The sequence below is a fragment of the Verrucomicrobium sp. BvORR034 genome (assembly GCF_000739635.1).
Taxonomy (GTDB): Bacteria; Verrucomicrobiota; Verrucomicrobiia; order Verrucomicrobiales; family Verrucomicrobiaceae; genus Verrucomicrobium.
Genome location: NZ_BATQ01000147.1, coordinates 1 through 92,264 on the forward strand (window position 1 = coordinate 1; position 92,264 = coordinate 92,264).

Annotated in this window: 80 protein-coding genes; 37 read left to right on the plus strand and 43 right to left on the minus strand. The window is 61.1% G+C overall.

Annotated elements, in window-relative coordinates; translation table 11 throughout:
- Positions 1 to 2: 2 nt before the first annotated feature.
- Positions 3 to 143 carry a hypothetical protein gene (locus tag BV034_RS36450; protein ID WP_265593477.1) on the minus strand — a complete coding sequence of 47 codons (141 nt, stop codon included), beginning with the start codon at positions 141 to 143 and terminating at the stop codon, positions 3 to 5.
- Positions 144 to 629: 486 nt separating this feature from the next.
- Between BV034_RS36450 and BV034_RS25810 the strand changes: the two genes are divergently transcribed.
- Positions 630 to 1,676, plus strand: a complete 1,047-nt coding sequence (locus tag BV034_RS25810) for an alpha/beta hydrolase-fold protein (RefSeq protein WP_050029841.1) — start codon at positions 630 to 632, stop codon at positions 1,674 to 1,676.
- Positions 1,677 to 1,997: 321 nt separating this feature from the next.
- Here the strand turns inward: BV034_RS25810 and BV034_RS25815 are convergent, their stop codons facing one another.
- Positions 1,998 to 2,624: a DUF4412 domain-containing protein gene (locus BV034_RS25815; protein ID WP_265593478.1), complete on the minus strand. Its 627-nt coding sequence runs from the start codon at positions 2,622 to 2,624 to the stop codon at positions 1,998 to 2,000.
- Between the two features lie 134 nt (positions 2,625 to 2,758).
- Between BV034_RS25815 and modB the strand changes: the two genes are divergently transcribed.
- From modB to BV034_RS25845, 6 genes are all read left to right on the plus strand, one after another.
- Positions 2,759 to 3,430 carry a molybdate ABC transporter permease subunit gene (modB, locus tag BV034_RS25820; RefSeq protein ID WP_050029843.1) on the plus strand — a complete coding sequence of 224 codons (672 nt, stop codon included), beginning with the start codon at positions 2,759 to 2,761 and terminating at the stop codon, positions 3,428 to 3,430.
- On the plus strand, positions 3,427 to 4,065 hold the full coding sequence (locus BV034_RS25825; protein WP_050029844.1) for an ATP-binding cassette domain-containing protein: 639 nt from the start codon (positions 3,427 to 3,429) through the stop codon (positions 4,063 to 4,065). The genes modB and BV034_RS25825 overlap by 4 nt, the downstream gene beginning before the upstream one ends.
- A 39-nt stretch (positions 4,066 to 4,104) precedes the next feature.
- Entirely contained in the window at positions 4,105 to 4,971 is an 867-nt protein-coding gene (locus BV034_RS25830; protein ID WP_050029845.1) for an alpha/beta hydrolase-fold protein, read from the plus strand.
- Between the two features lie 47 nt (positions 4,972 to 5,018).
- The gene (locus BV034_RS25835; protein ID WP_050029846.1) at positions 5,019 to 5,927 is read left to right on the plus strand and encodes an SMP-30/gluconolactonase/LRE family protein; all 909 of its coding nucleotides are present in this window, start codon (positions 5,019 to 5,021) and stop codon (positions 5,925 to 5,927) included.
- 97 nt (positions 5,928 to 6,024) lie between these two features.
- The gene (locus BV034_RS25840) at positions 6,025 to 7,764 is read left to right on the plus strand and encodes a PAS domain-containing protein (protein WP_050029847.1); all 1,740 of its coding nucleotides are present in this window, start codon (positions 6,025 to 6,027) and stop codon (positions 7,762 to 7,764) included.
- A gap of 8 nt (positions 7,765 to 7,772) precedes the next feature.
- A complete protein-coding gene (locus BV034_RS25845; RefSeq protein ID WP_050029909.1) occupies positions 7,773 to 8,471 on the plus strand; it encodes a response regulator transcription factor in 699 nt (232 codons plus the stop codon).
- An 86-nt stretch (positions 8,472 to 8,557) separates the two neighbouring features.
- Here the strand turns inward: BV034_RS25845 and BV034_RS25850 are convergent, their stop codons facing one another.
- The 3 genes from BV034_RS25850 to mpl all read right to left on the minus strand — a co-directional run bounded on the left by BV034_RS25850 (position 8,558) and on the right by mpl (position 11,793).
- Positions 8,558 to 9,634 (minus strand): alpha/beta hydrolase, encoded by a 1,077-nt coding sequence (locus tag BV034_RS25850; RefSeq protein WP_081888115.1) that lies wholly within the window; start codon positions 9,632 to 9,634, stop codon positions 8,558 to 8,560.
- Positions 9,567 to 10,334 (minus strand): M14 family metallocarboxypeptidase, encoded by a 768-nt coding sequence (locus tag BV034_RS25855; RefSeq protein WP_050029849.1) that lies wholly within the window; start codon positions 10,332 to 10,334, stop codon positions 9,567 to 9,569. The genes BV034_RS25850 and BV034_RS25855 overlap by 68 nt, the downstream gene beginning before the upstream one ends.
- A 76-nt stretch (positions 10,335 to 10,410) precedes the next feature.
- Positions 10,411 to 11,793 carry a UDP-N-acetylmuramate:L-alanyl-gamma-D-glutamyl-meso-diaminopimelate ligase gene (gene mpl, locus BV034_RS25860; RefSeq protein ID WP_050029850.1) on the minus strand — a complete coding sequence of 461 codons (1,383 nt, stop codon included), beginning with the start codon at positions 11,791 to 11,793 and terminating at the stop codon, positions 10,411 to 10,413.
- A gap of 184 nt (positions 11,794 to 11,977) precedes the next feature.
- Here mpl and BV034_RS25865 point away from each other — a divergent pair, with 184 nt between their 5' ends.
- The gene (locus tag BV034_RS25865) at positions 11,978 to 12,409 is read left to right on the plus strand and encodes a nuclear transport factor 2 family protein (protein ID WP_050029851.1); all 432 of its coding nucleotides are present in this window, start codon (positions 11,978 to 11,980) and stop codon (positions 12,407 to 12,409) included.
- Between the two features lie 25 nt (positions 12,410 to 12,434).
- On the opposite strand, the gene BV034_RS25870 is transcribed toward BV034_RS25865, so the two are convergent.
- The 3 genes from BV034_RS25870 to BV034_RS25880 all read right to left on the minus strand — a co-directional run bounded on the left by BV034_RS25870 (position 12,435) and on the right by BV034_RS25880 (position 15,182).
- The gene (locus BV034_RS25870; protein ID WP_050029852.1) at positions 12,435 to 13,313 is read right to left on the minus strand and encodes a haloacid dehalogenase-like hydrolase; all 879 of its coding nucleotides are present in this window, start codon (positions 13,311 to 13,313) and stop codon (positions 12,435 to 12,437) included.
- Between the two features lie 46 nt (positions 13,314 to 13,359).
- Positions 13,360 to 14,253 carry a TIGR01777 family oxidoreductase gene (locus tag BV034_RS25875; RefSeq protein WP_050029853.1) on the minus strand — a complete coding sequence of 298 codons (894 nt, stop codon included), beginning with the start codon at positions 14,251 to 14,253 and terminating at the stop codon, positions 13,360 to 13,362.
- A gap of 86 nt (positions 14,254 to 14,339) precedes the next feature.
- The gene (locus BV034_RS25880; protein WP_050029854.1) at positions 14,340 to 15,182 is read right to left on the minus strand and encodes a hypothetical protein; all 843 of its coding nucleotides are present in this window, start codon (positions 15,180 to 15,182) and stop codon (positions 14,340 to 14,342) included.
- Between the two features lie 138 nt (positions 15,183 to 15,320).
- Here BV034_RS25880 and BV034_RS25885 point away from each other — a divergent pair, with 138 nt between their 5' ends.
- The 4 genes from BV034_RS25885 (at position 15,321) to BV034_RS25900 (ending at position 18,389) form a co-directional block, all read left to right on the plus strand.
- On the plus strand, positions 15,321 to 15,824 hold the full coding sequence (locus BV034_RS25885; RefSeq protein WP_063768906.1) for an N-acetyltransferase: 504 nt from the start codon (positions 15,321 to 15,323) through the stop codon (positions 15,822 to 15,824).
- Positions 15,825 to 15,912: 88 nt separating this feature from the next.
- Positions 15,913 to 17,010: a hypothetical protein gene (locus BV034_RS25890; RefSeq protein ID WP_050029856.1), complete on the plus strand. Its 1,098-nt coding sequence runs from the start codon at positions 15,913 to 15,915 to the stop codon at positions 17,008 to 17,010.
- Between the two features lie 8 nt (positions 17,011 to 17,018).
- Entirely contained in the window at positions 17,019 to 17,627 is a 609-nt protein-coding gene (locus BV034_RS25895) for an HAD family phosphatase (RefSeq protein ID WP_265593479.1), read from the plus strand.
- Between the two features lie 69 nt (positions 17,628 to 17,696).
- The gene (locus BV034_RS25900; protein ID WP_050029858.1) at positions 17,697 to 18,389 is read left to right on the plus strand and encodes a DedA family protein; all 693 of its coding nucleotides are present in this window, start codon (positions 17,697 to 17,699) and stop codon (positions 18,387 to 18,389) included.
- A 72-nt stretch (positions 18,390 to 18,461) separates the two neighbouring features.
- On the opposite strand, the gene BV034_RS25905 is transcribed toward BV034_RS25900, so the two are convergent.
- On the minus strand, positions 18,462 to 19,604 hold the full coding sequence (locus tag BV034_RS25905) for a prolyl oligopeptidase family serine peptidase (protein WP_265593480.1): 1,143 nt from the start codon (positions 19,602 to 19,604) through the stop codon (positions 18,462 to 18,464).
- 91 nt (positions 19,605 to 19,695) lie between these two features.
- Here BV034_RS25905 and BV034_RS25910 point away from each other — a divergent pair, with 91 nt between their 5' ends.
- Both BV034_RS25910 and BV034_RS25915 read left to right on the plus strand, forming a co-directional pair.
- Positions 19,696 to 20,874 carry an FG-GAP and VCBS repeat-containing protein gene (locus tag BV034_RS25910; RefSeq protein ID WP_050029859.1) on the plus strand — a complete coding sequence of 393 codons (1,179 nt, stop codon included), beginning with the start codon at positions 19,696 to 19,698 and terminating at the stop codon, positions 20,872 to 20,874.
- A gap of 445 nt (positions 20,875 to 21,319) precedes the next feature.
- The gene (locus tag BV034_RS25915; protein ID WP_050029860.1) at positions 21,320 to 21,703 is read left to right on the plus strand and encodes a prepilin-type N-terminal cleavage/methylation domain-containing protein; all 384 of its coding nucleotides are present in this window, start codon (positions 21,320 to 21,322) and stop codon (positions 21,701 to 21,703) included.
- Positions 21,704 to 21,726: 23 nt separating this feature from the next.
- Here the strand turns inward: BV034_RS25915 and BV034_RS25920 are convergent, their stop codons facing one another.
- The gene (locus tag BV034_RS25920; RefSeq protein WP_038171644.1) at positions 21,727 to 22,965 is read right to left on the minus strand and encodes a class I SAM-dependent rRNA methyltransferase; all 1,239 of its coding nucleotides are present in this window, start codon (positions 22,963 to 22,965) and stop codon (positions 21,727 to 21,729) included.
- Between the two features lie 163 nt (positions 22,966 to 23,128).
- Between BV034_RS25920 and BV034_RS36455 the strand changes: the two genes are divergently transcribed.
- Positions 23,129 to 23,371: a DUF4332 domain-containing protein gene (locus BV034_RS36455; protein ID WP_050029861.1), complete on the plus strand. Its 243-nt coding sequence runs from the start codon at positions 23,129 to 23,131 to the stop codon at positions 23,369 to 23,371.
- Positions 23,372 to 23,398: 27 nt separating this feature from the next.
- Here the strand turns inward: BV034_RS36455 and BV034_RS25930 are convergent, their stop codons facing one another.
- Together BV034_RS25930 and BV034_RS25935 are read right to left on the minus strand one after the other, a co-directional pair.
- A complete protein-coding gene (locus BV034_RS25930) occupies positions 23,399 to 24,583 on the minus strand; it encodes an SGNH/GDSL hydrolase family protein (protein ID WP_050029862.1) in 1,185 nt (394 codons plus the stop codon).
- Between the two features lie 240 nt (positions 24,584 to 24,823).
- Entirely contained in the window at positions 24,824 to 27,169 is a 2,346-nt protein-coding gene (locus BV034_RS25935) for an alpha/beta hydrolase family protein (RefSeq protein WP_050029863.1), read from the minus strand.
- A 103-nt stretch (positions 27,170 to 27,272) separates the two neighbouring features.
- On the opposite strand from BV034_RS25935, the gene BV034_RS25940 reads away from it, so the two are divergent.
- Both BV034_RS25940 and BV034_RS25945 read left to right on the plus strand, forming a co-directional pair.
- Positions 27,273 to 28,034, plus strand: coding sequence for a hypothetical protein (locus BV034_RS25940; RefSeq protein WP_050029864.1), 762 nt, complete (start codon positions 27,273 to 27,275; stop codon positions 28,032 to 28,034).
- 39 nt (positions 28,035 to 28,073) lie between these two features.
- Positions 28,074 to 29,198: a M23 family metallopeptidase gene (locus BV034_RS25945; protein ID WP_050029865.1), complete on the plus strand. Its 1,125-nt coding sequence runs from the start codon at positions 28,074 to 28,076 to the stop codon at positions 29,196 to 29,198.
- A gap of 228 nt (positions 29,199 to 29,426) precedes the next feature.
- On the opposite strand, the gene BV034_RS25950 is transcribed toward BV034_RS25945, so the two are convergent.
- The 3 genes from BV034_RS25950 to BV034_RS25960 form a co-directional block, all read right to left on the minus strand.
- Positions 29,427 to 30,506 carry a hypothetical protein gene (locus BV034_RS25950; RefSeq protein WP_050029866.1) on the minus strand — a complete coding sequence of 360 codons (1,080 nt, stop codon included), beginning with the start codon at positions 30,504 to 30,506 and terminating at the stop codon, positions 29,427 to 29,429.
- Positions 30,507 to 30,609: 103 nt separating this feature from the next.
- Entirely contained in the window at positions 30,610 to 31,902 is a 1,293-nt protein-coding gene (bioA, locus tag BV034_RS25955; RefSeq protein WP_081888118.1) for an adenosylmethionine--8-amino-7-oxononanoate transaminase, read from the minus strand.
- A gap of 62 nt (positions 31,903 to 31,964) precedes the next feature.
- On the minus strand, positions 31,965 to 32,915 hold the full coding sequence (locus tag BV034_RS25960; RefSeq protein WP_050029867.1) for a histone deacetylase: 951 nt from the start codon (positions 32,913 to 32,915) through the stop codon (positions 31,965 to 31,967).
- Positions 32,916 to 33,017: 102 nt separating this feature from the next.
- Here BV034_RS25960 and recG point away from each other — a divergent pair, with 102 nt between their 5' ends.
- The 3 genes from recG (at position 33,018) to BV034_RS25975 (ending at position 37,960) form a co-directional block, all read left to right on the plus strand.
- Positions 33,018 to 35,153 carry an ATP-dependent DNA helicase RecG gene (gene recG, locus BV034_RS25965; RefSeq protein ID WP_050029868.1) on the plus strand — a complete coding sequence of 712 codons (2,136 nt, stop codon included), beginning with the start codon at positions 33,018 to 33,020 and terminating at the stop codon, positions 35,151 to 35,153.
- 129 nt (positions 35,154 to 35,282) lie between these two features.
- Positions 35,283 to 36,446 carry a trypsin-like peptidase domain-containing protein gene (locus BV034_RS25970; protein WP_050029869.1) on the plus strand — a complete coding sequence of 388 codons (1,164 nt, stop codon included), beginning with the start codon at positions 35,283 to 35,285 and terminating at the stop codon, positions 36,444 to 36,446.
- Between the two features lie 71 nt (positions 36,447 to 36,517).
- A complete protein-coding gene (locus BV034_RS25975; RefSeq protein WP_050029870.1) occupies positions 36,518 to 37,960 on the plus strand; it encodes an OmpA family protein in 1,443 nt (480 codons plus the stop codon).
- A gap of 10 nt (positions 37,961 to 37,970) precedes the next feature.
- Here BV034_RS25975 and BV034_RS25980 read toward each other — a convergent pair whose 3' ends face one another.
- Together BV034_RS25980 and BV034_RS25985 are read right to left on the minus strand one after the other, a co-directional pair.
- Positions 37,971 to 38,582 carry a YdeI/OmpD-associated family protein gene (locus tag BV034_RS25980; protein WP_050029871.1) on the minus strand — a complete coding sequence of 204 codons (612 nt, stop codon included), beginning with the start codon at positions 38,580 to 38,582 and terminating at the stop codon, positions 37,971 to 37,973.
- A gap of 39 nt (positions 38,583 to 38,621) precedes the next feature.
- Positions 38,622 to 39,044 carry a hypothetical protein gene (locus BV034_RS25985; RefSeq protein ID WP_050029872.1) on the minus strand — a complete coding sequence of 141 codons (423 nt, stop codon included), beginning with the start codon at positions 39,042 to 39,044 and terminating at the stop codon, positions 38,622 to 38,624.
- Here BV034_RS25985 and BV034_RS25990 point away from each other — a divergent pair.
- Together BV034_RS25990 and BV034_RS25995 are read left to right on the plus strand one after the other, a co-directional pair.
- Positions 39,028 to 39,687 carry a L,D-transpeptidase family protein gene (locus BV034_RS25990; protein ID WP_050029873.1) on the plus strand — a complete coding sequence of 220 codons (660 nt, stop codon included), beginning with the start codon at positions 39,028 to 39,030 and terminating at the stop codon, positions 39,685 to 39,687. The two genes, BV034_RS25985 and BV034_RS25990, sit on opposite strands and share 17 nt — an antisense overlap.
- A gap of 31 nt (positions 39,688 to 39,718) precedes the next feature.
- Positions 39,719 to 40,540 (plus strand): hypothetical protein, encoded by an 822-nt coding sequence (locus tag BV034_RS25995; RefSeq protein ID WP_050029874.1) that lies wholly within the window; start codon positions 39,719 to 39,721, stop codon positions 40,538 to 40,540.
- On the opposite strand, the gene BV034_RS26000 is transcribed toward BV034_RS25995, so the two are convergent.
- Positions 40,530 to 41,777, minus strand: coding sequence for an MFS transporter (locus BV034_RS26000; protein WP_081888122.1), 1,248 nt, complete (start codon positions 41,775 to 41,777; stop codon positions 40,530 to 40,532). The genes BV034_RS25995 and BV034_RS26000 overlap by 11 nt on opposite strands.
- Before the next feature lie 124 nt (positions 41,778 to 41,901).
- On the opposite strand from BV034_RS26000, the gene BV034_RS26005 reads away from it, so the two are divergent.
- Positions 41,902 to 42,351, plus strand: a complete 450-nt coding sequence (locus tag BV034_RS26005) for a helix-turn-helix domain-containing protein (RefSeq protein ID WP_050029875.1) — start codon at positions 41,902 to 41,904, stop codon at positions 42,349 to 42,351.
- On the opposite strand, the gene BV034_RS26010 is transcribed toward BV034_RS26005, so the two are convergent.
- The gene (locus tag BV034_RS26010; RefSeq protein ID WP_050029876.1) at positions 42,332 to 44,089 is read right to left on the minus strand and encodes a cation:proton antiporter; all 1,758 of its coding nucleotides are present in this window, start codon (positions 44,087 to 44,089) and stop codon (positions 42,332 to 42,334) included. The genes BV034_RS26005 and BV034_RS26010 overlap by 20 nt on opposite strands.
- A gap of 208 nt (positions 44,090 to 44,297) precedes the next feature.
- Here BV034_RS26010 and BV034_RS26015 point away from each other — a divergent pair, with 208 nt between their 5' ends.
- Positions 44,298 to 44,645, plus strand: a complete 348-nt coding sequence (locus tag BV034_RS26015) for a hypothetical protein (protein WP_265593481.1) — start codon at positions 44,298 to 44,300, stop codon at positions 44,643 to 44,645.
- Between the two features lie 162 nt (positions 44,646 to 44,807).
- Positions 44,808 to 46,532, plus strand: a complete 1,725-nt coding sequence (locus tag BV034_RS26020; protein WP_050029878.1) for a glycosyltransferase family 39 protein — start codon at positions 44,808 to 44,810, stop codon at positions 46,530 to 46,532.
- A 157-nt stretch (positions 46,533 to 46,689) separates the two neighbouring features.
- Here the strand turns inward: BV034_RS26020 and BV034_RS26025 are convergent, their stop codons facing one another.
- The 7 genes from BV034_RS26025 to BV034_RS26055 all read right to left on the minus strand — a co-directional run bounded on the left by BV034_RS26025 (position 46,690) and on the right by BV034_RS26055 (position 54,496).
- Positions 46,690 to 47,511 (minus strand): phosphatase PAP2 family protein, encoded by an 822-nt coding sequence (locus BV034_RS26025; RefSeq protein ID WP_050029879.1) that lies wholly within the window; start codon positions 47,509 to 47,511, stop codon positions 46,690 to 46,692.
- A gap of 79 nt (positions 47,512 to 47,590) precedes the next feature.
- A complete protein-coding gene (locus tag BV034_RS26030) occupies positions 47,591 to 48,997 on the minus strand; it encodes a phosphatase PAP2 family protein (protein WP_050029880.1) in 1,407 nt (468 codons plus the stop codon).
- Positions 48,998 to 49,153: 156 nt separating this feature from the next.
- Positions 49,154 to 50,383: a porin gene (locus tag BV034_RS26035; RefSeq protein WP_050029881.1), complete on the minus strand. Its 1,230-nt coding sequence runs from the start codon at positions 50,381 to 50,383 to the stop codon at positions 49,154 to 49,156.
- A gap of 182 nt (positions 50,384 to 50,565) precedes the next feature.
- Positions 50,566 to 51,048 (minus strand): hypothetical protein, encoded by a 483-nt coding sequence (locus BV034_RS26040; RefSeq protein ID WP_050029882.1) that lies wholly within the window; start codon positions 51,046 to 51,048, stop codon positions 50,566 to 50,568.
- A 98-nt stretch (positions 51,049 to 51,146) separates the two neighbouring features.
- Entirely contained in the window at positions 51,147 to 51,572 is a 426-nt protein-coding gene (locus BV034_RS26045) for a hypothetical protein (protein WP_050029883.1), read from the minus strand.
- 52 nt (positions 51,573 to 51,624) lie between these two features.
- Positions 51,625 to 53,703, minus strand: coding sequence for a penicillin-binding protein 2 (mrdA, locus tag BV034_RS26050; RefSeq protein WP_050029884.1), 2,079 nt, complete (start codon positions 53,701 to 53,703; stop codon positions 51,625 to 51,627).
- A 97-nt stretch (positions 53,704 to 53,800) separates the two neighbouring features.
- Positions 53,801 to 54,496 carry a PEP-CTERM sorting domain-containing protein gene (locus BV034_RS26055; RefSeq protein WP_081888120.1) on the minus strand — a complete coding sequence of 232 codons (696 nt, stop codon included), beginning with the start codon at positions 54,494 to 54,496 and terminating at the stop codon, positions 53,801 to 53,803.
- 322 nt (positions 54,497 to 54,818) lie between these two features.
- On the opposite strand from BV034_RS26055, the gene BV034_RS26060 reads away from it, so the two are divergent.
- The 6 genes from BV034_RS26060 to BV034_RS26085 all read left to right on the plus strand — a co-directional run bounded on the left by BV034_RS26060 (position 54,819) and on the right by BV034_RS26085 (position 62,037).
- The gene (locus tag BV034_RS26060) at positions 54,819 to 55,625 is read left to right on the plus strand and encodes a phosphate ABC transporter substrate-binding protein (RefSeq protein WP_050029913.1); all 807 of its coding nucleotides are present in this window, start codon (positions 54,819 to 54,821) and stop codon (positions 55,623 to 55,625) included.
- A 138-nt stretch (positions 55,626 to 55,763) separates the two neighbouring features.
- Positions 55,764 to 57,695 carry a phosphate ABC transporter permease subunit PstC gene (gene pstC / locus BV034_RS36460; RefSeq protein ID WP_050029886.1) on the plus strand — a complete coding sequence of 644 codons (1,932 nt, stop codon included), beginning with the start codon at positions 55,764 to 55,766 and terminating at the stop codon, positions 57,693 to 57,695.
- 59 nt (positions 57,696 to 57,754) lie between these two features.
- Entirely contained in the window at positions 57,755 to 58,891 is a 1,137-nt protein-coding gene (locus BV034_RS26070; protein WP_050029887.1) for a PstA family ABC transporter permease, read from the plus strand.
- A gap of 92 nt (positions 58,892 to 58,983) precedes the next feature.
- Positions 58,984 to 59,733: a phosphate ABC transporter ATP-binding protein PstB gene (pstB, locus tag BV034_RS26075; RefSeq protein WP_265593482.1), complete on the plus strand. Its 750-nt coding sequence runs from the start codon at positions 58,984 to 58,986 to the stop codon at positions 59,731 to 59,733.
- A gap of 84 nt (positions 59,734 to 59,817) precedes the next feature.
- Positions 59,818 to 60,621 (plus strand): phosphate ABC transporter ATP-binding protein PstB, encoded by an 804-nt coding sequence (pstB, locus tag BV034_RS26080; RefSeq protein WP_009959896.1) that lies wholly within the window; start codon positions 59,818 to 59,820, stop codon positions 60,619 to 60,621.
- 189 nt (positions 60,622 to 60,810) lie between these two features.
- Positions 60,811 to 62,037 carry a DUF418 domain-containing protein gene (locus BV034_RS26085; protein ID WP_050029889.1) on the plus strand — a complete coding sequence of 409 codons (1,227 nt, stop codon included), beginning with the start codon at positions 60,811 to 60,813 and terminating at the stop codon, positions 62,035 to 62,037.
- Between the two features lie 435 nt (positions 62,038 to 62,472).
- Here the strand turns inward: BV034_RS26085 and BV034_RS26090 are convergent, their stop codons facing one another.
- The 10 genes from BV034_RS26090 to BV034_RS26135 all read right to left on the minus strand — a co-directional run bounded on the left by BV034_RS26090 (position 62,473) and on the right by BV034_RS26135 (position 75,599).
- A complete protein-coding gene (locus BV034_RS26090; protein WP_050029890.1) occupies positions 62,473 to 63,360 on the minus strand; it encodes an alpha/beta hydrolase in 888 nt (295 codons plus the stop codon).
- Positions 63,361 to 63,389: 29 nt separating this feature from the next.
- Entirely contained in the window at positions 63,390 to 64,508 is a 1,119-nt protein-coding gene (locus BV034_RS26095; RefSeq protein ID WP_050029891.1) for an iron-containing alcohol dehydrogenase, read from the minus strand.
- A 119-nt stretch (positions 64,509 to 64,627) separates the two neighbouring features.
- The gene (locus BV034_RS26100) at positions 64,628 to 66,058 is read right to left on the minus strand and encodes an aldehyde dehydrogenase family protein (protein ID WP_050029892.1); all 1,431 of its coding nucleotides are present in this window, start codon (positions 66,056 to 66,058) and stop codon (positions 64,628 to 64,630) included.
- Positions 66,059 to 66,066: 8 nt separating this feature from the next.
- Positions 66,067 to 67,116 carry a hypothetical protein gene (locus BV034_RS26105; protein WP_050029893.1) on the minus strand — a complete coding sequence of 350 codons (1,050 nt, stop codon included), beginning with the start codon at positions 67,114 to 67,116 and terminating at the stop codon, positions 66,067 to 66,069.
- Positions 67,117 to 67,219: 103 nt separating this feature from the next.
- Positions 67,220 to 68,848: a PQQ-binding-like beta-propeller repeat protein gene (locus tag BV034_RS26110; RefSeq protein WP_050029894.1), complete on the minus strand. Its 1,629-nt coding sequence runs from the start codon at positions 68,846 to 68,848 to the stop codon at positions 67,220 to 67,222.
- 47 nt (positions 68,849 to 68,895) lie between these two features.
- Positions 68,896 to 71,181, minus strand: a complete 2,286-nt coding sequence (locus BV034_RS26115) for a PQQ-binding-like beta-propeller repeat protein (protein WP_265593483.1) — start codon at positions 71,179 to 71,181, stop codon at positions 68,896 to 68,898.
- A 786-nt stretch (positions 71,182 to 71,967) separates the two neighbouring features.
- Positions 71,968 to 73,464, minus strand: a complete 1,497-nt coding sequence (locus tag BV034_RS26120; RefSeq protein ID WP_050029896.1) for a DUF3482 domain-containing protein — start codon at positions 73,462 to 73,464, stop codon at positions 71,968 to 71,970.
- The gene (locus BV034_RS26125) at positions 73,464 to 74,837 is read right to left on the minus strand and encodes a DUF2868 domain-containing protein (protein ID WP_265593484.1); all 1,374 of its coding nucleotides are present in this window, start codon (positions 74,835 to 74,837) and stop codon (positions 73,464 to 73,466) included. The genes BV034_RS26120 and BV034_RS26125 overlap by 1 nt, the downstream gene beginning before the upstream one ends.
- A 38-nt stretch (positions 74,838 to 74,875) precedes the next feature.
- The gene (locus BV034_RS26130) at positions 74,876 to 75,247 is read right to left on the minus strand and encodes a DUF721 domain-containing protein (protein ID WP_050029898.1); all 372 of its coding nucleotides are present in this window, start codon (positions 75,245 to 75,247) and stop codon (positions 74,876 to 74,878) included.
- 118 nt (positions 75,248 to 75,365) lie between these two features.
- The gene (locus BV034_RS26135; protein WP_050029899.1) at positions 75,366 to 75,599 is read right to left on the minus strand and encodes a ferredoxin; all 234 of its coding nucleotides are present in this window, start codon (positions 75,597 to 75,599) and stop codon (positions 75,366 to 75,368) included.
- A 138-nt stretch (positions 75,600 to 75,737) separates the two neighbouring features.
- Between BV034_RS26135 and hemQ the strand changes: the two genes are divergently transcribed.
- Both hemQ and BV034_RS26145 read left to right on the plus strand, forming a co-directional pair.
- Positions 75,738 to 76,634, plus strand: a complete 897-nt coding sequence (gene hemQ, locus BV034_RS26140) for a hydrogen peroxide-dependent heme synthase (RefSeq protein ID WP_050029900.1) — start codon at positions 75,738 to 75,740, stop codon at positions 76,632 to 76,634.
- 64 nt (positions 76,635 to 76,698) lie between these two features.
- The gene (locus BV034_RS26145) at positions 76,699 to 77,496 is read left to right on the plus strand and encodes a thiazole synthase (RefSeq protein WP_050029901.1); all 798 of its coding nucleotides are present in this window, start codon (positions 76,699 to 76,701) and stop codon (positions 77,494 to 77,496) included.
- A gap of 762 nt (positions 77,497 to 78,258) precedes the next feature.
- On the opposite strand, the gene BV034_RS26150 is transcribed toward BV034_RS26145, so the two are convergent.
- From BV034_RS26150 to BV034_RS26160, 4 genes are all read right to left on the minus strand, one after another.
- Positions 78,259 to 78,675 (minus strand): hypothetical protein, encoded by a 417-nt coding sequence (locus tag BV034_RS26150; protein ID WP_050029902.1) that lies wholly within the window; start codon positions 78,673 to 78,675, stop codon positions 78,259 to 78,261.
- Positions 78,676 to 78,901: 226 nt separating this feature from the next.
- Entirely contained in the window at positions 78,902 to 79,069 is a 168-nt protein-coding gene (locus BV034_RS36465; RefSeq protein ID WP_265593485.1) for a FeoB-associated Cys-rich membrane protein, read from the minus strand.
- A gap of 53 nt (positions 79,070 to 79,122) precedes the next feature.
- The gene (feoB, locus tag BV034_RS26155) at positions 79,123 to 81,231 is read right to left on the minus strand and encodes a ferrous iron transport protein B (RefSeq protein ID WP_050029903.1); all 2,109 of its coding nucleotides are present in this window, start codon (positions 81,229 to 81,231) and stop codon (positions 79,123 to 79,125) included.
- A gap of 17 nt (positions 81,232 to 81,248) precedes the next feature.
- Positions 81,249 to 81,491, minus strand: a complete 243-nt coding sequence (locus tag BV034_RS26160) for a FeoA family protein (protein WP_050029904.1) — start codon at positions 81,489 to 81,491, stop codon at positions 81,249 to 81,251.
- A 178-nt stretch (positions 81,492 to 81,669) separates the two neighbouring features.
- On the opposite strand from BV034_RS26160, the gene BV034_RS26165 reads away from it, so the two are divergent.
- The 4 genes from BV034_RS26165 (at position 81,670) to BV034_RS26180 (ending at position 86,809) form a co-directional block, all read left to right on the plus strand.
- On the plus strand, positions 81,670 to 82,704 hold the full coding sequence (locus tag BV034_RS26165) for an imelysin family protein (RefSeq protein ID WP_050029905.1): 1,035 nt from the start codon (positions 81,670 to 81,672) through the stop codon (positions 82,702 to 82,704).
- An 18-nt stretch (positions 82,705 to 82,722) separates the two neighbouring features.
- The gene (locus BV034_RS36470) at positions 82,723 to 83,148 is read left to right on the plus strand and encodes a hypothetical protein (RefSeq protein WP_265593486.1); all 426 of its coding nucleotides are present in this window, start codon (positions 82,723 to 82,725) and stop codon (positions 83,146 to 83,148) included.
- Positions 83,069 to 85,063 carry an FTR1 family protein gene (locus BV034_RS26175; RefSeq protein WP_050029907.1) on the plus strand — a complete coding sequence of 665 codons (1,995 nt, stop codon included), beginning with the start codon at positions 83,069 to 83,071 and terminating at the stop codon, positions 85,061 to 85,063. Before BV034_RS36470 ends, BV034_RS26175 begins: the two co-directional genes overlap by 80 nt.
- A gap of 93 nt (positions 85,064 to 85,156) precedes the next feature.
- A complete protein-coding gene (locus BV034_RS26180) occupies positions 85,157 to 86,809 on the plus strand; it encodes an altronate dehydratase family protein (protein ID WP_050029914.1) in 1,653 nt (550 codons plus the stop codon).
- A gap of 600 nt (positions 86,810 to 87,409) precedes the next feature.
- Here BV034_RS26180 and BV034_RS26185 read toward each other — a convergent pair.
- From BV034_RS26185 to BV034_RS26190, 3 genes are all read right to left on the minus strand, one after another.
- A complete protein-coding gene (locus BV034_RS26185; protein WP_050029908.1) occupies positions 87,410 to 89,974 on the minus strand; it encodes a phospholipase C, phosphocholine-specific in 2,565 nt (854 codons plus the stop codon).
- A 626-nt stretch (positions 89,975 to 90,600) separates the two neighbouring features.
- A complete protein-coding gene (locus tag BV034_RS36475; protein ID WP_265593488.1) occupies positions 90,601 to 90,876 on the minus strand; it encodes a hypothetical protein in 276 nt (91 codons plus the stop codon).
- A partial coding sequence (locus BV034_RS26190) for an RHS repeat-associated core domain-containing protein (protein WP_265593489.1) occupies positions 90,869 to 92,264 on the minus strand: 1,396 nt, incomplete at its 5' end. The genes BV034_RS36475 and BV034_RS26190, both read right to left, overlap by 8 nt.

The window sequence follows — 92,264 nt, forward strand, 5'->3', positions numbered from 1 at the left end:
TTCTAGTCGGACTTCGTGTACAAATCGAGATTCGCCATGGGAATCCTTTGGTCGTCAAGGCACAGGACCAGGGATTCAAGCCGCTCCTTGATGCGGACAGCATCAGCTTCCCGATAACACTCGATCACAAGACTGAAGTACATGGCCATAGTAGCGCACAGTGGTTGGATATCATGAGTATCGGCAATCCCTTCCCGAAGACAAGAGCCGCTATCACAGATGGAGGTCAAAGACATCTCCACCCAACGCCCTGTGTAAACCGATCCCCGCAAGGGATCTGTACCTTGGGTATCCACAGCCGGAATACTCAGGTGTGAAGGCCCAAGACGCCAGCTTCTGCCTCACCGCCACCAACACCTCCATGACATTCCAAACGAGGCACCCTGCATTCAAGATCCAAGTCCCACGAAGACACTTACAACTTCCTGAACCGAACAATACCTGGAGTTCCCATTCCACATGGATCCATATTGACATCGAAAAGAGAAGGCCGGCGTCACCTTTGATCCCACAGACTCCCCACATGAAACCTCCTTCACCCACACCCGCCCCTCTCCACTTCCGAAAGATCCCCGTCCTCCCCGCCGTTCGTCTCAGCCTGCCGCCCATTTTCACGGCGGCGTCCTGCCATGACCTTCCGCGCCTTCTCCCACTCTTTCTCCCGCACCCGTCTTCATGTTGCCCTGCCGCTGATCCTGGCGACAGCCGCGCTCCCCCTCTCACTTTCCGCCGCTCCGCAGGATGACCAATACGTCCTAGGGCCGGATTCCCTGGCCCAAGAAGGCGTGCCGCGGGGCAAGGTGATCCCGATGGCCCCCTGGCAATCCAAGATCTTTGAGGGCACGACTCGCGACTGGTGGATCTATGTGCCTGCCCAGTACGACGGCTCCAAGCCCGCCAGTGTGCTGGTGCTGCAGGACGGTGGCGCGTCCAAGGGTGATCCCAAGCAGACCGGCCCAAACAACGCCACCTATGTGCTGGACAACCTGATTCACAAAAAGCAGTTGCCGGTCACCATCGCCATCTTCATCAGCCCGGGCAACTTCCCCGCGGCCAGTCCGACCGAGAAACCCCGCAGCAACCGCAGCTTCGAGTACGACACACCTTCCGATCAATATGCGCGTTTCCTTCTGGAGGAGATCCTTCCTGAAGTCAGCAAGCAGTACAAACTGACCGATGATCCCGAGCAGCGCGCCATCGCCGGCGGCAGCAGCGGCGGCATCTGCGCCTTCACCGTGGCCTGGGAGCGGCCTGACGCCTTCCGCAAGGTGATCAGCCACATCGGCAGCTTCACGAACATCCGCGGCGGCTACATCTACCCGGCGCTCATCCGCAAGACGAAGCTCGAGGTGGCCAAGAACACTTACCACACACCCGAACTCCAGAAGCTCCTGGAATCCCGCCGGAAGATCCGCGTGTTCCTCCAGGACGGCAAGAACGACCTGGACAACCAGTTCGGCAACTGGCCCCTGGCCAATCAGGACATGGCCGCTGCGCTCAAATTTGCCGTCTGGAACTACCAGTTCGTCCTGGGCGAGGGCACCCACAACGGCAAGCACGGTGCTTCTTTATTTCCTGATACTCTGCGCTGGCTCTGGCAGACGGGTAGTGCAAACACCACCAAGCCAGCGGAGTCCGCGGCCACGACAACAGCAGCACCAGCTCCGGCCAAGTAAGCCAGCCGTTTTTCATCCTTGATTCAGTCATAATGACCGGGCTGTCCTTCATGGGCAGCCCGGTTTTCTTTGGCCCGCGCTGAGAGCTTAGAACCTGTTTGGATAAAAACTCTGGGTGTGTTGCGAGGCATTTTGAGTCTGGACAAGGCGCGAAGAGGGCGTGAATCGAGATTCACAACCGATGAGCAACGCAGTCCATGCTCAAAAGGACCGCAACCCGGAGGGGCAGTTCTCAGGCTTGGCGAAGCCGCTTTTATCTCATTCCCTTAATTGAACCTGCCACACCCGGATGTTTTTATCCAAACAGGTTCTTAGACTTACTTACTTCTTCCCTTCCTCCAGCACATAGCCTGCTGGCACAGCGAAGTCCGTGTCTGGCAGCGGATCGATCTTGGCCTCTTCCAGTGTTGTCGTGGCCGTGGCACCGCCCAGATCAATGTGGTTCTTCACCACCATGCCATTGATATCCGTCAGCACATTCGCGCCCCCCATGGCGCTCAGGGTGGCGAGGTCCGCCTTGATGGCCTCATAATTGGGGTAGTTCTTCGCCACCCAAAGCTTGCTCTTGATCCCGCCGCCAAAATCCCATTCGTGGATCTCGCAATCGTAGGCCCCCACCTTCTCCGTCTTGCCCGTGCTAAGAGGCCGGTGCATCTTGGCGGCCGCCAGATTTTTGGCGATCTCCACAGCGATGGGACCCGTCTTGTAGTTGGACTTGGTCATCTTCTTCGTCGGATGAATGAGCACGATCATCTCCCCGGTGGCCGTGTCCACCAAGTTGGTCTGGTCACTCCCGGAGTCGATCCGGATCTTGCTGCCCTTCACCTTCATCACCACGGGATTTTTCGCCCCGTGGGCATTGGATTTTTGCACCAGGGTCAGATCCGCCCGTCCCGTGGCGGGCACGATGGAAAGCAGGAGGGCGACGAAGAAGGAAAGCGGTTTCATGAGAGGGCACGCAAGCAAGTCCGCAATGCGCGACAGGTCAAGGACCATCCCGGAGCGCCCGGGCAGAATTGACAGGCCCCGCAACGGGCTATAGGGACAGGCCGCCCGGCTCCTTCCGCGAATCCAACTCATTCATGACCCCCGACGACTGGCAGACCCTCTGGCTCACCATCTGGACGGCGGCGGCAGCGGTGGCCCTCATCCTGCCCCCGGGGGCCGCGCTCGCCTGGCTGCTGGCGAGGAAGCAATGGCCCGGCAAGACGCTGGCGGAGACCCTGGTGGCCCTGCCCCTGGTCGTTCCCCCTGTGGCCACGGGACTGGTGCTACTCAAGCTCCTCGGCCGTCGCGGCCCCGTCGGGGGCTGGCTTTACCAAACCTTCGGCTGGGAGATCGTCTTTACCTGGAAAGCCGTCGTCGTGGCCCTCGCGGTCATGTCATTCCCCCTGCTGGTCCGCAGCCTGCGCACCGCGTTTGAAGGGGTCCCCGTGCGTCTGGAGGGCATCGCCCGCACTTTGGGTCGCGGCCCTTGGAACGTCTTCTGGACCGTCACCCTTCCGCTCGCCCGCCGCGGTCTGGCCGCCGGAGTCGTCCTCTCCTTCGCCCGGGCACTGGGTGAGTTCGGCGCCACCATCATGGTGGCCGGGTACATCTCCGGTAAAACGTCCACCCTTTCCCTCTCGATCTACCAGCTCGTGCAGACCGGGCAGGACGCCCATGCCATGAAGCTCCTCGGCATCTCCGTCGTACTGGCCTTCACCGCCCTCTGGATCAGCGAACTCCTCACCCGCCGGAAACAGCCCTCATGAGCCTGGTCCTGGAAAACCTGCGCCTACCCCTGGCTGACTTCGCCCTTGAGGTGAATGTGGAGCTGGCTGCCCCGGTCACAGGCCTCTTTGGACCTTCAGGCGCGGGCAAGACCTCCCTACTTGAGGTCGTCGCAGGTCTGCGCCGCCCCTCCGCAGGTCGCGTACAACTGCACGGTCGTGTCCTCGATGACGCCGCGGCCCACCGACACCTGGCCCCAGAGAAGCGTCACGTGGGCTACGTCCCCCAGGATCTCGCCCTCTTCCCGCACCTTAACGCGCGGGCCAATCTCGAGTTTGGCCACTCCCCAGGCAGTCCCATTTCCAGTGCCAAGGTGGTGGAGATCCTCGAACTCGCCCCGCTTCTGGACCGTCGGGTCCATCACCTCAGCGGCGGCGAGAAACAACGCGTTGCCCTGGGCCGAGCGCTCCTCGCCTCACCGGCCATCCTGCTCATGGATGAACCTCTCTCCAGCCTTGATCAAAGGCTGCGTCAACGCGTGCTTCCCTACCTCCAAGCCGTCCGCCGCGAGTTCTCCATCCCCATGATCTATGTCAGCCATGCCCGGGATGAGATCGAGATGCTCTGCGATGAAGTGCTCGAGATCGCCGGAGGCCAGTGCACGAGGCGATCGTAGGAAACATTTTCCGCCCGCCGGGCGTTGATAGCAGCCACCATGCGCATGCGCCTTCCCGTCCTCCTCTCCGCCCTTCTCCTCGCCTCGCAGGCCTCTGCCATCGATGACTACAAGATCGGCGAACTGGCGCTGGAGAAACCCGGCGTGCCCAAAGGCACTCTTACCCAGATGCCCACGTGGAACTCCAAGGTGTACGCTGGCACCACGCGGGACTGGTGGGTCTATGTGCCCGCCCAATACACCCCAGAAAAGCCCGCGGCGCTCATGGTGTTTCAGGACGGGCACGACTATGTGAACGCCAAAGGCAACTGGCGCGTGCCCACCGTCCTGGACAACCTCATCGCCTCTGGTGCAATGCCGCCCACCATCGGCATCTTCATCAACCCTGGCCATCTGGGCGATCAGAAGCCCCAGAGCGCGTGGAAGTCCAACAACCGCGGCAAGGAGTACAACACCCTGGGCAACACGTATTCGAAGTTCCTGCTCGAGGAAATCATCCCCGAAGTGCAGAAGCAGTACAAGCTGGGGGACGATCCCGAGCAGTGGGCGATCGGCGGAGCCAGCAGCGGGGCGATCTGCGCCTTCACCGTCGCCTGGGAGCGCCCCGACAAATTCCGCAAGGTCTTCTCCACGATTGGCAGCTATGTGGACCTCGCCGGTGGCCATGCCTACCCCTACCTGATCCGCGTCACCGAGCGCAAACCCCTGCGCATCTTCCTCCAGGATGGGGCCAATGATCTGGACAATCCCTATGGCAACTGGCCCCTGGCCAATCAGATGATGTTTGCCTCTCTCACCTTCATGAAGTACGACGTGAAGTTCGAGTACGGCGACGGGCAGCACAACAGCAAGCACGGCGGCTCCATCTTCCCGGAGGCCATGAAGTGGCTCTGGCGCAAGCAGTAGCCGCTTTGCCCGCTCCCCATCTCCCGTCCTCATCTTCCCAAGGCTTTATGAAACAATTTCTCGTCGCCGCCCTGCTGCTTTCCCCGATTGCGGGACTGGCCGCCCAGGACACCTCCCTTCATGACAACCTTCTCCCCGGCCAAGACTGGCAGGAGGCGGTCACGGGCTATGCCTTCACCGATGGCCTGGCCACCGACACCGCGGGCAATCTCCTCTTCACCGATGTGAAGGCTGGCAAGGGCATCTATCAGCTCGGCCAGGATGGCAAAGTCAGCCTCCTTGTCGACAACCAGCCCGGCATCAGCGGCCTGGCCGCGGGCCCGGAAGGCCGCCTCTACGCCTGCCAGAACAAGGCTGGCAAGGTCGTGGTCTTTGAGAAGGACGGCACCGTCAAGGAGCTGGTCAAGGATGTGAAGCCCAACGACCTGATCGTCACTTCCAGAGGGTACGTCTACTTCACTGAAACTCCCACGAAGCGCATCCACTGCATCACGCCCGACGGCAAGACCTTCGTGGCGGACGAAGGCCACGTGCTCCGGCCCAACGGCATCACCCTCTCCGCCGATCAGAACACGCTGGCCGTGTCTGAGCATGGCGGCAGCAAGGTCTGGGCCTGGCAGATCCAGGCAGATGGCACGCTCAAGGGCGGGGCTCCGTACATGACAATGCTCGTCTCGCCCAACAACGCCAAGGGCGAAGCTCTGGGGGACGGGGCCACCACCGATGAGAAAGGCCGCTACTACGTCACCACCGAGCTCGGCATTCAGGTGTTCGATGCCATGGGCCGCCTCTCCGGCACCATCGCTCCGCCCTACCCAGGGGCCAAGATTGTCAGTGTGGAGTTTGCCGGCCCTGGCCGGGACTGGCTCTTCGTCTGCGCCGGGGACAAGATCTACAAACGCAAGACCAACACCCGCGCCGCGTGGATCACCGCCCCCGCCAGTGGCAAGCCCTAGCAGGGACCTCACCGGGGTGCATTATTTCATCGACTTTCAGCAGCAGCCCTGACAATCCGCACTTGCGTTTTGTCCTTGCTTGCGTTGTTCTTGGAGCATGACGTCATTCTGGCAGCGATTCCCGCCGCCGCTCCGCATCAGCATCCCACTGCTGATGCTGGTCTTCAGTCTCGGGTTTGTTACGTTCAACACGTGGTTGCTTCTCCGGAGTGATCTGCGCATTGCGGAGGACCGGGTCATCGATCAAGCGGAGCGGACCGCAGCGCGTCTGGCGGAGATGGTCTCCTCCCGGCAGGGCACCAATGAGACCGACCTCAAGCGGGAGCTGGCCTTCCTGGGGCGGGATCCTCGCGTACACTGGGCCGTCATCTGCAATCAAGACCAAACCATCGTCTTCAGCACCCAGGAAGGCTGGCTGGGTCAACCCGCCACCTCCAGCCTGCCTCCACAGGCGATGGCGTTGGCTCTCCGCGCGGCCCGCGACCGCGCCCCCGCCTTCAGCACCGATCACAAACAGGCCGCCTACGCCGTGCGCCCGCTGCCCAGTGAGTCGGACGATCCCCTCCAGTGGCTCGTGATCGTGGAGCATGACCTCACCAAAGCGGTCGCCATTGCCTACCGCAGCGCCCGCAGCCAGGGCCTGGTCTCCGCCGGTGTGCATGCCGCGGCCTGCTTGCTCCTGTGGCTGGGGCTGCACCAGTTCTTCACCCGGCGCACCCGCCAGTTGCTCGAGAATGCCCGCATCACAGAGGCCGGCACCGCCCTGCCCGAGCCCCTCTCCGGTGGAGATGAGTTCGCCGAGCTGAGCCGCGCCCTGCGGGAGAACCAGGACCGCTTCCACCAGCTTGCCGACAACGTCGGGGACCTCTTCTTCATCTTCACCCGGGACCGGAAAGTCATCTACGTGAACCCCGCCTATGAGACCATGTGGGGCCGCAGCATCCAGCGGCTCATGGAGGACCCGGAAAGCTGGAAGGACTACGTGCTGGAGGAGTATGTAGAGCTGCTGGACCACTCCATGGACCCCCTCATGAATGGGGCCGCCATGACCCAGTGCGAGTACCGCATCCGCCACCCCGATGGCTCCATCCGCTGGATTGAGGGCCGCCTCTTCCCGGTCAAGAACGCCGCGGGCGAGGTGTATCGCATCGCCGCCCTCTGTCGTGACGTCACGGATCGCAAGGCCTCGGAGCAACAAATGCTCAATGTGAGCGAGCGCGAGCGGCGCAACATCGGGCACGATCTGCATGACGATCTCTGCCAGCGGCTGGCCGCCATCAAGCTCAAGTGCGAGCTCTTCACCGACCGTCTCCGCCGCCAGTTGCCCCCGAATCTGGCCCAGGCGTCAGAAATCAGCAGCCAGATCGCGGAGGCCACCTCCGTGTGCCGGAACATCGCCCGCGGCCTGGCTCCGGTGGACCTGGAAGGCGACGGTCTCATGGGAGCCCTCGGCAAGCTCACGAAGAACGTCGAGTCCATGTATGAAATCCCGTGCTTCTTTTATTGTCCGCATTCTGTGATGGTGGACAACCCCAACGCTGCGGTAAACTTATACCGGATAGCACAGGAACTTGTTAACAACGCCGCCCGCCATGGCAATGCCACCCGAATCGACATCCGCCTCGAAATGAACACCGAATCCGTGAGAATCGAGGTTTTGAATGACGGAGTGGAATTCCGAGACACCCCGGAGAATAGAACCGGCATGGGTTTAAAAATTATCCATTATCGCGTCAATGCGATCGGGGCAAACGTACGCATTTCTCCGCGCAAAGACGGAATCCGGGGCACCGCCGCTGTGGTCATCGCCTCCCATTCCACCTGCAATCCCAACTAATGACCGCCATGAGCAAGCCAAACACCGACCCTGACGACCCCCACTCCGACAAGAAAAAGATCGCCTTCGTGGACGATCACACCATGCTGCGAGACGGGCTGCAGAAGCTGGTGGAGAGCCAGCCAGACCTCTGTTGCTACTGGACAGCCAGCAACACGCAGGACGCGCTGCAGCAGCTGGAGCAGGGCAAGCCGGACATGCTGGCGGTGGACATCTCCCTGCCGGGACGCAACGGCCTGGAGCTCATCAAAGACGCCCTCGCCCTCCATCCCGACCTGCCCATCCTCGTCATCTCCATGCATGACGAGAGCTTTTACGCCCAGCGCGTGCTGAAGGCGGGAGCCCGCGGCTATGTCATGAAGGACGCGGAGAGCACCACCCTCCTCCAGGCCATCCGCAATGTCCTGGAAGGCGGCCGCTACGTCAGCCCGGCCATGAGCGCCCAGATCATGGAGGCCTTCTCCGGTCGTGGTGCCGCCCGCCCCGTGGATGGCGTGCAGCGCCTCAGCGATCGCGAGTTCGAGGTCTTCCAGCTCATCAGTGAGGGCAAAAGCACCCAGCAGATTGGCGATGCCCTGAACATCAGCGTCAAGACAGTGGAAGTGCACCGCGCCCACATCCGCGAAAAGCTCAAGCTGGAAGACGGTGCCTCCGTGCTCCGCTACGCCGTGCGCTGGGCAGAGCGTCAAAAGCTCGGCACCGATTAGAATCCCGGTGGCTCTGTCTGGATAGTTGGCTGGACAGAGCCGCTCTTGCTACTTGATCTCCGCTCCAGCTATTTCAAATCCCCCCGTTATCTCTGCCGCGCCTGCGTGTGACGTTTCACCCAGTTCGTGGCATCCTCCAGCACCTCCTGGCGCTGGGAATCGTGCAAGAGCAAGTGGTAAGACTGGCGGTACCAGCGGATCGTTTTGTCCGGACTGCCGATCTGGTCATAGAAGATCTGGATCTGCTCTTCACTGGCGATCACGTCGTTCGGACTCGCCAGCACCAGCACCGGCAGCTGTAGTTGGGTGGCAGCATGGGGAGCCGTGCGCATCATGTCATCCACCTCCCCCAGCAGGCGGAGGGTGAAGTGGGACACATAGTGGGAGGTGATCGCCATCTGGGCTCCGTGCGTGGTGTCATGCGTCACGCGGATCTGCTTGTCATCCACGCCCCCCAGGCGCTCCAGATTCACCTTGATCCACGGGGTCATGGCAATCGCAGAGTACAGCAGGGTGGCCCGTGCCCCCTTGGGCCGCAGACGCAGGCCCGCCGCCGGTGAGGAAAGCACCAGCCCAGCTGGAAGCTCGGCGGGGTCACGGATCTGGTCCGTCACCGTGTGCAGGGCGATCAGGGTCCCCAGACTCTCCGCATACCAGATGATGGGCACCCCAGGATGCCGCTCCCGCACCAACCGGTGAAAGGTGAGCAGGTCCTTCTGCCAAACTTCTGCGGAGGAGATGTCGCCCCGGCGACGGCGGTCGGGGTCATTCCCCTGACCTCGCATCTCCATGCCATACACCGCCATGCCCAGCTCAGGCCAGGCATCCCGCAGCATCCAGAAGTCCAGCGCTGCCCCGCTCAGCCCATGCACGGTGATGACCACCGCCTTGGGCTTGCCGCCCTTGACCGGCTTGCCATCCCGCCAGGGCATGACCTTGCCGTCGTAGCTCCGCCAGGTTTGGGCTCCCAGTTCAGGCTTCATCTGACGGGCCGCCCCAGGGCTCCCGCAGCTGGCCAGCAGCAGGCAGAACATGCCGCACCAGAAGGAGCAAAAGGCCTGCAGTTTGGATTCATGGGCACTGGCAGCTGGCAGGTCAACCACGGCGGAGGCCGTGTTCCAGTGCGGACCGGATGAAGGTCTTTTGCGCTTCGATACGGTCATGCAGGGAAAACTCCGAGGGGGATTCGAAGGTAAGTGTGAGCGGTGTACCCATCAAATGCAACACAATGGCTTCGGGATGGCCAGGCATTTCCGGCAACACCCGGCGCACGATCAGGCCGTCCTTGGCAGCACGCCCGTCGATCCGTTTGCGCTGATCGATGGGTAAAACGCGGGCGCAGTCGTTCAGGATCGCATGGCCCACCACCGGGTGGCGCGGGTTCAGCTCGTACAGGTAGCAGCCCTGCCCGTCATAGTCCTCATGCAGACAGAGGGCCAGGGCAAACTCCCGTCCAGCCACCACCCGCAGCCACGCGGTGATGAGGGGATGCCCGGGCACGTTGAAGCTCCGGTTCAGATCCGCGCCATCTTGGTCGATCCGGGTGTTCATGATGAGCCCATGCGGGTTCAGCACTGGGAAAATCAGAAATCGGTCCGTCTTGAACCGGGCCACATTCTCCCTGGCCCAGGCCAGCAGCCCCCAGGGGGCGGCAGCCTCATCGCCATGAATGCCAGCAGAGAGGTAGATGGTCGGACGCGCATCTCTGGCCGCATCCTTGGTGCGGAGGACGTACACAGGCAGCTCTCCCACCCGGGCAAACACCTCCATCTTCAGCCCCGCCTCTTTCGCCAGCGCCTGCCACTCCCTCACCAGCGCCCGGTAGTCATGGGCACGGTGGTTGGCCAGGGGATGGACGGACATCGCGGGAGTCGTGGCAGTTCTCAAGGTTGCATTTCACTACGTCTGCGGAAGCCCGCCGACCTGCAAAACGCACCTCTTAAAGCCGGTCCATCAGCTTGCCGTGGATGCCCTCAAACCCGCCATTGCTGAAGACGATCACCACATCGCCCTCTTTCGCCAGAGGCTTGAGTCGCTCGATGATGGCGTCCACGTTCCGCTCATGATAGCTCGGTCGCCCGGAGGCGCTCACGGCTGCGGCCACAGCGTCCACGTCCAGGAGCTGGCCGGCAGGCACTTTCTCCGGCATGTTCACCGCCGCAATGATGCTGCCGTCAGCCTCCTTGAGCGCGTCAATCAGCTCACCCTGCAAGGTGTTACGGCGGCTGGTATTGGACCGCGGCTCGAACAGCGCCCAGAGACGGCTCTGGGGATACTTCTGACGCAGACCCCGCAGCGTCTCCCGGATCGCGGTCGGATGGTGGCCAAAGTCGTCGATGATCGTGATGCCATGCACCTTGCCCCGCTCGGTCTGGCGACGCTTCACCCCGCGGAACTCTAGCAGGGCCGCACGAATGTCACTGTCTGAGAGACCAGCAAACCGAGCCACACAGATGGCCATGGCGGCATTGCGGGCGTTGAACTCGCCCACCATCGGCAGGCGGAAGGCCACGCCGTTCAGCTCAAAGTCGGTGTGCTCAGGCGCTGCAGAGGTCACGCGCAGGCGCACTTCACAGTCTTCACCCGTGCCCACGGTCACCGCCGGGGCCGGGCAGGCCTCTAGCAGTTTGCGACAGTTCGCCTCATCCCCGTTCAGGAATACCTTGCCGTTCCGCGGTACCACCCGCAGAAGCCGGCTGAAGGTCAGCAAAATGTCATCCAGCGTGTTGAAAATGTCCGCGTGATCGAACTCGATGTTGTTCACGATCACCGCTTCCGGGAGATAGTGGAGAAACTTGGACCGCTTGTCGAAGAAGGCCGTGTCATACTCGTCCCCTTCGATCACGAAGCACTCGGAGTCCGAGTAACGCGCGCCCACATCGAAATTATCCGGCACACCACCGATGAGATAGCCGGGATTTTTTCCAGCGTGCTCCAGCAGCCACGTGAGGATGGAGGTCGTCGTGGTTTTGCCATGTGTGCCGGAAACCACAAAGTTCCGCTTCCCCTGCATCACTTCCCACTTCAGCAGTTCCGGAAGGGAGGTGTAGGGCAGCTTGCGTTCCAGCAGGGCTTCCACTTCGGGATTGCCGCGGGAGACCGCGTTGCCCACCACATACATGTCGGCGTCATCGGGCAGGTTTTCCGCCTTGTACCCACTGGCGATCTCAATGCCGTGGCTCTCCAGCATCGTGGACATGGGCGGATACACCGCATTGTCAGAACCCGTGATCTTGTGTCCTAGCTGGCGGAAAGCGGCTGCGGCGGATCCCATGGCGGTGCCGCAAATGCCAATGAAGTGAAAGTGCTTGGTCTGACTCATGAAGCGATGACTGGGGGAAATCCGGAAAATGCGAAAGGCTGAGCCGCGCTTCTTAAAGTGGAGCAGGCGTCCGTGCAAGTGAGTGTTTGCCCGCCTGTGCGTTCCCTGTGGTGATGACATCGTTGACACGAAGTGAGCCCACGCTTGCATCCCGGGTGGGAAACCGGGATAAAGGCCCTCAACCATGGAAAAAAACTCCTCCCCTGCGTCCCCCTCCTCAGCTCTGGAGCTCGTCCAGCAGCTCTACACCGCCTTTGAACATCGTGATGTGGCCACCGTGGCCAGTCTGCTGGACTCACACGCCATCATTTCCCAGTCCGCCCTGCTCCCCTGGGGCGGCACCTTCGAGGGGCTGGAGGGTTTTAGCCGCTTCTTCGGCATCCTTCTCCAGCATATCGACTCCAAGGTGACCGTGGAACGCTACATCGACGCCGGGGAATGCATCGTCGCCGTCGGCAGCACCCGAGGCACCGTGAACGTCAACGGCGCCAGCTTCGAAGTCCCCGTCGTGCACGTCTGGCAGGTGGAGGAGGGCAAGATCACCAAGTTCTCACCCTATATCGACGTGCCAACCATGAACGCCGCCCTTCACAAGGAACCCATCCCCACTTCCTAGCCAACAATCCAACACTCCGCATTCCTCAGAATCCCGGCGCACTTACCGTGGAGTTCTCGATCTCGAACCGCTTCCGCCGGAGCATGCCATCCGCTATTTCCAAAACCATCTCCTCCAGCAGCAGGCGCAGGTGGCTGCTGGCGCGGTAGTCGCTGGGCGCGATGTACTTCACCCGGTCGGCATGGGCCGTGAGTTGATAACACTTGCGGAAGCTGCTGCGGGTGGTGTCCGCCGGGTTGTACACGGCCACCGCGTTGCCGCCATACTTGCGCATGAGGGTGAAGCACGGCACATCCGTGGGCCCATCGCCAATGTAGATCATGTGCTGGAACGGGATGGGGCGCATGTCTGCCGGCATGTGATCATTCACATCATCGCCCGGCTCCAGCATGCCCTTGTTGATGCGGAAGAGGTACTGCGTCTTCGTGGTGTGGCCGATGACCCGCTTGGGGAAATTGATGCGGCCCTCACGGTCTTCGGAGAACTCACAACCAAACACCGCATTCACATGAGGACGCAGTGCGCTGCCCTCGATCAACTCCTTCAGGCCTGAGGAGATGATGTAGTGCTCCAGCTTGATGCCCATGGTCTTGTGCTCGGGGCGCAGCACACCGTTCATCTCCTGGAACATGTCCGGCAGGCCCGGGTAGAAGTGGAGCTTGGAGCCCAGCGCACGCAGCTCTGCATTGGAAGGCCGGACGGGCGTCAGACAGTCCAGCATGACCTTCAGATAGGCCAGTTCATTGTCGAACCCATCCTCCCTTACGAGGGCGTGCGCCTTCTTCCAGAACTGCTCCACATGGATGCCAAAGTGCGGAAACACCACCTCATCCGTCATGTAGTACGGGCTGAGGGTCTGATCATAATCGTAAACTAGGCCAATGGTGGTCTGAGCGGCTGCCATGAGGAAGGAGTGAGGAGGAAAGAAAATCTAACGGGGGTCGAAAGGATCAAACGAGCGAAGCCACGGCCTCGCGGAACTGCGAGTGCTTGAAGACGTAGCCACTGTCAAGCGCCGCCTGGGGCACAGCCCGCTGGCTCTCGAGCACCACGGAGGCCAACTCGCCCATGAGCAGCTTCATGCCAAAGGCGGGCGTGGGGATGAACGTCGTCGTGCCCAGCACACTGGCGATCTGCTGGGTCATCTCCGCATTCGTCACCGGATGCGGCGCGGAGAGATTAAAGGGCCCTTCACAGGCCGGGTTCTCCAGCAGATGCAGGATCAGCCCCACCTCGTCCACCAGATGGATCCAGGGCACCCACTGTTTCCCATCACCCAGACGGCTGCCCAGTCGCAGGCTGAAGATCTTTTTCAACATCGGCCAGGCTGCGCCCCCCTGACCCAACACCATGCCAGTGCGCAGCAGGGCCACCCGGGCTCCAGGGATCTGGTTCGCTTCGTTGGCCGCCTTCTCCCAGTCCCGGCACACATCCGCCAGGAAGCCCGTCCCCATGGGAGCCTTCTCCGTGAGCACCTCGTCGCCGCGGTTGCCATAGGCACCAGTTCCAGAGGCGCACAGGAGCACCTTGGGCCCGTCTGGACTGGCCTTCATGGCCTCCACCACGGCTTCCGTCACCGGAATGCGACTGTCACGGATCCGCTGCTTCTTGGCATCGGTCCAGTAGCCCATCACACTCTCACCGGCCAGATGGACGATGGCGTCCAGGCCACCCAGGTTCAGGGCTGGCTTCTCGGTCATGTCCAGCACCCGGCACTCCACCGCCCACTCCGGCGGTGACTGGGGCTTGCGCGAAAAAACGATCACTTCATGGCCGCGCTGCTGGGCCTCACGCCCCACGGCCGCGCCAATGAACCCCAACCCACCCGTGATGCCGATTCTCATGCCAGGAACTCAAGACCCAGACCGGGAACTTGCAAGGCCAAGCGGGTGATTCTTGGCCCTGTTCTCCGTCACCTCTGGATGCCAGCTCAGGGCGGCGAGGCCCAGCGACCGCTTGCCGGGAAGGGATTCGCCTTCTCGCGCCGCTGAATGTCGCCCGTACGCCATGGGCCGGGAACCGGGTCTGAAAAGTGCGGCACCGCATCCTCCCCGAGGAAAACGGCCACGCCGATGACGCCCACATTCCGGGTGTCACCGTGCTTCATGGCCGCATAGGACCGGGAGACGCTGGCAAAGCGGAAGGCCGCCACCTGGTTCATGGAAGTACGCCATCCCTCGATGCGCACCGACCCGTGCCCCGGAATCACGTAACCGCGCTTCTGCACAGAAGCCGGTCTCCCGTCCAGAACATCCAGACCATCCACCGACACCACCACCTCCACCCGGCGGCTGGTTTCGTTGCGCAGCAGAATGTCATACCGCTCTCCAGGCTCGCCAATCACGTAGGTGTTGCCGTCCTCCACTCCACGAAGCCAGCCCCCCTCGCTCTTCAGACCGAAGGACACCGAACCACTGCCAATTTTCTTCCACCCACTGAATTTCCTGCCACCGCCCCCGGTGGCCGCCAGCACGCCCTGTCGGTCGTTGTAGAAGATTTTCTCGCTGATGGCCGGGTGGGAACTGCCTCGTCGGAAAGTGGTGCTGTCCACTTCCGACCACCGGGACTCGCCAAAACCAGTCCCCAAGCCGGGGCGACTCTTCTCAGCCAGAGAAGCCGTGCGGGCAGAGCCTCCCAATGCCCCGTCGGAGCTGCTCCCAGACGAGACGGGAGACGCGCACTGGGTGGCCAATGTGGCCAGGGCCAGGGCAAAAAGCCCGCGCAACGCGGACTGGAGGGAGAACACACGAGACCAGGGGGTGGAGCGTTTCATGGGATCAGGGGGTCTTTCAAAAGCAGCCTTCGAGAACGGTGCTGCCACCCCTTCATGTGGAGAAAAACCGGAGCGTGACAGCAGCGTGCGTGATTTTTCTCCTTCGCCATGCCTGGAATGTGGGATGCTGCCCCCGCAATGATTGTTCGCCCCTCCACGTCAGAAGACCTGCCTGAAATCAAACGACTCCTCGATGCGGCTTTCGCTCCCAGTCTGTTTGAATCCACGCTCGTGGAGCTGATCATGAATCGGACAGAGGCTCATCATGACTGGGTGGCTCAGTCGGACTCCACGATTGCAGGTTTCATATCCTACACCGTGGCCACTCACGACTCCGCGCCCATTGGTTGGCACCTGGCTCCGCTCGCGGTGCATCCTGAATTCCAGCGTCAGGGCGTGGGCTCTCAACTGGTAACCACCAGTTTGCGATCTTCGCCGCTAAAGGACCAACCGGTGTTTGTCCTCGGCGACCCCCATTTTTACGAACGCTTTGGCTTCAAAGCCCTGGAAAATCCAGACTGTCCCTACGATCCCGGCAACGCTCACTTTCGCGCTCTGCGCTGGCGGGAACCCGCAGAGACCTTCGTCGTGGGGTACTCTCCAGCCTTCCATCTCACTGCCCAGCAGCTGGAGCAGATGTGACGCGGTTCCCCTGATTCTTTGATGTGACAGAAATGTGATTTTCTGTTCGCGCTTGTCTGCATGACGGCTACTAGATCGGCTCCCTCACGTGATACTTATCCTTACGGCAGGCTTCGGCGACGGACACAACACAGCGGCACGCAACGTGGCGGGCGGCTTGCGCCGTCTTGCGCCCAATGAAGAGGCCCTGGTGGTGGACTTGTTCGACATCGCGCATCCAGCACTCTCTCCTGTGATGAAGGAGAACTACCAGATGCTCATCACCCGTGCCCCCTCTGTGTGGGCGTGGATCTACGGTCGCTCTGCGAAAGTGAGCTTTGACGGGAGCCCCGATATTCTCGCCGGACTCCGCAAGGCTCTGGCGGGTCTTCTGAAAAAGCACCGCCCCCGCGCGATCGTCTGCACCTACCCGATCTATCCGAAGCTGCTCAAGCAGATTCAGGCCACCGGGGTGGTCACTCCGCCGATCTACACGGTCATCACGGACTCGATCAGCATTCACCCCATCTGGTTCATCGCTCCCAGCGACGCCTACTTTGTGGCGGACGAGGACTCCCGGAAGAGCGCCCTCCGGCTCTGCCGCGTGGCGGATGAGATCCATGTGGCAGGCTTCCCCGTGAGCCTCGATTTCCTGGACCAGCCCACGCCTGAAGAGAGCGCCTCCCCCCACGGGAAGATCCTCTATCTGCCCTCCACGGGTTTGAAGCACGTCCAGCGCACGCTGGCCTCCCTGCGCCCGCTTCTGCTCGCAGGCACCAAGCTGACCCTGCCAGTGGGCAAACACGCCTCCCGGCTCTATCACGTGGTCACCCAGTTCGTGGACTCCGTTCCAGATGGCTCCGTGGAGGTCATCGGCTGGACCAACCGCATCCCCCGGCTCCTGCAGACGCATGACTTCGTCATCTGCAAGGCAGGCGGGGCCATCCTGCATGAGTCCCTCGCCGCCACCTGCCCGGCCATCATCGACTACGTCGTGCCCGGCCAGGAGGAAGGCAACGCCGAGCTGCTGACCAAACACGAGTGCGGGGTGACCACCACCACCCCGGAACAGACTGGCAAGGAAGCCGCCCGGCTCCTGGCCAACAACCGTGCGGAGGCCCGACGAATGAAGGCCAATATGAAGGCACTCAGCGAGCCGGATGCCGCCTTGAAAATCGCCTCGTGGGTGATCGCTCATGCCCCGTGACCCGCACCATGCCCGACTCCGCCCTGCTTTTCGACATCGGCAATGTGCTGGTCCATTTTGATTTCACCCCTGCCGCCCGCCGATTCGCCACCCTGAGTGACGCAACCGAGGCCGAAGTGCTGGCACGGCTCCGCCCATTCAAGGACGATCTGGAGTCCGGCCGGATCAGCGACGACGATTTCATCCGCGAGAGTACGCGGCTCATCGGCTTCCATGGCACTCGGGAGGACTTTATCACCACCTGGGGAGACATTTTCACAGAGAACACCCCAATGATCGCGCTCGTGGAGGAACTGTCCGGGAAGGTGCCATTGTACCTCCTCTCCAACACCAGCGGTCTGCACAAGGAGTGGCTCTTCGCCAAATTTCCCGTTTTTCGCCACTTTGCGGGAGGGATCTACTCGCATGAAGCGCAGTGCATGAAGCCGCACGACGCGATCTTCCAACAAGCGGTGGCTGCCTATGGACTCGATCCCGCCCGCACGTTCTATATCGATGATCTGGAGGACAATATCGCGACGGGACAGCGCCTCGGATTCGTCAGCCATCACTACCACCACGACCGCCATGCCGCTCTGGAGGCGGAACTGCGGGCTTGGCTGGGCACCCCGGCGTGACAGGCCCGTCACGCAAAAGAGGCCTTTTTCGTTTCCCCGCCTGCTAGCGGTGGTGTAGGCTCTTCGCCTATGGAGTTACTCAAGCAGTTCCTGCACTTCGTCATGCATCTGGATGAAAGCCTCCCGGATTTCATCAGCCAGCACGGCATTTGGATCTACGGCCTTCTGTTCCTCATCATCTTCTGCGAGACCGGTCTGGTGGTGACCCCTTTCCTGCCAGGTGACTCCCTCCTTTTCGCCGTGGGCGCGGTGGCCGCCAATGATGCCTTCACGAACAGTCTGCGACTGGAGTACGTGATCCCCCTCATGATTGTGGCTGGCGTCTTGGGAGATGCCGTGAACTACGCCATCGGGCGAAAACTTGGCCCCGCCGTCTTCAGCCGGGAAAATGGCCGTCTGCTGCGCAAGGACTACCTCATCAAAGCCCAGCACTTCTACGACAAACACGGCGGCAAGGCCATCATCCTGGCCCGCTTTGTCCCCATTGTCCGCACCTTCGCTCCCTTCGTCGCTGGCATCGGCCGCATGAAGTACAGCTCCTTTGCCTACTACAACATTCTGGGCGCGATCATCTGGGTGGTGAGCCTGACCCTCGCTGGCTTCTTCCTGGGCACGATCCCGATCATCAAGAAGAACTTCGAGGCCACGATCATTCTCATCATCATCGTGTCCCTGCTCCCCATCGCCTTTGAGTGGTGGAAAGCCCGCAAGGAAGCAGCCGCCACCGCAGCAGCAGCCAGTGATGCCGAACCGGCTGCCTGATCCGCCGGTACCTTGAACCCTTCTCCAGCCCGGAACTCCACCAGTGAGTTCCGGGCTTTTTTGTGTCTCCCTCTACTCGATGGGCCGCTCCTTGAGCGCCCACACCATGAACCGGTAGGCCAGGGCATTGGACTCCTCAGTGGGCTCATGCAGCGGCCGGTTGTGCATGCCCGCCAGCGCCGGGACTTTCTGCACAGTGTAGGCTTCACGAACCCGATTCAGGTCCGTCCATCGGGAAGGGAAGTCTTCTGACCCTCCGGAGATTAGGAACGGACGGGGGGCCATGAGCATCTGGAACTCACTGAGGCTGCGCCCCTGCTCCATCATCGTCTTGTAGGGACCGGTCCGGGGACTCTGCGCCGTGATCAGCCCTGGTTTGCGCGTGTAGCCAGGTTCATAGCCTAGGTACCACGGCTCCCAGTAGTTGATGCTGATGCGTGCCTCATCAAACACGATCCCGGGGTCGGACCAGACGGCACAGGCGAACTTGTCCCACAGGCAGGAGCCGAACATGGCCCACTTGCCGCCGTAGGAATGTCCCATCACGCCGATGCGCTTGCGATCCACCTCTGGACGGTCCGCCAGGGCCTGCCAGGCATTGGCCGAAAGGTAGCCCAGGTAAGAAAGCGGCTGGCACTTGGCCGCGGTGGGCAACACCGGCTTGCGGGCATCCCCACCGGGTGCCCCCATGCTCAGGCTCACAAAGCCCCGCTTGGTCAATTGATAGGCAAAGTCCCGCAGAGGCTTCTTGCCCAGGCCGATGCTCGTCTCAGGATCATAGAACGGCACATACACCGCCGGGAAGGGCCCTTTCCCATCAGGGATGAGGAGATAACCTTCCCCTGTCTGGCCCGGGGCAATCTCCAGGCGGATCCGATGCTGGGTAAAGTCCTCCCGGCGGCTGGTCTCCAGGATCTCCAGCTTCGGGTGCTCCAGGACCGGGGGCCATTCGCCCATCAGAGCCTGCCAGGCGTTGAGGATTTCCTTGCGTCGCGTCGCCCACTCCTCCTTCGTCTGGGGTGTCTTGCCAGAGGAGAGATTCACCAGTTGCGGTCCCGGCGTCACCTTGCCGGCGAACTCGGCCGGAGGGCTGAAATAGGGAGCGAGCTCACTGGGGATCTCTTCCGCTGCTGCATTCGAAGTCCGGCCCAGCAGCATGCCTGCCGCCACAACCATCATGCCCGTCTTTATCGTCAGGTGAGAAACTCGTTTCACCAGTCAAATACGCAATGCCCGACAGGATTTTGCAGATTGACCCGTTACGTCAGCCTTCACGCTCATCGGCATCCTCTTTGCCCGCCTCCTCATGAAAGCTCTGCCCACGCTCGCCCTCCTCCTCGGCACCACCTGTCTCTCCGCCATTGCCCAGGAGAAAACTCCGGTGTTCAAGGCCCAGGAAATCGACAACCAGATCCAGATCGGGTACGGCCTCGCCATCGCGGATGTGCAGGGCGACGGCAAGCCCGACATCCTGCTGGCAGACAAAACCGCCTTCGTCTGGTACGAAAATCCCACCTGGACGAAGCATGTCATTGCCGAGAATCTGACCGCCAAGGACAACGTCTGCATCGCCGCCCGGGACATCGATGGCGACGGCAAGTGCGAGATCGCCGTGGGCGCGGAGTGGAACCCTTCCGACACCGTGAACAGCGGGGCGGTGTTTTACCTCATTCCCCCTGCAGACCGCACCCAGAAGTGGGAGCCGGTGAAATTGACTCATGAACCCACCACCCACCGCATGAAGTGGGTGAAGCGCAGCCCGGATCGCTATGATCTCGTGGTCGTCCCCCTTCATGGCCGCGGCAACAAGAACGGCGAAGGCGAGGGCGTTAAGGTCCTCGCTTACCAAAAGCCCGAGGATCCCAAAGCCGAATGGAAGACCGAGCTTGTCTCGGGCGACATGCACATGACTCACAACTTCGATGTGGTGCAACAGGATGGGGAGAACTTCGAGCGACTCCGTTTGGGCGGCAAGGAAGGCATCGAATGGCTCACCCCCACCACCAGTGGCTGGAAGAAGGAGCATCGCGTGAAGCATGAAGCAGGAGGTCCGCTCAAAGGATCCGGCGAAGTCCGGGAAGGCAAGCTGGGCACAGCCACATTCGTCGCCGCCATTGAGCCTATGCATGGCAACGACCTGGCCGTGTACAACGTCCCCGCCGGAGATGGCACCCCTAACCGCATCGCCTTGAGCACCACCCTCGACGACGGCCACGCCCTGGCCAGTGCCGACCTTCTCGGTCTGGGCCGCAACCAGATCGTCGCTGGCTGGCGAGCCAACGCCAACAAACTCGCTCGGGTAGGCATCAAGATGTGGGTGCCAGATGCCGCAGGCTCAGCATGGAAGGACTACAGCATCGATGACAACCAGATGGCCTGCGAAGACCTCGCCGTGGCCGATCTCAACGGCGACAAAAAGCCCGACATCATCGCCGCCGGCCGCCGGACCAAGAACGTCAAGATCTATTGGAACGAGACGCCTTAACGGAAGCTCCGTCAATAAAGGAGACAGGGGGAGGCCAGCCCCGCTCAGTCGTACCGTGTAAGAGAGGTTATAGATGACAACGAGGTGCAACGTAAATTCCACGCCCTTCTTCGCTCCCCACCCGGTTGGGACAGCCGGACTACAACCTCCGTTCCGCACCGGGGTTGGAGTACCGACTTTAGTCGGCTCAGGCTGTGGTTGAAGAACTTCCGCCGACTAAAGTCGGTACTCCAACACTGAGGTCCATCACGGCAAAGGACGCTATGCCACTGCGCCCCGCTCAATCGCCCGTCCCCTGACACCGCAGACGGCAACCCTCCAGCCAACTTAGCTCCTCAAACCCTCCACTCCCCTCCACACAAAGGCGTACTCGATCCTGCCTTCTGGCACGAGAACTGAAACAAATCACAGCCAAAACGGATTCTGATTTGCTATACCTCTGTGCATGCAGCGTTCACGCGGTCCCCTGTCCTCATTTCACCGTGGCTTCAGCCTCGTGGAGGCTCTCGTCACGGTCGCGGTGATCGGGGTGATCGTGTCCATTGCCCTGGTCGGTCTGGACGACTACCGGGAAGCCACCCAGAATGCCCAGCGTCGCCGCAATGCCCAGAACATCGTCGGGGTCTTTGAGGCCGGACGCGCTGCTGGAGTCCACTGGGAGGTCTCCAGCCTGGACGCCGCCCTGAAAGACGTGACCCGTGGCAAGGCCGTCGAGACAGGCGTCCTCCGCGGCAACTACTTTGCCTTTCCCGAACCTGACGCTGAGGCGGTCACGAATGCGAAAAAGTACATCCGCCTGGAGGACGGCAGGTTGACCTACCATCCTTGAACCAGGCTCCTACTCCCTGGCTTCTAAAACACCCGCGCCCAGAGCGCCTTCAGATAGCGGCTCTCGGGGCAGTTCGACATGACCGGATGGTCTGAACCCGCCCCGGTGCGGTCCAGGATTTGCAGCTTGCGCCCGTTGCGGTGGGCAATGCCGATCACGAGTTCCTCGAACTGCTCCACCGGCATGAGACCGGAGCAGGAGCAGGTCACAAAGAGCCCGCCCTTGGCTACCAGGGAGATGGCCAGCTTGTTAAGGTCATGGTACTTGGCCTTGCCTTCCTCGAACCCTTCGCGGGAATGAACCAGCTTGGGCGGATCCAGCACCACCGCGTCCCAGGTCGCCCCGTTGCGCTGCATCTGGCGCATGTAGGTAAAGGCATCCGCATGCACGAAGTCGATGCGCTGCTGGTTCAGGTTGGCGTTCTTCTTGGCCTGCTCCACCGCCTTTTCGTCCAAGTCCACGCCGATGACTTCGGCGGCACCGCCAAGCTTGGCCGCCACGGAGAAACCGCCGGAGTAGCAGCAGACGTCCAGCACGCGGCAGTCCTTCACCCAGCGGCCCAGTTGGGCCCGGTTGTCCCGCTGGTCACAGAAGAAACCTGTCTTGTGGCCTTCGGCAAAGTTCACATGGAACCGCATGCCGTTTTCAGTGATTTTCGTGCCAGCCTCCGGGGCACTGAGCTGATTCACCTGCTCCAGAACTTGATGGGGTACCAACCCTTCGGCACGGATCGGAGCGTCGTCGAAATGCACCACTGCCTGGGTCGTGCCCAGCAGTTCATGCAGAAGAGGAATCCATTCCCCTGCCCGCTGGAGGGCTGAGGCATTGCTCAACTCCACCGCCAGCACCTCGCCAAACTTGTCCACCATCAGGCCGGGAATGCCGTCGGCATCCGCATGCACCACGCGGAAGGCATCGCTCTGCTGGGGCAGGGCCAGAGTCTTCAGCCGCAGATCCACCGCCTGGCGCAGCGCCTTGGTAAAATGATCGGGATCAAGGGGTTCCGCACCATGCTGGAACACGCGCAACGGCACGCGGGCCCCCGGGCTGAAAAATCCGTGCCCGAAAGGCTTCCCCTCCTTGTCGTACACCGTGACCGCATCCCCACGCTTCGCATCAGGCGAAGCGGCCATGATCATGTTGGGGAAGAAATTCGGGTGGAAATTGTAGTACTTGATCTGCACCCAGGGCGTGGACCAGCCCTCGCTTCCGGTGGGAACTTGGCGGGGACGGACGGGGCGGCGGTGGCTGGGAGCGGGCATGGATTTGGAACTGAGGTTGATACCCCGATCCTGGTCACTCGCAACCCTGAAAGAGGAGCATGGACTTAAGGTACCCCCCTATTTTGGATGGGACCCAATTTTACATACAAGGGCCGGGACCGTGGCTAAAAGGGGAGCCCACTACCCCTCCCTTCCCCTGGACATGACGACCAACAACATCACGCCCCTGACCCAGATCCTCCCGGCCGCAGAGAAGTCCTTTGCCTCCTTGCTCAGCGCCTCCGGCATCAGCTCGCCCACCGATCTGGCAAAGAACCAGCCAGAGAAGCTGCTGCGCTGGATGGAGGAAGTGAACTCCGAACAACGTCTGGTGCGGAAGCTCCCGACGCTGGACACGGTCCGGGAATGGATTCGCCAGGCGCAGTCCTGGGGCACTGCCGCCTGACGAAAAAGGTCAACCCAAGCAAGGCCGCTACTCCGCGGCCTTCAATGCCTCCCGCAGCACCGGCTCAAACGCATCCGCCTGACGGAAGAAGCCGAGGTCGCTCGGGTGCGAGCCATCCGTTGCGCCATCGGAGTCGTCTCCCAGCAAGTTGTCGCCCGGGAGATAGAAGAGACCGGTCACGTTCTCGGCCTTGAGCTTGTCGAAGGCTTCCTTGAGCGCCACGTGGTTGTCGGTGTGGTACTTGGCGCGATCCGGGTGAATCCAGGAGTTCGTATTGCGACGGTCTTCCACCAGCACAATGGGTGTCTTGGGCCGGGCAGCCCGCAGCTGTTTGACGAGAGGGACGCAACGCTCACGGATCAACTCCGCGCCCATGTTCGGGTTGCAGTCGATCACGTACACTGCCGGGTCCAGCTTCACGAGTTGATCGCCAACGGCGGCATCCATCTTCCCGTTGCCGGAGAAGCCGAGGTTCATGACATGCCGGTCCAGCCGACGTCCGAGGATCGCGGTATGAACCATGCCCGGACGCGACGCACAAGCCCCATGGGTGATGGAGGTGCCGTAGAACACCACCGGCTTGGGTCGAGCGGTTAGCCCCTCAAAGGTGGCCCCCTCACTGACGCCGATCTCCAACTTCTCCACGCCATTGAACAGCGGCAGATACAGCATCCATTCGCGAGCCTCTCCCTTGATCGTACCCGTGAGATCCGCCTGGAGCTCCTGTTTGTCCGGCTTGCTCACTCCCACCCAGCGCCACTTGCCATCTTCAGCCTTGGCATAGAGATCCACGCCGCTCACCCCGGTGGCTGGCATGTGCGGCATGGCGAGATTGGCTTTAAGCAATTTGTACCGCACCTGGATGTTGGTGGCGTTGCTTTTGAAGCGCACCAGCATGCCCGCGCTGTCGCGGCTCAGATTCCACACCGTGTCCGTCACCTTGCCTTCCGCCCCAGAAGGGAAGCGATCATAGTACCGCTTGCGGGCCTCATCCGGCCAGCCCCGCCCTTCCAGATAAGGAGCGGCATCGTGCCAGGTCAACGGCTTGGCCGCAGGCTTGGCAGGCTGCGCCGGGATGGAGCTGGGCACCGGTTCTGAGGTGATCGTCGCGGACTTGCCTCCCTCAGGTGAAATCACCGTGGCCCCTTTTTGGGCCATGAGCGGGACGGTGGAAAGGGAGAGAGTGGTCGTGATGAAGGATCGGCGTTTCATGGGGAGGTGGAAAACAAAAGTAGCTCCTTTACTGAGCCTCAACAAAAACGCCATCAATCGACCACCATCTTGCAGGAGAAACGCACAAGGCCCACTGACACGCCTAAAGGCGGAACTCCAACCCTCTCCGCTCCACTTTCATGGTTCGAGTTCCGCCCCGCATGCAGGACGGCTACCTCTCTACGGCCCATGATCCACCCTTTCTCACAAATTACCTCGAACCCCAACAGGCTGACTGTTCTACCGAATTACTGAATCACCGGACTGCCGGTTCCCCGCTCCCAAGTGTCGCTCCAGAAACTCAAACGTCCCCACCCCATGAATGGTGTGCGGACCATTAAAATATTCGATCCGAGACTTCTCCCCCAGTCCCAGCTTGTTGTAATACCGGAAGACCTTGGCGTACTCGTAGGCCACCCATTCATCCAAGCCCACGCCATCATCGTGCCCGCGCTCCACCATGAAGGGCCGCGGTGCAATCAGCGCCGCCATCTCTGCATAGTTGAAGGTGTTGCCAAGGTCCCATTCCCAGATTTCATACTCGCCGCTGTAAACGTAGCTCAAAGGCAGGTCCACGGTGGCGCACTTTCGCACCCACTCGTTGAAGTCACCCGAGCAGATCGAAAGACAGTAATCCGGCAAGACCGCGGGGATGCGCATGGCGGACTTGCCTCCGTAGCTGAGGCCATAGAAGGCGATTCGATCCCCATCCACAAAGGGCTGCGTTTTCAGCCAGGCGAGCGTTTGCTGATGCTGCCCGATGATAACGGAGAACAGGCTCAGCCCCACGAGATTGAGCTTCCGCTGGATGACTCGAAAGTGGTCCTTGCCGCGGTAGAAGTTATGCGGGGCAAACGTGACATAGCCCTTGCGGGCCAGGGTCGCTGCGAAGCCTTTATAGGCCCCGTAGGCTTTGGCTGAGGGGGCCTCGTTCACCACATCTTCCGGCAGGCCTTCCAATCCGTGCTGACAGACCACCACCGGGCGCCGCTCGCCTTCCTTGATACCCTTCGGTACAAGCAAATAACCCCAGGCCGGCACGCCGGGCCAGACCTCCATCATCACCTCATGAGTCGCGAACTCGGAGTTCTGGTCCAGAACACGGCTCCGGGCAGCAGGCGGCCCCACAGGATCAGGCAGGCGCCCAATCGACTCCTCCCAAAAACTTTCCCGTAGCTTCGCCGTGGTGGAGGACCGCTCTGCGTCGGTCTTGGCCGTCGTGAGCGGCTTCCACACCAGAGTGTTCCGCTGGCGCTCGCAAACCTGAAGCGCCCGCCGGGCGTGATCCACCAGCTCGTTCACCAGACGCTGTTGCCGGGCCCTGTCATCTGGCAGAGACCCGCGACGAATGCGCAGTTCAGAAGGTGCGTCCAGTTTGCCCAGTCGCAGCGCCTTGCGAAGCCAGCCCACAGCTTCCACGGGAAAGATCGCCAGCTCCCCTTCGTCGGCGATCACGAGCCGGAGATGCTCCGTCAACTTGTCCCCTGCCAGTTGACGAGCCCGCTTGATTCCTTTTCTCACTGCGTCCTCATCAGGTGTGGCCAGGTTGCCAGGGGCTGCGTTTTTCCTCACCCCCCCAGCAAGCTCCACCGGGGCAGGGAGAACGGGATATTGGCCGTGGGCGATGATGAGGGGGCGCGGCATCACCAGACTGGCGATTTCGGCCTCGCCAAACTCCTTCACCAGCCCAAACCCGTTTCGTTCCAGTGGGCGTTGCCAGGTTGCTTCCAGTTCCTCCCACGCCCCGCTCACCAGGGTGGCATCGATCCGCTTGTCCAAGGCGGCCGCCATCAGAGCCAGCCGCCCGCCTTCGCCATAGCCTGCGACGCCCACTGGCACCTTCCTTGCGTTCATCCACTCCACCAGCGCCAGGACTTTGTGGAGCTCGTAGCCCCCCACATTCCGGCCCAGTTCGAATGTCTGCCGGTAGATCCACTCCCGGTGCGACTGGTTGGTGCGCAAGCCCAGCTCGGGATTGCCCGAGAAATCAGACTGGCGGTTGATCAGGGCCGGGATGACCACGTCACACCCTGCCAGGGCCAGTTCGTGCGCAGCCTGCCCGAGCACCTCTTTGCCCTCCACCAGACCAGCCAGTTCCTCAGGAGTCTGGTCGGCATCCGGCAGGAGGACGATGCAGGCGGTCGCTTCTCCCCGTTGTTTGAGGTAGATGGCTTCCCCGTTCACGCCGTCCAGCACCGGCCAACGCACGGCGTGCACCACATACTTTGCCGCCTCCGCCAGACGCAGTTCATGCACTGATGAGCTCAGGTACTCCAGCCCCACCATCGGCATGCGGACATCCAGTTTGTTTACTCCCAGGATCGTCGCCAAACGAGCGCGCTGGGGCTCTACTGAGGCTTCGTATGCCTTGGCAGAACTGAGATCCCGCTTCCAGAACGCCGCCCGCTCTCCCTCCGCCTCCTGAATGAGGCGGGTGGCAAACTGATCGATGTCTGCCACCATCGCCGCTGATCGGGCATCCCCGGTCGCCTCCTCCAGTGGGGTGGTGCCTGCCAACGGTTCCTGCCCCAAAACCGGGCCCGCCAGGGCCAGGCACACCGGAATCCAGCCAAAATGGAAGTGCATGGATCAAAGCGAACCAAATCGGCAGCCGTTGGTCAACATTTGCCGCTCCTCACCTGCGAGTCCCCTCTTGCATTCTCCGCCCGCTGCCGTTTGAATCTCCGCCATGAAGCGCCTTGTCCCTTTCCTGCTTGCCCTGATCCTCACGCCGCTCCTTGTGGGGATGAGCAAAAAGGTCCCGTACTCCATCACCTTCCATGCCCAGGCTTCGGAGCAGGATCCTCCCAAGACCTACTTCCCGCTCGACATGGGAGCCCAGCGCATGCTCTTCAAGCTCATCCCGGAAGTTTCTCAGGAGAACGTCGTGGCCTTCCACCCATTCCCTGCCGAAAACGGCAACGCCAAGGGCATCGCGCTTCAACTGGATTTTCGTGGCAAAGGCTCGCTGGAAATCATCACCCGCGCCCGCAAAGGGGAATACCTCATCGCCATGGTGAATGGCAAGCCCACCGACTTCGTGGTCATGGATGAACCCGTCACCGACGGCCTCATCACCATCTGGGAAGGAGTATCGGACGAAGTCATCGCACAGATGGACAAGAAGATCCCGCGGATCAAACCCGGCGGACCGCCTTCCATGTCCAAAAACATGGACATGGCACCCGTAGGCAAGCGCGAGCGCAAAGACGCGTACGAAGCCCACAAGGCTGAGGAGAAGGCGAAGGAGAAGGCCCGCAAGGAAGGCCGCCCCACGGAGCCTGAAGTCCCCAGCCTGCCCGCCGCTCCGACGACGAGCCGCATCCCTGTGGAAGGCGCCGACCCGACCCCGGCTCCCACGCCCGCCCGCCCCGGCGCCCCTGAGCCGTATATTCCTCCGACGAACCCAGTCCCGACCGTCCCCACCGAGCCGCTGTTGCCCCGCCGTTAAGTTTCAGCCACAAAAAGCCCGCACACCCGTCTTCGCAGCATGATCCGGATCGTCCCCGCCGTCGCCTGCCTGCTGGCCGCCGCTGCCAGCTTGATCGCTCAAGCCCCATCGACGCTGGGGACGCCCCCCACCCCAACCGCATCGTTCCCGTTGGCCCTGCCTACCGACAACGATGCGCTTCTGCGTGGGGACAACGCCTCCTTCTACATGTATGTGGACCGGATTTTTGAAAATCAGGTCTCCAGTCCGTGGGAAGGCGGCCAGTACGGGTACGTGCGCGGCCCGGTCAGGCATGGGAGTGACATGGTGCTGATGGCCTTCCACGAAGGCATCGACATTGCTCCGACAAAACGGGATGCCGCTGGCGATCCGACCGACGAAGTCCGGGCCATCTCCCCGGGCAAAGTGGTGCACTGCTCTCAACTCGCAGGGGCCAGCAACTACGGTCGCTACGTGGTGGTACAGCACGACACTCCCGACGGTTCCTTCTTCTCCCTCTACGCCCATCTCAGCAAGATCGGCGTGCAGCCAGGGCAGGAAGTCCACCTCGGCACGCCCTTGGGCGTCATGGGCTACACCGGCAGCGGGCTGAACCAGAAGCGGGCCCACGTCCACCTGGAGCTCAACCTCATGTTGAGTAGTCGTTTCGACGACTGGCACGCCCTGAACTTCCGCCCCAGCCCAAACAAACACGGCATCTACAACGGCATTAACCTGACGGGAATCAACATTGCTGCCTTCTACCTGGCGCACCAGAAAGACCCGGCGCTGACCATTGCCAGCTTTGTCCGTAACACAGAGCCCACCTGGAAAGCCGTGGTTCCGCGCAAAGGTGACCTGGAACTGCTGAGCCACTACCCCTGGCTGGGAGACTCGCCAGCCGCCCCTTCCCCTTCCTGGGAAATCACCTTTGGCGACTCTGGTCTGCCCATACGCGTCCAGCCCAGCGCGCTTACCGTGACCCAGGCCCAGATCACCTGGGTGAAGGATCGCGGCATGCCACACGGTTACTACACCCGCGGCTACATCGCCGGCAGCGGAGAAAAAGGCACCCTCACCGCCTCAGGCAAACGCTTCCTGGACTTGGTCTCAGGGGATTTTGTGGCCCCGGCACCGGCTAAGGAAGAGGAGAGCAGGAAAGTGTCCGTAAAGAAGAAGGGATAGGAAGGGTGTCAGTCGCTCCGCTGGCGTATTTCGACAGGCAGCGAAGCCTTGGAAAAGTAGAAGAGCCGTCTCGGCTCTTTATGCATACGCTGGATGGCACGGAAGCAAGAACCGAGACGGTTCTTCCACCTTGCTGACGCCGCCCCCCCGGGAACTCCGGCTGTTCAGCACAGAGCGCTCACCTGAGACACCAGACCCGCATGACGGGTCCGGCCGCGCACTCTCACCTCAAGACACTGGAGCGAGAATGATCTTCTGCACATCCATGATGGCCCCGCCGTTCTTGCTCTGGGGCTTCACAGCCAGGCGGTAGGTGCCGGGTTCCTTGATCTCCAGTTCACCCACATTCACCGGAGCCCACTTCTGGAAGCCGCCGGTGTCCTGCACTTTGAACGTGAGAGCCTGTTCACCAAGCTGGATGGCCACCTCGCTGCCGCCACCGGCTCCGCAGCCCTGGTGCACGGTCACATTGTACTTGCCCGCTTTGTCCACGGTGAATTCCCACTCGGCAAAGTCTTCCTTCTCTGTCCAGAAGCCGAGGCAGTTCTTCTCCGGCTTGGGCTCATAGCGCATGTTTTCGCTCCAGGTCGTGGCGTCCTTGGCCAGCAACTGAAGAGAGCCATCTTCAGTGGGCTTCACTTCCTCTCCTTCCTGGGTGGGTACCAAGGCCACTTCTTCCAAGACGAACGTGGACCACGCCACGCCATTGGGAGTGTAGAACGCCATGAACTGGTCACCGCCCTGTGGGATGTAGATGTCGCCGATGTAGAGCCGCTTGGTCGCGCCACTGGTGCTTACCAGGGTCTTCTTCAGGCGGAGATCACCAAATTTGAACTGCACACCCAGCGTGGAAGACTTGAGCGAATACGAAATCCGGACACTGTAGCGGCCCCAGCGCTTCGACTGGAACGGGAAGTTGTATTGCTCCCAGTGCTCCATGGGGGCGAAGGTGCTTTGATCTTTGGCCACCTTGAAGGCAATCACCCCACGCTCCGGAAGATCTTGACGTTCAATGGGTTCACCACTGCCGAAGTCACCCAGCCCGGAGAGGGAATCCGTCACCGCAAAGGGCGAAAGCGGGGCCGTTGTCGGAGCTGGCGCGGCCTGTTGAGGCTGGTCCGTCTTCAGCACTTCATCCGCTTTCACGGATTCCACAGGAGCCGTCGCGACCGCCTCTTTCGTCTCCTGCTGGACGACCTCCTTCACGGCCTCCGGAGTCGCTTTGACGACTGTGGCTTCACTCTTGCCGCACGCGGAAAGAGCAAGAGGAATTCCAACGATCAGCAGGGAAGCAAGAGGGCGGTTCATGCGGGCAATAGCTCTGGACAAAGAGGAGTACGAACGGCTTCAACGCCCAGCTCTCCCACCTTATTAGGCCGAATTCTCCTATTCCGCGGCCCCACTTGGAGCCTCATCCGCCGCACACTTCCTCGACCGCGAGTCGCACAGCCTTCACCATCGTCTCCAGTTCGGACTCCACCACGCAGAGCGGCGGCATGAGGACGATGGTATTGGCAATGGGACGCGTCAGCAGCCCATGCTTGCGGGCAGCCACGCACACGCGGGCCCCCACCTGCTCCGCCGTATCATAATCCAGCCGCGGCGAGCGCTGTTTCACCAGCTCAATACCCGCGATCAAACCGCAGCGCCGGACGTCCACCACGTGGGGCAGGTCGGTCAACCCTTGCAGGAAGCGATCGAAGGCCTTGATCTTGGCAGGCAGCTGTTCCAGCACCTTCTCCTCGCGGAAGACGGCCAGACTGGCCAGCGCCGCAGCGCAACCGAGTTGGTTGCCGGTGAAGCTGTGCCCGTAGAAAAAGGTGCGCCCCTCTGAAGGTGCCCCGAGAAACCCCTCGTACACCCGTTGATTCACCAAAGTGGCCGCCAGCGGCAGGTACCCACCCGAGAGCCCCTTGGCCATACAGAGGAAATCCGGCACCACCTTCTCCTGCTGGCAGGCAAACATCGTGCCGGTGCGGCCGAACCCCGTCATTACCTCGTCCAGAATGAGGAAGATCCCCTGCCCACGGCACCAGGTCTCCAGGGCCTTCAGCATGCCCTTCGGCCAGACCCGCATGGTGTTCACCCCCTGGACCAGAGGCTCAATGATGACCGCCGCGATGTGCTGCAAGTCATCGGCCGGGAGGGCTGCCAGGTCTTCAAACGTTCGCACCCGCTGCACCACATAGCCAAACTGGTTGGCGCTCCCTTTGAAAAGGGGGATGCCGCCCAAACTCGCAGCGCCCAGAGTATCGCCATGATAGGCCGCATCGAACGCTAAAATGACGTCCCGACCAGGTTGACCGTTCTGCCGCCAGAACTGGAGAGACATCCGCACTGCCGCTTCAATCGCGGTGGAGCCGTTATCTGAGAAAAAGACCTTCTCCAGCCCGCCATCAGGGAACAGGCCCACAAGTTCGCTGGCCAGTTGAGCCGCCGGTGGATTGCCAAAACCGAGGTACGAGGTGTGCGCCACCTGATCAAGCTGCGCCTTGATGGCATCGTTGATCCGCGGATGGCAGTGTCCGTGGATGTTCGTCCAGATGGAAGCATTCCCGTCCAGATACCGATTGCCGTGCTGGTCCACCAGATAAGCACCGTGACCACTGCACAGCATGAGGGGCTCATGCTCCGGCGCGCACCAGTCGCGCATAGGGGTGAAGGGATGCCAGGTGTAGGCCTTGTCGAGTTCCGCGTAGTTCAAGCGTGTTGGGAGGGGGGAGTTTGAAGATGCCGCCCCTCCCATGAACCCAAATGGCAGAGGCATCAACCCCCGGATAGGGCAGTCACGTGGGAGGCCACCGCCTTGCCCAGCCCATCGAGGTTGTAGCCGCCCTCCAATACCGAAACCAGTCTTCCGGAACAATGCTCGTCGGCGAACTTCATGAGCGTCTTGGTGAGGGCGGCAAAATGCGCGTCGGTGAGTCGAAACTGCCCCAAAGGATCATCCACCCGGGAGTCAAACCCTGCTGAGATCATCACGAGATCCGGCTTGAGCTTGGCCGCCTCCTGCAAGATGTGATGCTCCAGCGCCCCACCGATCTCGCCATAGCCCGCTCCAGCCGGGAATGGAAAGTTCAAGATCATCCCCTTCCCCTTTCCCTCCCCCTTCTCCTCGGCCCAACCGGTGTAGGGATACCACGGGGCCTGATGAGTGCTGGCGAAGATGACACTGCCGTCAGCATAGAAGATGTCCTGCGTGCCGTTGCCGTGGTGCACGTCCCAGTCCACGATCAATACCCTGGAGGCTCCATGTTTCTTCTGGGCCACCCGGGCCCCCACGGCCACGTTGTTAAAGAGGCAGAAGCCCATGCCCTGGGCAGGGCGGGCATGATGCCCCGGCGGCCGCACGGCACAGAAGGCATTTTTGAGCTTCCCGGTCATGACCGCATTCACCGCCTCCACGACACTGCCTGTGGCATGACGCGCCACATCCAGGGAACGCGGGCAGATCGCGGTGTCGCCGGTGCTCAGGTCGCTTTTGCCCGCTGCCACGTCGCGCTTGGCAGCTTCCAAGTACACCCGTGTATGGCAGAGCAGGATTTCGTCGTCCGTGGCTGGCCGGGAGGCGATGGTTGTCATCGTCTTGGTCAGGCCCGCAGCGGTGAGCGCCCGGGCCACTGCCTGGTAGCGCTGCGGCGACTCCGGGTGCCCGCCTCCGGTGTCATGCTCTGCGCTGATGGCATCAAGTACGAGTCCAGAAGTGGGGGCAGCCATGCCCTATGGGAGCAGTCCGGCGTTCCGGTGTCAATGCAGGATGCCTGGGCCGCTGCTTGCAATCCCGCTTGGCCAGAGCCATGACAACACCTCGCATCTTCCATGAGTTCCGCCGCCAGCGTCATCAGCCTCGATACCCCGCTTGATCAGGTGGAGGGACTGCGTCCCGCAGCCGTGCGCATGCTGGCCAAGGAGGGACTCGCCACGGTGGGCGGTCTGGTCCTGCACTTCCCGGCCCGCCATGAAGACCGGCGACGCATGGACTTCAAAGGGTTCTGCCCCAGCGAGACGCCCGTGTGCCACCATGTCCGGGTGCTGAAGACGCGCGTGTTGCGTTTTGGCCAACGCGGCGGCGTGTTTGAAACGGTGGTGGAGGCGGCAGAAGCCAATCCCATGCACCAGCAGCTCACGTTGCGGTGGTTCGGCATGGTGTACCTGCAAAAGGTCCTGGCCGTGGACATGGAGCTCATGGTGTACGGCAAGATCAAGGAAATAAAGGACCGCCTCCTCATGGACCACCCGGAGTACGAGATCGTCCGTGGGGAAGAGGACGACGACGAGGCCGGCATCCACTCCTCCCGCATCGTCCCCGTGTACCGGCTGCGGGGCGGACTGAAGCAGAAGCCCCTGCGCCGCACCACGTGGCAGGTGATGGAGCAACTCCCCGCCGCCGCCCTGCCGGACATCCTGCCCCGGCCCAAGGCGGGTGGCGATTTTGCCGGGATGACCCGTGCCACCGCCCTGCGCACCCTGCACCATCCGGATGGGTTCGATGAACTCACTCAGGCCCAGCGCTACCTGGCTCTGGAAGAGTTTTATCTCATGCAGCTCCGCGCCGTGCGGAGGAAGCTGCAGTTCAAGCATCACGGCGGCACTCCACAGCGCGCGGAGGGACGACTGCTGGCGGCGTTCCTGGAAACTCTGCCGTTTCAGATGACGGGAGCCCAAAGCCGCTCGCTTGATGAGATCCTGGCCGACATGGCCCTGCCTCAGCCTATGAACCGGTTGCTGCATGGTGACGTCGGCAGCGGCAAAACGGTGGTGGCCCTGGCCGCCATGCTCATGGCCGTGGAGGCAGGTCGCCAAGGGGCCCTCATGGCCCCCACCCAGATCCTCGCAGAGCAACACTACGAGAACGCCCGCCGCTGGCTCGAGCCCCTCGGCATTCGCGTCGCACTGCGTACAGCGGACAGGGTGCTGGATTTCGATGCGGAATGCCGCACGCTGGAAGCGTGCGCTCCCCAGATCCCTGCAGCCGATCGCGGCCCCGACATCGTCATCGGCACTCACGCGCTGCTCTATGAGCGCAGCGCGGGCAACCTCCCCCGCCTGGGGCTGGTGGTCATCGATGAGCAGCACAAGTTTGGGGTGGCCCAGCGGGCCCGGCTCATCGCGCAGGGCGAGACACCGGATGTGCTGGTGATGACGGCGACACCGATTCCTCGAACCCTCACGCTCACCCTCTATGGGGATCTGGATGTCTCGACCATTGACCAGCGGCCCAAAGAACGCGGCAAAATCATCACCGCGGTACGGGAGGTGACCAAGGTGGAGGAGGTCACGAAGTTTGTCCTGGCCCGTCTCGAAGAAGGACGGCAGTGCTACATTGTCTATCCCTTGATCGACGAGTCAGAAAAGCTCGATGCCGGGGCCGCGACCACCGGGCTGGAAGAGTGGACCAAACGACTGGCCCCGCATGCCATCGGGTTGTTGCATGGCCGCATGGACACCGACGCCAAGGAGTCGGTGATGCGGCAGTTTCGAGAAGGCAGCGTCAAGGCCCTGGTCAGCACCACGGTGATCGAGGTGGGCGTGGATGTCCCCAACGCGACCGTCATGATCATCCACGACTCCGGCCGTTTCGGTCTGGCCCAGTTGCACCAGCTTCGCGGCCGCATCGGCCGGGGGGCTCACACCTCCTACGCCATCCTCTTCGTTCCCAAGGGTGACAAAGAGGCCATGGCGCGGCTCAAGCTGCTGGAGGAAACCACGGACGGCTTCAAGATTGCGGAAGAAGACCTCGTCCGGCGTGGCCCTGGTGATGTGCTCGGCAGCGCCCAGAGCGGCCAGTCCCCGCTACGCTTCGGTGCCCTGCTCGCCGACACGCGGCTGGTCACCACGGCTCGACGCCTGGCCGAACGGACGCTCAAGGCAGATCCGGAACTGCTTCAGCCCGGACACGCCCACCTGCGCGCCCTGGTGGGCGAAGAAGTGTTTGGCAAGGGCACCATGCAATAACCTTCCGTTTCATCTTCGTTCCCGAATTCCAGAACTACGAAAAAAATCTAACATCCCCGGCCCATCCCCTTCCAAGGGAAGGACGCCCGGGCCATCTCTCCCAACCTGGCTGCCGTACCTCTTTGAGACATGCTTGAACAATTCCGCCGCATCCTTCTTGTCATCATCATATTCTTCGCCGCCACCTGGCTCTATCGGCAGTGGCAGGCGCGTCAGGGTGGTGAGAGCCTGTTTGACTACATCCAGACCAACAGCACCACTCCGGAGAAGTTCACCAGCCCCTCAGCAGCGAGGTTGACGGCAGCAGATGTCCCAGGTCTGGCCAAGCTCAGTGAAGAGTCAGCCAAACTCGCCGGCTCCGTCCTGCCCTCCGTGGTGAGCATCGACACCGCCACCATCAGTCGTGTGGCGGTCAGGGACATCTTTGGCTACTTGCGCGGCTACCGCAACGACGTATCGCCCGGCCTGGGCTCCGGCGTCATCGTCAGCAAGGAAGGTCACGTCATCACCAACTACCACGTGATCAAAGGCGCCACGCAGATCAAGATCACCACCAACGACCGGAAGTCCTACAAGACCGAGATTATCGGCGCTGACAGCCAGCGGGACATCGCGGTGCTCAAGATCGTGGGTGGCGGAAACAACTTCCCCGCGCTGAACTTTGCCAACTCGGACCATGCGCGCGCTGGACAGATCGTCTTCGCCGTGGGCAATCCCTTTGGCCTCACCGGTACCGTGACCCAGGGCATCATCAGCGCCACGCAGCGCCGTTTCAGCGACACGTCCAACTCGCTGCTCCAGACAGACACCGTGATCAACCCCGGCAACTCAGGTGGACCATTGGTCAACATCTACGGAGACATCATCGGCATCAACGTGGCCATCTTCACCCGCGGAGCGGTGACCAACCAGGCCTGGCAAGGCGTGGGTCTCGCGGTGCCCTCCAATGATGTGAAGGAATCGTTTCAAGCCATCATGAACCGCGGCGCTCCGGTGCTGGGCTTTCTGGGCATCGAGGTAAATCCTGAACCCGTGGCGGTGGATTCCGCACTGGGCACCACGCTCGGCGCCATGGTGGAAACCGTGAACCAGGAGTCCCCCGCGGCCAAGGCCGGCATTCAGGTGGGAGATGTCATCATGCAGTTCGGCCCGCGGACTTTCAACTCGGTGGATGAGCTGATGCTGATGATTGCCAAAGCACGCCCCGGGCAGGAGATTCCCATGATTGTGGTCCGTGACGGACACATCCTCAACATCAAAGCCGAGATCGCCCCACGACCCGCAACCAACTGAGGAACAGTCCAGGCTCGACAAACGCGCCTCCGGCTGTTGCAATGGGTGAAAGGTTGGAACATTACATGCTTATGTCCAACGCCCGTTGCTCCATCCGTTCTCGCGCCCGCGGTGGCGCGTTCGGGCCGCTCTTGATTATCATCGTGGCACTGGCCATGAGTGCTGCGGTGTTTTTTCTATTCACCAAAAAGTGGATCGAAAAAGAGAAACCCGCCTCTGATCCACAGACCAGCACGCAACCGGCGACAGAAGCGCCTCCATCGGCCGCCCCAAAGAGCTCCCCTGCTCCCGGTGCGGAAACCGCTGCCTCCAAGAAAGCTGCGGCACCCAAAACTCTGGGCTTTGCCCGGCCCCAAGATCTCGCCCAACAGCTCACTCGAAATCTGGCAGAAGGCGATCTGAAGTCGGCCGCCGGCCTCGTGGCTGCTGGTGATCCCTCACAGGCCGCAGCAAGCCTGGGCGTAATGGAGAAGATCAAGGAGCTCGGCTACAAGGGCGGGGCCGTGAGCCTGGTGCAAACCTTGGGCCAGACCGAAGGCGTGGTCCGCCTTTCCATTCCGCTCTCCAGCACCCAGGGCGGTGCCCCCGATCTCAATTTGCAGATCGACGTCGTCAAAGACCCGAACATGGGCTGGCGCGTGCACAAGCTGCGTTTGCCCAAGGATCTGGAGATCGCCGTTGCCGCCGTGATCCCTCCTGGCGCCCCCATGATCAACCCCGCTGGCGGGCCTCCCCTTCCAGCAGGCACTGGCCAGTCACTCTTCGTGGTGGACTCCGAGCCAGACGCCATCACTCATGCCAGCAATTTTGTCCGCGCCCTGCTCAAGCTCGACTACGACACAGCACGGGCGTATGTGGATGAGGGCAAGATCCCACCGGTGAAACTGGCCGGTCTTTGCATCGTCTTCGAAGACGGCAAGTACTCCCTGCAGGATCACAAGCCATTGGTCGCCACCGTTTCCACCGAGACCTCTAGCTGGATCATCGCCAAGGTGCGTTCCGACATCTACAAGGAAGAAACCGAGTTCGGCCTGGAGATGGAGAAACTCGCTGGCGGTTGGCGTATCATCGGGCTGAACCTCTCCCGCCTGCTGGCAGACAATGCCCGGTCCTCTGCGATGGTCGGCATTCCCTACACCCCGCTGGTGCAGAACCCGAAAGGAGGCGAGAGCATCGCCCTCTACTTCGAGTACGATCAGACGATATTGCATCCACGTGCCCAGGCGCAGCTCAATATTGTGGCCTCCATCCTGAAGGCCAGCCCCAGTAAGAAACTCAAGATCGGCGGCCACACGGATGCCAAGGGCAGCGACCTGTACAACGTTGCTCTTTCCCAGCGACGCGCCGCGACCGTAAAACAGTACTTCCTGGATCAGGGCGTGCCGCCGCCGCAGGTGGAGACAGTCGGCTTTGGTAAGGCGCTGCCCCTCAGCCCCAACGCCAATCCCGATGGCTCCGACAATCCTGAAGGACGCTCCCGCAACCGGCGTGCGGAGATCCTGCTCGACTTCTGATGCTGTAGCGTCAGGCCTCTCTCCGCTGCGCCCATTTTTTCCCGCCAGCCAGCGCGCTCATGGTTTCCTCCAGGCGCTTGTCCAGGGTCTCCGGGCGTTTGGCGGTGCTGATCCACACCATGTACTCCCTCTGGTAGGTGGGTTTGAGACTCTCAAAAAAGGCCGCGGCTTTCTTGTTCTTCTTGAGCGCCGCTTCCAGTGGTGGCGGCATGGGCCAGGGCTCACGCTTCACCTTCGGCGGAGGCGGAGCCACGGGGCTCAGATCCACGGCCACCGCCGCATGCAGCATGGCCTTGAAGGCGGGCTTGGGCACCTCAGACAGATCCTTCAGCTTGATGCCGCGAATGGAGAGGCTCTCCAGCCCGTGATTAAACAGTCTGGCGGGATCTGCCACTTCTCCGCCGCGATAAAAAGCAATCTCCACGTGATCATTGAACGCTCCCAGCGCGCAGACTCTCTTGCGTCCGGAAAAGCAAAGCATGTTGGAGTTGATGCTCTCCTTCAAATCCGGTTCCCAGCGGAAAATCAGATCGCGCAGCTCCTCACAGATCTCGCGCGTGAATCCCGGACAGGTGGCGATCCATTCATCGGGATCCTGGGTACGTGAGGCGCGGCAGTCCATGACAAATTTGCGGGTGTGAGGAGTGAACCAAACATGAGCTCAGCTCGTCTCACTGACAAGGTCCGAGTGGACGCGACGCTCATCGCCATGTCGTTTGGCAGGCACGAATTTTTCCCAGTATCTTCCCATCTCCATGGTCCGGATCGCCCCTTCCGCCACCGCCACTGCGGCCAGCTCCGTGCTGCTGGCCTGTCTTCTTGCCTCCTGCGGGGAGAAAGAGCCCCCTCCTCCTGTGAAGAGGCCGCCCGCTCCCGTCGAGATGACTCCTCCTGCCCCGCCCGCACCGTCGCCCCCTCCCGTGCCCCCGACGTCCGTGCCAGTGCCCGCGCCCGCTCCTCCCACCCCGGCACCCGCTATGCCCTCACCAACGCCCACCCCACCTGCCCCGCAGCCTCCACCGCCACCTGCGCCCAGCGTGCCGGACTCCGTGCCTCCGGAGGAGCGATTGGAGGAAGTACGCAAGCTGCGCACCCCCGGCCTGACGGAGGAGTTGCGCCAGCAGGGGTTGGCCTTGGGCGATCCGATTTTCATCCGGGTGTTCAAGGAGACGTTGGAACTCGAACTCTGGATCAAGCCGAAGGCTGCCTCTGCCTACCGCAAGTGGAAGACCTGGCCCATCGCGGCCATGTCCGGCGAGCTGGGTCCCAAGACCAAGGAAGGCGATCGTCAGGCACCGGAGGGTTTCTACCAGGTGACGACCAAGTCTCTGAATCCTCGCAGCAACTACCACCTCTCCTTCAATATCGGATACCCCAATACCTTTGACCACGCCCACCAGCGCACAGGCAGCTTCATCATGGTGCATGGCAAGGCGGTGTCGATCGGCTGCTTCGCCATGACCGACCCCGTGATTGAGGAGATCTACCTCATGGCTGAGGCCGCTTTGAAGAGGGGGCAACCTTCCTTTGGCGTGCACGTGTTTCCCTTCCGCATGACCTCCGAGCGGCTCCTGCAAGCGGGCGAGGAGCATCCGTCACTGATGAACTTCTGGCTCGATCTCCGCCAGGGCTATACAGCCTTTGAATCCACCCAACAGCCGCCGATCATCAAGGTGGAGGAAAAACGCTACCGGATCACCCCAGTGGGTGCCACTCAACCGTCTTGACCAAAATTCCCGAATTTGATTGAATGAGTGTATGAAAACCACCCTCCTGGTTCTCCTATCCGGAGTGCTCGTCGCCACTGCTCCCGCAGGCGACCTGGCGGACTTCACCGGCCAGCCTTTCAAACTGACCACCAATTTCGGTGACTCCTACTACGGCTGCCGGGTGGTGAAAGTCACGCCTGAGACCGTGACTATCATGCACGAACAGGGGGTGACCAAAATCGGCCTCGACCTCCTGTCGCCCGATCTGCAGAAGAAGTTCAACTACGACCCGCTGAAAGCCCGTGAGTTCGCCCGGGCAGAACAGGAGAAAAAGGACCAGGAAGTGGCACGGGTGCGCAGCCTCAAAGAAAAGCGTGACCGGGAAGAGCGCACCATGATGGCCGGACTGATGGCGGAGGAGAAGAAACAGCTTCAGGATCAGGCAGATCGCGAGCGGGCCCGCCACGACGACGCCCGCACAGCCCCCCAGCCAACGCAACCGCTGGCCGCCATGCCGGGAGATCCCACTCCCATGCTGGGCTCGCCAGCTCCCGTCGTGTCGGTGATGCAGGTTGAGTCCGCAGTTCCCACTGTCGCTCCCATCACTGAGGTGTACTCGCCTGAATCCAACCGGAACCGGCGCTATCTCAGCCGGGACAACGGCTACTACTATCCTTGGTACCCAGGCTATGGCTATGGAGCCGGTTATGGCTACGGCTCAGACTACGGGTACACTTATCCCTACTACGGCAGCGGGTACTACTACTCCCGCCCGCAGGCACCTTGCCCGCCCTTCATTCAGCAGCCCCGCCGCCCCATCATATCTGGCACCTTCAAGGTCGGGAATGGCGTGATCAAGATCAACCGGTAGGCATCCATCGCCTGCTCACCCACCAGAACACCAAGGCCAGGAGGCTGACGCCACTTCCCAGAAGGCACACGCCGCTCCAGCCAGCATGGGCATACATGGCGGTGGCCGACACCGCCCCCAAGCCGCTGCCGACGGCATAGAAGGCCATGTAGCACCCGACCAGCCGACTGTGGGCCTCTGTGCCACGCTGAAAGATCATGCTCTGGTTGGCAACGTGCAGCGCCTGCCCACCCAGATCCAGCACCAGGATCCCTGTGACCAGAGCCCACAAGCTGTGCAGGGAGAACGCCAGTGGGAGCCAAGCCAGTAGCAACAGAGCCAACGCCATCCCGCTCACCCACTGTCCCCTGCCCCGGCCTGTCCAATAGCCAGCGCGCGATGCGCCCAATGCTCCGACGGCGCCCACCAGCCCAAAGGCACCCATCACGGTATGGCTGAAGCCAAAGGGCGGGGCCGCCAGTGGCAGCACCATCGCGCTCCAGAAGATGTTTAAGCCTGCGAACATCAAGAGCGCGAGAGTTCCCCGAATCTGGAGCACGCGATCTCCCGCCAGTATCGTCACCATGGAGCCCAACAATCGGGGGTAGGAAAGCGGCTGAGCACCCACCTCCTGCTTGGGGAGCACCTTCCACAAGACCGCCAGCAACGCCAGGGACAGGCCTGCAGAACCAAGGTAAACAAAGCGCCATCCCGCAAGATCTGCCACCAACCCCGATACGACACGGGCCAGCAACAGCCCCATGACCACCCCGCCTTGAACGGCGCCCACCACCCGGCCCCGCTCCGCAATGGGAGCCGCGGTGGCGGCATACGCGATGAGGCCCTGCGTCATGGCTGTGCCCAGCAGTCCTACCATGACCATGCTGAAGAGCAGCATGGGCCGGGACGAAGCCGCCCCCGCCAGGATCAGTGCCCCTCCCAGGGCCATCAACTGGAGAAGCATCAGCCGGCGGCGCTCCACCAGATCCCCCAGCGGTACGAGGAACAACAGTGCCAGCGCAGAACCCACTTGAGTGACGGTCACCACCACCCCGGCGGCCGCATGGGTCAGGCCAAACTCCGTTGCCAGGGTCTCCAGGAGGGGCTGGGCGTAGTAGACGTTGGCGACGCAGCTCCCGCAGGCGGTGGCGATGAGCAGCACCAGGCCACGCGGCAGGACTGCCGTGGCCGGCCCCTCGTCCTCCGGCTCATGGGGAGAGGCTGAAGTTGCCGGAAGAGGACAGATGGAGTGATTCATGGAGGCGACATCCAGTTTCAAAATGAAACTGGTTTACACAACACGAAACGAGTTTTAAAATGCAACTGGATGCAACTCCGGACAGGACGTTCTTTTTTTCTGCGTCCGCCTCTCTTGATCAGCCATGCCCCGAACCAAGAAGCCTCCTTACCAAGCCTGCCCGGTGGCACGGGCTGCCGATATCATGGCCGACCGGTGGTCGGTCCTCATTGTTCGGGACGCCTTCGACGGTTTGCGTCGTTTTGGCGAGTTCCAGAAGAGCCTCAGCATTGCCCGCAACATCCTGGCGGACCGACTGCACACGCTGGTGGAGGCGGGCATTCTGAGCATGGAGCCCGCCTCAGACGGCAGCGCCTATCAGGACTACGTGCTGACGGCAAAGGGTGAAGCGCTTTTTCCCGTGGTGGTGAGCTTCCGACAGTGGGCGGAGCAGCATCTCTTCCAACCAGGAGAGCCTCACTCGGTGCTCGTGGAGAGCAAGACCGGTCGACCGATACGAAAGATGGCACCAAGCACCCGCGATGGACGGGTGCTTGGCCCTCAAGATGCCTTTGTCAGGAAGCTGCAGTCTTAGGCGCAGGTGCCGTAAACAACTCTTCACGCACCCGGTCACGTTCGCGGTCGATCATCTCATCCGTGGCCCCCATCTCCTCCAGAAGATAGTCCGTCATGGCCAGGGCGATTTCACCTTCGCTTGTGAACACCGCATTCGCTCCGCACTGGCGCAAGGCCTCCGCCTGGTTGAGATAGGAGGTGCGGGAAAGGATGCGGATCTTGGGATTGAGGTCGCGGGCAGCCTCAACGATTTCCTTGGCCGGCACACCGGAGGCGGCAATGATCAGGCCTTCTGCCTTCTCGATACCAGCATGGTGCAGGATCTCCCGCTGCGCGGCGTCGCCATACACGGCTGGTTTGCCATCGGCCAGAAGCTTGCGCACGGTCTCGATGTTCATTTCCACGATTACCGGCCGGAAGCCATTGTCTTCAAGGATACGGCTGAGCGTGCGCCCCACCGGACCGTAGCCGACCACCACCACACGGTGGACGGTGTCATCCAGCTCCAGCACGTTCTGCATATCCGCCGGCCGAGCCGGACGGGCCCAGCCCCTGCGCTCCAGCCACTTCATCAAGGGGGCGATGCCCTTGTACATGAGCGGGTTCAAGGTAATGGAGATCACCGAGGTGAGCACGAGGGCGTTGGTCGCTTCTGGTGGAAGGATCTTCATTGAGGTGCCCAGCGCTGCCAGGATGAAGGAGAACTCCCCGATCTGCGCCAGTGCCACGGCGATGGAGAGCGCAGAGGAGAGAGGCTTCTTGAAGAACAGGACCACCGCCAGAGCAGCGAGCGGCTTGCCGATGATGACAATGCCCAAGGTGGCCAGCATCAGAGGCCAGCCGGTCTTGAGCGCCCCAGGGTCAAACAACATGCCCACGGAAACAAAGAAGAGCACCGCAAACGCATCGCGCATGGGAAGCGCCTCCGATGCTGCACGACCACTGAACTCCGACTGCCCCACCACCATGCCAGCGAGGAATGCCCCCAAGGCCATGGAAGCCCCGAAGAACTTGGCGGAACCCACAGCAATGCCGAGAGCCAGCACCAGCACCGTCAGCGTGAAAAGATCCCTTGCCCCAGTCTTGGCCACATAACCAAGGAACCACGGAATGATCTTCTGCCCTGCCACGAGGGTGAACACGCACAACAGCCCCAGCTTGAACATGGCCACTCCCATGGTCACCCACACATTGCCACCTTCTGCCACATGCCCTGCACCATGCGCATCCGCCGGGTTGCCGAAGATGGCAGGCAGGAGCACCAACACGAGAATGGTGAACAGATCCTCCACAATGAGCCAGCCGATGGCGATGTGCCCGCTGGGCGTGTGCAACGCGCGGTTGTCGGAAAGCACACGGGTGAGCACTACCGTACTTGCCACAGAGATGGCCATGCCGAAGACGATGCCCGCCTCAATCGACCAGCCAAAGAAATGCGTGACGATTGCACCCAGCACGGTGGCGGCAGCAATCTGTGCCACGGCGCCCGGAATGGCGACCTTCCGCACTGCCAGCAAATCTTTGAGATGAAAGTGCAGACCCACGCCAAACATGAGCAGAATGACGCCGAGCTCCGCGAACTGGGTCGCGATGTCATTGTCCGCAACAAAGCCTGGAGTAAAAGGGCCAACCAAAATGCCAGCTAACAGGTAGCCGACAATCGGAGACAATTTGAGCTTTTGGGTGATGAAACCCAGGGCCAACGCAGCGGTCAACCCTCCCGTCAGTGTCAGGATGAGATCAAGGTTGTGGGGCATCGTCTTCCATACCCGGTTGAGCTAGTGAGGCAACCCATGAGGACGATTTAGGGAAATTTTCACCTATCGCGTGGCTAAATTTCGCCATTCTTTTCCGAAAGAATATAATCTCTTTGTCTCGTGGAGTTTTTCTTGCTTCCTTTTGCGTTTTTGCCTGTAATTGCGCCTCCAAATCCCCGGGCTGCTCCTCTGGGACATCTGCAACTCCATGAAAACCACCTCATTCAAACTTGCCTGCCTGCTCAGCCTTGCTCTCGCCGCCCCGGCCTTCGCGGACATCTCATCCATGATGAAGGAGTCCATGAAGGGCGAAACCAGCCTCTACAAGAAGGTCGCCACCGGCAAGGGCTCTGACGAAGACGCCCAGAAGCTCCTGAACTACGTGAAAACCCTCCCTGCCGAATCTCCTGAAAAGGGCGATGCCGCCAGCTGGAAGGAAAAGACCGACAAGCTGGTGAAGGCCACTGAAGACGTCGCCGCCAAGAAACCTGGTGCGCTTCAGGAACTGCAAACCGCTGGGAACTGCAAGGCCTGCCACAGCGTCCACAAGGGCTAGAGCTGCCACTCCGCATTTTGCCAGTCACTCCCAACCGCCCCCACTCCCAGGGGACGGTTTTTTTGTGTCTGCCCACTTGGCGGCGGACCATGTCACGAGATCTTTGCTTTCCCCTCATGGACGGAGCATCGGTTTCAGGTTGAGAGGCGGCAGTACGCACCCATGACCGCCGATCCGCAGCCTGCCTCGCCTCCCGCCCCCCTCTCACCTCCTCAGAAGCGCTCCCTTCCCGCGTGGCTTCTGTTGCTCCTGCTGACGGCCCTCCTCTATCTGCCCGGCACGGGAGACATCCCCCTGATGGACCGCGACGAGCCCAGATTCGCGCACGCTACCATGGAGATGATGCAGCGGGACACCTGGCTGATCCCTTATTTCAATGGTGAGTACCGATTTGACAAACCCCCGCTCACCTACTGGTGGATGCGCCTGCACTACCTGCTGCTCGGCTTCAATGAGTTGGCCGCCCGGCTGCATTCCGTAGTGGCCGTCTGGCTGGTGGCCATTGTCGTGTTTAGCACGGGAAAGCGGTTGTTCAGCCCGCCTGCGGGCTGGTGGGCGGCAGTGGGCTGGCTCACGTGCCTGCAGGCCCTGATTCACGGGCGGCTCTGTGTCGCAGACATGCCCATGGTTCTATGTGTCACGCTGACCATGGCCGCGCTGCTGGAGCTCCTTAGCGGACGGGCGGTGTCAGACCGCAGATTCCCGGCTGCCTGGTGGCAGCTTTGGCTCTCGATCGGTGCCGGCTTCCTGGCCAAGGGCCCCATTGCGCTGCTCGTACCCGTGCTGGCAGTGTTGCTGTGGCGCTTCGCCTTCTGGCGCAAACCCGCCCCATGGCGGCGGCTGGGCATGGGCTGGGGGTTGCTCATGGCATTGGTCATCGTCGCGGCATGGGGCATCCCTGCGCTGATGCAGACTCATGGGCTGTTCTGGAAGGTGGGCATGGGGGAACATGTCGTGAAGCGCGGCACCCAGGCCTTCAACGGGCGCGTCGTCCTGCCTTTCTACTACTTCGCCACCGCCTTCCTCAGCCTGCTGCCGTGGATCGCCTTTCTGCCGCTCGTGTGGAAGCATCTACGGGCCTCCTGGAATGCCCAGACCACCCTGCTGCTGGCTTGGTTCACCGCGCCGTACTTGATCTTTCTGGCCTATGCCACGCAACTCCCCCACTACGTGATGCCCGGATTCCCCGGCTTCTTCCTGCTGCTGGGCGCCACACTGGCAGCGGCACCTGCCCAGAGAGGAATCTCATGGGGACTCTTTGGCTGGATCTACGCCGCGTTGATGGCGCTCGTGGCAATGGCTGTCCTCTCCCTGGCTTGGGCTGGACCCTGGGTCACGGTGGATTCCCTGCGCTGGGTGCTCACCGCCGGTGCGGGTCTGCTGTTGGCGCTCGTGACCTTGGGGATTGCCGTGGAGCGCGGGCACCGTGTCGCCATGGGATTGGCTGTTGTGCTTGCAGCAGGCTGTCTGGTGCCCTTTGGCAAGGCGTTGCGGGCCGAGCATCCCGTCATCCGACTTGCCCCGGAACTGGCGCAGGTTTCAGGAGACAAAGACCTTCTCGCCTGGGGGTTCACAGAACCGAGCCTGGTCTTCTACTCCGACCGCCAGTGGACGATGCTTTCCAAGATGGAACGCGTGAAGGAACGCCTGGCCAAAGGCCGTGCAGGAGCTGTCGTGATGCTGCGGCGGGAATGGACCCTGAGCGACCGTATCAAACAGTGGCGCACAGGCAGCCCCATTACCACCAGCAAGGACAATCAGCAGGAGGTGGAGGCTGTGTGCGCCACCCTGCCTGGTGCCCGGGTGGTGGATGTGGAGGGATACAACCTCGCCCGAAGCAGTTGGGTTGAACTCAGACTGGTCATCCCGGTCAAAATGCAGGAGTGACGTCAGCGACGGTCTGTTGCTATTTCAGCTAACCACAGAGACACAGAGGGATGACTTTTTAGACAGAACTCAGAAACTGAGAACCCTAATTCCGCAAATCCTGCCTAAACCTCAGTTTAAGTCTCTGTGTCTCGGTTGCTTAACCAGAAAGCAACATTCATCCCACTCGGGCCTCGCCGGCCTCCACCACTTCGTCCTCGTCATCTTCCGACACCACGGCATCTTCGGGATCCCCGGCGGCTTTTTTGAACCGGGAGCGGCGTACCGCCAGCCCCAGAGGAACGCCAAACAACACAGCGATCCAAATAGCGACAGCCACGTCCGAGGGATGATGCTGATTCCCGTACATGCGGGCCCAGCAGACGCTGGTGGCGCAGAGCAGGGCAGGCACCCCCACCACGGGCATGGCCACGGCCAGCGGGATCGAGGAGCCAAAAGCGGTGGCGGTGTGACCGGAGGGAAAGGAGTTGAAGTCCCACTTCACCTGAGGGCCATACCAGCCATCGGCCACACCCTTCTTGGCGATGGCGTTCGGCCGGGGACGCCCGACGGAGAAGCGGAAGACATTGGCCACCAGCCCGGCAAAGACAGCGCACAACATGCTGGCCACGGCCAGTCTCTGGAAATAACGCGATTTGAACAAGCGTCCCGCCATCCAGACTCCAATGACCAGCACGAGGTTGTAGCCCCCAAAATCGCCCCACTTCCCAATCTCACCGGACAGTTCTTTCAGGTCCTGCCGAAGCTCACGATTGGGCATCTGCTTGAGCTGCACCACCTTGAGCACCTCGGCATCCCGCGGCACAAGGAAGGCAAACACCAATCCCACCACGATGACCGTGGCTGCGGCCATTTTCCAGCGATGGCGGGACATCACCCCCACCATCTCGCTCCAGAGCAACCGGATGTCCGGCCACATTTTCAGGGTCACGGGCACTCGTTTGAGCCGGATGCAGCGGGGTGCAATGGAGGAACTCATGGGATGGGTTAAAGCTGTGATTTCACCCTCGCGAATCCCACTGCTTTCGCGAAAACATCTGTGCAAAGAGACCGTCACCTCACGGTCGTTTCCCTGCCTCAACAAGACGGATCACACCTCGTTCCAGAGAGGCTTGAAGCCGGAGCTGGGGAGGCTTACCAGGTTTGAACCAACGTCCGCCGGCATGGGAAAACTTGCCCGTGGCATCTTCCACCACCACCCCAGCCCCCGGCATCACCAGCACTTCACGATCCTGCGGCACCACCAGATCCACCTCCCCTTGCCCGGCAAACTCCCACTGCTGTCTGGTGGGTGCGCTGCCGGGGTTGAGCAGCACTTCCGTTCCCGCCAGGGTCAGCACCGCCTCTGACACGCGCTCCAGGGGAAACTCCAGCTTCAGGTTCTGGTTTAGTTCCGTGAACCATCCCTTGCGGGTCTGCACATAGCGAACCTCAGGCAGGGTCTGCTCCGCCCCCTTTTTCAGCCGCACGCCAGTGAGCACCACGCTCCAGACCATGCCATGCCCGCTGGCATCCACTTCAATCTTTGGACTGGCCCCGGCCACGATGTCCAGGTTGCCTTCCTGAAAAGTGCCGGAGAGTTTCAAGTCTCCTTTCAGAGGCAGGTCCGGGCCCACCACCACCTGATTGCGCTGGTACGGGGTGGCCAGCAGGGAACCGGTCGTGGCCAGGCACACCAGCATTCCCACAATGGCCGCGCCGCTGCGGGGATGCTTCAGCAGCCAGTCAAAGCCCCTGGCGAACCACTGCCGGTGCTCCAGCACCTGGGTGCCGGTCCAGAGACCAGCACAGGTGAACCACATGAGCCCCATCGCCCACCAGGTGTCGGTGAGAAAGTGGCCTCCTTGAACCGCACGGGCCAGCCCGATGAGCCAACCCAGCACCAGCCCGCCCCACAACCCCGCCCACGCCAGTTGCGCGTTCCGGCGTCGGTGGATGAAGTAGTAGGAGAAAAAGAAGAACCCCATGGTGGCATGCCCGCAGGGGAAGGATTTGCCGGTACTGCTCACGTCCCGCACCCAGACCGGTTCATAGGCATGGCGTCCGCCAAACTCCACCACGTCCCGTGGTCGGGGCCGACCCCAATGATCTTTGAGGATGGCATTTGCCACCAGACCTGGCCCCATGGCGAGCACCAATGCGAGATACACGGTGGCGAAGTTACGCTCCGCCGGCAGACGCCGCCCCACCTTCAATACGAGCCCCCCCAGGGCCACCAGCACCGCCAGCATGGCTGGCAACGTGCCAAAGTGGTAGAGCACATGCCAGGGGAACGTACCCCCCATGTGCCAGCCCGTCTCCGATGAATGGACCAGGCGCTGAAACTTCAGGTCAGCCCCTGTCAGGTTCATGAGATAACTTCCCGCCACCAGCACCAAAGCCGGCAAAGCCAGCTCCAGGGTCCAGGCGGGGATGCTGCGGGCCTGCCCCTCGCGGGGCCCTTCCAGGGTGGCGGATGAAGTCACACTTCTGCGCTATCATCTCCCGCGTTCCCGTCCAAGCAACGCTTTCGTCAAGGTCGTTCCCGGAAAATACGAAAGGCGTGGTGTTGCCACCACGCCTTTGTTTTTTAAGCCCAGTTGGAAACAACCAAACCCAACGTGACCCTAGAATAGTTCAGCCTAGAAGAACATGCGGAGGCCCACCAGTGTGGTCCAGCCGTCATAGTCGCCACCGTCGCCGCCGCCGCTCATGGTGTTGTATTCAACACCGCCCATAAGCTTCAGCTTGTGACCGTAGAGGTAGTAGTTGAGGCCCATGTAAACGGCCTGGTATTCGTCGCCACGACCACCGTCGGTGAGGTCAGGAGCAAGGCGCTCATAGCGGCTCTGAAGACGGAGACCGTCGTTGTCGCCGTGAGCGTACTGGTAACGCACCACGAGCTGGAGGCTGTCAGCCACATACACGGAGGGAGTCACGATGACACCCCAGACATCGCCCACTTCACCGAATCCGCTGGCACCAAGCACATCAGTGTAGAGACCGAAGCGGCCCTGCTCGATGTTGGTGTTGAGGGAGAAGGCGTGCTCATAGCTGGCAGGACCTTCGGTGTTGGTGTTGTCAGTGCTGTACTGGTAGTCCAGCTTGGTGATGGCTTTTTCAAGACCAAGGGCAGGGCCCAGGTCGTAGCCCACGCTGGCCTGGATCACAGCGCCTTCGTCGAGACCACCGAACTCAGGATCGTACTGGCCGCCGAAGGCTGCGAGTGCGTAGATGAAGTTGTCGATCTTGCCGTTGATCCACACGCCAGTAAGCTCAGCAGGGCGGATCTGGTTGACGAGCAAGCTGCGCTCGAACACGATAATTTCCTTGGAGGAGGTGAAATACTCGTGGGAGAAGAACTTGGCCTTCGTCTTACCAACGCTGAGGTTGAACTTGTCGTTCGGAGCCCAGGTCAGGTAGAGGTCGTAGATGTCGCGATAGAAACCATCGCCCAGCTCAGGATTGGCACCGGGTTCAAGGTCGAAGTTCGGGTTCACGTCGATCTGACCTTCGAGCTTGAATTGACGAAGGATCTTCGACTTGAAGCCAAGGCGCCAGCGGCGCACTTCGATGTCACCCCAGCGGGTTTCTTCGGGACGGTCACCGGAGCTGAAGTCGCCCTGGTCAGAATCACCATCAGCCCACTGAAGCTGGATGCGGCCCTGAAGTGCGAACTCCTGGATGAAGTCGTTGTCGTCGTTCTTGTAGAGCGTGGCCAGTCCCCAGATCTTGTCGTAGATGGACTTTTCGGATCCGGCGGGTTGCACCGCGGGCTCAACGCCCTTTCCGGAGGCGACCATCACCTCACCAGCATGGGCGCTGGAGAGAAGACCTGCGGTAAGCAGGAACAGAGATGTTTTCAGTTTCATGCGTGTCTTGTCGGAGTTGTGTGTGTCGATCGCCGAGGGGGCTCGGCGCGCCAATACTGGCGTTGACACATAAAACCGTCGAGACAGGCTGTGTTACGATTGCGTCACGCATTGAGCAATTCCAAACATTCTGACACTCATGGAGAGTCGTGCGCAATGACGCTGCCACCTGGAACCGGTGACTAGCGGCTCAGATCGCCCTGGGAAAGCACAATGAATCCACTCTTGTTGAGGGACTCCGCCCCTACTTCTGGATCATCCAGATACAATGCCAGCAAAGGTTTTCCGTGGGTTCTAGCCAACAACGGATAAGTGTGGTGAATGTTGATCTCAGCGCCGAGAAGCGCAGCCAGCGCATGTCCCAGGTCATGCACCCCCTCCTTGAGCTCCACCACCACAATGGTGCGGGAGGTGCACGAATGACCGTGCTGCGTCAGCGTGTTGTGCGCCCCCTCTGGATCAGTGACCACCAGGCGGACCAGGGTCAGTTCGACCGAGTCCTGCACGGAGAAGCCGAGCACCTCGATCTCATGATCGTTGAGCAGCTTGACCAGGGAGAGCAGAGCCCCCACCTGATTATGCAGGAACACGGAAATCTGGCGGACCGGCGACTGGGCCTGGGTGATCTCCAGAGTGAGGGGCGGAATCTCGATGGAAGAGGACATGATGGGAATCGTGACGCAGGAATCAGGCAAGTCTTTGGCGCATCTTGCAACAAAATACGCAACAGAGACCGGCTCAGGCCGTGAGAATCCCCACCGCCTCAACCCGCAGGCCCGCTGGAGGCCCGCATTTCTTCAAAACGGGTCACGCGGAACGGAAGGTTGATGAGCACTTGTTCATCCAGGCTGACCACGAAACGATACACACCCGTCTTTTCAAACCGCAGCCTCTGGAGATTCAGAACGATGTTTCGCGTGACGAATGGCACCGCGCCAGGAGGAAAGGCCACATCCACCGTGGGTGGATAGGGCGGCATCACTTCCGCTCCGCTTTCGTCCTGCAGGACGATGCGCATCTGATGACGCCCTACATCACGGGGCTCAAACAGAAGCCGGACGGCGAGAGAACATTGCGGATGCACCACCGGAAATTCCGGGGCGCACAAGGTGTCAAAAGCCCCCGTGATACAGAGCTTTCCCTGATAGTCCGCAGCAAAATCACAGAGGGTGGCGAGCAGGAGTTGCATGCTGTCTGGGTGAATCGTGGCGGAACCCCACCTGGGCCTGCCCTTCTCTCGATCAACGACCGAACAGCTTCCGCAAGAATCCGCCAAAGCCTTTGCGCTCCTCTTGGGGAGGCGGCGGAGGCGGAGGCGGTGCGCCGCCTGCAGGTCCCGAGCCGGAGCCGTAGCTGCGCCCCCCTTCGACTTCTTCGTCCGCGCTGGAGACAGGAATTCCCTTGGCGCTGCCTTCAGCCTGTACAGCTAGCAGGAGGGGCTCCTCGGGATTGGCATCCTTCAGGATGCGCTCAAACACGTCATGCACAATCGGGGCGGCCTTACGCCCACCGCTGACGTCTTCACCCGGCTGCCCTTCATAGATCACGGCATATGCATAGACGGGATTGTCGGCGGGCAGGAAGCCGGTGAACCAAGCGAGGTTCCGGTCCTCCGCCGGCTTCCACTGTGCGGTACCGGTCTTCCCAGCTATCTGGCACTGTTCAAGTGCTGCGGCACGCCCCGTGCCTCCAGAACCATTTACCACCGCCACCATGCCTTTGACCACGGATTCACGCGCGTCCTGGCGAAGGTCCACGCGACGACGGGTGGATGACGAAAAAGCCTGCACGACCCGGTCGTTGGGATCCTGAATCTGCTTCACCAGCCGCGCCTGGGGCATGTTCACCCCATCAGCGAGCGCCGCCATGGCTTGCACTGTCTGAAGCGGGGTCACCAGCGTGGCCCCCTGGCCGATGGAGAAGTTTGCGATGTCGCCACTCATCATCTTGGAGCCGTAGCGCCCCATCCACCACGAGTCGGTGGGCACGAATCCAGGAGATTCTGCAGCAAGGGGAATGCCCGTGCGTTCCCCGAAACCGAGGCGCATGGCTGTATCGGAGATGGCCGGAGCCCCAATGGCCATGCCCGCCTGGTAGAACCAGGTGTTGCACGAGCGCTTGATGGCGCTCACCACGTTCATGTAACCTTCGCCGTCGCGGTTCCAGTTTTTGAAATAACGGTCGCCGATCCAGAGGCTGGGGCTGCAGTCGTAACCAGTGCGGGCTGTCACAACACCGCTCTCCAGGGCCGCCAGGGACACCACCACCTTGAAGGTGGACGCCGGAGGGTACTCACCGCGGAAGGCTCGAGCCAGCATCGGCAGGCGCTTGTCCTCATTCAGACGCTGGAAGTTTTCCGAGGTGATCCCAGGGATGAAAAGATTGGGGTCAAACAGCGGATAGGACGCCAGGGCCAGCACATCGCCAGACTTCACGTCCATGATGACCATGGCCCCACCCTTGGTGTTCTGCTCGAGGGCCTCCTCGGCATACTTCTGGAAGTTGTAATCCAGCGTGGTGACCACGTTGTTGCCAGGCACGGGGCGGCGTACGGTTTCCTCCGTCGCCTTGGTTCCGTCCGAATTGAAGAGGACGTTCACCACCCCGGGCTTGCCCTCCAGATCTTTGTCGAAGGACTTTTCCAGACCATCGCGGCCTTCCGTCTCTTCAAAAATAGGATCGCCATCCTGCGCTGGCGTGGTCGGCAGCGCCCGCTTGCGGCCCACAAAGCCGATAACATGCGGCGCACTGGCCCCTTTCGGGTACACGCGCAGGTAGGCCGCCTGCAGCAGGACGCCGCTGCCGGGCTTCAACAACGGGGTCAGCTTCCGCTGTTGATCGGCGGTGATTTCCTCATTCAAGCCGTCCACGCTTGAAAAGACCATCGGGAGCCACCGACGGTTCTTGTAGTGGGAGAGCAGCTTCTCAGGCGTCATGTCCCACCGTTTGCCCAGCAGGGTGTTGGCCTGCATGATGCGGGACCGCCCATAGCCGATGATCTCCGCGTCCGTCGCTCCCTTGCCGAGAAAGGGGTAGTTCAGCGCCAGGTACATCACCACCCGGGACTGGGCCAGCGGGACACCGTTGCGATCCACAATCTGGCCACGAGGCGCAGGAATGTTCAGATTGAGCGCTCGCGCCTCGCTTTCCGTCTTCCAACCGGCGGTGAGCTCCTTTTTCTTCGTCGGTGGATCGCCTGGATCTTCATTCACCGGCACGGCCTTCATGGCCACGGGTGACTGGGCACCTAGCATGCCGGCCCCCAGAACTGGGGCGACCGTCAAAGCGAGCAGTGTGATGGGGTTCCGAAATCGGGACATGAGCAGGCAGGAAGGCCGTGAGAGAGTCAAACTCGGCACGTTCGAGTCGAAGGTGCGGCTCGTCAAGAACTCCCACTCAAGTCACCCCGCCCGTCACTCAGGGGAGCTGGCGACGGCGACGCACCAGCAGAATCACGCCCACTGCTCCCAGCAGCAGCGCCCCACCGGGCTCCGGCACCGCCTGCACGTTCACAAAACTGGCGGAAGCACCCTGCGTCCCAATCTCCTGGACGTGGATCCCGATTCTGAGATCTCCATTGTTGATCGCTCCAAGCAAACCTGAGTACCCCTCCAGACTCTGGAAGGCCACGGTGAGAGATTCGCCCGTATCCAGACCATTTTTGGAAGGAGGCGGATTGGATTGGAACAGGTAGTCCGAGTCGAAGCCTGCATTCTGGCCGGCAGGAAGGTTGCCCCCACCGCCTGCCACCGAGTAGGACACCGCATTGTCGGGCCCGACCGTCGTCCAGGAGATGATGGAGGGCGAGCTCAGCAGATCGAGCGAATCCTCGAAATAGATGTTCGTGATCGTGGGTTGGGTGCCACTGACCCAGGACGACTGCGAATTATTGGAGGTATTCGCAATCGTAAAATAGAACGTGTTGGCGTTGGGGCCCTGGGCCAGGCTGTACTGGAACGACACGCTCTGAAGGAGACTCACGTCAAAATTCGGCGTGATCAGGCTGAACGAACCAGTGGCTTGCGCCTGCGTCAGCCGGGAGAATCCCAATAGGGCGAAGGCGAAAATCAGAACGGCCTTAGCCGTCATCGAGAAGGGTGCTTTAGAGCTCATAAAAGTGCGCCTCAAAATTGTTAAACAACTCAATCCTGAAGACGCTTATAAGCGAAACTTCTCAAAAATGCACGCACTACTTTTGATGATTTCTCATATTTATGTATCCATCACTCTTGCATTATCATTTTTGAGACCATAACGACACGTAAATGGAAGGCATGGAGGGGCCGCGTTATTTCAGAGAAGGCCCGGAGCGTGAACCCTTTGCTCTTGTGACGTTTTGTTCACCCACCCCACCTTGCTGGAGGTGGGGCTGTTCCCGAAGGTGGAGAAGCCGGTTCAAAGCCGGCGAGTGAAACACAATCGAACACACCAACACATGAAATCCACCATCATCACCTCGCTGCTGGCCCTCGCGTTCACGGCCGGATTGAACGCCCAGAGCGTGCTGCGCGTGCGCGGCTCCGATACGCTGGGTGCGAAGCTTGTCCCCCAGTGGGCAGAACAGTTTAAGAAGCAGGGCGGCGGCGTCAGCTTTGACATCGCGGCTGAAGGCTCCTCCACCGCTTTCACCAACCTCGCCGCAGGCACCGCCGAAATCGGTATGTCCTCCCGCAAGGTGAAGGACGACGAGCGCACCTTCGCCAAAACCAAGGGCGTGTTCCTCACCGAACATGAAGTGGCCTGGGACATGATCGCCGTTGTGGTGAACAAGAACAATCCAGTGGCCAACCTGACCAAGAAGCAGATCGCTGGCATCTTCACCGGCGCGATCAAAGACTGGAGCGAAGTCGGCGGCACCCCCGGCCCGATCTCTGTGTACACCCGCAACACCTCCTCCGGCACCTACAAAGACTGGCAGACGCTGGCCATGAAGGGCAAGGACTACGCCTCCAGCAGCCAGAAGATGGCTGGCAACGAGCAGATCGTGGCTGAAACGGCCGGCAACGCCGGTGGCATCGGTTACGTAGGCCTCGCTTACGCTCATGGCAAAGGCATCAAAGCGATCTCCGTGGACGGCACCGCCCCCACCCCTGAGAACGTGAAAGGCTATGCTTACAGCCGCCCCACCTTCTTCTACACGAACGGCGCCCCTCAGGGCAAAGTGAAGGAGTTCATTGACTTCGTGCACAGCGACGCTGGCAAGAAGGTCTCCCAGCTGGTGGGCTTCATCCCCGCCAAGTAAGACTCCGAAACGCACTCATCCCGTGATTCTCGCCCGATGGGAGACAGCATCTGCCGCCTCCCATCGGGCTTTTTGTCTCGCCAGACTCCCCTTTCTCTTTCAGTCCCAGCTTCGATCAAGTTTTGCCCGTAACATCGCATGAACGAGGAAAAGCCCAGCCCCAGCAGTGACTTTCAAGGTCTCATCAAGCCGCCCAGCTTCCTCGGGCTGCGGGTGGACCGCCAGAGCTTGATCAAACACTTTTTCACAGGAAGCGCCGCCGTCACGATCCTGACGCTCTTCCTGATCATGTACTCCCTGCTCAAAGAGGGCACGGGGTTCATTCCCACCTACCAGTTTGAACTGAAGGTGTACCGCCAGGCCGGCCTTGAGTTCTGCGACTTCATCCAGAAGCCTCTCACGGAAAACACCGCGCTCCTGAGCAAACTGAACCGCGCTGTCAACGCAGACACCGCCACCCTCACCCAGAAGGCCCAGGTCCGCCGTGATGCCCTGTTCCTGGCCAAAGGACGGGTTGAGGAAAAAACAGCCCGCCTGCGTGAGGCCGTGACAGAGGCCGTCGAAACTGCCAATACCCCTCCGGAAAAACTCGCACAGGCCCGCCAGGCGCTCAATGAGGCGAACGCAAAGGCCGTGGGAGAAGAGGCCTTCCCGGATGTGTACAGTGCGGAAGAACGCCGCCAGATCGCGTCCGATCTCGGCACTCTGCAGCCTGATGCCGCCGAACCTCCCGCGATCATCAAGACCTTGAGCGCCGAGTTCGCCGAACAAGACCGCATCGCCAAGGAAAAGTACGCGGGTTTCCTCGAAGCCGTCGAAGCCTTCGAAGAGGCCACCGAACCGATCGTGGAGCTTCATGACGGGATCGCCGAGCTGGCCAAGTCCACCAAGGAAGCCGCGGTACAACAGCACATGGCCGAGGATGCCAAGGCCCAATTGCTGGCCGCCGCTGAATCCGCCAAGACCCCCGAAGCGAAAGCCAACTTCCAGAAAGAAGCGGATGCGACCTCGCTGGAGGCCATCGACTACAAAGGCAAGATCGAGCCCATCGTGGCCAAGCTTCCCGAGTATGAGGCCATGGTCCCGACCTATGTTGCCGCCATCAAGGCCGCAATGGAAAAGGTCCCCCAGAAGGGTGAAACCAAGGAGTCCACCGCACTGATCAACGAAGTGCGCAAGCAGCTCCCCAAGCACCTCACTCATGCTGAGGAGTCCCCGGCCCTGATGAAAGCCTGGCAGTGGGACAAGCCCATTCCGATGGTTCAAGCCCTTACCGCCTTCCTGTTCGGCGGCGACTGGATTACCAACAGCTCCTGGCAGGACTTTTACGGTGTGGTGCCCCTGCTGACCGGCTCCCTCCTGATCGCCGTGATCGCCCTGGTCATCGCCCTGCCCTTGAGCGTCGGCGCCGCGATCTACACGAACCAGTTCGCCTCGCCGCGCGAGCAGGAGCTCATCAAGCCCTTCATTGAATTCATCCAGGCCATCCCCTCCGTAGTGCTCGGCTTCATCGGCATCTCAGTGGTGGGCGACCTCATCAAGGAGACCAGCAATGTGGCCTGGTTGCAATGGATCCCCGGCTTCCCCGTCCAGGAACGCCTGAACATGTTCAACGCCGGCCTGCTGCTCGCCCTCATGGCCATCCCGACGATGTTCAGCCTCGCCGAGGACGCCATCCAGAACGTGCCCCGCGCCTTCAGCGAGGCGAGCGAGGCTCTGGGTGCCACGAAGCTCCAGACCGTCTTTCGCGTGATCTTCCCCGCCTCCCTCTCCGGGGTGTTCGCCGCGATGCTCCTCGGTCTGGGCCGCATCATCGGTGAAACAATGGTGGTGCTCCTGGTCGCAGGCAACCGAATCGCCATCCCGGACTTCTCCGACGGCATCGGAACGGTCTTCCAGCCGGCCCACACCCTTACGGGCATCATTGCCCAGGAACTGGGTGAGGTGTCCAAGGGCAGCTCCCACTGGCAGGCGCTCTTCATGGTGGGCATCCTCCTGTTCACCATCTCGCTCCTCATCAACTTCGTCTCCCGCAAAGTCGTGAAGCGTTTCCAGCTTCCCAAGATCTGACCCCGAAGCGATTGGTTCTTTCCTAAAACCAGAGATTGAGACCACCCTCTCCTGCTCCCATGCACGCACCCGCCACTTCAGCCCTGCTGGAAAACCCCTTTGCGAAGCGCAGGTCGCACCGCGAGACCTACGAGTTCATCGTCAGGTCCGTCTTGCGCGGCGCCACGTACCTCATCCTGTTCGCCACCGCGGCGATCTTCCTCCACATCATTGTCAAAGGTTCGCCCATCCTGTTCCAGGCCAAGGCCCCTTTCATCAATGTGGAGTTCCTCACGAAGCTGCCTGAAACCCTCCACGTGCTGGAGGACAAGCAGGGCCACATCTACAAGACCGACCCGAAAGGAGCGGATGCCATCAAGCATCAGCTCGGTGACAACCTCCGCCAGGAAAAGACCATCTCCTATTCCGGCGGCGGCATCCTCGGTCCCATCGTAGGCACCTTCCTGCTGGTGCTGGTCTGCATTGTGATTGCCCTCTTCTTGGGCATCTCGTCTGCGATCTACCTCAGTGAATACGCCAAGCCCGGCAAGTTCATTGAGTGGGTACGGCTGGCCATCCTGAACCTCGCCGGTGTGCCTTCCGTGGTCTTCGGCCTCTTCGGTCTCGGGGTCTTCGTTCTGGCTGCTCCCGTCTTTACCAACACCCCTCTGGATCGAGCCCTGCTGGTGATTCCGCTGGGATTCACCCAGATGAGCTTCCAGGGATGGGACACGAGTGTCCTGAGCGGTGCCTTCACCCTCGCCTTCGTCATCCTTCCGGTCATCATCACCGCCAGTGAGGAGTGCCTCCGCGCGGTGCCGATGGGCTTCCGCGAGACTTCCCTTGCTCTGGGCGCCACCCGCTGGCAGACCATCTGGCGCAGCGTTCTCCCCTTCGCCATGCCGGGCATCCTGACCTCCAGCATTCTGGGCATCGCCCGCGCCGCTGGCGAGACGGCCCCGATCATGTTCACCGCAGCCCTGGCGTTCAAAGACAAGCTGCCCTGGCAGGGTGAAGCAGGCTTCGGCGGCGTCTTCACAGAATCCGTACAGGCCCTTCCCTATCACATCTACACCCTGGCGGCCCGCATCCCGCAGAATGAATACTCGGAGCGTGCCCAGTATGGTTCCGTTTTCGTCTTCCTCGTTCTCGTCATGACCCTTGCCACCGCTTCGGTCTTGCTCCGTCGTAAACTCCGCGCCAAATACAAATGGTAACCGCCGAACCACCCCAAAAAGCCGTGGAAGTTCTCAAAACTACCGAAACGAAATCGGTCGAGACACCCGAGGCCGCCCCTACCGGGGAGACCATGATTTCCGTTCGGAACATGGACTTCAACTACGGAACCAAGCGCGCCCTCCATGGCATCAACATGGAGATCCCTTCCCGCCAGGTCACCGCATTCATCGGTCCCTCAGGTTGCGGCAAGTCCACCCTCCTGCGCTGCTTCAACCGCATCAACGACCGCATCGCCGGAGCTCACATCTCTGGCGGCCAGGTGGTCATTAAAGGCAAGAACATCTATGATGCCGATGTGGATACGACCCAGCTCCGCCGTCAGGTGGGCATGGTGTTCCAGAAGTACAACCCCTTCCCCAAGAGCATCTACGAGAACGTCGTGTACGGCCTCCGCATCAACGGTGTGAAGAAGAAGTCCGACCTGGATGACGCCTGTGAGTACGCCCTGAAGGCCGCGGCCCTCTGGGAGGAATGCAAGGACCGTCTGAAGGCCAACGCCTTCGGCCTCTCCGGTGGCCAGATGCAGCGCCTTTGCATCGCCCGTGCCGTGGCCGTCAAGCCGGACGTGCTGCTCATGGATGAGCCCTGCTCCGCCCTTGACCCCATCGCCACCCTCAAGGTGGAAGAACTCATCGTGGATCTGAAGAAGGACTACACCGTGGTCATCGTCACCCACAACATGCAGCAGGCCCGCCGCGTGGCGGAACTCACCGCCTTCATGTATCTGGGAGAGCTCATCGAGTTCGCTGAAACTGACCAGATCTTCGGCAATCCCCAGCAGAAGAAAACGGAAGACTACGTCCGTGGTCAGTTCAGCTGATCACTCCGCCGCCCTCCCTCCCATTTCCGGCAAAAGAGTGCGAACCCTCCCTGCCCCATGACTCAAACAGTCGCCCCTCCTTCCGTGTCCAGTTCCTCCGCCAGCACTGCTGCTGCGTCGTCCGCGACCACGCAGCCGCTGCTGAAGATCAATGAAGTGGATTTCGCTTATGGTGCCCGCCAGACACTCTTCGGAGTCAACATGGGCATCGCCCAGCGCGAAGTCACGGCTTTCATCGGCCCCTCCGGTTGCGGCAAGTCCACCCTGCTGCGCTGCATCAACCGCATCAACGACATGATCGAAGGTGCCCGCATCACCAAGGGCAACATCACCCTGGGGAATGTGGACATCAACCACCCGGACCTCGATGTCATCGCCTTGCGCCGCAAGGTCGGCATGGTGTTCCAGAAGTACAATCCCTTCCCCCGCAGCATCTTCGAGAACGTCGCCTACGGTCTCGAAGTGGCAGGCATGAAGAACAAGAAGCTCATCGCTGAGACCGTGGAACGCAGCCTGCGTTCCGCGACCCTCTGGGAAGAAGTGAAGGATCGCCTTCATGAAAGCGCCCTGGGCCTCTCCGGTGGTCAGCAGCAGCGTCTCTGCATCGCCCGCACCCTTTCCGTGAGACCGGAAGTGGTGCTCATGGACGAGCCCTGCGCCGCGCTGGACCCGATCGCCACCGCGAAGATCGAGGAACTCATCCACCAGCTCAAGAAGGACTACACCATCGTCATCGTGACCCACAACATGGAGCAGGCCGTCCGCGTCTCTGACAAGACTGCCTTCTTCTACCTGGGCAAGTTGATCGAGTTCAACAACACCATGACCCTCTTCTCCACCCCGGAGAACGAACAGACCGAGCGCTACCTGAGCGGCCGCATGGGTTGATCTCCCGCACAGAGAGATTCTACGATGTCTTGGGAAAAGGGAGCACACCGCTCCCTTTTTTCATGCCTGCGCATCATCGGCCTCCACGCAAACTGACCGCAGCCCACGGCAAAGTCGCATCACATCGCCCGCCGCAGCCGATGAACACAATTCCTGGGCGGGAAGAGCCAAGGTCCGGGACATTGCCGAATGTCTTCTTGTCAGCTCCGGCAAGCCCCCTCACCCGCCAAGGTCCTGCCCGCCCGGAAGGTCTCGACACGCATTGAGGAGCTGGATGCCCTGCGAGGTCTGGCGCTGGCGGGCATCCTGGTGGTGAACATCATGGCCTTTGCCTCGCCCTACTATGGAAGCGGCGTGATCGATCCCCAGTTCGCCGATGTGTGGAGCCAGGGGGCACGGTGGATCATCGCCCTGTTGTTCGAGACCAAGTTCTACCTTTGGTTTGCCTTCCTGTTCGGCTACAGTTTCACGCTCCAGACCGACTCGCTTGAGCGCAGCGACAGAGCGGTTGTGCAAGCGCTCCTCAGACGCATGGCCGGTCTTTTGATCATTGGCATCCTTCATGGTGCCCTGTTGTTTCAGGGTGACATCCTGACGCTCTACTCCCTCTGCGGCCTGGTCTTGATCTGCATGAGAAACGTTGCAGACCGAACCGCCCTCCAGACCGCTGGTTGGCTGGTGGCCATCACCGCCTTTCTCTGGGCGGCCGTGGGCATGATCCTCCTGGCTGTGGGAGAGGTCACCGATGCCACCGCCGTGTATGCAGAGGTGCAAGAAGCCCTCGCTGCCTGGCAGGGCCCTGTGACAAGCGTTCTGGTTCGCCGTCTGCATGAGTGGACCACCAGCGGGTTGGGCCTCTTCTTGATTCAGGGGCCAACCTCCCTGGCGATGTTCCTCCTCGGCATGGTGGCCGGCCGCCATCACCTGCTGCGCCGCCGGGCCGCCAGCGAGCTGTTCTGGTGGAAAATTGTCCGGCAGGGCATTGTCATCGCCCTCCCTTGCGCCGCCTTGTACGCAACCTCGACCGTCTTCGCGGGTGGCACTGGGGGGGAGATCTTGGGGCTCGCCTTTGGGCTGCTCACCGCCCCATTCCTCACTGGCACCTTCATCTTCGCCTCTACGTCCGCAATGGGTTCCCGCTGGGGCCGTCGCATCATGGATTGCCTGGCTCCGGCAGGCAGCATGGCATTGTCCAACTACCTCCTTCAGTCAGCCGTGTGTGCGTGGCTTTTCACAGGGTATGGACTGGGGCTGATGGGAAAGGTTTCCCCTCTCCAGGCCGCCGCTCTGGCCGTGTCCATCTATCTCGCCCAACTCGCCCTGAGCATCGCCTGGCGTAATCGGTTCGACCAGGGGCCGATGGAGATGGTGTTGCGCGCGATCACGTATCTTGAGTGGAAAGTGCCAAAGGGATAGCGGTGCTGACGCGCACGCCATTCACCCGCTGGATGCCCACTGTAGGAGAACCGTCTCGGTTCTTGTTCTTGTAAGACCATTGCGTCATCAAGAGCCGGGACGGCTCTTCTACCTTTCCGAGCGATCCTGCTGAATGCCTGTTGGCCAATCGCACAAATGTTTCTCATCTCCAGCTCCCCCCGCACCTTTCGAGTTCATGAGATAACGTGCGCAGGGCACCAAGAGCCACCACAGTGGATTGCGATGCCAGGGTTACGCTCCTGGCGTCTCGTCGCACCCCAAAAAGACCTACCGCCCCGAACCCGGAGGGTTCATGAGATAACGCGCCACGCAAATCCAAAATCCAAAATCCAAAATCCAAAATCCAAAATCCAAAATCCAAAATCCAAAATCCAAAATCCAAAATCCAAAATCCAAAATCCAAAATCCAAAATCCTACTTCAAATACTTGTCAAACCAGTCCCCCATCGCCTTCGCCGTCTCATCCAACCACGGCTGGCTCATCCAGAACGGATGGGGTGCCTCTTTCAAGGTCACCAACTCGGTGGGTACGCCGGCCGTACGCAGCTTCTCCTGCATTTCGGCACGCCCCACCTTCAGCGTGTCCTTCTCCCCCTCAATGTACAGGGTCGGGGGGCTGCCTTTGCCCGCATGGGTGATTGGCGACGCCTCCACATAAGTGGCCTTCTTTTCGGCAAATTTCCCAAAGAAAAGAACGGCACTCTCCGCATTCTTTTCCTTGTTCGCTTCAACCAGATCCATCGTGGCCGCCATGACCACGCAGGCCTTGATGGCGGTGGACTGCTCCGGATTTCCACCCGTGCCTTCCAGCGCATTCACCTCGCCGGTCATGCCCGTCAGACCACTCAAATGCCCGCCCGCGGAGCCACCTGCGCAGCCGATCCGCGCGGGATCAATCTTGTACTCTCCCGCATGGGCCCGCAGAAATCGCAGAGCCGCCTTGCAGTCGTGCAGCGCGGCCGGATAGGGCGCGTCCGTGGACAAGCGGTATGCGACCTGGGCCACCACATAACCACGCGCCGCCAAACGCTCGGCCAGAGGCTTGTCTGCCTCCACCTGACGCTTCTGCCAGCCGCCGCCGTGAATCAGTAGCACCGCGGGATATTTGCCCTCAGCCTTGGGCACATAGATGTCCAGCAGCACCGGGTATCCACCTGGCTTGGAACACTCCACCTTCTCGTGCAGCGCCAGGGTCTCAGGCAAAGCAGGCGACACCTTCTTCCACTTGGGTTTCGTGTCGGTTTGCGAATAGGCAGCCGAGGCTGCGGCCAGAGCAAGAAAGGCAACAAGGGCAAGTTTCATGGCAAGGAAACAACTAGATGATGAACTGACTACAGCGCCGCCCGGTAGATCGCGGCAAAGTCCGCCTCGGAAACCGGTCGGGGATTGAAATTCGCAGTCCATTGCTTGGCGGCACCTGCTGCCAGGCCTGGAACATCCGCCTCGGTCACACCCAGTTCAGAAAGCCGGACACTGAGGCCGGCGGCGCGGAGCCAGTGCTGCACCTGCTCTGGCAAATGCTCTCCGTAGGCGGCATAGATGCTCGCGATCTCCGAACGCTCAGAATTGAAACGGATGACGTGCGGAAGCATCAACCCCACGGCCTGACCGTGCACGGTGCCGAACTTGGCGGTCAGGGGATTGGCACAGGAATGCGCCGCGCCGAGCATGGAATTCTCAATCGCTGTGCCGGCAAAGGCTGCTCCCAGCAACATGAATGAACGCGCCTCCTGGTCGGTGGGAGACTCCAGCACGCGGTCAAATCCCGCCCGCAGATAGCGGAAGGATTCGAGGGAATACAGCGCAGAGACCGGGTTGCGCTTGGTGGTCACCGCCGTTTCCAAGGCATGCGCGATCGCATCGATGCCTGTGACGGCCGTGACCTTGTGTGGTTGCGAAATCGTGAGCTCCGGATCCAGGATGGCTACCGCAGCAGCGGCCTTGGGATCGCCACAGGCCATCTTGACGTGCGTTTCCTCGTCCGAAATCAACGCGAAGCTCTGGCACTCACTGCCGGTGCCGGAGGTGGTGGGAATCGCGATCAAAGGCAGCATCGACTGGGTGGCCTTGCCCACGCCCCAATAGTCCTGCATGCGCCCTCCGTTGGTGAAGATGAAGTTGCAGCCCTTGGCAGTGTCCATGCTGCTGCCCCCACCCAGGCCCACGAGGATGTCCGCCCGGAAATCCCGCGCGGCAGCCACACACTCATCCACATCCCGCGTCGAGGGGTTTTCATGCACCTGGTCAAAGAGCTGCGTTTCCAGTCCGGCCGCCTGAAGCGACTGGATGGCCCGCGCTGCGTGGCCTGCTTTGACAATGCCGGAATCCGAAACCACCAGCACCCGGCTCCCCCCCAGATCTGAGGCCAGGGCGCCTAGCTTCTGCAGGGTGCCCGCACCAAACACCAGACGGGTGCGGGGATGATGGTCAAACGCGTTCAAATCGGTCACGGTGGGTTGGTTTTATGCTTGGGATTGCAATGTCACGCAGGCAGGCCGAAGCCTGCGTCCACCCTCGTGCAGGAGGGCGGACGGCTCTATTGGGTCAATTCTCTCAATCGCGGCCCGGTTCAGGCCACCTCAATGGAACGGCGCTTGTAGAGGAACTCGAACATGTTCCCCTCATGCGGCTGGTTCCATGAAATTCTCATCGTGGAAATAGGACCGATGTTGAGGCGTTCGATCAGCGGCGAATCAAGAAGTTGTTCCTTGAACTGCGGATCCTTCGTGATGGCGGTGACCACCAGCGAGGGCCCGATCTGGGCGAGCATGTCCGCCTGGGGCACCTGCACGACGCTGGCAAAGGGACACATGTACTCCCGGTTGCTCAAGGGGTGCTGGAAGGAATTGCAGTGCACGATGGTGGGGCGCATGTACACCCCGCCATTGAGCTCTGCTTTGCGCGGGCCATTGCGATACTTCGCCGTGACGTCCTCTGCGCCGGGCTCCTTGAGCCCCTGCTCAATGGCACCGTCAATGAACTCCGCCATCTTGGGGTTGGCAAAGCCAGAGAGCCTGGCATTGGGATCGTCCGACGCCAACGGAGCCAGCGGCCCCAGTTTCTGGGCCAGGGCATCTGCGATTTCAGCCGCGTACTTGGGCACCACCACCGCGGAGGCGTTGATGCAGGAGCGCCCACCATTCTCGGAGATGGAGCCGGCAATGACGTCCAGGAACTCCGGCCAGCGCTCGATCTCATCTTCACCGATGAGGATCTTGCTGAAGCCCGGGCCGTGGCACTCGAACTTGGGATTGTCCTTGTACTGCGCCACCGTATTGGCGTCACCAAAGATGAGCGCGCGTCCGCAAAGCTTCATCACCTCGCCCGAACCTTCGTGGTCCGTGGGATAGAAGCCAAAGGCCAGGGCAGGAGCACCGGCGGCGATGAAGGACTGAATGAGGCGGTACGGGGTCCAGGGCTCCTCACGTCCCGGCTTGATGATGACCGGGGTCTTCAACGCGATGGCGGGCAGCCACAGGGAGTTCACCGCCGGGGAGTTGCTGGGCATGACCAGACCCAGGGCGTTCGTGGTCGGGTAGTAGCTCACGGGACAGCCCGCCTGCTCACCGTAGCCCACGTCGATCACCTTGGTGTCGAGACCGCGGGTCAGACCATTGAGCACGGTCCGCATATTGGTGAGGGAATCGGCCACCTTGGCCATGTTCCGTTTCACCATCACATGGGGCAGACCGCTGGTGCGGCTGAGCGTCTCCATGTACTGCTGCGGCGTCTGGGTGTGCCCCTGGTCGCCCAGCGGCAGCTCGCCGTTGAGGAAATAATCAGCAGCTTTGGCGCAGATGGCGATCAGCTCATCCACAGTGAATTTGCGCAACGATTCGCGGGCCTCACCGATGCGGTTGAGGTCACGACGAAGAATGCCGGCGTTGACCTGGCTCACCGTGGCCAGGACTTCACCGGTGCGGTGGTCTTTGACCTCCACTTTTTCCAGGCTCTCGTAGGGCGCGCCTTTGCGCAGGGCGGGAAGATGGGGAATGCTCATCTGGATAATTAATACACGCCTTCCACGATCTTGTTTTCCATGGCCCCGAACGGGCGCACTTCAGCCACACCATCCCATTCATACGGGGCGCGCGGCTTGCGGCGGAGGGCCTCATCACGCTCCAGGAAGCGCGGCATGAAGAATTCCTTGGTCAGGGTGGTCAACTCCACACGGCCCCAGGTGTCATAGTCCACGGTTTCATCCGTGTTGGTGGAGTTCACCACACGCAGCACCGCACGTGGCTGGGGTGCATAGTAGGTGATGGAGAACTTGTCTTCCGGCAGCAGCGGGACGCTGGCGGCCAGACCCATGAGCGTGTTCCCGTAGGTGGGGTAGAAACCGACGCGGTTTTCCAGCACCTCTTCCACGATGAAACGCACGTACTGGGGCAGCATGGTGGTGCCGCCGCAGAAGACGCCCCGGATGCCGGCGGCAAAGATGTCCACCTTCTCCGCCAGTGCTTCGAGCAGCTTCGGCGTGGTGAAGAGCCCGCTCACCTTGCGGTGCTTGAGGATCGTCGCCGCCTGGTCCACCACGTGGTCCATGTACTGGCGGGCCACATCGAACTGCTTGTTCGAGATGAGCTTCTTCACGAAGCGCGGGTCAAGATCGATGAAATAGCAGGAGGAACCGCGCACGTTGGCGAGGTGCTCAATCGCCAGGCGCAGACGACGGGGACCCGTGGGGCCCATCATGAGCCAGGCACCGCCGCGGGGGAAATGCTCGTCGCTGATCTTCTCCGAGAACTCACTGTAGTCCGTCCTGAAATCCTCCCAGCCGATGCGCTGCTTGGGCATGCCGGTGGTGCCACCAGTCTCAAAGATGTTGAAGGGGCGGCCCTTGTAGGCGGCGGGCACCCAGACTTCCGGCTGCAGGTCACGGAGCCATTCATCCTGGAAGTGCGGAAACTTCTTCATGTCCCCGATGGTCTGGATCTCCTGGCGGGGATCGAAGTTCTTGGAGGCCCACTCCAGCCAAAACGGGCAGCCGGTTTCCGGGGAGAAGTGCCACTGGATGATTTCGCGGAGGTGGGAGTCGAGTCGTTCTTGAGCGGTCATGGTCGTCTGTCTGAGAATGGTGGATCGGTCAGGGCACGTAAACCAAAAAACGGACAGGCCGGGGGATGCCAGCCTGTCCGCGTGAAAGCCTGACAGGTGCAGATTAGTTCTTGGCCACGCCCTGTGCGCCCTGCTTGAAGGCGTAGAGGTGCGTGTGAGTGGTCACGTAGAGGACGCCATTGGCGGCCACTGGCGTACCCATCACCGGGGATGGGAACTCGACGGAGCCGAGTTCTTTCATCTCCTTGCCCTCGGCAAGGATGAAGAGTTCACCTTCTTCGTTGCCGATGTACACCTTGCCATCTGCCACGAGCGGGCTGCCCCAAATGTGGCCCTTGGTGTCGAACTTCCAGTACTCCTTGCCCGTCTTCGCATCGAGGCAGAAGAGGCGGCCTGTGTAGTCGCCCACATAGATAAGGCCGTCCTTGATGGCCGGAGTGCTGATGGAGCGCTCGATGCCCTTGAAGGTCCACAACGCCTTGCCGGAGATGTCACCGGTCTGGGTGGGGTCAATGCAGCTGAACATGCCCAGGCCTTCGCCGTGCTCGGGGTCCTGGCCGATCGGCACATAGACCAGACCGTCGTAGTACACCGGGGTGGAGATGATCTCGCTGGGGCCGTCAAACTCCGCGTACTTGCGGGGCTTGCCGCTCTCGTCCTTCCGGTACTCCGGCGGGTTGGCATCGTAGCGCCAGTATTCCTTGAGCAGGTTCAGCCCTTCTTCGTTGGCCTTGGTCTCAGGAGCCAGACCGTAGATCCAGCCGTCGCCAGCGGCGAAGACGATCTGCTGCTGGCCTTTGACGTTGGCTTCGATGGCGGAGGACCAGGAAGCGTGAAGCACACGGGCGCTCGTCTCAGCGCTCTGTTCCCCGAGCAGTTCGCCCGTGTTGGCGTCCAGCATGATGAAGCTCGGTGCATTCGGCGCAGGGATGTTCGTGTGGGTCCAGTCCACCCCGTTGCAGGTGGCGACGAACACCTTGTCACCCACCACAAGCGGATAACCGGAGGTCGCGTTGTGCTGGAACACGCCCAGTTCCTTGTACATGTCATACACCCAGAGGATGTCCATGTCCTTGGCCCCTGGGGGCACTTCTACGGGCTTGCCATCAGGGCCAGGGGACGCCATGAAAGCGGCTTCGTCCTGCATGCCCTGGTTGCCATTGGCCATGCCGTCCACATCGAAGCAGATGATCTGGCAGCGGTTGCCGGGGACATAGCCCTTCTTGCCAACGATGGTCGGGGAGGCGCATACGCCGAGGTACTCCCAGTCATTCACCTTGCCGGTGCCCATCTTCGGGCTGACCATCTGGTAGAGGAACTTGCCGGTCTTCTCTTCGAAGGCCATGACAATGCCCCTGTCCCCGATGTGGGCAGGATTACGCGGGCTCTCGTTGTTCGTGCCGACGAACACCTTGCCATCTGCCACCACCGGCGTGCCGTAGGTCTGCGAGCCGAGCTTGGCCACCCAGAGACAGTTCTTGGTGGTGCTGATATCAATGTCCTCCGCGCCGGGGGCCGTATTGGCCTCCTGCGCATCAGGACGGAGACGACCGGCGATCTTGGGTGCCGCCTTCGGGCCCAACTTCTTCCCGGGTGCCATCTCCACCGGAAGACCGGTTTCAGGGGACACCATGTTGCGAGAGTTCACACCGCCCCATTGGGGCCAGTCAGCAGCGTGCAGCCCCGCCACTGCGAAGGCAGCGGTAAGGAGGGTCAGAGTTTGCTTCTTCATAGTAGGCTAAATCAGGTTGGATCAACGTCCGGCGTACAGCCCGGGCGTTATTTGTTGGAGGTGACGGAGATGTTGTCCAGATAGGCACGTTTCTGGTTGAGCGGGGTGAAGCTGAAGATCCCGGGGGAACCTTCCTTGTGCACCATGGAGACGGGCACTTCGATCGTCCAGGCTTCGGGCTCAGGCTGGCCTTTTTCCCAAGCCTTGGCTTTGACCACGCCGCCGCCGTCTGGGTTCGAATCCACTCGGGTCTTGAGAGTGTACCACTTGTTGGCGATGATCTTGTATGGCACCACTTCCTTCAGCCGCTCCAGGTTGGAGCTCACCTCCAGCTGGCCAGCGTTGCCGCGCAGCACAATGGAGTAGCGCTGGTTGATGAGACCGATGTCCGACTTAACGCGGGCACTGCCATCCGTGAGCACATCCGCCTGCAACGTGTAGTTGGACAGGTTGCTGGGCGCGATGAAGGTCGTGGCGCGCTGGAAGAGAATGCGGTCGAAGGTCTTCGCAAAAACCTTCTCACCGTTCAGCTCGCGCACATCGAACTTGAAGCGGGCACCGATCCAGGGGAGCGGCGGGTACGAGAACTTAACATGCTCGGTGGGCTGCTCTTCATTCAACTCTACTTCGTTGAAAGTCATGTTGATGGGCAGGCCCTGCAGCACGCGGCCGCGAATGGTGCCGAAGATGCCGCCGTCACCCGTGGCCTTGAAGGCACCAGCCGAGAGCTTGGCTTCTGGAGCCGCCACCAGTTCACCCGCTTCATTGAAGCTGGCATTCATCGAGCTCTTTACCTTCGCGGTCGGGGGAATGAAGCTCTCCCACTTGGCGTTCTTCACCTCACCCACCACGAAGCCGTTGGCATCCGTGCTGCGCACGCGGAAGCTCTGCTTGTGCCCGGGCGTGAGCACCACTTCGGCAGGAATGATCTGTAGCGCTTTGGCAGGGCCGACCTTGGGCACCTCAGCCACCGGGGTCGTGTCCCAGGTGATGCCTTTGTTCTCAATCTGGAAGCAGTAGAACTTGGCCGTGGTGTGCACATAAACCTGACCGTCGAACACCACTGGCGTACCGAGGCACTGGCCTTCCAGCTTCACTTCCGAAACGATCTCGGCATCTTTGTCGCCGGGCTTGAGCACCACGAGACGACCGTCAAGCAGAGCCGCGAAGATCCAGCCATTGGCATAGGAGAGTGAGGCGTGTACGTTGGCGGTGGACATCTTCTTGGTCCACTCGATCTCGCCAGTGTCAGCGTTCACGGCATTGAGCACGCCGGTGTCATCCAGCTGGTACACCTGGTTGCCAACAATGATGGGCGAGCCGTTGCTGCTGCCGATGTGGTTGCGCCAGTTCTCGACCTTGGCCGTTTCCAGCACGGTGGTTTCCGCTCCCGGGGCCGCAGGAGCCAGGGTATCAGGAAGCTTGATGGAGGCGAGGCGCCCCTTGTCCGTGGAGTCCACGTTTTCATCCCCGTGTACAGAGATGAGGTTGCCCTTGTAGAGCAGCACCGAGGCGTTCACCCCGTTTTTGCACGCTTGCCAGCGCCAGAGAGGTTTGCCGTTGCGGGCATTCACGCAGACGATGTTGCCGCAGCCCGTGCCGCTGTAGAAGACGCGCTTGCCGTCGCGAGTTTCAAACACCGGGGTGGAGAAAGAGCTGTCCACCGGCGGGCTTACGCCGGGCATGGACCACCAGACCAATTCCCCGGTAATCTTGTCATAGGCGTAGAAGCGGTCTGCTGCAGGACCATCAGCGCCCCAGTTGGAGGTGATGCCGTGAATGATGACAAGATCGCCTTCGATCACCGGCGTACCCACGCGGGAGTTCGGGAAGCTCATGCGGCCGTAGTCCTCCATGGTGGAAATGCGCCACTGCTCTTTTCCCTCGAAGTCGAAGCAGGCGAAAATGCCGTAGTGCGTGATGAGATAAACGCGTTTCGTCACAGGATCCACCGCCGGTGCCCCGATGGAATAACGGTCGTACACCGTGTCACTCAGGAAATCCTTGAACTCGTGCTCCCAGAGAGCTTTGCCCGTCTTCGCATCCATGCAGGTGAGGGTCTCCACCAGTTCCTTGTCCTTGCCCTTGTAGCCCCAGGAGAAAACCTTCCCGTCGGCCACCACGGGTGCGCCGCGCCCGTTTGAGTCATGCACCCAGAGCGGTGTCGGGTTCAGTTTGCCCTGCTTGTAGTGTTCCAGAGAAACACCAGTTTGCAGCGGACCCCGCCAAATGGCCCACTGGTGGGCCTCCTTCGTTTCGGCAGCCTGGGAGGTGCCTCCTTGTATCAGAGCTGCAACGGCCAGCAGGCCGTAAAGGCGTGTGAGAGTAAGCATGGGAAGTTGTGGGATGGGCAGAGGGCGAATCGGCTGGGACTTTCTGCAGACTGCAAGTCGGGACGAAGTGCCTGTCTCCTGCACGATGATGCCAGCACGGGCGGGGCGATGGAACGCCTTCCAGAGCTGAAATCTATCAGGCAGAGACTTGGCAGTGAGCACCAAATTGAGCCTTGGAAATCAGTGCGTTCACACCGTCTCCACAGGCCAGTTTGGACACTTTTTGGACGGAATCATTAGGTTTTCCTTACTTGCCACAAATGGCATATATCCATGTCAATCGGAAAAATAATAAAATATACCCCTCCCGCGACCGACTCTCGGTTCGCATAAATGATAAAGCGAACCTGTTTTTGAAAAAGTGACCTGTTAGGATTGACGCCCCCTCAAAAGATTTTAAGATTCCCTTGTTCTGCGGACTCTAAGTTTGGCAGGCCGATTGGGCGCAGCCTGGTTTGCTGTTTCCTTTCGTTCCGATCCTCGTATTGGTTGCTGGATCGCTGGCTCTCCGGTCGAAAGGCCGGAGAGCCTCTCTTTTTTCGGGGCCCGGGAGGGCAGCAGAAGCCCGTCACTGGACCGTTGGTCCAGGGGCGCCCACATGCACTGCCTGGCCCAAGGAGCGGCGGTTTGTGCTTGCACAACCGCGGATGTCGAACAGCGCGGTTGACGGTCAATCTCCCTGCACTGGATGAGGCCTTACTGCCGCTTGCTGATTTGAAGTCGATTCTCCCTTCCGGCGACCAACGGCGGTTGTGCAAGCACAAACCGCCGCTCTTTGGAGAACTCCTACAGTGATTGCAACCCCGCCTTGGGGTAGAGGTGCGCCAGGATCACGGTCCCCAGTTCGACGACCAAGGTCTCCATCTCCTCATTCAGGCTGCCCACGCCCACGTCCCGCTTGGATGAGCGCATCCACACGGAGTCCACCTTGTCCTTGAGCGCCTCGACGATGATGGACACCTCCTGCTGCCAGTGCGCCGGCCGGGGATCACGCTTCCAAGCCCCGCGCCCTCTGCCGAAATGGGCCACCGCCAGGTAGCTAAGCAGGGCGAGCTTCACCTGCTCCCGGAAGTGTTCCTTGGACCAATGCAGCTTGTTGTCATCTCCGCGGACGAGGTGGTAGCTCTTGATCAACGCATAGGCCCCCAGGCCTCCACTGATACCGCCGATCAAGGCACCCCCGCCAAAGGTGAGTCCGCCAGCCTTGAGGTCCACCACGAGCCCCGCAAGGGCCCCAGAGGCGATGCCGCTCAGGGCACCCCAGACTGCCGCCTCCACATGCTGAGGGGTCGAAAAGTCCTGCCGGGCCGCCTTGAGCATTTCCCCTTCCTCGTCGGCTCCTTCCAGGTCGTGGAGGGCGATGAGTTCGTTCATGGTCTGCTCCGCCCGGGAGGCCAGGGACTGGCTGAGCTTCTGGCGGGCTTCGCTCCATTCCGACTCGATCTGCCCACGCTGGAAGCCCAGTTTCTGCAAAAAGCTCTCTGGCTTGACGCTGACGCCGTCCAGGGCATTGGCCGTTAACTGATGCGCCAGAGCCCGCATGGAGCGGCGAAAGACCTCCTCATTGCGGCGGGACCAGGCTTTCTCGATCTCTGCAAAGGTCTCCTGGCGTTCTTCAGGCAGTACTTCGGCCAGGGTGTCCAGGAGTTCCCCCTCCTGCACCCAGCACCGGGAGAAGGCATCCATGTTCAGCACCGCCTTCACAATCGGGAACTTCTCCAAGTGAGACTTCCACACCTTCTCCTCTGCCGCTTCTTCCTCCGAAGGGCGTGGGGCTCCGGTCTGGTTGAGCAGCACCAGGACGGGCTTGCCCAGCCAGCCTAGAATCTCCATCTCCGGCTCCACGAAGGTGCCACCCGCGAGGCTCTCGCTGGCATTCACGAGGTACAACACCACATCGGCATCCTCCCGCACGTTGCGCAGAGCCTGCTGGCTGCACCAGAGTGGCATGTCGGTGAAGCGATCCCACATCTGGGTGAAGAACCACGCCAGAGGCCTCTCCATGCGCTGGAGCCGCTTCAGCAACCGGGAGGAGTCACCGAAACCAGGCGTGTCCCAGAGGACCAGCATGGCGTCCTCCGCCTCCATCAGAGTGTAGGAGGTGTTGTACAGGGTGACGTGGGCGGCATCTCGAACCTCCCCCACATCCCGGCGCAGAAGGGTGCGCGCCAGCGTGGTCTTGCCGGCGTTGGTATGAGAAATGAGGCTGAGGGTGATCGTTTTCGGCACGGCGCGTGTGGCTTTGTCCAAAGTCGGGATTCTGTCTGCTGCAAGGGGATTCATCAAACCCAGTTCACATTAAGGCCCTGCATCACGGCCCGCCAGGACTGGGCCTTGTCCGCGAGACGCTTTTCTCCGTCGGCGAATCCGGACCAGCGCTTCCTCAGATCAGCATCGTCCAGGGCGACAGAGAGAAACACCGGAGATGATTTGTCGTTCTTCATGCGATTCAGGAGCGCCTCTACCAGCCAACGCTGCACTTCTTCCTCCGGAACGGAGGCCATGTTGAACACAAGCAGGCATCGTGCCCCGGTGGGAGGAAGGGTGGCAACAAAATCCGCCTCAGCCCCCACTGGCACGCTGTGGTAGTCAATATCTCCCACGTCCCGCCACTGCTGATGAGCAAGTTGCCGCCAGCGATTGCGCGCACTTGCGTCGTGGGCCAACCCATGAGTCAGCACTATCGCACCTGCACCCGCCCCCGGCACCACGGAACGCAGGCGGTGGGCATAGGCCTGCCAGTCGGAGGAGTTGATTTCCGCATCAGAAATGCGCGTCGTGCGGAATCTCTCCAGCAGCACGAGAAGGGCTCGGGGGGCGACCACAAGCAGCCCCAGAGTGGCGGCGTAGAGATGAATCCATGGCAGGGCCTCCCCCGGAGCTGGGGCAGCGGCACCCGCCCGACGATGCATCTGTGGCAGCTGGTCCAGGGGAATCGGATTGCCGGTCACCGCCGAGGCCGGGGCGAAGAGGAGGGAAAAGAACTCCTGCGCCCCCCGCTCGTTCAGCAAAGTACTCTCCCACACGGCCCGGTACTCCTTGGACCAGCCCCGGGCATACATCCCGGACACGCTGCCCAACGCCAGGAGCGCCGCCCCGATGTGAAACCAGGCTCGGAACCGCAGGTAAAATCGGCGCAACGCCGGCGCAGAGGTCAGCGCCAAAAAGCGCTGCAATCCTATGCCTGCCGGAGTGCTGGCAGGATCCGCCTCCACGGGGAGGCGGTCAATCTTGGAGACCAGCTTCTGGGTCCAGGCCGGAGCCGTGCTCTTCGAAACCGGAAGCAGGCTGAGCAGCACCACAATGAGATTCCACACGATGATCCCGATCAGCGGGAGGGAGAGCAGGTTGATCTCGCTCTCCTGTCCCAGCGCCGCCAGCCACCACCCTACGAGGAAAGCAATGATCCAGCCCGTGGTCACGAGCCAGCGCGGCAGGGAGGGCGGAGTCAATCGCGATCCCCAGCCAGGCTGAAGCGCCCGCCCGGCCAGGAGCTTCGCACGGCGCACCAAGAGCTGGCCGACGCCGACGTCCCCTTTTCGGACCACCTCCTGAGTGACCGCCCGCAGCGCATCATCACTCCAGATCTGCCCGTCGCGATCCGCCTCTTCGACGGCCCGCACTCGGGCAACTTGAACAAACTCTTTCCAGGTCATGTTTTTTTGGCAATCACCCTCTTGCAGCATTCCAACGCTCAACCATGCCGGAATCGGATGTCCCGGATAGTCCCGCTGCCAAACCTTTCCTGCAATTTCCGCAAAAGCGTCCCTTTTTCCATCATGAGAGTGTGATGAATGGCTGGCTGCAGCACACGCAGCGTCAAAACGCCGCGCTTGATGCCGTCCGGAGCTGTGTGCCGGGAGATGAACTCGCCCACGATCTCCTGCCAGGCAGCCGCCACATCATCCTCACGAAGCTGTTCGTCCAGCTTCCACTCTTTGAGGAGGGAAGGAATGAGATGCCCCACGTCCAGAGTGGGGAGTTCATTCAACGGCTCCCCTTCAAGTCCTCGCCACTTGGTGATGAGGTCGTGTCGGAGCCGCTGCTGTCGCGTCGCATAGCGCATGGCAGAACATACCCGCAGACCAAACCTTTTGCGCAATAAAAAATCACGCCCCCCTTTGCGAAGGCGTGATCAGTAAATTCAAGCTCTGGCAGCGAGACTGCCAGCAGGCGATGTCCGCTTATTCGCCGTCGTCGCCGATGGCTTCGACCGGGCAGCCTGCCATGGCTTCTTCGCAGAGGCGAAGCTCTTCTTCGCTCTCCGGCTGCTTATGCACGAAGCTGTGGCCACCATCATCATCACGGGTGAAGTTGGCAGGCGCCGTTTCACGGCAAAGATCGCAGTCAATGCACTGGTCATCCACGTAGTACTTGCCCGTGGTGTTCTGCTGATACTTGTTGCCAACGTCTGCCATGTTTGATGAGAAGTTTAGGTCGGCCGCAAAATACCGTCCCCTGCCCCCCTTTCAAACCTTTTTTTGAAAATCGGGGGAAACCGCGCTTTGTTGCACCCCCGGAACGTTCTGTCTTCCAGACTTCCCCTACTCCACATCATGTCCACGACGCCCTTTCCCGCCGCTGCCCCTGCCTCCATTGTCAAACCTCTTGTTCCCGTGGAGGGCCTCCACGTGCTGCACCTGTTCTACACAATCGACCACGGCCTCTGGCGCATGATGAGCGATGACGAGCAGCGTGAGGCCAAGACGCGCTTTACGGAGCTGATCCAGACCATCCGCTCCCATCCCCGCACCCAACTTCTCACCTTCAGCGTCGCCACGCCCAAGGCGGACCTCGGGTTCATGCTGCTCACGCCGGACCTCCAGGACGCAAACCGCTTTGAGAAGGAACTCACCCTCTCCCTCGGTGCCGATGTGCTCCAGCCGACCTACAGCTACCTTTCCATGACGGAACTGAGCGAGTACGCCACCTCAGAGGAGGAGTACAAGCAGCAGCTCGTGAAGGAACTCCAGGCCCAGCAGGAACATGGCACGGAGATGGTGCTGAACCCCAATGACCTGGACAGCACCAACACCCTCGACCTCCGTCTGGGTGAGTGGCGCGCCCGCATGGCCAAGTACAACGAGGACCGCCTCTACCCGAACATGGCCGACTGGCCGGTGGTCTGCTTCTACCCCATGAGCAAGCGCCGCAATGACGTGAACAACTGGTACGAACTCTCCAGCGACGCCCGCAAGGAACTCATGCTGGGCCACGCCCGGATTGGCCGCCAGTGGCATGGCAAGGTGCGCCAGCTCATCACCGGCTCCACCGGTCTGGACCTCATGGAGTGGGGCGTCACGCTGCTCGCCCACGACACCTACCACATCAAGGGCATCGTCTATCAGATGCGGTTCGATGAGGTAAGCTCCAAGTACGCCGAGTTCGGCGACTTCTACATCGGCATGCAGCTGCCGCTGGACGAACTGCTCCGCCGCGTTCAGCTCGCCTGATCTGTTCTCTTCCGTTCCCTCTATTCAGCATTCTGTCTCCTTCCCTCAGTATCCGCACGATTCAATGAGCCTCACAACGACCTCTCTCACCATTGCCGGCCGCACCTTCCGCTCCCGGCTCATGCTTGGCACCGGCAAGTTCTCCTCTGGCGAACTCATGCGGGATGCCCTGGCCTCCAGCGGGTGTGAGATTGTCACCGTGGCCCTGCGTCGTGCGGACCTGACGGGGAAGAAAGACCCCTTTGCCAACATCCTGGACTACATCCCCCAGGATCGTTATCTCCTGCTACCCAACACCAGCGGCGCCATGAACGCGGAGGAGGCCGTGCGCCTCGCCCGTCTCGCCGTCGCTGCCGGCCTGCCCAACTGGGTGAAGCTGGAGATTCATCCGGATCCCCGCTACCTCCTGCCAGATCCCGTGGAGACCTTCAAGGCGGCGGAGATCCTCGTCAAAGAAGGCTTCATCGTGCTGCCCTACATCAATGCCGATCCCGTGCTGGCCAAGCGCCTGCAGGACATCGGCACCGCCACCGTGATGCCCCTGGGTTCTCCCATCGGCTCCCATCAGGGCATCACCACCCGCCGCCAGATCGAGATCATCATCGAGCAGGCCACCGTTCCGGTGGTGGTGGACGCTGGCATCGGCGTGCCCAGCCACGCTGCCGAAGCCATGGAGATGGGTGCCGACGCCGTCCTGGTGAACACCGCCATAGCCGTCGCCGCCGATCCCGTCCGCATGGGCCAGGCCTTCCACGCCGCCGTCGAAGCCGGCCGCGCCGCCTATGAGATTGGCGTCGCCAACGCCACTGAAAACGCCTCGGCCACGAGCCCCTTGGCAGCGTTTTTGGGCACAGCGGAGTAGCGCCAGCATCTGTAGCGCAGACTGGCAGCCTGCTGTGCCGCCGATTGGCAATCGACTCAGTCGCTGCAGAGTCAGACGTTGCTATGACATAAATCTCGGCAGGCATGCTTAAACATCCTGCTCGTGGAGCACCAGCGCCCACCAGAATTCCTCGGCATGATACTGGCACAAGATGCTGCCAGCGGATCTGAGTGTGCATATGAGGATGCCAAGTCACACATGTCGAAGATCGTTCCGTGTGGTCAGAACGCCCCCGACTTCTCCCACTACCCCCTTCGCTCCCAATGCCGACGGGGACCGTCGGACTACGCCCGAGGCATCACTTCATCCGCACCTCGGAAGCGCCGTCCGGCTCAGCCGCAGCAGGGACGCATGCACACCCAATATCCCTCAGCACAGCATGCCCGTGCTATGGGCCTCACAGAATACGGACGACAGTAGTTTCCTTGACGGAGCAACTGCTCAGTCGAAGCTCTTCCCCAAAGGGGATACGTCTACAAGCCCAAGCGTTGGCGAGTTTCAAGCGAGTCTACCTTGGGACAACGCATCGCGATTCGATCAGGGGCCGAAGCCGGCTCCATAGCCTTTTCACCTTGATGAGTGAGGAGCCCACCCGTTATCGGACAGGCAAGCCTGCATAACGGCACATCGCGCGGACAGTTCGGTCAAGGGTCTCCCTCATCGCTTCCAGTGGGTCGGGCGACTCGTCAATGGAAGCTGAAGCAGCCGCCATAACACTTAAGCTCCGACAAGCGCCCCCGCCTACTTGCGAATAAAGTGCCACCACGTGCCGAAGAGGCCAAGGACCAGCACGCCGATGCCGACATAGGTGAGCTCCGGCTTCCCAAACGGCTCTCCGATCACAATGACCTTGCTGGGCTGCTTCTCCAGGTACTTGACCTTCAGCACGGGCCGGGCCTCGATGTTGTCATAGAGTTCTTTGGAGACCTCCACCTCCGCCGTCTGCGACTTCGCGTCTTTGGTGGGAAACTCGATCTCCAGCTTGTAAGTGCGGCTGCCTTTGCGCCCCCGGCGCTCCATCTTCGTGACGGGGATGGCTGTCGCCTCTATCCCCTCCCGGTCAACGGCCTTCTTCTCGTTGATCTCAAGGAAGTTCATCACAATGATGAAGGGTCCGATGAGGAGGGCGAGGATGGAGCCAAGTTTAAGTCGATTCATAAATAATGAGAGGGTGATTCCTGTGGAAAAACTCTCCCCATCCATTCCAGATTTTCGCACGCCGTCAACTGCACGGTTAGCCCGTTTTTGCCCCACAATGCCCTGTAAACAGACAACCGCTCCCAGACCACAACCAGGTCACCGCCAAACGCCCCGCCAGTAAGAGCGAGACAACGGACAGGGCAGGGCCGGCTCCTTCAGTGACCGCTGGATGCGACGCCGCTGGCTACCCTTTGGCCACCTTGCTCTTGGCGGGGCTGGCGCTGCATCCACAGCCGCTTCCGCAACTCCCCGCCGCCTTCCGCTTGCGCCCCTTCAAGACGCGGGTCAGAAAGATCACCACCGTGACCAGGACAATCGCCCCGGCCGCCCAGGATTGGAGTTCTGCATTCATGGTCTATGCTCGGATTACGCAGCCGGGGTCGAGGTGGCGTCTGTTTCCATGCCCTAGAACCCCAGCAATCGCCCACCCTGGTAGACGATCAAACTGGCGATATAAGCGGCTGCAGTCATGTAGCCGATCTGGAACAGCGGCCACTTCCAGCCGTTGGTCTCGCGCTTCACCACCGCCACGGTACTCAGGCACTGCATGGCAAAGACAAAGAAGACCATCACGCTCACGCACACCAGCGGGGTGTACACTGGCGCACCGTCCGGCCAAGTCTCCGCCTGCATGTGCTCACGCAGTGGAGTGATGTCCTCATCATCGGAGTTTTCCACGGCATAGATGACGCCCATGGTGCTGTTGAACACTTCACGAGCAGCGAAGCTGGCGATCAAACCAATGCCAATCTTCCAGTCGAAGCCCAGCGGCTTGATCACGGGCTCGATGGCATGTCCGGCCATACCAGCGACGCTATGCGCCACCTGGGAGGAGGGATCTCCTTCCGTCTTGGGGTAGTTCATCGCCGCCCAGAGGATGATGGTGAGGCCGAGGATAACGGTACCCGCGCGGCGGATGAAAATGCGGGCGCGCTCCAGCATGTAGAGCAGCAGGTGCTTGATGGACGGGCGCTTGTAGCTGGGCATCTCCAGCACCATGAGGCTCGTCTCGCCCGGCATGATGGTACGATTGAACAGCCAGCCGAAGCAGAACGCGCCGAACGTGCCGAGGGCGTACATGGAGACCATGACGAGTGCCTTCTGCCAAGCAGCCACCTGACCTGCCGGGAACATGGCGGCAATCATCAGCAGGTACACCGGCAGACGCGCCGAGCAGCTCGCCAGCGGGGTGACGAGGATGGTGACAATCCGGTCTTTCAGACTCGCGATGGTGCGCGTGGCCATGATGCCGGGCACCGCACAGGCGTAGGCGCTCAAGAAGGGCACGAAGGCCTTTCCATTGAGACCTGCCCAGCCCATGACGCGATCCATGATGAAGGCCACGCGGGCCATGTAGCCAGTGTCTTCCATCAGACCGATGAAGAAGAAGAGAATCAAGATCTGCGGGAGGAAGATCACCACGCCCCCGACCCCGGCAATGACGCCGTCCACCAGGAGGTCACGCAGATCCCCTTCTGGCATATGGGCCGTCACCCACTCCCCCACCCAGCCGAATGCGCCGTCGATCCAGTCCATGGGACCGGCAGCAAGCGCGAAGATGGTGTAGAACAACACCCCCATGGCCATCAGCATGAAGGCCACACCGAACACGGGATTCAGCAGCACCGCATCGATGCGATCCGTAAAGGTCGCCTCATCCTTCTCCGGACGGCGCAGCACGTCCTTCAGGATGGATTCCACCGTGTCGTACCGGGCTCCCGCGAGACGGTCCTCCCACCCGGGGAACATCTTCTCCAGGCCATCATGGCAAGCCGAGATCCGGCTCATATGAGCGTCCGCGATGCCGTAGTGCTGGGGATCGTGATCGGAGATGAGGTACAGCGACTCCAGAAGGGAGGCACAGTCGTGGAGCACTCCGCCTTTGGTCAGATCCAGGCGGATGTCGTCCAGCGCGGCGGAGATTTCCGTCGGCATCGGTGGCGTGTGCTTGGGCACAGGCAGCTGCCGGCTCATCGCAGCCTTCAGTTCCACCAGGCCCTTGCCACTTGTGGCCTGCATAGGCACCACGGGCACGCCGAGACGCTGCTCCAGTTCTTTGAGGTCAATGCGCCATTTCTTCGCCTCAGCCACATCCATCATGTTCAGCACCAGCATGGCGGGCAGCCCTAGTTCTAGAACCTGGGTGGTGAGGTAGAGATTGCGTTCCAGGTTGGAGGCATCGGCCACCAGCACCACAGCATCCGGCCGCGGGGTGTCTTTCCGACGGCCCATCAGCACGTCCCGCACCACCGCCTCGTCCGGGGAGCGCGCATTCAGACTGTAGGCCCCTGGCAGGTCCAGCAGGCGCAGACGCTTCCCATGTTGGGAGAAACAGGAGCCTTCGCGCTTTTCCACGGTCACGCCCGGGTAGTTTGCGACCTTTTGCTTCAACCCAGTCAGGGCATTGAAAATGGTGGACTTCCCGCAGTTAGGATTGCCCACAATGGCAATCACGGGCTCGCGGGTGGCGGAGGAAGGCGCTGCCTCAGGCAGGGCGGCAGATGAAACGGACATGGAAAAATGGCGGCGGACTATTCCTGAACGGGAAGGATTTCAATGTGGCGGGCTTCGCTGCGGCGCATGGCGATTCGGGAACCCCGGACAGCCACTTCGATGGGGTCTCCCAGAGGGGCTCGCCTCACCACGCGGATCTTCGTACCCGGCACCAGCCCCAGCTCCCTGAGACGGGTAATGTGCTCGTCATGCCCCACAGGGATGTCCTTGATGATGGCAGAGTGACCATCCTTGAGCTGGGTGAGCGGGATTGCTTGCATCGACTACGGGTGGAGAGAGGGAACTTTGGTTCGGAATTGCTACTCTTACTTGAGATTGAAACGCATCGGCAAACCGAATCTACAGATTTCCATCTGATCAAAGGGAGGTCAGTTCTTAAGCTTGCGCAGAGACGTACCCGAGCCTATGCATATTGATACTCATTCTCATTTATCGCCTATGAACCGCTACGCCGCTTCTGTCATTCTGGCCGCTTCTTCTGTGCTAGCTTCTGCCCTCTCCCACGGGGCAGAGGTTGGGGAGGTGAAGTCCTACCTGGTGGACACCCTGGTGAAGGTGAAGGCTGCCTCCGAGGACTTCGTAAAGAACTCGAATGAGTACGCCGCCATCCTTACCGCGGCTGGGGGAGCCGAGAAAGCCTGGGCCACCAAGAAGCCGGAAGTGGCCGCGCTGGTGGCGAAGATGCAGGAGAACTACAAGGCGATGGACAGCTTCGGCTATGAGACGGTGGAAGGCATCGTCGCTGGCGTGGACAAGTTTGCCCACTACGACGTGTATCTGGACGCCGGTCTGCCCCAGGACGAAGGCCAGCCGGAGGAGATCTCCCCGCTGAAGCTGACGCTGAGCACGGGCGAGGTGATCGACCGCGAAGGTGCCGGTTTCACCTACATCATCGAACCCGCCCTCTGGGGCGGTAGCAAGAAGTGGGCGGTGGCCCTGGACCTGGATGGCGACGGCAAGATTGCCGCCCGCGAATCCCTGCCGCGCCCTGAGGTCCTCACCGCCGTGGCTGTGGACACGAACGCGAAGATCGGCGAACTGCTCGCCGATGCGCGCTCCTGGGTGCCGACGGTGGAGGACTGCTACCAGGCCATGGTGGCGATGACACCCACGCTCTCTGATTACTTTGAGGACTGGAAGGAGTCCCGCTACAGCGAGGAGGCCTCCGGCCGGTTCTTCGCCGTGAGCCGTATCTCGGACATGCAGGGCATCATGAAGAGCTGCGCCGTCATGTACCAGGCCGTGCAGAGCGGCGTGACTGCCAAGGACAAGGCGCTGGGCAAGGCAGTGGACTCCGGGTTCAAGGACATTTTCGCCTTCCTGGATGCGCTGGAGAAGCGTGAGGAAAAGAAGGTGGTCTTCAAGACCGCGCAGATCGACGAACTGGCCGCCCAGGCCAAGGCCAAGACCGACAAGCTGGTGCCCCAGATCAAGCAGGCCGCAGCCCTCGTGGGTGTGCAGGTGGCAGGTTAATTTCCCGGGTCTCGATTCATGAAGCTCCTCTCTTCTCCCGGACTGACGCGCCGGGTTCTTCCCGCCATGGCCGCTCTGGCCATGGCCCTCACCCGGCTACAGGCCGATGTCCTGGACGCTGCTGCCGAGGTGCAGCGCGGCATTGAGTCCGCCATTGTCGAACTCTACGGCGGTGAGGTGACTCCTGAAACCTGGACCAGCACCCGGCAGGTGGTGCAGGGTTTTTCCTCCAACCTGGAGTCCGACGCCGCCAAAAAAACTCTGGGCGGAGGCCACGCTTCCGGAGGCGGCTCCCGCCACCACGGCGGCCGGCCATCTGCTGGGGCAGAGGCAGGCACTGCTTCAGCATGTGTACGCACTGGAGATGCTGGACCGCCAGCAGAAGGAGCAACTGGAGCCCGCCCGCGAGTGGCGCGCACTGATCCAGCTGCCGAAATATGCTGACGCCGTGCAGGGCGTGCTTGCCCTCCAGCATGGCAAAGGAGCCCAGCGGGATGCTGTGTCCCAACTGCTGGCGCGCGAGTACCTGGTGTGGCAGACCACGCTGATCCGTGAGAAGACGGATGCGCTGCAACGGCTCATCCAGCAGAAGCGCAGCACGCCGGAGATGATCGCAACCCGCAGCGGTGAGATCCAGACCCTGGCGGTCTTCCCCGCTCCCCTGCTCACCCAGGTGCTGCCAGATTCCTCGCCGCCGGTGCCGGATCTTGCCTCCTGGCAGGCACTGACAAACGCTGATGAACCCGGCCTTGCCCAAGCGTTCGAGAAGTGGGCTGCCCAGATTCGCCGTGATCTCCCGAACCTTCTCACCGCAGAGGACGTCACCCGCCGCGAGCGCCTGCTGATCAAACTGCTCAAACTGGTGCCCGTGGAGTATGCTGCTGGCGTGCGCGATGGCGAGATCGTCATCCCCATTGAGTATCGTGAGGCAGAGACCTTCACCATTCAGAGCCGCCAGATTCTGGATGAACTGCGCGCCCCTTGGGAGCGTCAGCGTGGCGACGTCTTCACCCAGTATGAGCCTGAACTGCGCTCCTCCATCGAGAAGCTGGAGGCAGCCATCCAAGCCAAGACGGACTCTTCGGTTGTGGAACGTGAGGCCGCCAAGGCAGTGGAAATTCTGGCCGACCAGTTTGGCATCAGTCTGCGTCGCCAGGGCAAGGCGTCCGAGGTCATCGCGGAGACGCTGCTGGATGTGCGCACCCTCCTCTCCGAGTCCCACGCCGCCGCCCGCGCTGGCAAGTGGGCTGACGCAGAGTCTCTCCGGCTGGAGGCCTACACCACCTTCGACCTGGAGATCGAATCCCGCACCATGCCGCGCGATCCCGATCTCGCGCTGCGCACGGAGAAGCTCTTCCTTGATGGTACGAAGACGCAGCCCGGTATCAAGGCGGCCCTGGACGCTCGCGCCAGCGGCCCGGCCCTGGCGGCAGCCTATGAGGCCGCGCTGGTGGGCATGAACGAATGCGGCGCTCTGTTGCAGATGTCCATCTCCCCTCTCACTGCCATCTACACGACCATTTCCGTGGTCACCCGTGAGGGCCTGGAGGCCGTGGTCATTCTCGCCGCGCTCATCGCAGGTCTGCGTGGGGGCGAGAACCGCCGTATCCGCCGGAACATCGGCATCGGCGTCTTTGCTGCGCTGGTGGCGTCTGTGGCCACGTTCATCGTGTCCCGCCTCATCATCAAGTCGCTGAGCCGGCATGGCGAATCGCTGGAGGCCGTGGTCTCCGTGCTTGCGGTCATTGTGCTGCTCATCGTCACGAACTGGGTCTTCCACAAGATGTACTGGGTGGAATGGAATGCGAAGCTCCGCAGCCTGACCCGCGCCGTGAACACCGGCGGGGAAACCGCCAGCGCGAACATGGCCATGATCGGTGTGGGCTTCCTCACCATCTACCGCGAGGGCTTTGAGACCGTGTTGTTTCTTCAATCCCTGCTGCTGGAGGCCGGCCTCCGCCCCGTGCTCATTGGCCTGGGCATCGGTCTGGCCATCGTCAGTGGCATGGGCCTGGGCGTATTCTACATCGGGGCCAAGCTCCCCTACCGCCGCCTTCTGGTCATCACCGGCGTCCTGGTCATCACCGTGCTCGTCACCTTCCTGGGGTCCACCGTCCGGCTCTTCCAGACGGTCGGCTGGCTGCCCATTCACCCCATCACCTGGCTGGACATTCCCACCTGGATGGGCACCTGGCTGGGGCTCTACCCCTCGTTGGAAGGCATGCTGATCCCGCCGCTCGGCCTCGTCTATGTGGGCGGTGCCTGGCTCTGGGTGAAGTGGCGCAGTGCGCGCACCCAGGCGGCCCTGGCCAGCACCTTGAACCGCCCTGCGGCAGCCGCCAGCGCGTCCGCCCCGTAGCGTTGTCACACCAGACATCTCTGCTCCTCGTTAAAGGGAGGGAAACAATGCCTTGGCATTTTCCCTCCCTTCATTTCATCTTGGGGGATCGTGATCGCTCCTTCAATCCTCCGCATTCACCCTGCTGACGATCTCATCGTCGCCCTCCACCCGCTCCAAGCAGGTGAGCAGGTCTCTCTGGACGGGCAAAGCTGGACCCTCCGGCAAGCTGTCGGGGCCAAGCACAAGTTTGCCGCCCGGGACTTTGCCAAGGATGCACTTGTCACCATGTACGGCGTCACCGTGGGTCGCACCAAGGCCGCCATCGCCGCCGGGGAACTGGTGCACACCCACAATCTCCAGCACGCCACCGCGGGATTTTCTGGGAAACAACGCGACACAGCCTGGACACCTCCAAACCTGTCGAACTGGACCCGCACCACCTTCAACGGGTACAAACGCCCCGGAACCCGCGCAGGCACCGCCAACTACTGGCTGGTCATCCCCCTCGTCTTCTGTGAGAACCGCAACCTCTCCTTCATGAAGGAGGCGCTGCAGAAAGCCCTGGGCTATGCCCGCACCGGCCCATATGAACACTTCGCCCGGGAACTGGTCGGCCTGCATCAGCGCGGCGCCACCCGGCAGGAGATCGAGGAATCAACTCTCGCCTTGGGCACACATCCTCATCAGCCAGTGCCGCTCTTCCCAAATGTCGATGGGGTGAAGTTCCTCGAGCACGACATGGGCTGCGGCGGCACCCGGCAGGATGCGGAGGCGCTTTGCAACTTGCTCGCGGGCTACGTCGCCCACCCGAATGTCGCAGGAGCCACGGTGCTCAGTCTCGGCTGTCAGCACGCCCAGGTCAGCCTGCTGGAGCAGGCCCTGGAGAAGTTCCATCCCGGATACTCCCGGCCCCTGCACATCTTCGAGCAGCAGAAGGCCCTCTCCGAGCAGGACATGATGGCTCGCGCCATCAAGACCACGTTTCTGGGCATGCGGGATGCCAATGAACTCCGCCGCGAACCCTGCCCGGTGAGCGATCTGGTGGTGGGCGTGGAGTGTGGCGGCAGCGACGGATTCTCCGGCATTTCCGCGAACCCTGCCATCGGCCACACCGCTGACCTCCTGGTGGCCCTCGGCGCCTCCGTGGCCCTCTCCGAGTTTCCGGAGCTCTGCGGCATCGAGCAGGAGCTGAGCGACCGTTGTGTCAATGCCGCCCTGGCGGACCGCTTTGTTCACCTCATGCGCACCTATGAGCGCGCCGCGGAAGCCTGCGGCAGCGGCTTCGATGCCAACCCCTCGCCCGGCAACATTCGCGACGGCCTCATCACCGATGCCATCAAGTCCGCCGGTGCCGCGAAGAAAGGCGGCACCTCCCCGATCACCGATGTGCTGGACTACGCCGAGCCCATCACCAAGCCCGGGCTCTCCCTCGTCTGTACCCCGGGCAACGATGTGGAATCCACCACCGCCATCGCCGGAGCCGGGTGCACCGTCATCCTCTTCTCCACCGGCCTCGGCACCCCCACGGGCAATCCCATCTGCCCCACCCTCAAGATCGCCACCAACACCGAACTCGCCCAACGCATGGCCGATGTCATCGACTTCGACACCGGCGCCATCATCCGCGGCGAGAAAAGCGTCACCACCATGGGCGAAGAGTTGTTGGCATTAACCCTCGATACCGCCAGCGGCCTCGCTGTGCCCAAAGCCGTGTCCCTGGGACAGGATGATTTCATCCCGTGGAAGCGCGGGGTGTCGTTGTAGCATCGTCGGGTGGTGAGCCACCGCCTGGCCGCAGCAAGTCGAGCACTCGACACTACACCACGCTGGGTGACATTCCTCATACAGACAACTCAGCGATGCTGGGGAGCGCACGCTTCCAGCGTGCCGTCTTCTGCATCTTGCAGAAGACTCAGGATCGCGACAGGGAAAAAAAATCCCAAACATCCAGCCCGACGTCGCGATGCCCACAAGGACCCGTTCGTCGCATCCCACCGTCTCAGACATTATCCCTTCCACACCCAACCTCTTCCCTCCGCACGCCCAAGAGCCGGGACGGCTCTTCTACCTTCTCTGGGGCGGATCTTAATACACATTTGGATGCCACTCACGATGCAACAGCTCCAACCCGGCGCGTCGCCTCCCACACGCACCGCCTGCAATCCGCTCCAACTCCCGCTATCCCTGAAAGGGATATGTACCACAGCCCAAGGTTGCCGAGCTTCGAGCGAGGCTACCTTGGGTACACCGGGCGGCCCCGCTCAGGTGGGGAGGCCGCCACCAGACACTTTCACCCATCATGCTCTCCACCTCCATGACACACTCCTCGAGCCAATTCCCCTTTGGGCAAACTCACTGGACCTCTCACCCCTTCGCCAACTCCTTCTTCCCCGCTCCCGCACCTCGCCCCCGGCCAATCGCAGGATCACTCAGGCCTGGTTCTCCATTCTCAATGCGCCCGGCGAAACGTCTACCGAACCCCTCAACTCCCTCGACCGCCACACTGAAGTCATACCACCGATGACTTGAGGCAAAGTCGAGCACCACACGAACCTGTTGCCCCGGGCCCAACACGTACTCCCTCACAAGAGCATCTCCCACATGATGTGTTAGCAGCATCTTCATTCCCCGAGACGGTTCACGGTTGACAATGTTCAACACCCCTCTTCCCGTCAGCGCCTTCGCATTACTCCCACCGCGCTCCGCATCAAACCCGACCTCCACCGCGGGACCATTTAACGCGCCACGAAACTCCCGATAGAACCCGTTCGGGCCATAGGCACGCAGGTGATATTGCTCGAATTCAAACGCGCTCAACTTCCACGCATAAGACACCCGGTCCCCTGCGCTCACCGCAATCGACCACCGACGCCCTTTTTCAAACGGAGGCTCGGTTTCCCCAAGCGCCGGATCATCTTCCGGGCCATAGTTCCCAGGTGCGAACACTTGAAACGCCGCCCCGGCCGCCTCAGCCCCAAACGCTTGATTGCCCGCTTCAAACGTCACTTCAAAGGTGCCCGCCTTTCGATCCACACGCCCGTCCGCCTTCAATTCGTAAGGAAGCGCACAGGATGCCCGCTGGCCCTTCTCCTGTCTCGCGAGCAAGCGTGACTCCGCCGGATTGCGCCGAATCTCCTCGATCTCCTCGGCACTCAGGCTGCGGAAAGATTCCGGCAATCCCTTGTACTGGCTTCGATGAATCTGTTCCACCACCCCATCCCGCTTCAGCGCCTCGGGGTTAGCCTTGCCGTCCTCGGGTAATTTCCTAAACGCCGAGGTGAGGTCACCACAGATCGCGCGCCGCCATGGGCTAATGTTGGTCTCCGTGATCGTTTTTCCGGACCGGTTGCGCACAAACACCTCCAGAAACTGGAGGACCGATGTGTGGTCGAATACTTGGGAACAGACGTTCCCGCCGCGCGACCAAGGGGAGGCAATCACCATCGGTACTCGGTAGCCCAGCCCAATGGCATGCCCCAGTTCATCGAACTCCAGGGTCGTGTCCATTCCCTTCGACGCCGCCCCGGTAGCAGGCTGCTCTGTGTGCGGGGGGACAAAGGGTGGGACGTGGTCGTAGTACCCGTCGTTCTCGTCATAGGTGAGGATGAACACCGTCTTCTTCCACACCTCCGGATTCTGCGTCAGGATGTCCAGCACCTCCGAGACGTACCAGGCCCCATACCATGGCGCTGAGGGGTGATCTGAAAACACCTCAGGAGCCGCCAGCCAGGACACCGCGGGCAGCTTGCCCTCCGTCACGTCTTTGCGGAACTGGAACAACACATCCCCGGCTGGCACCTTCACCTCGCGCTCCACCTCGCCTTCACGGTAGCGCAGCGTTTCCATCTCCCGATGCTTCGGATCCGCCGTGTTCGTGACGAACGCGCGCTCATGGAGGCTCCGTTGCTGCGGTGTCAGCGCGGCGTAGCCCTCTGGCGTGTATTGCGCGATCTCTGCCTCCAGTTTGGCCAGTTCCGCACGCCGCCGCGCAGTCAGTTTCTCCGCCTTGGCCGCTTCTTCTGGTGAAGGAGGCGGAGGCATCTCCATGGCGGCAGCCAGCAGGCCCCGCAGCTCTTCCGCACGTTTCCTGACAAACGTCATGCGCGCCGGATGAAAGCGCAGGTGATACTGGGAGAAGTACTCCAGAGGATTGTCTCCAAAGTTGCACAACCAGGGCTCCGCCTCATGATCCAGCCCGGTGGGGATATAGAGCTCGTTTTGGTAGAACTTCCACGAGATCCCCTGTTCCTCCAGCCGTTCTGGAAAGGTGGGCCAGTCTGCAGAAGAGTCGTGGTCGATTTGATAGTTCTCCACCCGGACCTCTGCTGAGGGATCTCGTGGATCGCGATTGGTCCCGGTCCAGAGGAACAACCGGTTGGGCGTGGTGCACGACTGGATCGAAGAGAAATGCTGATCGCAAACCGTGAAGGCATCCGCAAAGGCATAATAAAAGGGCACGTCCCGCCGGTCATAGTATCCCAGCGTCAGCGGCATGTCCGCGTAGTCCTTCACCCGTGACCGCTTCTCGTACAGCCACTGGTCATGCTTCCCGTTGTTGGTCGCCGCCACCTGGGATTTGCGATCATGCGGCAGATCCCTCATCCAGGTGGACTTCGTCTCATGGATGTTCAGCCCGAACGGCGTATACGTCTTGCCCTGCCTGTCCGTCTGCAGCCAAACCGGATTCCCTCCCGGCGTCTCCACCGCCCGCGGATCATCAAAGCCCCGCACCCCGCGCAGCGTCCCATAGACATGGTCAAAAGAGCGGTTCTCCTGCATGAGAATCACCACATGCTCTGCATCCGCGAACGTGCTCCCCTCAGCCGGCTCAATGCTCAGCGCCTTCAGAATCGAATCCGGAAGAGAAAACGAGCCCAACCCACCCGCAAGGGTAGCCGCCCGCTGAATAAACGCCCGTCGTGTCTGCATTGAGTGCAAATGTCGTCGAATCAAGGAGTGTGACGCGGAAGGGCAGTCTTTGCAATGAGACTTGAATGCAGGGGAAGCGTCACCGGCGGTTCCTGGCCCAGCCTTGGAGCCACGAACCAGCAACTCCACCCGGGTTACTCCAGTGCCCGCCCAACTCCCTGACACGGTTCTGGATTCGCGCAGCACCGTGAATGTTATCCCGAACCTGGAATTGGGCCGCGACTTGACAAAGCGGCTACGCGGAATCACGCTCGGAACCTTACATAGCCAAGACAAGTCGCGTGTCTAACCCGGTTCGTGTACAAGAGGCAGGTTGAAAGACACCGCTCACCCTCCCCAACGGTTGCCGAGAACGGACACTGGATGGTGGCGGGACCGTGTGTTGACGCGTTCGGACGGTAAGAAAGCACGCCCACAAAGCCTCTGCTCACGAGACGCTTGTTTTGGAGCCCCAATTTGTCGAAAGCAGTCTGTTGGCACGGCCTGCTATGGGTTGTCACGTTTTGGTGGCGGGACCGTGTGTTGACGCTTTCGGACGGTAAGAGAGCACGCCCACAAAGCCTCTGCTCACGAGACGCTTATTTTGGAGCCCCAATTTGTCGCAAGCAGCCTGTTGGCACGGCCTGCTATGGGTTGTCACGTTTTCTTGCTGATGGGATTGTGATAAACTGGCTCCCAAGTGCTTCAAGCCACTTCGGACGCGACACCAGACCATCAAGGCACAATGAGAAATCGCCATCTACTTCATAGATATTGATCGATAGACGTTCTCCTTCATAAACTTGAATTCTCAGTGGCCTGTCATTCGTTGGCGAACCGAGTTGCAACACCTCGTGCGAGCTGCCTTCACGGAGTGTTTTGACGAGCGCCCGGGTTTTTTCTTGGATTTGCTGTTTATTCACAGATCAGACCTTTCGCCTTAATAAATCTTGCCTCGACAGCCCGCACATAATCTTCTTCACCATCCCAGCCGATACGTGCAGTCCTACTTTTGGGTCCACTCAGTTTCATTCGCCTAAAAAATCGAAGATGAGCCTCCTCATGAACTAGGGTTCCGATAAGTTCCATATTATTTTGGAATGCCATATATCCTATTGAGATATCTCCATCTATAGCGGTGTAGCGAGTAGCGAGTCCGAAATCAGGCAAACTAGCATCAAACTGAGGCGCTGCACTAAAACGCACGTTGTTGAGAGCAGGATGGCTTGAGATCGCAGCATCCAAAGTATGTTGTCCGGCAACTAGCGGTTCGGTCAAAATTGCGGGAAGGTTATTACCACTGCTCGCAATCCTATTTCCAGTAGGCCTGCTTAGGCTGAGCCAAGACCTCTGTTTTGTCAAGACCTGAACCATCCTTTGACTCCAATTTTCAACGACCACGGTTCCTCGCACCATTGGTTTGACTGAATTTGCCACAGGTGGAACGGGCAAAAATACTGCTCCAATTTGGCCCGTATAGTCCTCTAGAGAACCCTCATCATAAGCACCTGCGAACTGCAATACTTTTATGTTGTCAACACCGGCAACATTCTTAAGCAGCACCGCCGGCAGAAAACCGCCATTCGCGCCCAATTGATAGGGGCCATCGGCCGTCGTATCCAAAAGTGCGGCAACCGAAGCAGGACTCGAGACTACCTCCACTGTGTTGTCCAAATGCCTGAATGTGTCACCGAGAGCTAGGAGATTCGACTTGCCGACCTGGAGTCGCATCTTGTCCTCTCTACTCAGATTCCCTGCGGTGATTTGCGCGTCGATTTTGCCAATCTCACCTTCTCGCCACCACTTAAACCACTTAATCATCATCATTTGAGGCGTCCCCATCGAACGAGAGGCCGCTCGCGCGATTGGGGTATTCATCGCATCTGGCAAATTCCAGTTGGAATCCATCCCCAAATAATCCCACCGGTTCACCGGATCATTCCCGCAATACCCGTACAGGTTGAACCCACCCTCTTCCCCCAGCGGATCACGGCTGATCCAGCGCCCCAGCTTCGCGCTGTAATACCTGAACCCAAAGTAGCTCAGCCCCGTCTCGGCATCGTAGTACTTGCTCTGATAGCGGAACGGGCAGGCGTTCACGTCACCCGATGAGACCTTCAGCTCGCCATAGGGGGTGTAGTCGAACTTCGCCACCGTCTCCCCATTCGCCTGGTTGATCAGCGCCGTGATGTTGCCCAGTCCGTCATCCACGACCAGAAGGCGGCGGCCGCCTTCTTCTTCGATGGCCACCAGACCGCCAATGCCACCCGCACCATCCCAGGTCCCGCTGACATCCCGGCCCCAGATGAAC

Bases quoted from the DNA above. Each gene is read 5' to 3' on its own strand.
- pstB (WP_265593482.1), top strand. From the start codon at position 58,984: ATGATTTCCGTTCGGAACATGGACTTCAACTACGGAACCAAGCGCGCC.
- modB (WP_050029843.1), top strand. From the start codon at position 2,759: ATGACCCCCGACGACTGGCAGACCCTCTGGCTCACCATCTGGACGGCG.
- BV034_RS26090 (WP_050029890.1), bottom strand. From the start codon at position 63,360: ATGAAACTTGCCCTTGTTGCCTTTCTTGCTCTGGCCGCAGCCTCGGCT.
- BV034_RS26085 (WP_050029889.1), top strand. From the start codon at position 60,811: ATGTCTTCTTGTCAGCTCCGGCAAGCCCCCTCACCCGCCAAGGTCCTG.
- BV034_RS26135 (WP_050029899.1), bottom strand. From the start codon at position 75,599: ATGGCAGACGTTGGCAACAAGTATCAGCAGAACACCACGGGCAAGTAC.
- BV034_RS26070 (WP_050029887.1), top strand. From the start codon at position 57,755: ATGCACGCACCCGCCACTTCAGCCCTGCTGGAAAACCCCTTTGCGAAG.
- BV034_RS25810 (WP_050029841.1), top strand. From the start codon at position 630: ATGACCTTCCGCGCCTTCTCCCACTCTTTCTCCCGCACCCGTCTTCAT.
- BV034_RS25825 (WP_050029844.1), top strand. From the start codon at position 3,427: ATGAGCCTGGTCCTGGAAAACCTGCGCCTACCCCTGGCTGACTTCGCC.
- mrdA (WP_050029884.1), bottom strand. From the start codon at position 53,703: ATGTCCCGATTTCGGAACCCCATCACACTGCTCGCTTTGACGGTCGCC.
- BV034_RS25895 (WP_265593479.1), top strand. From the start codon at position 17,019: ATGCCCGACTCCGCCCTGCTTTTCGACATCGGCAATGTGCTGGTCCAT.
- BV034_RS26055 (WP_081888120.1), bottom strand. From the start codon at position 54,496: ATGAGCTCTAAAGCACCCTTCTCGATGACGGCTAAGGCCGTTCTGATT.
- BV034_RS26015 (WP_265593481.1), top strand. From the start codon at position 44,298: ATGAAAACCACCTCATTCAAACTTGCCTGCCTGCTCAGCCTTGCTCTC.
- BV034_RS25875 (WP_050029853.1), bottom strand. From the start codon at position 14,253: ATGAGAATCGGCATCACGGGTGGGTTGGGGTTCATTGGCGCGGCCGTG.
- BV034_RS25975 (WP_050029870.1), top strand. From the start codon at position 36,518: ATGTCCAACGCCCGTTGCTCCATCCGTTCTCGCGCCCGCGGTGGCGCG.
- BV034_RS36470 (WP_265593486.1), top strand. From the start codon at position 82,723: ATGAAGCTCCTCTCTTCTCCCGGACTGACGCGCCGGGTTCTTCCCGCC.
- BV034_RS26035 (WP_050029881.1), bottom strand. From the start codon at position 50,383: ATGAAACTGAAAACATCTCTGTTCCTGCTTACCGCAGGTCTTCTCTCC.
- BV034_RS25870 (WP_050029852.1), bottom strand. From the start codon at position 13,313: ATGGCAGCCGCTCAGACCACCATTGGCCTAGTTTACGATTATGATCAG.
- BV034_RS26175 (WP_050029907.1), top strand. From the start codon at position 83,069: ATGCTGGACCGCCAGCAGAAGGAGCAACTGGAGCCCGCCCGCGAGTGG.
- BV034_RS25915 (WP_050029860.1), top strand. From the start codon at position 21,320: ATGCAGCGTTCACGCGGTCCCCTGTCCTCATTTCACCGTGGCTTCAGC.
- BV034_RS26160 (WP_050029904.1), bottom strand. From the start codon at position 81,491: ATGCAAGCAATCCCGCTCACCCAGCTCAAGGATGGTCACTCTGCCATC.
- BV034_RS26010 (WP_050029876.1), bottom strand. From the start codon at position 44,089: ATGCCCCACAACCTTGATCTCATCCTGACACTGACGGGAGGGTTGACC.
- BV034_RS25815 (WP_265593478.1), bottom strand. From the start codon at position 2,624: ATGAAACCGCTTTCCTTCTTCGTCGCCCTCCTGCTTTCCATCGTGCCC.
- BV034_RS25850 (WP_081888115.1), bottom strand. From the start codon at position 9,634: ATGACCGTATCGAAGCGCAAAAGACCTTCATCCGGTCCGCACTGGAAC.
- feoB (WP_050029903.1), bottom strand. From the start codon at position 81,231: ATGTCCGTTTCATCTGCCGCCCTGCCTGAGGCAGCGCCTTCCTCCGCC.
- BV034_RS26000 (WP_081888122.1), bottom strand. From the start codon at position 41,777: ATGAATCACTCCATCTGTCCTCTTCCGGCAACTTCAGCCTCTCCCCAT.
- BV034_RS25845 (WP_050029909.1), top strand. From the start codon at position 7,773: ATGAGCAAGCCAAACACCGACCCTGACGACCCCCACTCCGACAAGAAA.
- BV034_RS36455 (WP_050029861.1), top strand. From the start codon at position 23,129: ATGACGACCAACAACATCACGCCCCTGACCCAGATCCTCCCGGCCGCA.
- BV034_RS25900 (WP_050029858.1), top strand. From the start codon at position 17,697: ATGGAGTTACTCAAGCAGTTCCTGCACTTCGTCATGCATCTGGATGAA.
- mpl (WP_050029850.1), bottom strand. From the start codon at position 11,793: ATGAGTCAGACCAAGCACTTTCACTTCATTGGCATTTGCGGCACCGCC.
- BV034_RS25885 (WP_063768906.1), top strand. From the start codon at position 15,321: ATGATTGTTCGCCCCTCCACGTCAGAAGACCTGCCTGAAATCAAACGA.
- BV034_RS25920 (WP_038171644.1), bottom strand. From the start codon at position 22,965: ATGCCCGCTCCCAGCCACCGCCGCCCCGTCCGTCCCCGCCAAGTTCCC.
- BV034_RS25910 (WP_050029859.1), top strand. From the start codon at position 19,696: ATGAAAGCTCTGCCCACGCTCGCCCTCCTCCTCGGCACCACCTGTCTC.
- BV034_RS25935 (WP_050029863.1), bottom strand. From the start codon at position 27,169: ATGCACTTCCATTTTGGCTGGATTCCGGTGTGCCTGGCCCTGGCGGGC.
- BV034_RS25930 (WP_050029862.1), bottom strand. From the start codon at position 24,583: ATGAAACGCCGATCCTTCATCACGACCACTCTCTCCCTTTCCACCGTC.
- BV034_RS36450 (WP_265593477.1), bottom strand. From the start codon at position 143: ATGTACTTCAGTCTTGTGATCGAGTGTTATCGGGAAGCTGATGCTGTC.
- BV034_RS36465 (WP_265593485.1), bottom strand. From the start codon at position 79,069: ATGAATGCAGAACTCCAATCCTGGGCGGCCGGGGCGATTGTCCTGGTC.
- BV034_RS26115 (WP_265593483.1), bottom strand. From the start codon at position 71,181: ATGCTTACTCTCACACGCCTTTACGGCCTGCTGGCCGTTGCAGCTCTG.
- BV034_RS25830 (WP_050029845.1), top strand. From the start codon at position 4,105: ATGCGCATGCGCCTTCCCGTCCTCCTCTCCGCCCTTCTCCTCGCCTCG.
- BV034_RS25945 (WP_050029865.1), top strand. From the start codon at position 28,074: ATGATCCGGATCGTCCCCGCCGTCGCCTGCCTGCTGGCCGCCGCTGCC.
- BV034_RS25880 (WP_050029854.1), bottom strand. From the start codon at position 15,182: ATGAAACGCTCCACCCCCTGGTCTCGTGTGTTCTCCCTCCAGTCCGCG.
- BV034_RS26040 (WP_050029882.1), bottom strand. From the start codon at position 51,048: ATGTCCTCTTCCATCGAGATTCCGCCCCTCACTCTGGAGATCACCCAG.
- BV034_RS26005 (WP_050029875.1), top strand. From the start codon at position 41,902: ATGCCCCGAACCAAGAAGCCTCCTTACCAAGCCTGCCCGGTGGCACGG.
- recG (WP_050029868.1), top strand. From the start codon at position 33,018: ATGAGTTCCGCCGCCAGCGTCATCAGCCTCGATACCCCGCTTGATCAG.
- BV034_RS26100 (WP_050029892.1), bottom strand. From the start codon at position 66,058: ATGAGCATTCCCCATCTTCCCGCCCTGCGCAAAGGCGCGCCCTACGAG.
- BV034_RS25840 (WP_050029847.1), top strand. From the start codon at position 6,025: ATGACGTCATTCTGGCAGCGATTCCCGCCGCCGCTCCGCATCAGCATC.
- BV034_RS25835 (WP_050029846.1), top strand. From the start codon at position 5,019: ATGAAACAATTTCTCGTCGCCGCCCTGCTGCTTTCCCCGATTGCGGGA.
- BV034_RS26060 (WP_050029913.1), top strand. From the start codon at position 54,819: ATGAAATCCACCATCATCACCTCGCTGCTGGCCCTCGCGTTCACGGCC.
- BV034_RS25995 (WP_050029874.1), top strand. From the start codon at position 39,719: ATGAAAACCACCCTCCTGGTTCTCCTATCCGGAGTGCTCGTCGCCACT.
- BV034_RS26145 (WP_050029901.1), top strand. From the start codon at position 76,699: ATGAGCCTCACAACGACCTCTCTCACCATTGCCGGCCGCACCTTCCGC.
- BV034_RS25960 (WP_050029867.1), bottom strand. From the start codon at position 32,915: ATGGCTGCCCCCACTTCTGGACTCGTACTTGATGCCATCAGCGCAGAG.
- BV034_RS26120 (WP_050029896.1), bottom strand. From the start codon at position 73,464: ATGAATCCCCTTGCAGCAGACAGAATCCCGACTTTGGACAAAGCCACA.
- BV034_RS25950 (WP_050029866.1), bottom strand. From the start codon at position 30,506: ATGAACCGCCCTCTTGCTTCCCTGCTGATCGTTGGAATTCCTCTTGCT.
- BV034_RS26150 (WP_050029902.1), bottom strand. From the start codon at position 78,675: ATGAATCGACTTAAACTTGGCTCCATCCTCGCCCTCCTCATCGGACCC.
- pstC (WP_050029886.1), top strand. From the start codon at position 55,764: ATGAACGAGGAAAAGCCCAGCCCCAGCAGTGACTTTCAAGGTCTCATC.
- BV034_RS25940 (WP_050029864.1), top strand. From the start codon at position 27,273: ATGAAGCGCCTTGTCCCTTTCCTGCTTGCCCTGATCCTCACGCCGCTC.
- BV034_RS25855 (WP_050029849.1), bottom strand. From the start codon at position 10,334: ATGTCCGTCCATCCCCTGGCCAACCACCGTGCCCATGACTACCGGGCG.
- BV034_RS25865 (WP_050029851.1), top strand. From the start codon at position 11,978: ATGGAAAAAAACTCCTCCCCTGCGTCCCCCTCCTCAGCTCTGGAGCTC.
- BV034_RS26110 (WP_050029894.1), bottom strand. From the start codon at position 68,848: ATGAAGAAGCAAACTCTGACCCTCCTTACCGCTGCCTTCGCAGTGGCG.
- BV034_RS26130 (WP_050029898.1), bottom strand. From the start codon at position 75,247: ATGCGCTATGCGACGCGACAGCAGCGGCTCCGACACGACCTCATCACC.
- BV034_RS26105 (WP_050029893.1), bottom strand. From the start codon at position 67,116: ATGACCGCTCAAGAACGACTCGACTCCCACCTCCGCGAAATCATCCAG.
- hemQ (WP_050029900.1), top strand. From the start codon at position 75,738: ATGTCCACGACGCCCTTTCCCGCCGCTGCCCCTGCCTCCATTGTCAAA.
- BV034_RS26025 (WP_050029879.1), bottom strand. From the start codon at position 47,511: ATGAGTTCCTCCATTGCACCCCGCTGCATCCGGCTCAAACGAGTGCCC.
- BV034_RS26020 (WP_050029878.1), top strand. From the start codon at position 44,808: ATGACCGCCGATCCGCAGCCTGCCTCGCCTCCCGCCCCCCTCTCACCT.
- BV034_RS26185 (WP_050029908.1), bottom strand. From the start codon at position 89,974: ATGCAGACACGACGGGCGTTTATTCAGCGGGCGGCTACCCTTGCGGGT.
- BV034_RS26045 (WP_050029883.1), bottom strand. From the start codon at position 51,572: ATGCAACTCCTGCTCGCCACCCTCTGTGATTTTGCTGCGGACTATCAG.
- BV034_RS26165 (WP_050029905.1), top strand. From the start codon at position 81,670: ATGAACCGCTACGCCGCTTCTGTCATTCTGGCCGCTTCTTCTGTGCTA.
- BV034_RS25980 (WP_050029871.1), bottom strand. From the start codon at position 38,582: ATGGACTGCCGCGCCTCACGTACCCAGGATCCCGATGAATGGATCGCC.
- BV034_RS26125 (WP_265593484.1), bottom strand. From the start codon at position 74,837: ATGACCTGGAAAGAGTTTGTTCAAGTTGCCCGAGTGCGGGCCGTCGAA.
- BV034_RS25970 (WP_050029869.1), top strand. From the start codon at position 35,283: ATGCTTGAACAATTCCGCCGCATCCTTCTTGTCATCATCATATTCTTC.